This is a genomic window from Streptomyces sp. NBC_00523 (assembly GCF_036346615.1).
Classification (GTDB): domain Bacteria; phylum Actinomycetota; class Actinomycetes; order Streptomycetales; family Streptomycetaceae; genus Streptomyces.
The window spans coordinates 2,564,179-2,679,076 of the sequence record NZ_CP107836.1 but is presented as its reverse complement, the minus strand read 5'-3'; the positions used below and the strand labels follow the sequence as shown (position 1 = coordinate 2,679,076).

At 72.4% G+C, this 114,898-nt stretch carries 92 protein-coding genes, 4 tRNA genes and 1 CRISPR repeat array (2 of these 97 running past the window's edge); of the genes, 40 read left to right on the top strand and 56 right to left on the bottom strand.

Going from position 1 to position 114,898, the window contains the following annotated elements; genetic code table 11:
• Positions 1–270: a CRISPR direct-repeat array (repeat unit 29 nt; unit sequence CTGCTCCCCGCACGCGCGGGGATGGCCCC); it reaches 3 nt to the left of the window's first position.
• A 173-nt stretch (positions 271–443) separates the two neighbouring features.
• Positions 444–908 carry a hypothetical protein gene (locus OHS17_RS11985; protein ID WP_330312156.1) on the top strand — a complete coding sequence of 155 codons (465 nt, stop codon included), beginning with the start codon at positions 444–446 and terminating at the stop codon, positions 906–908.
• A 40-nt stretch (positions 909–948) separates the two neighbouring features.
• Positions 949–1,863, top strand: a complete 915-nt coding sequence (locus OHS17_RS11980) for a phosphotransferase (protein ID WP_330312155.1) — start codon at positions 949–951, stop codon at positions 1,861–1,863.
• 54 nt (positions 1,864–1,917) lie between these two features.
• Here the strand turns inward: OHS17_RS11980 and OHS17_RS11975 are convergent, their stop codons facing one another.
• Positions 1,918–2,268 (bottom strand): hypothetical protein, encoded by a 351-nt coding sequence (locus tag OHS17_RS11975; protein WP_330312154.1) that lies wholly within the window; start codon positions 2,266–2,268, stop codon positions 1,918–1,920.
• A gap of 218 nt (positions 2,269–2,486) precedes the next feature.
• Positions 2,487–3,767 (bottom strand): amidohydrolase, encoded by a 1,281-nt coding sequence (locus OHS17_RS11970; RefSeq protein WP_330312153.1) that lies wholly within the window; start codon positions 3,765–3,767, stop codon positions 2,487–2,489.
• 174 nt (positions 3,768–3,941) lie between these two features.
• Between OHS17_RS11970 and OHS17_RS11965 the strand changes: the two genes are divergently transcribed.
• On the top strand, positions 3,942–4,112 hold the full coding sequence (locus tag OHS17_RS11965) for a thiazolylpeptide-type bacteriocin (RefSeq protein ID WP_018105658.1): 171 nt from the start codon (positions 3,942–3,944) through the stop codon (positions 4,110–4,112).
• A 60-nt stretch (positions 4,113–4,172) separates the two neighbouring features.
• Here OHS17_RS11965 and OHS17_RS11960 read toward each other — a convergent pair whose 3' ends face one another.
• From OHS17_RS11960 to OHS17_RS11915, 10 genes are all read right to left on the bottom strand, one after another.
• Positions 4,173–6,137, bottom strand: coding sequence for a TOMM precursor leader peptide-binding protein (locus OHS17_RS11960; RefSeq protein WP_443066132.1), 1,965 nt, complete (start codon positions 6,135–6,137; stop codon positions 4,173–4,175).
• On the bottom strand, positions 6,134–6,889 hold the full coding sequence (locus OHS17_RS11955) for an ABC transporter permease (RefSeq protein ID WP_330312152.1): 756 nt from the start codon (positions 6,887–6,889) through the stop codon (positions 6,134–6,136). Before OHS17_RS11955 ends, OHS17_RS11960 begins: the two co-directional genes overlap by 4 nt.
• Positions 6,886–7,881, bottom strand: coding sequence for an ABC transporter ATP-binding protein (locus OHS17_RS11950; protein WP_330312151.1), 996 nt, complete (start codon positions 7,879–7,881; stop codon positions 6,886–6,888). Before OHS17_RS11950 ends, OHS17_RS11955 begins: the two co-directional genes overlap by 4 nt.
• Before the next feature lie 63 nt (positions 7,882–7,944).
• Entirely contained in the window at positions 7,945–9,063 is a 1,119-nt protein-coding gene (locus OHS17_RS11945; RefSeq protein ID WP_330312150.1) for a M50 family metallopeptidase, read from the bottom strand.
• Positions 9,060–10,244 (bottom strand): lantibiotic dehydratase C-terminal domain-containing protein, encoded by a 1,185-nt coding sequence (locus OHS17_RS11940; protein ID WP_330312149.1) that lies wholly within the window; start codon positions 10,242–10,244, stop codon positions 9,060–9,062. The genes OHS17_RS11945 and OHS17_RS11940 overlap by 4 nt, the downstream gene beginning before the upstream one ends.
• Entirely contained in the window at positions 10,232–13,006 is a 2,775-nt protein-coding gene (locus OHS17_RS11935; RefSeq protein ID WP_330312148.1) for a lantibiotic dehydratase, read from the bottom strand. The genes OHS17_RS11940 and OHS17_RS11935 overlap by 13 nt, the downstream gene beginning before the upstream one ends.
• A gap of 11 nt (positions 13,007–13,017) precedes the next feature.
• On the bottom strand, positions 13,018–14,631 hold the full coding sequence (locus OHS17_RS11930; protein WP_330312147.1) for a nitroreductase family protein: 1,614 nt from the start codon (positions 14,629–14,631) through the stop codon (positions 13,018–13,020).
• Positions 14,632–14,684: 53 nt separating this feature from the next.
• Positions 14,685–16,592 (bottom strand): TOMM precursor leader peptide-binding protein, encoded by a 1,908-nt coding sequence (locus tag OHS17_RS11925; protein WP_330312146.1) that lies wholly within the window; start codon positions 16,590–16,592, stop codon positions 14,685–14,687.
• Complete coding sequence (locus OHS17_RS11920) at positions 16,582–18,849, bottom strand: TOMM precursor leader peptide-binding protein (RefSeq protein WP_330312145.1); 2,268 nt, start codon at positions 18,847–18,849, stop codon at positions 16,582–16,584. Before OHS17_RS11920 ends, OHS17_RS11925 begins: the two co-directional genes overlap by 11 nt.
• Positions 18,850–19,016: 167 nt before the next feature.
• The gene (locus OHS17_RS11915) at positions 19,017–20,909 is read right to left on the bottom strand and encodes a BTAD domain-containing putative transcriptional regulator (protein ID WP_330312144.1); all 1,893 of its coding nucleotides are present in this window, start codon (positions 20,907–20,909) and stop codon (positions 19,017–19,019) included.
• Between the two features lie 461 nt (positions 20,910–21,370).
• On the opposite strand from OHS17_RS11915, the gene OHS17_RS11910 reads away from it, so the two are divergent.
• Positions 21,371–22,417, top strand: a complete 1,047-nt coding sequence (locus tag OHS17_RS11910; RefSeq protein WP_330312143.1) for a helix-turn-helix transcriptional regulator — start codon at positions 21,371–21,373, stop codon at positions 22,415–22,417.
• A 7-nt stretch (positions 22,418–22,424) separates the two neighbouring features.
• Here the strand turns inward: OHS17_RS11910 and OHS17_RS11905 are convergent, their stop codons facing one another.
• The 7 genes from OHS17_RS11905 to OHS17_RS11875 form a co-directional block, all read right to left on the bottom strand.
• Positions 22,425–22,613: a hypothetical protein gene (locus tag OHS17_RS11905; protein WP_330312142.1), complete on the bottom strand. Its 189-nt coding sequence runs from the start codon at positions 22,611–22,613 to the stop codon at positions 22,425–22,427.
• Between the two features lie 76 nt (positions 22,614–22,689).
• Entirely contained in the window at positions 22,690–23,250 is a 561-nt protein-coding gene (locus OHS17_RS11900) for a hypothetical protein (RefSeq protein WP_330312141.1), read from the bottom strand.
• A gap of 40 nt (positions 23,251–23,290) precedes the next feature.
• Positions 23,291–25,129 (bottom strand): DUF1998 domain-containing protein, encoded by a 1,839-nt coding sequence (locus OHS17_RS11895; RefSeq protein WP_330312140.1) that lies wholly within the window; start codon positions 25,127–25,129, stop codon positions 23,291–23,293.
• Complete coding sequence (locus tag OHS17_RS11890) at positions 25,126–28,344, bottom strand: helicase-related protein (protein WP_330312139.1); 3,219 nt, start codon at positions 28,342–28,344, stop codon at positions 25,126–25,128. Before OHS17_RS11890 ends, OHS17_RS11895 begins: the two co-directional genes overlap by 4 nt.
• Entirely contained in the window at positions 28,341–30,254 is a 1,914-nt protein-coding gene (locus OHS17_RS11885) for a UvrD-helicase domain-containing protein (protein WP_330312138.1), read from the bottom strand. The genes OHS17_RS11890 and OHS17_RS11885 overlap by 4 nt, the downstream gene beginning before the upstream one ends.
• Positions 30,251–35,011 (bottom strand): DEAD/DEAH box helicase, encoded by a 4,761-nt coding sequence (locus OHS17_RS11880; protein WP_330312137.1) that lies wholly within the window; start codon positions 35,009–35,011, stop codon positions 30,251–30,253. Before OHS17_RS11880 ends, OHS17_RS11885 begins: the two co-directional genes overlap by 4 nt.
• Positions 35,012–35,129: 118 nt before the next feature.
• On the bottom strand, positions 35,130–35,507 hold the full coding sequence (locus tag OHS17_RS11875) for a hypothetical protein (protein WP_330312136.1): 378 nt from the start codon (positions 35,505–35,507) through the stop codon (positions 35,130–35,132).
• Between the two features lie 604 nt (positions 35,508–36,111).
• Between OHS17_RS11875 and OHS17_RS11870 the strand changes: the two genes are divergently transcribed.
• The 3 genes from OHS17_RS11870 to OHS17_RS11860 are packed head-to-tail and all read left to right on the top strand — an operon-like array spanning position 36,112 to position 40,087.
• Entirely contained in the window at positions 36,112–38,211 is a 2,100-nt protein-coding gene (locus tag OHS17_RS11870; protein WP_330315230.1) for a helix-turn-helix domain-containing protein, read from the top strand.
• The gene (locus tag OHS17_RS11865) at positions 38,208–39,200 is read left to right on the top strand and encodes a hypothetical protein (RefSeq protein WP_330312135.1); all 993 of its coding nucleotides are present in this window, start codon (positions 38,208–38,210) and stop codon (positions 39,198–39,200) included. The genes OHS17_RS11870 and OHS17_RS11865 overlap by 4 nt, the downstream gene beginning before the upstream one ends.
• Positions 39,197–40,087 carry a DUF6339 family protein gene (locus tag OHS17_RS11860; protein WP_330312134.1) on the top strand — a complete coding sequence of 297 codons (891 nt, stop codon included), beginning with the start codon at positions 39,197–39,199 and terminating at the stop codon, positions 40,085–40,087. The genes OHS17_RS11865 and OHS17_RS11860 overlap by 4 nt, the downstream gene beginning before the upstream one ends.
• An 18-nt stretch (positions 40,088–40,105) precedes the next feature.
• On the opposite strand, the gene OHS17_RS11855 is transcribed toward OHS17_RS11860, so the two are convergent.
• From OHS17_RS11855 to OHS17_RS11835, 5 genes are all read right to left on the bottom strand, one after another.
• Positions 40,106–41,374, bottom strand: coding sequence for a DNA cytosine methyltransferase (locus tag OHS17_RS11855; RefSeq protein WP_330312133.1), 1,269 nt, complete (start codon positions 41,372–41,374; stop codon positions 40,106–40,108).
• A 34-nt stretch (positions 41,375–41,408) separates the two neighbouring features.
• A complete protein-coding gene (locus OHS17_RS11850; RefSeq protein WP_330312132.1) occupies positions 41,409–42,365 on the bottom strand; it encodes a DNA cytosine methyltransferase in 957 nt (318 codons plus the stop codon).
• Positions 42,362–42,814, bottom strand: a complete 453-nt coding sequence (locus tag OHS17_RS11845) for a very short patch repair endonuclease (protein WP_330312131.1) — start codon at positions 42,812–42,814, stop codon at positions 42,362–42,364. The genes OHS17_RS11850 and OHS17_RS11845 overlap by 4 nt, the downstream gene beginning before the upstream one ends.
• A 14-nt stretch (positions 42,815–42,828) precedes the next feature.
• Positions 42,829–43,344 (bottom strand): GNAT family N-acetyltransferase, encoded by a 516-nt coding sequence (locus OHS17_RS11840; protein ID WP_330312130.1) that lies wholly within the window; start codon positions 43,342–43,344, stop codon positions 42,829–42,831.
• An 81-nt stretch (positions 43,345–43,425) separates the two neighbouring features.
• Positions 43,426–44,430 carry an SEC-C domain-containing protein gene (locus tag OHS17_RS11835; protein ID WP_330312129.1) on the bottom strand — a complete coding sequence of 335 codons (1,005 nt, stop codon included), beginning with the start codon at positions 44,428–44,430 and terminating at the stop codon, positions 43,426–43,428.
• Positions 44,431–44,596: 166 nt separating this feature from the next.
• Here OHS17_RS11835 and OHS17_RS11830 point away from each other — a divergent pair, with 166 nt between their 5' ends.
• The 5 genes from OHS17_RS11830 to OHS17_RS11810 all read left to right on the top strand — a co-directional run bounded on the left by OHS17_RS11830 (position 44,597) and on the right by OHS17_RS11810 (position 48,524).
• Positions 44,597–44,755 (top strand): DUF3311 domain-containing protein, encoded by a 159-nt coding sequence (locus OHS17_RS11830; RefSeq protein WP_330315229.1) that lies wholly within the window; start codon positions 44,597–44,599, stop codon positions 44,753–44,755.
• Positions 44,752–46,254 carry a sodium:solute symporter family protein gene (locus OHS17_RS11825; RefSeq protein ID WP_330312128.1) on the top strand — a complete coding sequence of 501 codons (1,503 nt, stop codon included), beginning with the start codon at positions 44,752–44,754 and terminating at the stop codon, positions 46,252–46,254. The genes OHS17_RS11830 and OHS17_RS11825 overlap by 4 nt, the downstream gene beginning before the upstream one ends.
• A 66-nt stretch (positions 46,255–46,320) precedes the next feature.
• Entirely contained in the window at positions 46,321–46,656 is a 336-nt protein-coding gene (locus OHS17_RS11820) for a DUF6412 domain-containing protein (RefSeq protein WP_161211217.1), read from the top strand.
• A gap of 102 nt (positions 46,657–46,758) precedes the next feature.
• A complete protein-coding gene (locus OHS17_RS11815) occupies positions 46,759–47,529 on the top strand; it encodes a YidC/Oxa1 family membrane protein insertase (RefSeq protein ID WP_330312127.1) in 771 nt (256 codons plus the stop codon).
• 134 nt (positions 47,530–47,663) lie between these two features.
• Entirely contained in the window at positions 47,664–48,524 is an 861-nt protein-coding gene (locus tag OHS17_RS11810) for a fumarylacetoacetate hydrolase family protein (RefSeq protein ID WP_330312126.1), read from the top strand.
• A gap of 74 nt (positions 48,525–48,598) precedes the next feature.
• On the opposite strand, the gene OHS17_RS11805 is transcribed toward OHS17_RS11810, so the two are convergent.
• Positions 48,599–49,078: a heme-degrading domain-containing protein gene (locus OHS17_RS11805; protein WP_018105680.1), complete on the bottom strand. Its 480-nt coding sequence runs from the start codon at positions 49,076–49,078 to the stop codon at positions 48,599–48,601.
• On the bottom strand, positions 49,075–50,187 hold the full coding sequence (locus tag OHS17_RS11800; protein WP_330312125.1) for a Gfo/Idh/MocA family oxidoreductase: 1,113 nt from the start codon (positions 50,185–50,187) through the stop codon (positions 49,075–49,077). Before OHS17_RS11800 ends, OHS17_RS11805 begins: the two co-directional genes overlap by 4 nt.
• On the opposite strand from OHS17_RS11800, the gene OHS17_RS11795 reads away from it, so the two are divergent.
• The 5 genes from OHS17_RS11795 (at position 50,186) to OHS17_RS11775 (ending at position 54,876) form a co-directional block, all read left to right on the top strand.
• A complete protein-coding gene (locus OHS17_RS11795; protein WP_330312124.1) occupies positions 50,186–51,358 on the top strand; it encodes an ROK family transcriptional regulator in 1,173 nt (390 codons plus the stop codon). The two genes, OHS17_RS11800 and OHS17_RS11795, sit on opposite strands and share 2 nt — an antisense overlap.
• A gap of 194 nt (positions 51,359–51,552) precedes the next feature.
• Positions 51,553–52,617, top strand: a complete 1,065-nt coding sequence (locus OHS17_RS11790; RefSeq protein ID WP_330312123.1) for a hypothetical protein — start codon at positions 51,553–51,555, stop codon at positions 52,615–52,617.
• 122 nt (positions 52,618–52,739) lie between these two features.
• Positions 52,740–53,528 carry an HAD-IIA family hydrolase gene (locus OHS17_RS11785; RefSeq protein ID WP_018518008.1) on the top strand — a complete coding sequence of 263 codons (789 nt, stop codon included), beginning with the start codon at positions 52,740–52,742 and terminating at the stop codon, positions 53,526–53,528.
• A gap of 108 nt (positions 53,529–53,636) precedes the next feature.
• The gene (locus OHS17_RS11780; protein ID WP_018105685.1) at positions 53,637–54,194 is read left to right on the top strand and encodes a hypothetical protein; all 558 of its coding nucleotides are present in this window, start codon (positions 53,637–53,639) and stop codon (positions 54,192–54,194) included.
• A 1-nt stretch (position 54,195) separates the two neighbouring features.
• The gene (locus OHS17_RS11775) at positions 54,196–54,876 is read left to right on the top strand and encodes a class F sortase (protein WP_330312122.1); all 681 of its coding nucleotides are present in this window, start codon (positions 54,196–54,198) and stop codon (positions 54,874–54,876) included.
• A 293-nt stretch (positions 54,877–55,169) separates the two neighbouring features.
• Here the strand turns inward: OHS17_RS11775 and OHS17_RS11770 are convergent.
• Positions 55,170–55,243 (bottom strand) — tRNA-Lys (locus OHS17_RS11770).
• A 207-nt stretch (positions 55,244–55,450) separates the two neighbouring features.
• Between OHS17_RS11770 and OHS17_RS11765 the strand changes: the two genes are divergently transcribed.
• The 3 genes from OHS17_RS11765 (at position 55,451) to OHS17_RS11755 (ending at position 59,316) form a co-directional block, all read left to right on the top strand.
• Positions 55,451–56,761 (top strand): peptidoglycan-binding protein, encoded by a 1,311-nt coding sequence (locus tag OHS17_RS11765; RefSeq protein WP_330312121.1) that lies wholly within the window; start codon positions 55,451–55,453, stop codon positions 56,759–56,761.
• 25 nt (positions 56,762–56,786) lie between these two features.
• Positions 56,787–58,559 carry an SPFH domain-containing protein gene (locus OHS17_RS11760; protein WP_330312120.1) on the top strand — a complete coding sequence of 591 codons (1,773 nt, stop codon included), beginning with the start codon at positions 56,787–56,789 and terminating at the stop codon, positions 58,557–58,559.
• 166 nt (positions 58,560–58,725) lie between these two features.
• Positions 58,726–59,316, top strand: a complete 591-nt coding sequence (locus tag OHS17_RS11755; protein WP_037786447.1) for a lytic polysaccharide monooxygenase auxiliary activity family 9 protein — start codon at positions 58,726–58,728, stop codon at positions 59,314–59,316.
• Positions 59,317–59,386: 70 nt separating this feature from the next.
• On the opposite strand, the gene OHS17_RS11750 is transcribed toward OHS17_RS11755, so the two are convergent.
• The 7 genes from OHS17_RS11750 to ehuB form a co-directional block, all read right to left on the bottom strand.
• Positions 59,387–60,937, bottom strand: coding sequence for an MFS transporter (locus OHS17_RS11750; protein WP_330312119.1), 1,551 nt, complete (start codon positions 60,935–60,937; stop codon positions 59,387–59,389).
• 144 nt (positions 60,938–61,081) lie between these two features.
• Positions 61,082–61,155: transfer RNA gene (locus OHS17_RS11745), tRNA-Lys, on the bottom strand.
• Positions 61,156–61,208: 53 nt separating this feature from the next.
• Positions 61,209–61,967, bottom strand: a complete 759-nt coding sequence (locus tag OHS17_RS11740; RefSeq protein ID WP_330312118.1) for an IclR family transcriptional regulator — start codon at positions 61,965–61,967, stop codon at positions 61,209–61,211.
• 183 nt (positions 61,968–62,150) lie between these two features.
• Positions 62,151–63,002, bottom strand: coding sequence for an ectoine/hydroxyectoine ABC transporter ATP-binding protein EhuA (ehuA, locus tag OHS17_RS11735; protein WP_330312117.1), 852 nt, complete (start codon positions 63,000–63,002; stop codon positions 62,151–62,153).
• Positions 62,992–63,636 (bottom strand): ectoine/hydroxyectoine ABC transporter permease subunit EhuD, encoded by a 645-nt coding sequence (ehuD, locus tag OHS17_RS11730; protein WP_330312116.1) that lies wholly within the window; start codon positions 63,634–63,636, stop codon positions 62,992–62,994. The genes ehuA and ehuD overlap by 11 nt, the downstream gene beginning before the upstream one ends.
• The gene (gene ehuC / locus OHS17_RS11725) at positions 63,633–64,367 is read right to left on the bottom strand and encodes an ectoine/hydroxyectoine ABC transporter permease subunit EhuC (RefSeq protein WP_018105694.1); all 735 of its coding nucleotides are present in this window, start codon (positions 64,365–64,367) and stop codon (positions 63,633–63,635) included. Before ehuC ends, ehuD begins: the two co-directional genes overlap by 4 nt.
• Before the next feature lie 19 nt (positions 64,368–64,386).
• A complete protein-coding gene (gene ehuB, locus OHS17_RS11720) occupies positions 64,387–65,289 on the bottom strand; it encodes an ectoine/hydroxyectoine ABC transporter substrate-binding protein EhuB (RefSeq protein WP_018105695.1) in 903 nt (300 codons plus the stop codon).
• A 339-nt stretch (positions 65,290–65,628) separates the two neighbouring features.
• On the opposite strand from ehuB, the gene OHS17_RS11715 reads away from it, so the two are divergent.
• Both OHS17_RS11715 and OHS17_RS11710 read left to right on the top strand, forming a co-directional pair.
• Positions 65,629–66,411, top strand: a complete 783-nt coding sequence (locus tag OHS17_RS11715) for a maleate cis-trans isomerase family protein (RefSeq protein ID WP_330312115.1) — start codon at positions 65,629–65,631, stop codon at positions 66,409–66,411.
• A gap of 99 nt (positions 66,412–66,510) precedes the next feature.
• The gene (locus tag OHS17_RS11710) at positions 66,511–67,623 is read left to right on the top strand and encodes an LLM class flavin-dependent oxidoreductase (protein ID WP_330312114.1); all 1,113 of its coding nucleotides are present in this window, start codon (positions 66,511–66,513) and stop codon (positions 67,621–67,623) included.
• Between the two features lie 3 nt (positions 67,624–67,626).
• Here the strand turns inward: OHS17_RS11710 and OHS17_RS11705 are convergent, their stop codons facing one another.
• Entirely contained in the window at positions 67,627–69,474 is a 1,848-nt protein-coding gene (locus tag OHS17_RS11705; RefSeq protein WP_443066131.1) for a putative bifunctional diguanylate cyclase/phosphodiesterase, read from the bottom strand.
• A gap of 454 nt (positions 69,475–69,928) precedes the next feature.
• On the opposite strand from OHS17_RS11705, the gene OHS17_RS11700 reads away from it, so the two are divergent.
• Complete coding sequence (locus OHS17_RS11700) at positions 69,929–71,143, top strand: M6 family metalloprotease domain-containing protein (RefSeq protein ID WP_443066167.1); 1,215 nt, start codon at positions 69,929–69,931, stop codon at positions 71,141–71,143.
• A gap of 72 nt (positions 71,144–71,215) precedes the next feature.
• Here OHS17_RS11700 and OHS17_RS11695 read toward each other — a convergent pair.
• The 7 genes from OHS17_RS11695 to OHS17_RS11665 form a co-directional block, all read right to left on the bottom strand.
• Positions 71,216–71,289, bottom strand: a tRNA-Lys gene (locus tag OHS17_RS11695).
• On the bottom strand, positions 71,280–71,975 hold the full coding sequence (locus tag OHS17_RS11690) for a bifunctional DNA primase/polymerase (protein ID WP_161212910.1): 696 nt from the start codon (positions 71,973–71,975) through the stop codon (positions 71,280–71,282). Before OHS17_RS11690 ends, OHS17_RS11695 begins: the two co-directional genes overlap by 10 nt.
• Before the next feature lie 143 nt (positions 71,976–72,118).
• Positions 72,119–72,460, bottom strand: a complete 342-nt coding sequence (locus OHS17_RS11685; RefSeq protein ID WP_330312111.1) for a hypothetical protein — start codon at positions 72,458–72,460, stop codon at positions 72,119–72,121.
• Between the two features lie 116 nt (positions 72,461–72,576).
• A complete protein-coding gene (locus tag OHS17_RS11680) occupies positions 72,577–73,911 on the bottom strand; it encodes an AAA domain-containing protein (protein ID WP_018105701.1) in 1,335 nt (444 codons plus the stop codon).
• Complete coding sequence (locus tag OHS17_RS11675; RefSeq protein WP_330312110.1) at positions 73,908–75,545, bottom strand: hypothetical protein; 1,638 nt, start codon at positions 75,543–75,545, stop codon at positions 73,908–73,910. Before OHS17_RS11675 ends, OHS17_RS11680 begins: the two co-directional genes overlap by 4 nt.
• Positions 75,536–76,627 (bottom strand): hypothetical protein, encoded by a 1,092-nt coding sequence (locus OHS17_RS11670; RefSeq protein ID WP_330315228.1) that lies wholly within the window; start codon positions 76,625–76,627, stop codon positions 75,536–75,538. The genes OHS17_RS11675 and OHS17_RS11670 overlap by 10 nt, the downstream gene beginning before the upstream one ends.
• Positions 76,608–77,579 (bottom strand): phosphatase PAP2 family protein, encoded by a 972-nt coding sequence (locus tag OHS17_RS11665; protein WP_330315227.1) that lies wholly within the window; start codon positions 77,577–77,579, stop codon positions 76,608–76,610. Before OHS17_RS11665 ends, OHS17_RS11670 begins: the two co-directional genes overlap by 20 nt.
• A gap of 216 nt (positions 77,580–77,795) precedes the next feature.
• Here OHS17_RS11665 and OHS17_RS11660 point away from each other — a divergent pair, with 216 nt between their 5' ends.
• Positions 77,796–78,392: a histidine phosphatase family protein gene (locus OHS17_RS11660; RefSeq protein ID WP_330312109.1), complete on the top strand. Its 597-nt coding sequence runs from the start codon at positions 77,796–77,798 to the stop codon at positions 78,390–78,392.
• A 171-nt stretch (positions 78,393–78,563) separates the two neighbouring features.
• Here the strand turns inward: OHS17_RS11660 and OHS17_RS11655 are convergent, their stop codons facing one another.
• On the bottom strand, positions 78,564–79,922 hold the full coding sequence (locus tag OHS17_RS11655) for a tetratricopeptide repeat protein (protein WP_330312108.1): 1,359 nt from the start codon (positions 79,920–79,922) through the stop codon (positions 78,564–78,566).
• A gap of 238 nt (positions 79,923–80,160) precedes the next feature.
• On the opposite strand from OHS17_RS11655, the gene OHS17_RS11650 reads away from it, so the two are divergent.
• Both OHS17_RS11650 and OHS17_RS11645 read left to right on the top strand, forming a co-directional pair.
• Positions 80,161–80,550 carry a hypothetical protein gene (locus OHS17_RS11650; RefSeq protein ID WP_330315226.1) on the top strand — a complete coding sequence of 130 codons (390 nt, stop codon included), beginning with the start codon at positions 80,161–80,163 and terminating at the stop codon, positions 80,548–80,550.
• A gap of 96 nt (positions 80,551–80,646) precedes the next feature.
• Complete coding sequence (locus tag OHS17_RS11645) at positions 80,647–81,540, top strand: spermidine synthase (protein ID WP_330312107.1); 894 nt, start codon at positions 80,647–80,649, stop codon at positions 81,538–81,540.
• On the opposite strand, the gene OHS17_RS11640 is transcribed toward OHS17_RS11645, so the two are convergent.
• Positions 81,541–82,080: a hypothetical protein gene (locus OHS17_RS11640; RefSeq protein WP_330312106.1), complete on the bottom strand. Its 540-nt coding sequence runs from the start codon at positions 82,078–82,080 to the stop codon at positions 81,541–81,543.
• A gap of 68 nt (positions 82,081–82,148) precedes the next feature.
• Between OHS17_RS11640 and OHS17_RS11635 the strand changes: the two genes are divergently transcribed.
• The 3 genes from OHS17_RS11635 to OHS17_RS11625 all read left to right on the top strand — a co-directional run bounded on the left by OHS17_RS11635 (position 82,149) and on the right by OHS17_RS11625 (position 85,855).
• Positions 82,149–82,853, top strand: a complete 705-nt coding sequence (locus OHS17_RS11635; protein ID WP_330312105.1) for a response regulator transcription factor — start codon at positions 82,149–82,151, stop codon at positions 82,851–82,853.
• The gene (locus OHS17_RS11630; protein ID WP_018105711.1) at positions 82,850–84,250 is read left to right on the top strand and encodes a HAMP domain-containing sensor histidine kinase; all 1,401 of its coding nucleotides are present in this window, start codon (positions 82,850–82,852) and stop codon (positions 84,248–84,250) included. Before OHS17_RS11635 ends, OHS17_RS11630 begins: the two co-directional genes overlap by 4 nt.
• A 129-nt stretch (positions 84,251–84,379) precedes the next feature.
• The gene (locus OHS17_RS11625) at positions 84,380–85,855 is read left to right on the top strand and encodes a glycoside hydrolase family 18 protein (RefSeq protein WP_330312104.1); all 1,476 of its coding nucleotides are present in this window, start codon (positions 84,380–84,382) and stop codon (positions 85,853–85,855) included.
• Positions 85,856–85,998: 143 nt separating this feature from the next.
• Here OHS17_RS11625 and OHS17_RS11620 read toward each other — a convergent pair whose 3' ends face one another.
• Positions 85,999–87,780 (bottom strand): 2-isopropylmalate synthase, encoded by a 1,782-nt coding sequence (locus tag OHS17_RS11620; protein ID WP_330312103.1) that lies wholly within the window; start codon positions 87,778–87,780, stop codon positions 85,999–86,001.
• 175 nt (positions 87,781–87,955) lie between these two features.
• Here OHS17_RS11620 and OHS17_RS11615 point away from each other — a divergent pair, with 175 nt between their 5' ends.
• The 7 genes from OHS17_RS11615 (at position 87,956) to OHS17_RS11585 (ending at position 96,045) form a co-directional block, all read left to right on the top strand.
• Positions 87,956–88,651 carry a FadR/GntR family transcriptional regulator gene (locus OHS17_RS11615; protein ID WP_330315225.1) on the top strand — a complete coding sequence of 232 codons (696 nt, stop codon included), beginning with the start codon at positions 87,956–87,958 and terminating at the stop codon, positions 88,649–88,651.
• Between the two features lie 560 nt (positions 88,652–89,211).
• The gene (locus tag OHS17_RS11610; RefSeq protein WP_330312102.1) at positions 89,212–90,537 is read left to right on the top strand and encodes an ABC transporter substrate-binding protein; all 1,326 of its coding nucleotides are present in this window, start codon (positions 89,212–89,214) and stop codon (positions 90,535–90,537) included.
• A 164-nt stretch (positions 90,538–90,701) separates the two neighbouring features.
• The gene (locus tag OHS17_RS11605) at positions 90,702–91,700 is read left to right on the top strand and encodes a carbohydrate ABC transporter permease (protein WP_330312101.1); all 999 of its coding nucleotides are present in this window, start codon (positions 90,702–90,704) and stop codon (positions 91,698–91,700) included.
• Positions 91,701–91,716: 16 nt separating this feature from the next.
• Positions 91,717–92,637 (top strand): carbohydrate ABC transporter permease, encoded by a 921-nt coding sequence (locus tag OHS17_RS11600; protein ID WP_330312100.1) that lies wholly within the window; start codon positions 91,717–91,719, stop codon positions 92,635–92,637.
• Positions 92,638–92,759: 122 nt separating this feature from the next.
• Positions 92,760–94,226, top strand: a complete 1,467-nt coding sequence (locus OHS17_RS11595) for a GH1 family beta-glucosidase (RefSeq protein ID WP_330312099.1) — start codon at positions 92,760–92,762, stop codon at positions 94,224–94,226.
• A gap of 243 nt (positions 94,227–94,469) precedes the next feature.
• Complete coding sequence (locus OHS17_RS11590; RefSeq protein ID WP_328900276.1) at positions 94,470–95,501, top strand: LacI family DNA-binding transcriptional regulator; 1,032 nt, start codon at positions 94,470–94,472, stop codon at positions 95,499–95,501.
• A 406-nt stretch (positions 95,502–95,907) separates the two neighbouring features.
• Positions 95,908–96,045 carry a DUF397 domain-containing protein gene (locus tag OHS17_RS11585; protein ID WP_330312098.1) on the top strand — a complete coding sequence of 46 codons (138 nt, stop codon included), beginning with the start codon at positions 95,908–95,910 and terminating at the stop codon, positions 96,043–96,045.
• A 60-nt stretch (positions 96,046–96,105) separates the two neighbouring features.
• Here the strand turns inward: OHS17_RS11585 and OHS17_RS11580 are convergent.
• The 3 genes from OHS17_RS11580 to OHS17_RS11570 all read right to left on the bottom strand — a co-directional run bounded on the left by OHS17_RS11580 (position 96,106) and on the right by OHS17_RS11570 (position 98,109).
• A tRNA-His gene (locus tag OHS17_RS11580) sits at positions 96,106–96,178 on the bottom strand.
• A gap of 115 nt (positions 96,179–96,293) precedes the next feature.
• The gene (gene orn, locus OHS17_RS11575; protein WP_330312097.1) at positions 96,294–96,896 is read right to left on the bottom strand and encodes an oligoribonuclease; all 603 of its coding nucleotides are present in this window, start codon (positions 96,894–96,896) and stop codon (positions 96,294–96,296) included.
• Positions 96,897–96,906: 10 nt separating this feature from the next.
• On the bottom strand, positions 96,907–98,109 hold the full coding sequence (locus OHS17_RS11570) for a helix-turn-helix domain-containing protein (RefSeq protein ID WP_330312096.1): 1,203 nt from the start codon (positions 98,107–98,109) through the stop codon (positions 96,907–96,909).
• A gap of 915 nt (positions 98,110–99,024) precedes the next feature.
• Here OHS17_RS11570 and OHS17_RS11565 point away from each other — a divergent pair.
• Positions 99,025–99,546 (top strand): universal stress protein, encoded by a 522-nt coding sequence (locus OHS17_RS11565; RefSeq protein ID WP_018105726.1) that lies wholly within the window; start codon positions 99,025–99,027, stop codon positions 99,544–99,546.
• 146 nt (positions 99,547–99,692) lie between these two features.
• Here OHS17_RS11565 and glmS read toward each other — a convergent pair whose 3' ends face one another.
• Together glmS and OHS17_RS11555 are read right to left on the bottom strand one after the other, a co-directional pair.
• A complete protein-coding gene (gene glmS, locus OHS17_RS11560; RefSeq protein ID WP_018105727.1) occupies positions 99,693–101,522 on the bottom strand; it encodes a glutamine--fructose-6-phosphate transaminase (isomerizing) in 1,830 nt (609 codons plus the stop codon).
• Positions 101,523–101,580: 58 nt separating this feature from the next.
• Positions 101,581–101,856, bottom strand: a complete 276-nt coding sequence (locus OHS17_RS11555; protein ID WP_018105728.1) for a hypothetical protein — start codon at positions 101,854–101,856, stop codon at positions 101,581–101,583.
• 323 nt (positions 101,857–102,179) lie between these two features.
• Here OHS17_RS11555 and OHS17_RS11550 point away from each other — a divergent pair, with 323 nt between their 5' ends.
• Complete coding sequence (locus OHS17_RS11550) at positions 102,180–103,841, top strand: beta-N-acetylhexosaminidase (protein WP_330312095.1); 1,662 nt, start codon at positions 102,180–102,182, stop codon at positions 103,839–103,841.
• A 55-nt stretch (positions 103,842–103,896) separates the two neighbouring features.
• On the opposite strand, the gene OHS17_RS11545 is transcribed toward OHS17_RS11550, so the two are convergent.
• The 6 genes from OHS17_RS11545 to OHS17_RS11520 all read right to left on the bottom strand — a co-directional run bounded on the left by OHS17_RS11545 (position 103,897) and on the right by OHS17_RS11520 (position 113,836).
• Positions 103,897–104,880: an ABC transporter substrate-binding protein gene (locus tag OHS17_RS11545; protein ID WP_443066166.1), complete on the bottom strand. Its 984-nt coding sequence runs from the start codon at positions 104,878–104,880 to the stop codon at positions 103,897–103,899.
• A 168-nt stretch (positions 104,881–105,048) separates the two neighbouring features.
• Entirely contained in the window at positions 105,049–107,913 is a 2,865-nt protein-coding gene (locus tag OHS17_RS11540) for an eCIS core domain-containing protein (RefSeq protein WP_443066130.1), read from the bottom strand.
• An 81-nt stretch (positions 107,914–107,994) separates the two neighbouring features.
• Positions 107,995–109,161 (bottom strand): acyl-CoA dehydrogenase family protein, encoded by a 1,167-nt coding sequence (locus OHS17_RS11535; RefSeq protein ID WP_161207206.1) that lies wholly within the window; start codon positions 109,159–109,161, stop codon positions 107,995–107,997.
• 7 nt (positions 109,162–109,168) lie between these two features.
• Positions 109,169–110,128: a hydroxymethylglutaryl-CoA lyase gene (locus OHS17_RS11530; RefSeq protein ID WP_330312093.1), complete on the bottom strand. Its 960-nt coding sequence runs from the start codon at positions 110,126–110,128 to the stop codon at positions 109,169–109,171.
• Complete coding sequence (locus OHS17_RS11525; protein WP_330312092.1) at positions 110,125–112,221, bottom strand: acetyl/propionyl/methylcrotonyl-CoA carboxylase subunit alpha; 2,097 nt, start codon at positions 112,219–112,221, stop codon at positions 110,125–110,127. Before OHS17_RS11525 ends, OHS17_RS11530 begins: the two co-directional genes overlap by 4 nt.
• A 7-nt stretch (positions 112,222–112,228) precedes the next feature.
• Positions 112,229–113,836, bottom strand: coding sequence for a carboxyl transferase domain-containing protein (locus OHS17_RS11520; RefSeq protein ID WP_018105734.1), 1,608 nt, complete (start codon positions 113,834–113,836; stop codon positions 112,229–112,231).
• A 118-nt stretch (positions 113,837–113,954) separates the two neighbouring features.
• Here OHS17_RS11520 and OHS17_RS11515 point away from each other — a divergent pair, with 118 nt between their 5' ends.
• Positions 113,955–114,581 carry an SACE_7040 family transcriptional regulator gene (locus OHS17_RS11515; protein WP_330312091.1) on the top strand — a complete coding sequence of 209 codons (627 nt, stop codon included), beginning with the start codon at positions 113,955–113,957 and terminating at the stop codon, positions 114,579–114,581.
• A 52-nt stretch (positions 114,582–114,633) separates the two neighbouring features.
• A protein-coding gene (locus tag OHS17_RS11510) for a phosphatase (RefSeq protein WP_330312090.1) crosses the window boundary here: on the top strand, positions 114,634–114,898 show its 5' portion. 518 nt of this gene lie beyond the right edge of the window; the window shows 265 of its 783 coding nt (coding positions 1–265); its start codon is at positions 114,634–114,636; its stop codon lies beyond the right edge, outside the window.

The window sequence follows — 114,898 nt, the reverse complement described above, 5'->3', positions numbered from 1 at the left end:
CTCCCCGCACGCGCGGGGATGGCCCCCAGCACGCGATCTCCGAGTGCCGGTCAGGTCGCTGCTCCCCGCACGCGCGGGGATGGCCCCCGGTTGCGCGACGCCGACGTGCCGGTACTGCTCTGCTCCCCGCACGCGCGGGGATGGCCCCAGCCCCGAGCTGAGCGACGACGAACGCGCCGCCTGCTCCCCGTACGCGCGGGGATGGTCCCGCGAAGCTGCCGCCGTGCTGGGCCTCGACGGCCTGCTCCCCGCACGCGCGGGGATGGTCCTGTGCTTGCGACCGTCGTGAGCGGTCTCGACTGGGGACTGGGCGGGCGTAGATGGGGCGCTCTCGGAGAAGGCACCCGGGGGGCGCGGGTGAAATGGTGCGGCCGTATCGTTGAACGCGTTCAATGTGCTACGCAGTTCACCGGCGGGGAGGTCCAGGGGTGGGCAGGTGCTACGTGCGTGTCGGGGTGGCGGCGTTCAGTTGGCTGGTGGTGGGGTGTGCCGGGCCTGCCCAGTACTACGGTGGCACCGGCGTTCATGGAGTCACCGCCACCGAAATCGCCGGCGGCTGGGCGAATGTCGAGGGCACCCGTGTCGAGTTGCACCAGGACGGGACGGCGTTGCTCAGGAAGCTCGACGGGCAGGACTTCGACTATGACGAGGGCTGGCGCCTCTCCGGTGCGGGGGCCTGGCGGCTGGCCGACACAGAGGGCGGGCAGGTCGTCCGGCTCGTACTGAAGGCCCCTACACGGGTGGACAAGCGCGCCTCGGAGGCCGACGGGAACCAGCCCCCCTCCGCGTACAACTGGTCTCTTTACGTGGATCGCTCCAAGCGCAAGCATGAGTTGAAGCTGTTCTTCTTCTACGGGGAACCCGACATCGGCAACACGTACGTGCTGACGCGAACGCCGAGGAAATAGTGTGGCTCGTAAGGGAGTTCGCCCGACTACGGTGACCCGTATGTCCCAAGGCCGCGCCGACCTGACGCCCGAGCTCATTCGCGCCCTCCTCCGTGACCAGCACCCCGATCTCGCCGAGCTCCCCCTCAGCCTTGCCGCGCGGGGGTGGGATAACCAGTTGTGGCGGTTGGGGGAGGGGTTGGCTGTGCGGTTGCCGTGGGCTACTGAGTCTGCTGATGAGTTGTTGTTGAAGGAGCACGCCTGGGTGCCGGGGCTTGCTCCGGGGCTGCCGTTGCCCGTGCCTGTGCCGCAGCGGCTTGGTGTGCCGTCCGGGCTGTTTCCTCGGCCCTGGTTGGTCACCACGTGGGTGTCCGGGGAGCCCGCTGATCGGGTTCCGGCTACGCGGGGTGAGGACGCGGCCGATGTGTTGGCTCGGTTTCTCAGCGCTCTGCACCGGCCCGCCCCGGACGGGGCGCCTGTCGGGAGGGGGAGGGGTGGGCCCCTGGGGCCCTACGGGCAGTACTTCGAGCGGTCGCTTCTTGATGCTGTCGGGCGGGGGTTGGTCGCCGATCCGGACGGCGTTCGCCGCGTCTGGGCCGATGCAGTGGCCGCTCCGGACTGGGACGGGCCCGCGTTGTGGCTTCACGGGGATCTGCATCCCGCCAATGTGTTGACCGCCAACGGCACGTTCTGCGGGGTCATCGACTTCGGGGACCTCTTCGCCGGTGACCCGGCCTGCGACCTCGCCGCCGCCTGGATTCTGCTTCCGGACACTGGCGTTGACCGGTTCTACGCCGCCTATCGGCCCGCCCCGGACGTGGCAACTCTTCGGCGGGCCCGTGGTTGCGCGGTCCTGCGGGCGCTGAGTGGGCTGCTCATCGCGGACGACGGTGACCGGGGGCTCCCCAACGGGAAGTCGACGTGGGGGCCGCCCGCTCGGAGGTCACTGGAGCGGTTGGTCGCCTCGCTGGGGTGAGTGAGGGGAGTGGCTTGCGTTGCGGAGCCCGTAAGAAATGAGTGGGTTGGGGCTCTACAGCCAGCGTTGTGCCGCCTCCACGCTGTCCCCGCCCGTGGTGTTGAACGCGATCGCCGCCTGGGGCGCGTGGCGGCGGATGAGGTTGACGATGTGTTCGAAGAGGGGGAGCAGTGGCGCGGCCTTGCGGATTCCGCCGCCGATGACCACCACGTCCCAGGGGCGTTCGGTCAGGGCCGTGACGAGGGTGGGTTCGGCCGCGTCGTTGAACTCGATCAGGGTCATGGCCGCGTCGATGCCGTGGTCGGCGAAGCGCGCGAGCTCCGCTTCGAGCGTCGCGCGCAGGGCGTTTCCGTCGACACCGGGGATGGCTTGGGGGTCGTAACCGACGACCAGTGCGGAAGGCATACGGTCAGACTACGGAGGGCGGGGAGCATGACTGAAGGTGCGTGGGACGACGACCGTGGGTACGACGACGCCCTTCGGCGGGCGCGGCGTGCGACTCGGGTTGGGTGGACGGCCATCAGTGGCACGGTGGCGGCGCTCGGTTGTGCCGCCGTCGTGGTTGCTGGGGTGTGCCTGGCCGTGGTCGTCGGCTGCATGTACGTCGTCGTGTCCATGAACCGCTAGGCCGTGCCCTGGCGCCCGGCCAGCCGGTTCAGCGCTGCCGCCGTGAGCGCCGTGATCGCTGCCGGGAGTGCTGTGCGGATCGCGGGGGCGAAGTGGGGGGAGTGGTTCGGGGGGATGCCAGTGCCGCTGGTGGCTGCCCACTCGCGGGGGCTCGTCGTGCCCAGCATCCAGTACACCAGCGGGATTCCGGTCTCGCCGTGGAGGTCGCGGCCCGCGTCCCCGTAGAGGGCGAAGTCCTCGGCGGCCAGGGACGGGGGCCAGCCCGTGACGCGTGCCGGGCCGTACAGGGCCGTGTGGGCGGCGCGGACCGCGTCCGTCGCGGCCGGGTCGCCGTGCAGGGCCGGGGAGCGGGAGAGCACCGTGAGGTCCGGGTCGCGGGGGCAGGCCGACGCGGCGCACTCCGCCCGGACGATGCGGTCCACCGCCGCCAGCGCCCGGTCCAGGGTGTCGTCGGTGAGGGCGCGCAGGCCGATGCCCAGTTCGGCGGTGTCCGGGATGATGTTGACGGCCGTCCCGGCGTGCACCGTGCCCACGGTGAGGGTCAGTTGCTCGGCGGGGGCCGCCTCGCGGGCGACGACCGTCTGAAGGCGGCCGATCACCGCCGCGGCCGTGACCACGGGGTCCACGGTGAGCTGCGGGGTCGCCGCGTGGCCGCCCCGGCCGTGGACGACGACGGTGAGGGCGGCGCTCGCGGCGGCGACCGGGGCGTGGGGGCCGCCGTGCGCGATCAGGCCGGCGGGGAGCGGGGCGGCGTGCTGGGCGAGGACCGCGTCGGGTCTGCCGAACCGCTCGTACAGGCCGTCCGCCAGCATCGCCCGCGCCCCGGTCAGGGTCTCCTCGGCGGGCTGGCCCACGACCACGAGGGTGCCGCGCCAGTGGTCGGTGGTGCGGGCCAGCAGGTCCGCCGCGCCGGTGGCCGCCGCCAGGTGGAGGTCGTGGCCGCAGGCGTGCATGGCGGGGCCGGTGCTCGCGTACGGGAGGCCGGTGAGCTCGCGGAGCGGCAGGGCGTCGAGCTCGGTGCGCAGGTAGACGCGGGGGCCCTCGCCGTTGCGGAGGACGCCGACGACTCCGTGGCCGCCGATGCCCCGGGTGACGTCGAGTCCCGCGGCGGTGAGCCGGTCCGCGAACAGGGCTGCGGTGCGGGCCTCCTCGCCGGACGTCTCCGGGTGGCGGTGGACGTCCAGATAGAGGGTGAGGGCGGGGCGGATCGTTTCCTGGGTGAGGGCCGGGGACAGGGCGGGGTGGGCGGCCGGCCGGGGGGCGGTCAGGTGGGTCAACGGGGGCTCCTGGCGTGCTCGTCGGGGCCGCTGGCATCACGTGCCAGCGATGTGTGTGCGGAAGGCATGCCGAGCGGTGAGCGGCGGGCGGTGGAATGGGAGGCGTACCCCCCACCGGGGCGTACACCAGGTGGCGGCCCCCGGACACGGTGGCCCCGGACCGGAGGAGACACCATGGAGAAGAACCTCAGCACCCTCGCCGACGAGATCCTCGAGCTGGAGGCCGAGACCTTCGAGATCTCGGACTACTCGGACGCCAGCGAGGTCGTGCTCGCCGGTTCCACCAGCTGCAGCTCGACCTCGACGTGCAGCTCCACCACCAGCACCACCTCCTGCACCGCCTGATCGGGCGATGTGCGCGCCCGGTATCCGTCTCCTTCCGGACGGGTACCGGGCGTTTCGCCGTTACGGGAAGGGGTGCGGGACCATGCGCATCCCGGCCTCGGTCAGGTCCGTCGTGCGGTGGCCGCCCCGGCGGAGCGCGGTGCGCAGGCGGGGCATGAAGGGGGCGCGGCGGCGGTTCCAGCCGAAGTCGATCGGCAGGAGCCCGGGGGCGAGGGTGGCGACGGTGCGCAGGCCCATGCGCTCCTGCTCCGGGGTGGTCTGGTCCACGGCGATCACGTCGTGCCCGGCGCGGGCGAGTTCACCGATGACGGCGCGGAGGTCGTCGCGCAGGTCGCCGGTGCGGGGGCGGCCGGTGGTCTCCCAGTCCCGGTAGACGTCGCCGAAGGGTCGTACGGCCAGGGGGTTGAGGTAGCTGTCGGCGTGGGCGGTCATCCGGGGCAGGCCGTAGAGCTGGGCGTGGTCCTTGAGGTGGCGCACCCGGTCGAAGTCGTCGGCCATCGCCTCCAGTTCGTCGCGGCGCTCCTCGGTCTGGCGGGAGAGGTGCGGGATGTACGTGAGCACTTCGGACAGGGCCCCTTCCACCGCCGCCCGCGGGTCCAGCGAGGCGGCCGCCGCGAAGGAGAGGGCGCCGATGCCGCCGTCGCGGCGTACGGCGAGCGCGGTCACGACGGGGACGGCCAGGTCCACGCGATTGTCGAAGGCGTGGACGTCGTAGCCCTGGAGCGCGGCGCGTTCGGCCATGGCGGGCGCGGCCCGTCCGCCGACGGTGGCCAGGTCGATCTCGGTGAGCCGGGCGTTGCCGTACCAGGCGTTGAGGAAGGCGTCCCGTTCGATGAGTTCGAGCAGGCCGCCGAGGACGGCCTCCTCCAGACCGCCGCCGATGGCGCAGCCGTTGGAGCACTCGAAGACGAAGTTGTCGGCGGCCAGCCCCGCGCTGTAGTAGACGAGCCGGGACGGGACGAGGACGGGCTTGTCGTCGCGCAGCGACCAGCCCCACTCCCACGGGATGGCGCGGTCCGGGTCGAAGGGGTCCACGAGCGGGTCGTCGCGGTAGGTGCGCGGATCGTAGAGGCCGCAGACGGCGGGGTCGACGGCGTCGGCCCGCAGCTCCGTCCAGGAGCCGGTGACGGGGGTGGTCCGGCCGCGCCGGTGGGTTCCGGCGTAGCGCTCCAGGCCCTCCAGGAAGGCGAGGACGCGGCTGGTGGAGAAGGTGTTCTCCTGGCCGCTCCAGGTGACGTCGTTGAGTCCCGCGTAACCCCGTACGAAGACGCTGCCCGCGACGGGCGCGGTCGTCGGCGAGGTGACGTCGGACCAGGTGCCGCCGCCCAGCATCCCGCACACGGGGTTGGCCAGGGCCTCCTCCGGCAGCGGGTACGAGGACGCGGGGCGCAGCCGGTAGCCGTCCGGGTCGGGCTTGGGCCGGGCGACGAGGGTGAGCGGGCGGGGCCCGGCGGGGTCGGGCGGCGGGGCGCAGCCGGGGCAGCGGGGATCGGCGAGCAGCGGGTACGTCCGCACCTGGAGGGTGGCCAGGTCGAGGCGGGTGACCTGGGGCAGGAGCCGGTCGGCCGGGCCGGTGGCGGGGGGTTCGGCGCCGGGGCCGTCGAGCAGCGCGCGGCACAGCGCGGCCACGGCGTCGTGGGCGTGGTCGGTGAGCAGAGGCCAGGCGCCTGCGGGGCGCGGGCCGTCGGGGCCGCCGGTCTCCAGGGCGTCCCGCTCGCTGCGGCTGCGCAGGCGCTGCCAGCGCATCGCGAGGCAGCGCCCGCAGGCCGGGGCGGTGCCGTCGCCGCCCCAGGGGCCGATGAGGACGGCGGAGGCGGTGAGATGGACGCGGGCGCCGGGGCGTTCGGCCGCCCAGGGGTCCGGTGCGCCCCGGCCGCCGAGCGCGTCGGTGGCGTCGGTGGCGCCGACCGGGACGACGGGGAGGTCCCGCCCGGTCCGGTCGGCCAGGGCGGTGCGGAGCACGGTCCGGGCCGCCTCCATGGGGGCGACGGCGGGGGCCGGGGCGGTGCGCGTCGGGGCGCTCATGAGGACCTCGTCCAGCGGAAGGTCTTGACGGCGACGGTGCCGAAGACCAGGGCGAAGACGACGAGTCCGGCGCAGCCCACCCAGACGTCGGAGAGGCCCCCGCGTCCGGCGATCGCGTGGGACACGGCGTCGTTGAGGTAGCGCAGCGGCAGGACCACGGAGACGTGCTGGAGCCAGGACGGCATCGAGTCCAGCGGGAAGAAGGAGCCGGAGAGGAACGCCATCGGCAGCATCAGGAAGTTGGCGACGGCCGCGACGGACTCCGGGGTGTCGGCGAAGGAGCCGATGATGACGCCGAGCAGCAGGAAGGTGGTCACACCGAGGAAGAGGACCGGGATCAGCAGCGGCCACCCGGAGGCGGGCCGCAGGCCGAACACCGGCAGCATGGCGACGCCGACGAACAGCAGCGACTGCACGGCCCCGACGACCAGGGCGAGGACGTAACGGGAGCCGATGACGGCGGAGAGCGGGGCCGGGGACATCCGGATCAGGCGCAGGATGTCGTCGTTCCGCCACTGCATCAGGGTGAACGCGATACCGAAGACGGCGGCGTTGGCGACGCCCCAGGACAGGACCCCGGCGGCGGTGTACGAGAGGTAGGAGAGGCCGCTCTCCTCGACGTCCTGGCCCCGGAAGATCAGGCCGAAGACGACGAGGAAGAGGAGCGGGAAGGCGAAGGTGAAGAAGAGGGTGCTCTTGTCGCGGATCTGGGCGCGGTAGCCCGCTGCGGCCAGTGCGGCGTAGGCGCTCATGGCTGGTGCTCCGTGGTGTCGGCGTTCCGGTGGGGGGCGTGCGCGGACCGGGTGAGCCGGGCCGTCAGGTCGAGGTAGACGTCCTCCAGGCCGGCGGTGCGGGTCTGGACGCCGTCGAGACCGGTCAGCTTGTCGACGGCGCTGAGGACCTGGCCCGCCTCGCGGGTCTCCAGGACGAGGGAGCCGCCCTGGACGGTGACCCGGTCGACGCCGGGGATGGCCGCCGCCTGGTCCTCGCCGAGTCGGCCCAGCGGCAGCATCAGCCTGGTGGCCGCCTTGAACCCGCCGACGAGGTTGTGCGGGGTGTCGGTGACCGCGACCTTGCCGTCCACGAGGATCGCGATGCGGTCGCAGAGCGCTTCCGCCTCGTCCAGGTGGTGGGTGGTGTAGACGATGGTGCGGCCCTGCGCCTTGAGGGCGCGCAGCACCTCCCACAGATCGCGGCGGGCCTGCGGGTCCAGGGCGGCGGTGGGCTCGTCCAGGAAGATCAGCTCGGGGCCGTGGACGAGGGCGGAGGCGATGGCGAGGCGCTGGCGCTGCCCGCCGGAGAGGCTTTCCACCTGGATGTCGCGCTGCTCGGTGAGCCCGACGGCCTCCAGCGTGGCGTCCACGGCGCTCAGCGGGGCGCCGTAGAGGGCGGCGACGGTCCGCAGGTGCTCGTGCGCCCGCTGCCGTACGAAGAACGCGGAGGACTGGGTCTGGACGCCGACCCGGGGCAGCAGCGCGGTGTTGCGCGGCCAGGGGGACTCGCCGAACACGGCGACCGTGCCGCTGTCGGCCCGGCGCAGCCCCTCCATGATCTCCACCAGGGTCGACTTGCCCGCGCCGTTGGGCCCGAGCAGGCCGAAGAACTCGCCGCGCCCGATCTCCAGCGACACGTCGTCGAGGGCCTGGCGTTCCCCGTACCGCTTGGAGATGTGCCGGACGTGGACGGCGGGGGCCGGGGAGGCCGCATCGCCGGGGGTGGTTGGCATCGCCTGTACCTCATTCATGTGGTGCGTGGTTCCTTCCGGTCGGGGACGGTCGGGGGCGGTCGCGTGGCGCGGTCACCTCGGTCATCCCGTCAGGAGCTGGTACGCCGCGGCGCAGGTGCCCGCCGCGGCGAGGAGGACGAGGGCGACGAATCCGGCGGCGTACGCCGTGTAGACGCGTCGGGCCCGGCGGGGGTACGCGGCGGCCGCGTCCGGGTCGCCGCGGCGCAGGGCCAGGTAGGCGCGGGTCTCCGGGGCGAGGCGGGCGGTGCCGAGGAGGTGGCCGAGCATGCGGTAGCCGTCGAGCGGGGGCAGCGGGACGAGGTTGCTGAGCCCCTGGACGGCGCCGAGCAGCAGGAGCCCGGCGAGCAGCGCCCTGGTGGGGTCGCCGGGGGGCAGCAGGGACCACCAGAGGGCGAAGGGCAGCAGCAGCACCATGTTGAGGTGGGCGCCCGCCCCGGCGATGACGAGCCGGGCGCGCAGGGCGGGGAGGAAGAGGTAGTTGTCGACGGTGCAGTAGAGCATCGCCACCGGGAAGCGCCAGCGCAGCCCGATCTCGGTGACCGTGCCGCCGTAGTGCTGGGCCGCGATGCCGTGGGCCAGTTCGTGCAGGGTGATGCTGAACCACAGGAACAGGGCGGCACCCGCCAGGGCGGCCGGCTCCCGAATCAACTCACCGGTGCCGTCCAGGAGTTCGCCGGTGTGCAGGACGAGGGCCACGACGGTGACCAGGACCGCGGCCAGCAGCGGGAGCTGGACCACCGGGTGGAGCAGCGGACGCAGGACGCGGTGGAGCCGGGCGGTGGTCCGGTCGGCGTCGGCGACCAGGCGCCGGGTGCCGTGCCACCGGCCGCCGGTCCGGGCCGGGGGAGGGGTGGCGGGCGGCGGATCGGGGGCGCCCGCGAGCAGGCTCCGGGTGCCGAGGAGACCGAGGAGCCTGTTCCAGTGCTCCTCGGCGAGCCGGCGGCCGAAGCGTTCGGCGTAGGCGGGCGCGAGGTCGTCCAGGGTGCGGGTGCCGTCGAGGCGGGCGATGAGGAAGTGCTCCTTGGGCCCGACCTCGAACGCGGCGCCGCTCACGGGGTGCTTGAGCAGGTGCACCGTGCGGGGGCCGCGCAGCAGGGGCGGGCTGATGAGGACGCCGGGCCCGAGCGCGGGGCGGTACGCGCGAGCGGCGGCGCGGGCGCGGTCGGTGGCCGGGTTCATGAGCCCGCCGCGCTGTTCGTACCGGCCTTGTCCGTAACGCCGTTGTCCGCACCGGCGCCGTCCGTACCCGCGTCGCCCGACGGCTCGCGCAGGACCTGGCCGAGGACGAAGGAGAGGTACGCCTCGTCGCGGATGGTCACATGCAGCCGGTTGTTCGTCATGTGCATGTACGGGGAGAGCAGCCGGGGCAGGACGGCCTGGACATGGGTGAGCCGTTCCAGGGGGGCCGCATTGGCCGGCTCGGTGCGTTCCTGGCCGGTGTCCTCGCGGGCGGGTCCGTCCCAGGCGGGGAAGAGGAGTTCGCCCCGGGTGGCGAGGTCGGTGACCCGCTCCCGCAGCTCCAGGCAGTGGGCCGCCCAGCCGCGCAGGAAGGACGGCAGCCGGTCGAGCTCCCCGGCCGCGACGGCGGCGCGGATCGCGGCGAAGCGGGTGCCCAGGGCGGGCGCCATCTGCGCGTAGTTGCGCTCGTACTCCTCCGAGCCGATGAAGCCGGTGCCGGGGAAGGCGCGGTGCCAGAACGCGTAGTAGCCGTCCAGGTAGTCGGCGAGCCGGTCCTTCTCCGGCAGGAAGCAGCTCGCCATCACCATCATCAGCTGCGCGGACGTGCCGAGGAGCACGGTCCGCAGGTGGAGGTTCATGGTGCGGAAGGCGTCGATGACCAGGTCGCTGGAGTGCCGGAAGTGCCACTCGGCCAGCTCGACCCCGGCCGGGCCGCCGTACTTGGCGTACTCGGGGGCGTACGGCTCCAGGCTGAAGGAGTTGTTCGGCCGCAGGTTCATCCGGCCGTCCTCGCCCATGTAACGGGTGCGGTCCTCGCCGGGGAACTCGATGTCGAACAGCTCGTTGTAGAAGTCCTTGAGGAACCCGGAGTCGACCTCGTAGAGGGCGGGCCGGGTCCGGAGGAAGGCGGTGAGGGCCGCTTCGGCGCGGCGCAGCACCTCGGGCGCGGCGGCGGGGCTCGCGGGGCGCAGCCGGAGCCGTACGTGCGGTCCCTCCAGCCAGTACGTGATGAAGAAGTGGCCCGCCAGCAGCCCTTCGGCGGTCAGTTCGGCGACCAGCGGGCGGACGCAGTCGACCAGCATCGGCCGGGGGCTGGCCGCGTAGAAGACGTGCAGCGCGATCCAGTCCCCCCGTTCCGTGGCGGCGGGGCGGGCGGGGCTGGGTGAGATCAGTTCCGGCATGTGGGGCCGTCCTCGGTACGCGGGCGGGAGGTGAAGGTCTCCACGGCCAGTTCGGCGACGTGGTGGCCCTGTTCGGAGAGCACGTGCGGGGCGTCCTCGGACGGGAGCATCTCCCGCAGGACCACGGCGTCGCCCGGCCCGCGCTCCAGCAGGGCGTCGAACGCGGTCAGGGACAACGGGCTGTCGAAGTCCACGTACAGGGGTTTGGCGCCCAGGGCGCGCCGCCCCTCGCGCAGGACCGTCGCGAAGACCTGGGCGGGCAGCCCGTGGGCGCGCCGCCAACGCCGCCAGCCGAGGAACCACCCCGCTTCGTCGGCGCCGGGTGTCCGGGCGGGCAGCACCTGGGCGTCGGCCGTCCAGCTGCGGCGGCTGACCACGACCCCGTCGTGGACCACGCGCGGCCTGCGGGTGACCCCGTCGCGGGCGGGGGCCTCGGGGACGCCGCCCCAGACGTCGGTGGGGGTCATGGTGCTCGGGGCGAGCAGGAGCAGGGTGCGGGGGATCTCCGGCAGGGCGACGGGGACGAGGTAGCCGAGGTAGACGGGGACGACCTCGCAGCCCAGCCGCCGGGACCGCAGGACGAGCCGGTCGGTGGCCTCGTCGTGCTGGAGGTACAGGTCCTCCAGGTGGATGCGGGCGTCCTCGGGCACGGTGGACGTCTCGCCCGGGCACACGATCTGGTGGCTCGTCAGCCGCCCGTGCAGGTTGAGGTTGGTGGTGATCGGCCCCCCGGTCAGCTCGGCGAGGACGGCGCCTTCCGGGGCGCGGGTGAGGAGTTCGGCGCGCAGCCGCTTCGAGAGGCCGGGGCGCGCCTCCGGGGTGGTCGCGCCGTCGGGGTCGTAGACGTGCGTGAACCGGCTGAAGGGGAAGGCGAGTCCGCCGTACGAGCGGTTGAGGACCACCAGCGGCCGCCCGTCCGGCCCGGGACCGGCGACCTGGATGTGGTGGCTCTGCGGGGTGAAGTCCTGCGTGATCGAGGCGAGTTCCCCGGCCACCTCGGTGAGGAGGGAGGCGGGAATCCGGATCTCGTCCGCCGCGCCGTGCTCCGCCCACTGCTCCCGCATCCCGGCGACGAAGCGCCGGCGGGCCGAGTCCAGGGAGCGCAGGGCGCTCTGGCCGAGCCAGTTCTCCTCCGGGACGTACTCCCCCTCGGCGTCGAAGGCGGAGCGCTTGGAGGTGAACGAGATGTACTGGTCGAAGAGGTCCTCGTGGAAGTCGTGCACCAGACCGAGCAGGTCGTCGCAGCGCCCGCCGCTTCCGTGCCGGGCCAGGAAGAAGCCGCGCAGGGTGATGCGCTGGGGCAGGGTGATGTCGTACATCGGGAGGATGCCCTCGACCCGCCGCAGCGCCATACCCGTGGCCCCGACCAGCGGTCCGGGCCCGCCGCGCAGGTCCTCGCCCGCGCTGACGTCCTCGTACACCAGCGTCTGCGGCAGTGCGGCGTCCCCGGCGCCCAGCTCCCGCTGTACGTCGAGGAGTTGCTCGCGCAGAGTGCGGAGCAGGGTGCGGCGTTCGGTGAGCGGGGCGGCCGGGTACGCGGCGAGGCAGGCGGCCGGCCCGTCGAGCGAGGCCGCCACCGCGTCCGCCCAGGGGGCCCCGAGACCGCGCAGGGCCTGCTGGAAGGAGCGCAGCGGGTCGGGGCTGTGCACATCGGTGCGCAGACCCGGCACCTGCACCATGCCGAGCTGGAGCAGGGCCGCCGCGTAGCGCTCGGCCTCGTCGGGACCGGCGCCGCGCTCGGAGCGCAGCATGTCCACGAGGTCCCGGTGGCGCGGCCCCTCGTGGGTGGAGAAGAAGGTGAGCAGCCGGTCCAGGGTGCCGCTGCCGCGAAGGTAGAACAGCCGGTCGCGTACGGCGTCGAAGGTGACGGCCGCGCTGTCGTCACCGGTGGTCACCCACTGGCGGACGTAGCGGATGCGGTCCTCGTCGCGTCCCCAGCCCGGGGCGAGGACGACGGGGAGGTCCTGGCGGCGCACCGGGTCGGCGAGGATCAGGTCGGCCAGCCGGCCGAGGACGACGACATTGAGCCGGACATGGCTGGTCCACTGCTCGCCGACGCGCAGGGCGCCCGGCGCTTCGTCCGGGGCGCCCGGGTCGAAGGTGCCCGTGGCCACGGCCGTCAGCGTGCTGAAGGGACTCGTCTTGCACGCGGTGCGGTAGAGGTAGGTGAGCGCCGAACGCTCGATCTTGCGCATCCGCTTGCCCGGCTCGGCGCTCGTGTCCGCGAGGTATCCGTCGAGCCTGCCGTCCAGCGTGGGCGAGGCCAGCAGCAGCCCCAGCCGGAACCGCTCCCCGGCCAGCGCCTCGCGCAGCGACCGGCGCGCGTCCCGCATCTCCCGGGCCAGCAACTCGGGCCCCCCGCCCAGGAGATCGGCGTACCGGGTGCGGCGGGCCAGCCAGTCGGCGAGCCGTGCGCCCACTGGTGCGGACAGCCCGGTCACCAGGCGCCCGGCGGCGCCGGGGTCGGCGGGAAGGCGGTTGTTGAAGACCGCGCGGCGCAGGCTGAGCAGGAGGCGGCGGGCGTCGCTGCCGGCCGCGTCGGCGGCGCCGAGCAGCCCGTGCAGCAGGTCGCTGAGCGCGGCGCCGTCGGCGGTCAGCCGCTCCTCCAGCTCCAGGACCTCGTCCGCCCAGTCACCGGTGCCGGGGCAGCGCAGGCCCCGGACGGTCTCCAGGGGCAGACCGGCCGCGCGGAGCAGGAAGCGGTGCCCGGGCTCCCACACATCGGGCGGACGGGGGGTGGTGTCGGACGTCAGGAGTGTCATCGCAGTTCCCGTCAGGCGATCTCGTGCCGGAAGTCGGCGGGCCGGGGCCGCTCGTTGCCGAGCGGCATGATCAGCAGGGGTGCCTCGTCGCCGTCGCCCAGGCCGAGCTTCTCGACGTACGCGATGTTGTCGAAGCCCAGGGCGACGCCCGCGCCGAGCCCGAGCGCGGCGGCGGCCACGTAGAACGTCTGGGCCACGGCGCCCGCGGTGCCCGCCGCCAGGCGGTAACCGCGGTCCCCCACCGCGTCCAGCACGGCAGTGGTGCGGACGGCCGGCACGAGGACGGCCCCCGCCTGCTCCAGGTTGTAGTTGGCGAGGAAATAGGTGTTCTGGAGGAAGGCCCCCTGCGGCCCCGCGTCGACGAGCCGCAGCTCCCCGGCCTCGGGGTCGTACACGTACGCGCCCGGATCGACGGACTCGACATGGTTGACGAAGGCGTACATCCGGGTCTGGCGCACCGTGCCGTCCGGGTCCGCGTCGCTGGGCAGCGACGTCCCGGCGCAGGCCGCGAGGACGGCGGAGAGCTGGGCGGGCGTGACGGGACGTGTCGCGTCGAAGCGGCCGAAGCTGCTGCGCCGGGAGCGCAGAGCGCGCCGCACGGACACGTCGGGGAAGACCGGGGCGGGGAGGGCGGTCCGGGTGCCGCCCGGCGGGGTGGGCAGCGCCGCCGCGCCGGCCAGGGCGCCGGGGGCGGGGCGCTCCGTCGCGTCCCGGGTGGTCGCGGCGTGCATGGCGAGGACGGTGGGGAACGTCCGGACGATGCGGGACCGTTCGGCGTCCCGGTGCCGCACGGCCGGGTCGGGACCCCGAGGGGCCGCCGAAGGGGCCGGGGTCGGGGTGTCCCAGCGGAGCGGGACGACGGCGAAGACGCCCTCCTCCTCTCCCTCGGTGCCGAGGAGACCGTTCAGCCGGGGCTCGTCGAACCACAGGACGGGCGAGGTGACCAGGCCCCGGGCCCCCGCCCAGATCCGCCAGGTCTGCACGAGGGTGCCCAGGTCGGTGGAGACCACGTGGTACGCGAAGCTGTTGTACTTGAACGCGTTCTGCCAGTACTTCACCCCGAGGATCAGGAACTGGTCCGTCTCCCGGGCCCCCTCGGGCGCGTCCGGCCCCAGCGCCTCGCGGACGCGGGCCGAGACGTCACCGGTCAGCACCCGCTGCACGGCATGCCGCTGGACGTCGTAGTAGTGGATGCCGGGGGCCAGCGGCCCGGAGGGGCCGGACGCCCAGTAGATGCTGACCGGGTAGAGACCGCCGCCGCCCGCGGTGCCCCGGGACCAGTTGGCGTGGGTGTGCAGCGGCAGCCCGGACAGGTCGCTGTTGGCCTGGACGCCGAGGCGGCGGCCGGTCAGCCCGTACGAGTCCTTGAGCATCGCCGACAGCAGCGGCAGGGTGAAACCGGCCGGGCCGTCCGCCGCCGCGCCGCCGCCCGGGGCGGGCAGCAGACCGCGTGCGGCGGGGGCGTCCGGGAGGCCGTCGCCGTCCGGGAGGGCGTACGGCTCCACGCCCGGGTAGAGCTTCCCCCGGCGCGGGGCGTCGGGCCAGTCCGGGACGAAGTCGGTGGGCTCCATCGGGACGCGACCGCGGTGCAGGACGGCGTCGGCGTACTCGTGGGCGTACCCCATGGGGGCGGCCCCCTCTCGCATGGGCTCGGATGGGCGGTGTGGCTGACGTACGGTCATGGGAACGGGTGCGGGGCCGGGTTGAGGCCCGCGGGGCCCAGCACGGTGTGCATCCGGGGCATGTGCCGGGCACGCTGGCGGGACCAGCCGAAGTCGATGGGGAGCAGCCCCGGCACCAGGACCTTCACGGTGTGCAGCCCGAGTGCGCGCTGCTCCGGCAGGGTCTGGTCGACGACGACCACGTCGTAGCCGGCGGCGGTGACGGCGCCGACCGCGCGCAGCACGTCCGCCCGGAGGTCGGGGGCGGCCGGGTCGCCCCCGGGGTCCGGCCAGGCCAGGTCGGCGACGGAGAGCGGGGGGCGGGGTTCGGGCTGCCGCAGCAGGAAGTCGGCGTGCCGCCCCATCTCGGGTATCCCGTACGACAGCGGGTGGTCGTGCAGGGTGGTGAACCGGTCGAAGTCGGCGGCCATGGCCCGCAGCCGTTCCTCGTCGCGCAGGGTGCGGCCGACGAGGTTGACCGCGTCGGTGGCGATCTCGCGGAGCGCGGAGTCCAGGGCGGATTCCGGGTCGAGCCCGGCGCCCGCGCCGAAGCACATCCGGCCGGTGGAGCCGTCGAAGCGTTCGGCGCAGCCGGTGACCACGGGGACCGGGAAGCCGATCCGGGTGTCGAAGAAGCGGGCCCGGTAGCCGTACATGGCCAGCCGGTCGACCATGTGCCGGGTGGCGGGCCTGGTGCTGGTCGCCGGGTTGATCTCGCGCAGCGGCACCTGCCCGTGCCAGGCGAGCAGGAAGGCGTCCCGTTCGATGACCTCCATCAGCCCGAAGTAGACGGCCTCCTCCGTACTGCCTCCGGAAGCGCACCCGTTGGAGCTCTCCTGCACGAACCGGCCCTCCAGGCCCGGCGCGTGGTAGTAGGCGAGGACCTCGGGCACCGGCCGGGGGCGGCCGTCGCGCAGCGACCAGCCCCACACCCAGGGGATCTTCCGGTCCGGCGCGAAGGGGCGCACCCAGGGGTTCTGTGCGTAGAACTCCTCGGCGTACAGGCCGGTTTCGCGCGGGTCGACGGCGTCGGGGCCCAGCTCGTCCAGGGAGGCGGTGAGCCGGGTGGTCCGGGCGCGGGCCCGCATCCCGGCGTAACGCTCCAGCGCCTCCAGGACCCCGATGCTCCGGCTGTGCGCGTACGTGTCCGCGTGGCCGCCCCAGAACGTCTCCCGGAGGTAGTCCCCGGACCGGGTCGAGAAGCAGCCGACGGTGGCGGAGGTGGTGGTCGAGGCGACATCGCAGGTCACCGAGGAACCGAGCGCGCCCCAGTGCGGGTTGACGAAGGCGTCCTCCGGCAGCCGGTAGTCCTCCACCCGCCGCACCCGGAAGACACCCGGCCGGTACGGCGGAGCGGGCCGCAGGGTGACCGCCGCCGCCTCGGCGGTGTCGGCGCGGGGCGCGGAGCAGCCGGGGCACTCCGGATCGGGGACCAGGGGGTGACTGCGTACGGTCATGGCGTCCAGGTCCAGCAGGTGGACCCGGGGGTACGGGTCCGGCGCGGGCTCCGCACCGGCGATCCCGGCCATCAGGGCGGCGACGGCGGTGACCGCGAAGGGCGTGCCGTACGGCCAGTCGCCGACCGCCCGGGTGCCGTTGCCCAGTTCGAGGCCCTCGCGCAGGGCCACCGAGCGCACGCCCTGCCAGCGGCGGGCGAGGCAGGTGCCGCAGCCGGGGCGCCCGTCCGGGGCGGGCCACGGGCCGATCAGCACCTGCCGGCCGTAGAGGTGGACGGGCACGGCGGCGCTGTCGGCCGGGGCGCCGGTCGGCGCGTACGCGTCCCGGACGCCGAGCGGCGCGACCGATACGGCCGGGACGGCATCGGCACCGCCCTCGCCGAGCGCGTCCCGCAGCGCCGCGGCGAACCGGTCGACGGCTGCGGGGAGTTCGGTCGGCTGGGGGCGTACGGCGGTGTCAGCCGGCATCGACGGCCGCCCGGGTGAGCAGGACACGCACGGTGTGGATGCCCGCGGTGGGCAGGTCGGCGCCGTGCGTGGGCACGACCAGGGCGTCCCGCCCGGCGGCGGCGAGGCGTTCGAGGATGCGGCTCCAGCCGGTGTCGTCGGCCTCGTCCGGGGCGGCGGGCTCCTCGGAGGTGACGGGGACGAGCGCCGCGTCCAGGTCGCGCAGCAGCGGGTCACCGGTGTCCGGCGCGCTGGGTCGCCCGTCCTCGGCCGTCTGTGCCCCTGCCTCGGACGTCTGCGCCTCGCCGAGCAGGTCCCGCAGGGCGTCCACCGCCGCCGTCGCGAGGTCCGGGGCCGCGCCGACGGCCCAGAGGGCGGGGCCGGGGGTGCCGGTCGTCGTCCGGGCGAGCACGACGGACGCCCCGGAGAACGCCCGCTCGCCGAGGTCCAGCAGCTCGACGGTGAGGCCGAGATGGGCCGCCGTCCGCAGCAGGAACACCGGTTCGGGGTCCTCGCCGAGCAGCTGGGGCGTGATGACGGAGACCGCGCCGGTCCCCCGGACGGCCCGGCTCAGCGCGTCGTGGGCGAGCGCCGACAGCAGCCCGGCCCCGGCGGCCTCGGGCAGGTCCGCTCCGGCTCCGGCACCGGCCCGGGTGGGTTCGAAGCGGCGGTCCGCGTTGTCCGCGCCGAAGGGGCGCACCGCCCCGGCGGGCACCCGGACCAGCTCCTTGGTGAGCAGCGAGACGGCCGCCGTCCAGCGGACGGCCGTGCTGGTGCCGCCGGTGCCGGACGCGACGGTGAGGCTGTCCGGGTCCACGGCGGGCAGTTCCGCCGTGGCGGCGTCGGGTGCCGGGGCGGGCACCATGTGCTCGGCGTAGAGCGTGGCGGCGGCGTTCAGCGCCCGCAGCCGGGCCCCGGCGGTGTGGTGGACGTCGAAGGCGGTGACCGTCCTGCGGCCGTGGGCCCCGAGGCCCCCCAGGACGACCGAGCCCACCTTCAACGGGGTCTGGGTCACCTTCTCGTCGGCGTAGGCGGTGAACACCCCGGCGTTCGGGTGGACGAGCGCGGAGCGGCGTTCGAGTGCGGCGAGCGGGCCCTGGGCGGCGTCGTCGTCGGCTGCGGTGTCCGCCGTCGGGAGGAACGCCGGACGGACCGGCGCGGACGCCAGGTCGACCGGCTCGGGCAGGGCGGCGGGCGGCGCGCAGAACGGGCACGCCGGATGAGGCAGCAGCGGCTCCGACGCCACGTCGAACGAGGCCATGTCCTGGAGCAGGATCCGGTCGCGGGTCTCGGCCCGGAGCGCGCCGGTGACCAGGCGGAACACCTCGTAGCCGAGCAGGTTGCCGAGCATCGCCGCGAGCGGCCCCACGGGCTGGGCCCCGGGGGTGCCGGTGCCGAGGGCGAGCCCGCTCCAGAGACCGGCGGCCGCCGTGTCGGCCGCACCACCGGCCGCGCCGAGCCGCAGGGCCGCGCAGGCCCAGCAGGACGCCGCCTCCGGGGTCATGACCGGCCCGACGACGGCCCGCCCCTGGAACGTCCAGGCCGGGAGCAGCGTCCGCCCCTCGGGCACCCCTTCCCGGAGCAGCGCCAGCACGGTCCCCGGCACTTGGGGACCGGCCGCGGCGACGACGACGTCGTACCCGTCACAGGCCGCCCAGCCGGGCCCCGCAGAGAGTGCGGACAGCTCGACGGGGCAGTCCTCCTCGGCCAGCCGGGCCGCCTCCCGGTGGACCTCCGCGACCTCCTCGGCGGTGGTGCCCCCGGAGCCGTCGAGGAGAGAGGCGTCGACACCGATGGCGGCGCAGCCGTTGCGGATGAGCGACAGCACGCACCAGCGGGCCACGGGACCGTCACCGAGCACGGCGACCCGGGTGGAGCGGTAGCGGGCGAACCGGGCGTCGGCGTCGTCCGCGTAGTGGTCGATGTAGGCGATCTGCTGGGCGAAGCGTTCGGCGGGGGCCGGGTCCGTCCGCGGGGCCGCCGACTCGTCCGGTGCCGGTACGGGCCGGGCGAAGCCCCGGGAGTAGAGGGCCTTCACGAGTTCGCCGACCATGGCCTTCTGCCGGTCGCCGAAGCCCTGGCAGATCTCCTCGACCGATCTGCTGCCGTCCAGATGGGGCACCAGGAGGGTGGCGAACCGGTAGCCGGACGCGGCGGTGAGCCGGAACCCGCCGTCCGCGTTGTGGAAGATGACGCCGTCGGGCGTCTCGGTGAACAGGACGTCACGGCGGACTCGCGGCCGGGTCCCGGCGATCTCTGTGTACGGCGTTGCTGCCATGCGTGCGTCACACCTCTTGTTCTGGGGCTGGGACGGGGCCCGGGGCGGGCCGCGCTGTCCGGCGGGGGGCGGGTGGGGGCGTACGGAGCGGTGGTATCGGTGTCAGGGGCGGGGCGGCCGGTCCGGGCGGACGCGGTGGGCGGCGCCCGCGGCGCGGTGACGGGGCGTCACCGCAGGGCGGTGGGCCGGGTACTGCCCGCCTGGGGTGTCTCCCCGCGCCGGGGCGGGCGGGGGAGTGCCCGGGCGCGCCCGGGGGCGGAGGCCGGGACGGAGGAGACGGTCGCGCGCCGGGCGTGCGCGCGCAGCAGTTCGTGCATCCGGAACGCGCCCGGGTGCTCCTCCTCCAGGAGGCCCGCGTCGAGAAGGCGTTCCAGCACGTCTTCGGCCGTTTCCCACGGGACGTCGAGGACGGTGGCGGCCAGGTCCGCGGTGAGCGGGCCCCGCGCCGCCGCCCCGAGCCGGAGATGCGCCTCGGCCAGCACCGGAGGGAGCCGCCCCACCGCCTCGTCCAGGGTCAGCGGTACGGACATCCGGGGGTCGTCGGCCAGGCTGAGGCGGCCCGGCAGGCCGTGGCGGAGCCAGTGCGCACAGTCGGCCGGCTTGAGGAGGGGCCGGGTGAGCAGCCGGGCGGCGGCGATCCGCAGGGCGAGCGGATGGTGCCCGCACACCTCGGTCAGCAGCCGCGCCCCGGCCGGCTCGGCGGCGACCCGTTCCCGGCCCAGGACGGCCGTGAGCAGGGCGTACGACTCCTCGGGGCCGAGTGCGCCGAGCCGGTGCACGGTGCCGCCGTGCGTGGCGACGAGCGCGGCGAGCCCCATCCGGCTGGTGACGATCGCGGCACCGCCCGCGTTGGCGGTGAGCAGGGGGCGCACCTGGTCGGGGTGGACGGCGTCGTCGAGGATCAGGAGCGTACGGCCCCGTCCGGCGCCGGACCCCGGGGGCAGCGCGTCGCGGAGCTCGGCGGCGGCCTCCTCGGTCGGGCGCGGGGTGCCGTCGGGCGAGGTCAGCGGCAACAGGACGCACCCGCCCGGGAATTGCCCGCTCACCAGGTGCGCCACGTGCAGGGCGAGCGCGGTCTTGCCGATGCCGGGCGCCCCGGAGAGCACGGCCACCGGGGCGCGCTCGGGGGCCGCGGCGGACGTCAGCAGCGGGACGAGTTCCTCCACCTGGCTCCGGCGCCCGGTGAAGCCGGGCACCGCGGGGAGGGGGGCCGCTGCCGGACCGCCCCCGCCCTCCGGCGGGAGCGGGTGCGGCGGCGGGAGCGCGGCCGGTGGCGGGACGGGCGCCACGAGCGAGACGGGGGCGTGCCCGGTGTCCGGGGTGCCCAGGTCGTCGCCGCGCAGGATCGCCAGTTCAAGGCGCTGGAGCCCGGGCCGGGGGTCGACTCCGAGCTCCTCGCGCAGGTAGGCCTTGATCCTCCGGTACTCCGACAGCGCCTCCGTCTGCCGCCCGGTCCGGTAGAGGGCCAGCATCAGCTGCTCGGAAAATCGCTCGTGAGCCGGGTATACGCGCGTAACTTCCCAAAGATCGACGAGGGTTTCACGGCAACGGCCGTGCTCCAGCTCGATGTCGCAGACCCTCTCCAGGACCCGCAGGCGTTCCTCCGCCAGCCGGGGCACCTCGTCCCGGTGCAGCAGCCCGGAGGGCACGTTGGCGAGCAGCGGCCCCTGCCAGAGGGCGAGGGCGGCCCGCAAGGTGTACAGCTCGGAGTCCTCACCGGCCGCCGCTGCCCGGCCGACGAGCTGCCGGAAGTGGAGCAGGTCGAGCGTCTCGGCGTCGGCGTGGATGCGGTAGCCGCCGGCGACCGCCACGACGGCCTGGTCCTCGATGCCGTACTTGGCGAAGATCCGGCGCAGCCGCAGGACGCAGCTCTGGAGCGCGGCCTTGGCCGTTGCGGGCTGCTCCTCGCCCCAGACGGCTTCCTGCAGGTGGTCGGTGGAGACGACCCGCCCCGGCCGGATGAGCAGGGCGGCCAGCAGCGCGGTCGGCTTGGAGGGCGGAAGGACCACGAGGTCCCGCCCATCGGTGATGCTCAGGGGCCCGAGCAGTTGGAACAGCACCGTCGTCCGCCTTCCCCGTACACTCTCGGCGGCCCGTCGCCGGACCGCTGCCTCGTCGTACCCGTGCAGGAACCGGGGACTACTGCCAGCCGAAGTCGTGCGGCAGGGTTCCCGGGGGCTCGGGCAGGGCGAGGGACGGGAAGGCCGTACAGGAGAACCGGGGGAGACACGTCATGCGGAAGCCTTTCGAACCAGTGGTGGGGAGCGTTCGACAGCCGTGAGTTTTGTACGCCGGTGACGCGACGGTGAAGGCGAGACCGGTGGACCGATGAGGCCATGGCCCCTTCCGTCCAGCATGTGGACTTCAGAGGCGTCGCCGGCCGCCCGGAGACGGTCCACCACCGTTCACACGCCCGTGGCGTGGCCTTTTAGCGCCGCGCAACCGGAGTGCGGAAGAGTAGATTTCGCTGCCTCGAGGTAAGAACTCCGGCAAGAGACAGTGCTCCTAGTGTGGAGGGACGATGCTCGACCCTTTGGGGCTGGATGCCACGGCGGAGATCGTCTACCGGGCACTGCTCGCACAGCCGTACGCGTCCCTCGCCGAGCACCGCTCCCGCCTGTGCCTGACGCAGGAACAATTCAATGCTGCCCTGGAAGAGTTACGCGGCCTGTCCCTGGTGCGGCCGGCCACGGGCGCCGGTGAGCAGCGCCTGCACGTGGTCGACCCCAGGCTCGGCCTGGAGAAGCTGCTGACCCGCCGCCGCGCTCTGCTCGCCGCCGAACGGCAGCGGCTGGCGGCCGGGGAGGCAGCCGTGGCCGAACTCCTCTGCGGCCTCCCCGCCCCCCATCCCGCCGCCGGTGAGTCGCCGGTGGTGCACCTGGACGGCGTGGACCACGTACGGGACTACCTGGTGCGGCTCCACGAGGAGGTGGAGGAGGAGATCCTGACCTTCGCGACGGGCGGTGCGCAGACGGAGGAGAACATGCACGCCTCCCGTCCCCTCAACCAGGAGCTCCTGGAGCGCGGGGTGCGGATGCGCACGGTCTATCTCGACAGCATCCACAACCACCCGCCCACGGTGGCCCACGTGACCTGGCTGGCCTCGCTCGGCGCCGGAATCCGCACGGCCCCCTCGCTCAGCACCCGCATGATCATCACCGACCACCGCCTGGCCCTGGTCGCCCTGGACGACCAGGACTCCTCGCTCGGCGCACTCGTGGTGTCGGGCCCGGGCCTCATCGCGGCGCTGGAGGCCCTGTTCGAGAACGTGTGGAGCGACGCCGAACCCCTCGGCCCGTGCGAGAAACCCGACGACCGCTCACTGACCCGCCAACAACACGAAACCCTGCGCCTGCTGGCCCGCGGCTACACGGACGAGGCCATAGCCAAACGCCTGGGCGTCTCCCCCCGCACCGCCCGCCGCATCGCCACCGGCCTCCTCGGCCACCTGGACGCCCGCAGCCGCTTCCAGGCCGGCGTCCACGCGGCCCAACTCGGCTACCTGCCGGCGGACGGGCCTTGGCCTCGCGGATCGGGGGCCTGCCCAGGGGGACGCCCGGAGGAATGACCGGGGCTCAGCCCCCGTACGGCCCCATGCCCTGGCTCTGCGCGTGCCCGTGCGCCAGCCCCTGCGCCTGCCCCTGCTGAGCCGCCCCGCGCTCCAGGGCCCCACGCTCGCCGGACCCGCCGCGCTTGCGGAGCGCTACGAGGATGGCGGCGAGGACCACGACGAGACCGACGACGACACCGATGACCAGACCCATGATTCCCCCCACTACACCGGAGGGCCCACGGCCTGCGGGCCCTCGCTTGTTGTACCCATTGTCGGTCGTGGGACGCTCAGAGGGAAGTGGGATCGGCCCCGGCGAGGGACGCGGCGAAGGAGGCCAGCGCGGCGAAGTCGTCATCCCGCAGCCCGATCCGCGGATTCACGTGGCGGAGGAGCGCCGGCCCCGGGTGGTGGGCGCTCACGTGGGCGTGGTCGGCGTCGCTCTGTTCGTCGTCCACCCAGGCGAACGGCCGGCCGCCCGCGTACGCGATCAACGCCTCGCACTTCCAGTGCACGCCGTCGGGCCGCTCCCGGAACAACCCCTCCCCGAAGTCCACGAACGGCAGCTCGGGCAGCCCGAGAACGGGCCCGATCCACGTGTTCGCGTCGTTCATCCAGGTGGTGGCCCAGCACAGCTCGTACCCGAGCGCCAACAGGGCCTCCCCGTGCGCGGGATTGAGCCACACCCGCAACGGCGGCGCGGAGGACCGGAGCAGACCGTCCCCCGTGGCGGTGAGAGCGTCCCGGGGAACACGGATGGTGGTGTAGCCGGCGGGGCGCCGTTCGGGCTTCGCGGCATACGGGTTCAGCGGCCCGTCGACGTCCAGAAAGAGAAGGGGCCGGGTCGCCATGGGACTCCCTCGGGTACGAGCAGGTGGTCGGCGGGGCGCGTCAGCGCATCGCCTCGTGGAAGAAACCTATCGACGGGTCCTCCGGCGTCCCGATCAGCAGCGCGCGGTCCAGCAGGCCGTTGTTGTGCTCGCAGCTGGTCTCCGGCAGCAGGACACACGCGTGGCAGGCCGCCAGGTTGATGCCGCCCACGCCGCTTCCGGCGGATTCCACGCAGAGCGGGTCGGCCGAGCACCACTGGGCGCGGCTGAGCGCCGAGTGCAGGGCGGCCTCCAGACGGTCGGGCTCCCCCTGCGCGACCAGGCCGCCCAGGCTGCCGGCGGAGTCGCTGGTGGCCGTGCAGATGAGGAGGCCCGCCATCGAGTCGTCCGCGTACAACCGCTCCCTGAGCGAGGCGGCCGGGTAGCCGCCGTCGAGGCTCCACTCGTTGATCAGGGCGTGCGCCAGCGTGTGCAGGAGCACCATCCGTGCGTCGGCCGGTGAGTCGGGGACGTTCGCCGGATCCTGGGCGCGTTCGCGGAGCATACGCAGGTGGTTGGCGCGGATACGGTCGGCCCGGGCAGCCACGGCGGAGCTGCGTGCCCAGTCGTCGAGGCGCTCTTCGTCCAGACGCAGGAAGACGCCCTCGCCCGTGACCTCCATGGCCGGGAGCCAGTCCATCGGTTCCAGGGAGAGCGAGGCCTCGTGGACGTCCGAGTGCGTCTCGGGCATGTCGACGCGGGAGAACGCTTTCAGGGCGCGCACCTCACGGAGCCGCTTCACCAACATCGGGCCGGTCACCCCGTAGGGCGCCAGACGCGTCGCGGACGTGCGCGGTGGCTCGCAGACGAATGTGTCCTTGTGGTCCGTCCCTTCTTCGGGACGGCCCGCGACCAGGCGTTCGTACTCCTGCCTGCGCAGGGCCAGGTAGGCGCTGTCGGTGCCGTGGTCCTCGTCCTGGGCGGTGTCCTCGTGGTTCTCCGCCTCCAGAAGGCTCATGACCCGATCCACCGAGAAGGTGTAGTTCTCCTGGGCACCGATGGCCTTGAGGAAGCCCTCCATTCCGATCGGGTTGTCCTTCATCGCGCGGAGGGCGTCCCAGTGGGGCTCCAGGCGAGTCGTGTGACTGTCGCTCCACGGCGGAATCGACAGGGCCGTTCTTACGATGGGTTGCCAGACGACGGACGAACCGCGCTGGAGGGTGCGCGGCTTCTCCGCGCAGTCCTCGACGGCTGCCTTGCCCAGCCAAGGGCGCTTACCGCTGCAGTAGACCTTCAGGTCCGCCAACGCGGTGCGACGGAACGCGCCCTCCATGGACACCTCCGGGATCCCGCAGGTGCAGGAGATCAGGATCGACCGCAGCGACGCCGTCCTTCCGGTGGTGCGCATCCGCAACTCACCACCGCACAGACCGGCCTCGCCGTCCTGCCTGTTGTTGCGGTGCGCCCATTTCCAGTACGGGAAGTCCTCGATGTGTCCGCGCGGGCATGCCATGACGAAGCGCGAGGGGACCAGTTCCTCGGTGCACTCCCCGCACTCATTTCTACCGGGGGGAGAGTTGAAGCGGCTCACGTGCTGGAGTGCGTTGCATTCGGGGCAGGAGTGCCAGAGGGGAAAGCGGCGGACCCTGACACCGTCTTTGCTGGTGTCGTCCGAGGCCGGCGGCAGGAGGAACGACTTCACGCCGAGCACGCGCGCCAGACGGTGCTCGTAGACGGTCGGCGCGTCGGTCGTGTTCCAGGAGTCGATGCCGCTCACCATGAACGACTCGTTGTCGACGGCGACGATCGAACCGACCCCGTAGGTGGTGATCATCTGCGCGCGGCGCACCGAGCCGCGGCGAGGATAGCTGCGTTCGGGCGTGCCGGCCGCCCTGCGGCGTCGGGCGGGGGGCGGTGTCATCGGGATGCCTCCATGAACAGGGCTGATTCGGCGTCCACGTCGCGCAGGCTCCAGAGCGTGGACCAGGTGTGCGGGTCCTCGTCGTCGAAGGCGCTCAGCAGGGAAGGCGTCCGGTTGCCGCGACGGGGTTCGTACACGAGTCCGCCGTGTGCCTCGGCCTCGCCCTCCCACCAGTCGACGAACGCGTCGAAGGCGTCGGCTGTCGGCCGGTGCTCCTCCGGGGCGACCGACTCGACGCGTGCGAGCAGCGGGACGCGGACCACCCGCTCCAACTCCTCGCGGAACTCGTGGATACGACCGGCACCGTCGTTCGGCCCCGCGGCCGGGATGAGGATGCGGGCCAGGGCCACGACCACCGCGTGCAGGCCCCGATCGCGTGCGCGCGAGGAAAAGGGCGTCACACTGGTGGACTCGACCTCCCGGTACAGGGCGGAGTGGAAGTGCTGGAAGCTCTCGTAGTGGGAACGGTCTCGGGAACGTGACGAGTTCAGCATCACCGCCACCAGGCCCGGATGCCGGCGCCCAACGCGGCTGGTCGCCTGGATGTACTCGGCCGTCGTCTGGGGCTGGCCCATGACCGCCATCAGACCGAGTCGGTCCACGTCGACACCGACCGAGATCATGTTCGTGGCCAGCAGGACATCGGCCACGTCCGGATCCGGCAATCGTTTCTCCAACTGCTTGAGCAGCCTGGGAACATCACTGGAACTGGCGCGACTCGTCAGCTCGATCTGCTCGTCCACCCTGCGCACCGGACGCTTGTCGCGTGCGGCCAGGTACTCGACGTAATCGACGACGTCGTCGTTGACCTGCAGTTCGGCCGCGGCCAACAGACGGAGGCTGTTGAAGTAGCCGACGAGCGTCCAGTACGCGTCGCGCACCTCGTCGTCGACGTCGACCTGCTTGGCTCGGTGGAGGAGATTCGCGTAGGTGCGAATGAGCAGCGTCGCCTGGCTGGTGCTCGGCGTGAGGAGTCCGACGTACCGACGACTCGCCTTGCGATCCCTCGGGGTCTCCACCGCGAACCAGGAGTCCCGTGCGTCGATGCCCGCCGGGGGGAACTGCGCGACCTTCCGGTCGAAAAGCATCCTCCCCTGGTCCGAGGCCCGACGGATCGTGGCGGTCGAGGCGATGACCTTCGGGCTGTTCGACAACAGGTCCACGGCCGTCTCGTACAGACCGGTCAGGGTGCCGAGCGGGCCCGAGATGAGGTGGAGCTCGTCCTGGACGATCAGCTCGGGGGGAGGCGTGCCGTCTGCACGGTCGCGGTTGAAGAGGGCAGCCGTCTCCACCCGCCACGGCATCGCGGCGAACTTGTCGACGGTGGCGATCACCAACGTGGGCCGGGCGTCGTACACGGACTCGTCGACGAGGTGGACCGGGAGACCGTCGCGGAAGTCGCACCAGTCGTCGGGACAGCGGACGTGCATCCGCCGGGCCTCCGCGTCGACCTCGTACTGGAACGCGTCCAGTCGTGTGCCGCACCAGGGACAGGCGTGCAATTGGACCGGGTTGCGTTCCTGGAGCTCGCGATCCTTGCGCAGCTCGACCAGGCTCTCCTCCGCGTCCGAGAGCCGGTTGGGAGTGGCGGACTGACCGACCCACATACCGATGGAGATCGGCTCGTCGCCGAGGGTCGCCACGTCGGCGAGGCGGATGCGCTCCATGGCGCAGATGAGGGCTGCGGCCCGCTCGAACTGCTGAAGGGTCAGCAGGCGCAGGGTGTAGCGCATGAGTACGGTCACGCCGGCACCGCGTTCCTTCAGCCTCAGACGCCGCAGGAACGTGGTGAAGGCGATCAGCCCGAGGTACGCCTCGGTCTTGCCACCACCGGTGGGGAACCACAGCAGGTCCGCGATCCCGCGGTCCTCGTGCGTGGGGTCGACGATGCCTTCCAGACACAGCAGCACGAACGAGATCTGGAACGGGCGCCAACGACCACGCGTCTCGTCGGGCGCGCCCTCGCGTCCGTTGCGCACCCACTCGCCCCGGGCACGTTGATGGGCCATGGCGCGATTGGCCAGTCGGAACGCCCGCATTGCGTCGGGGTCCTCGGCGAGGATCCGGATGCCGTGCCGCATCCGTGCCAGCGCCGTGCGGCAGTGCGCGATCTGCGCGTGTGCGGGATCCGCGTAGAGCGTTCCCCGGAAGCCGGCGGACTCGGACTCCCGTCGGTCGATCCACTCCTCGTAGTCGGCCGTCAGCCCCGTCAGCGAGGCCAGTACCTCGCTCTCCGGACGAGTCGCCAGACCGTGCATGGTCAGGGCCGAGTCGTCGATGTCCGGGTTCGAGTCGGTCAGCAGCACCTCGTGCGACGGCAGGAACTCCGTGCGTACGGAGGTGACGGCGGAACGCTCATCGCGCGGGGCACCGATCGGTGGCGGGGTCCAGTCCCACTCGGCCGCGCAGCCGTGCCCCATCGCGAAGTTCGGGGCGTGGCGGTGGAGCAGCCTGGACGCGGCCATCTCGGTGTCCACTGCGCGCCGGTCGGCGGGCCGCTCCACGAAGGCGGGCGCGTCCGACGGCGTCGTCACGGTGAGTCGGGGCTGGTAGAGGCAGTGCGCGTCCTGGAGCTCCCGTTCACTCACCCGGTGGGTGTTGATCAGGGTGACGGTGACCGTGACGGTCCCGGCCATGGGCGGGCGCACCAGGATCTCCACACGCACCCCCTCGTGCAGGGGCGGCGGACGATGCAGCGTCGGGGCCGTGACATCGACGGTCGTAGGACCGAGGTCGAGGGGACGCCGGCGCCAGTGCTCCTTCTGGTCCTGGACGGTGCGGGCCTCCGCCCGCGAGGCCGAGACAGCATGCCCCCGGGCGTCGATCGGGTCGTACATCGCGGCCTCCGCGTGCACGACGATGCTCGACGACTGCGTCGGGTCCACGGCGAACGTGATCCCCATGGAGGAAGGGCGACGATCGCCCGTGCCCGAGGTCCCGACATCCGGCACCGGTTCCTCGACATCGCCGCGTCCGCGGGAGAGGGGGACCGTGTCCAGTCCGTCCACCTCGGCCTCGTCGTCGTCCAGGGCCCGTTCGGCCCCCGGGTCCGAGGGGCGCGGGAAGAGGACCCCCACGGGGTAGGCCGTGACCGGGGGGTCCTGGGTCAGGATCTCGTCCGGATGCCCGGGGCCCATCAGGTCCCGGCGGAGCTGATCGACGAGCTCCTCGCGTACCGCGTAGTGGGCGGCGTGCGGCTGCGACACGTCCCTCATCGGTCGTTCTCCTCGTGTGTGTGCGCGTCGGTCCACCGGTGGCGACCGAGCCCCGACATGCGGGGGACCATCCAGACACCGTGCTCGCCCAGCCCTGCGCGGGACCCGGAGGCCGTGCTGCCCGCCACGCTCTCCAGACAGTCGACGCGGAACCCCTCGACGATCGTGGGCCAGCTGACGTCCCAGGTCTTGTTGATCTTGAGCGAGCCGTGCAGGTCCTGACGGAAAGCCTCCGAGACGACGGCCACAGGGCGCTCCCGGTGGAACACCGTGTACGGCGGGCTCTCGTCCGAGGCCAGGGGCATCCCGTGCTGCAACCGCAGCTCCAGGGCGTCTCCCGGGGCAACGGAGGAGGCCAGGTAGTCCTGCACCTCGACGGCATCGTGCTCGAAGCCGTCGGTGCCGGGCGGATGCTCGCGGGACACGTCCGTACCCGTTGCCGAGATGCCGTACCGCTGATACGCCTTCCAACCGGCCGCGTAGTACCGGCCGGTGCGGCGGTCGCGACGGATCAGGGCGGTGTCGGGTGCGTCCAGACGGAACAGGTCGTCCCGGGGTCGGGTCATCGCCACGTACAGGGCACGGGCCTCCGCGGCCGGGTCGACATGGGTGTGCTGCTTGCGCAGTTCGGCGAGCGTCGGCGGTTCGACCACGATCACCCGGTCGAACTCCAGACCCTTGGCCCGATGGACCGTCGACACCACGAGACCGGCCGGCTCCGCGGCGGCGAGGTCGTCGGGGAACCTTCCCTGCGCCACGGCCCGTCGGACGGCGGCGACGTCCAGGGTGCCGCGGGGCCCCCGCGCCACGGTGCGCAGCGACCGCCAGATCCTGGAGAGGTCGCCCACGGGCGCGACCGGCCCGGAGGCGATCAGCTCCAGGAAGCGTTCCTCCGTCAACGACGTCGATCCGGTGCCGCGCAGCACCGCCGCCACCCATGCGGGCACCGGCCGTTCCTGGAGGTCCCGCTGGAGTCGATGACGCACACCGTGGGCGAACAACTGCTCCGAGAGGGCGAGAGCCTGTCGGTTGTCCCGGCACATGACCGCGCACGTGCCCCCGAAGTCCCTCAGGGAGTCGAGGGTGAATCCGTCGTCCACGGACCCGAAGGAGGGGCAGGTGCGGAGGGCGTCGATCAGCCGTTGCCGGATGTCCTCGCCCGCGGTCTCCGCGGCCGAGGTCTCGGAGGGCAGTCGGTGCAGCGAGGTGCCGAGGGGCAGGGCGAGCTTCGCCTCGGGGGTGCGAGCCCTGAAGTTGGCCGTCAGGTGCAGCTCCACCAGATCGTCCGGGTAGGAGGCCCGCAACCAGTCGAAGAAGTAGTTCGTCTCCGCGGCACGGGCGTCCTCGTCGGACACCTGGAACCCGTAGATCGCCTGTGCCCCGTCACCGACCACGGTGAAGCCGCAGCCCTCCTGGAACCGGTCGAGCAGCGTCTCCACCATGTCCCGTCGATCGCCGACCAGGTCCTGGACCTCGTCGATCATGACATGGGCGGGTGCGCCCTGGTCGCTGTTCTCGACCGAACCCCGCAGGATCGCCTCCGTGGCCTCTCCGATCCGTTCGTCGAAGCGCAGCGCGCTCCAGTCCCGGTCGGGTTGCTCGTCGCGCAGGAGGGCGTACGCCCAGGAGTCGAAGGTCTGGACGCGGACCCGGCGGGCCTCGCGGGCGTGGAGCGCGATCCGCTCCCGCAGTTCCCGCACCGCGGCCCGGGAGAAGCTGAGGACCAGGATCTCTCGTGCCTCCAGTGCCGCCTCCTCGTCGCCCATGAGCGCGTCCAGCCGGCGGACGAGCGTGTGCGTCTTGCCGGAACCGGCGCCGGCCGTCACCAGCAGTCGGGTGTCCCAGGGCCGCCCGACGACGTCCCGCTGCTCCTCGGTGAGCGGCGGGCTGTCGAGGTACGCGTCGGTCACTGGGCCCTCCACAGGTGCTCGAACTGGGTGAAGGCCAGGGCCTTGTCGTAGTTCGTGATGTTGTCCCGGACGTTGAGGATCAGGCACTCCTCCTTGCCGCCGTTTTCGGGGCCGCGGAGCCCGCGCCCGATCATCTGTTGGTAGACGTTCGGGCTGTACGTCGGACGGGTGATGACGACCGCCCGGGTGGCGGGCGCGTCGAAGCCCTGCGTCAGCACGCCGTAGTTCGTGAGGACCCGCACACGGCCTCCTCGGAACGCGTCGATGCTGCGCCGGCGCTCACCCGTGGACGTGGCGGAGTCCACCGACGCCGCCGTGATGCCGAGGCCCTTCAACCTCGCGGCCAGGACCTTGGCATGGGCGACGGACGTGGCGAAGACCAGCACGGGCCAGTCGCCCGGCATGGCGGCGATCTCCTCCAGGATGCGGTTGTTGCGATCCTGGTCGTCGGCGAGGCGCTGCTCGGCGGACTTCGCGAGCAGACTCAGCTGATCGGCCTGCGCCTTCTCGACCTCGGTCAGCTCGATCGTGCCGCCCGGCAGCTCCTGGTGCCGCACCCGCGCCAGCATGCCGAGTTCCTGCAGTTCGGCGTACGGATCGCCGGAGGGGAACACCCCGTCGTCGAGCCGGGTGGCGCCGAACCGCTGGACGAGACGCTTGGTCTCCGCGTCATTCGTGTTGCGGAACGGGGTGGCGGTCAGCCCGAGCAGATGGCGTCCCGTCTCGTGCGCGGTCAGTCCGAGGTGCGTGAGGATCTCCGTGTACTGGGGCGAGATGGCGACATGGGCCTCGTCGACGATGACGAGGCAGGCGTCGCGCAGCCACGCATAGTTCTCGGTACCGAGACAGTTGCGGAGCTTGGCGTCCGTGGCGACGACCAGGTGCGGGCGCTCGGTGACGGGTCCCGCCTCGTTGGTGGTCCACAGCCTGCTGATCGTCAACGGGGTGTCCGCCCCCACCTTCGACCAGACGAAGCTCCAGCTCTGCACGGCCTGCTCGCAGAGTTCCTCGGTCTGGGCGATCCACAGAATGGGGCCGCTCAACTCGCCCATCTGCTTGACCCACCGGATGACGGCCTCGGCCGCCACCCGCGTCTTGCCCGCGCCGGTGGGCAGGGAGAGCATGGCGCGCTGCGGGCTGAGCCGGTCGAGCATGGTGAAGACCTTCGCCGCCAGCCGTTCCTGGTAGTCGTGGAGACGAGGGAAGGCCGTCGGTCCCGCGACCTCGATACGGGGCGACAGCGACGGGGTACGCGTACCGGCGAAGGAGTCGGGGAAGCCGAACTCGGCGACGAACTTCACGGCCGCCGACGACCCGGTGAAGCCGGACGGGGCATGACTCGGGTAGGCGAGCTGCAGATCCCGGGCGTGCACCTGGAGCACACCGTCGCCGTGGGCGTCGTGGGCCAGGCGGGCGATGCGCCGTGGGGACGGCTCCTCGCTGCCGGGCTCCGGCGGTTCGCCCTCCAACAGCCCCGGGGGAAGACCGGCGCGGAGCGCGGGCGCGCCGATGAGCAGTTCCAGCTTCTCCTCGACGCTGCTCGCCTGCCGGACCCGTCGCAGGGAGGCCTGGAGCTCTTGGTCCGCCTCCTGTCGGGCCTGTGCGTCGAGCACCGCCCGGCATCCCGACTCCTTGAGTCCCCACCGCAGTTCGCGGTCGGCGGCGACGAGCGTCGCCAGACGGTCCGCGGTCTCCAGCACCAGGACGGTCGTGCCCTGCAGCGCGCTGTCGAGCGGGGTGGTCGTGGACCCCTGAGGTGTCCTGAGCACCTCCTCCAGCTCCGAGCAACGCAACAGTCGCTGGTTGTTCACCGTCGGACCCAGCCGCTGGCGCAGCGTGGGGAACTCGTCCGTCAGGAGCACCGGCTCACCGACCGCGACGTGGCGGTTCTCCTTGTTGATGACATCGGCGTGGCGCAGCATCCCCCACGTCTTCACCAACAGCGCCGCGTCCTCCGGCCCACCGGCGAGCAGGGCCGGGATCTGCTCGGCGCGCAGGGCCCGGTACTCGGCCTCGGTCGCCGCCACGGCGATCTCGTGGTCCTCACGGGTGGCCCACTCGGCGCCCACGCGGCAGCGGGTGAGTTGGTCGGGGAAGTCCACCTCCAGACGGGTCAGCATTACGTAGGTGCGCCCGACGAAGGCGTCGTCGTCGCTGGTGCGGAGCTGTTCGAGAAGTCGGTCCCACTGTTTGGTCGGGACCTCGTCGACCAGCACCGGCAGGTGCAGCTTGCGGGCCTTCTCCTCGCTGATGTCGGCGACGGGCAGCACGTCCGCGTACGCCTTCAGCTGCGGGCCCACGGCGTCGGTGAGCGGGACGACGCCCTGGGACGTGGACACCCGTCCGTGGCGGCGCAGCATCCAGCGCAGCGGTGAGTAGATCGGCTTGCGGGTCGACGCCTGGACACCGATGTGCAGGGTCCAGGTATCGATGACGCTGTCGTCGGGCAGCGTCTTGACGAACGCCGCGCGGCCCTCGTCCGACAGCAGCTCCAAGAGGTGCAGCGGGCCACCGACGGGCGAGCCCTCCAGCTTGATCCGGGAGATGCTCGGCCGGGCGGCCTTGCTGCTCAGAGTCCGGCAGTAGCTGTCGTACATCGCGGTCCGGTAGTCCTCGAACCACGCCTCGTTCGTCGGCCGGTGCCCGTGCGTGGGCCTGTCGCGCATGCCGAACTCGCGCAGGGTCCGCAGATCGTCCGAGTGGAAGGCCGGGTCCACGGCCACGGAGGCGTCGCGGGATCCGTCGCCGGGCACGACGGGGCCGGGCAGCAGGCACTCCCGCATCCGATGGAACCGTCCGTCCACCGTGCGCACGGACAGAGCCCCCAGCGGATCGGGCACCCGGGCGGTGACCTCGCCGCTGACCCGGCTGCCGCCCGCGTTGTGGAACAGGTCCCAGAAGCGGGCCCAGTCCTGGGGGCCGTAGTTCTCGACCCCCTGTTCCAGCACGCCGATGAAGCGCCCGCGGGGGTCCGCCTCGCGGATGCCGATCTCGCCCAGATCACCGAGCAGGGACTCGTCCTCCGAGAGCCTCGGGTCGACGTACGTGGTGCCGTCGCGCAGCCCGTCCTGCACCGTGCGGCGGAAGACCTTGCCCACGACGGGGGCGACGAATCCGCTCTCCTCGGTCAGCACGATCCGGGCGCTGCGCGCCTCGGCGGCGAAGGGGGAGCCGTCCCGGATCATCGCGGCGAGGATGCGGATCGCGACGGCGGAGGCCTCGACCGACCCGTCGGTCACCAGCGCCTCCAGCCACTCCCGCACGGTCGCGCGGCGTTGCTTGGTCTCCTCCAGGATGTGGGCGACCTTGCCCGCGCGGAACTCGGCGTCCTCGATGGAGGGATGGATCCAGTCGGACGGGCGGCCGGGGTAGGCGCTCCACATGCGCAGCCATTCCGGCCTGAGCGGCACCTTGTTGTGCGACGCGGGGTGCACCCGAAGGTCACGGGGGACGCGCAGCACGCCGTCCTGGTCGGGAAGCGACGGTCGTTCGGCCGTCAGTTTCCAGATCTGTTCCGTCAGATACCTGTCCGCCCAGTTCAGCGTCTCCTTCATCCGACCGGGAAGCAGGGGAAGGTAGGCGGCCGGGTCCCGCCGCGGGGCGAGGTGCGGCAGGGAGTCGACCACGAGACCGGCGGCGACGCGGATGATCTCCTGGTTGAACGGGCTGGAATCCAGAAGGTTCTGCCGGTCCTCATTGGTCTTCCACGCCCCGTTGAGCACGCCGCTCAGGGTCATCGGGTACTTCGTCGGGAAGAACGACCAGAACTGGCCTCGACCCCGGGGCGTGGTGAGCACCGTGTCGCCCGTGTACTCGGGAACGGCCCAGGAGATGTCGATGGTCCCCCGGTCGTGCATCTCGCCGGCGCTCGCGCGGGCGGCCTCGGAGGGCCGGTGGGCGTGGGTGAAGACCTTCCACGTGGAACCGGATTCAGGATGTCCGGTGCGCGTCTCGCGAACGGTGTGCAGGAACCCGTCGTGGTCGGCCGTGATCTCGCGGCGGACCGGCGGAAGGGTTCGGGTGTCCTCCAGGACCACGGTGCCGACATGGGAGGAGAACAGCTGGAACAGCACGGGGAATTCACGTGATTCGCCGGCCCTGGCCGGGGTGTCGTGGATGTCGCGCCCCAGCCGATCGGCGGCTCCGGGCAGGAGCGGCAGCCGCACGACGGTGGTCGCCCAGCCGAGCAGGGTGTCCAGGACGGGGTCCGCGAGCCGTTCCCTGTCGGCGTCCAGGGGGCGGGCCATGCGCAGCACCGGTGCCTCGAAGGTCTCATCGGGGGAGGCGCCCCGCGCCTTCCTGATCTCCTCGTACGACCACACCCGGTCGAAGCCGAACGCCCCCGAGGCGCTGAAGAACTGGGGGGTGTCCGTGACCGCCAGGATCGATTTCACGCCGACCCCGAACCGACCGATCTGGCCGCCCCGTTTCCTCGACACGCTCATCCGGAGAATGGTCTCGGCGCCCTCGGGCGTGACCGGCGTTCCCTCGTTGGCGCAGTAGAGATGCGCATCGGTGAGAACGACGTGGACCTTTCCGCCCGGCGTGGCGGCGATCTCGTCCGCGGCATTCTGTACCAGCTCGAACAACTGGCGGTCTCCGTAACCGCCCTGGGTGATCCTTCGCTCGCCGTTGGCGTGCTCCAGAATCAGTCCGGGGTCCACGCGGTACGTCTCCAGGACGCGCGCCGACTGGTCGAGGATCTTCCGAATGACGGGCGAGGCTCCCGAAGTGCCCGTCACATCGCTGTGGTTCAAGGTGATCCCATTTCATGGCCGTGAGATGAACGTGGGGGGAGCGGGGGCCGGCCGCTGCGGGGCACGGCCGGCCCTTCGAACTCAACGATAGGTGGCGGGCGTCCGACGAGTAGCCCGGTCAGTCCAGTTCGATGACGAGGACGAGGACGATGGTGCGACGACGGGGAGCGGGCCCCCGGCGCCGGGGCGGACGCCGGGTGTCGCTCCGGTTCGACGGGTGCGTCAGGGACACCCGGACACGGCGGCGGCGCGAACGAGAGGACCCACGGCGACGGCCGCGCGGTTCACCACCGCGCGGGGACTCCTCCTGGTCGGGACCGGACGTGCGGGCGGCGTCCCGCCGTGCGCGGGCGGCGCGGAGGGCCTCGATGCGGGGACGCGTCGTGCCGATGGCATCGAGGAAGTCGGACTGCTGTTCCGGGCCCTCGATGGAGTCGTACCGGTCGACGAGGTGGAAGTCGTCGTCGGGGTCGTTGTCGTTCGCGCTCGAACTCATGATGGCGTGTGCCCTCTTTTGCGAGAATTGTGCGGAGTGATTGGTGCCGGGTTCAGGGAATGCCGGTGGCGCACGTGCAGAGGGCTGAATACACGGAATGCATGGAATGCGATGTGTGAATTCAGCAGGCGAAAGGTTTCTTTGGGCGAGTGGGCCCGGATGGGGTCCCGGAGGAGTGGAGTGGGAGAAGAGAACCGCATTTCTCGGGTGAGAGCAAGGGGCTCCGCAAACTTCTTGAATCCCTGTGCACCGACGTGTGATGGCGTCAGGACACAGCAAACAAGGCACCTGGATAAGCGTGCTTTCCGAGTCCGGGTAGGGCTCCGCCTCGAATATCCCATTGATCGAGGGAGAATGCAAGGGCCGAATGGGCGCTCGCAAATGGGGGTAATTCGGACCAAGGGGGCGAATGGTCCGAACGGGGGCATCGGTTAAATTCTTGAACCTTGTGACGCATTTGGATCGATGGAAGTGATGAACCTTCCGGGCGTCCCCGCCGGGTGTCAAATTTGGTTGTCGGGCCTGCTTGACGTGTCAAATTTCGTTGTACGGTGGTCCCCATGGTTGTGAGCGCGACTGAGGAGTGGTGACGTTGGACAGCGGCATGGACTTCGGTCCCTGGCTCGCCCGACAGCTGAAGCAGTCGGGGCTGAGCCAGGCCGATCTCGGTGAACGCATCGGCATGACACGGGCCGCCGTGTCCGCGTGGATCACCGGACGGGCCACGCCCCGCGAGGAGACCATCACCAAGATCGCGGAAGCCCTCGGCACCGACCTGGGCACCATCCACACCCGCACCGCGGACACCTTGTCCGGCCGCCCCGTCACCTGGTACCACCGCCCGGGATACGCCGACGGTGGCCGCGACTTCGGCAACGCGGCCGCGTTCGCCTTCGAGGCCGACGTCGAGGTGCTGGCGCGCGAGGCGACGCAGAACAGCCTCGACGAGCGGCTCGACCGCGACCAGCCGGTCCGCGTGCGCTACACGCTGCACGAGTTGACCGGCGAGACCCTGGCCCGGTTCCGCGAGGAGATCCGCTGGGACGAACTGCTGCCCCACTACCGGGCAGCGGCGGCTCAGGACCAGAAGGTCGGCCGCGTCATCGCCGCGGGGATGCGCGACATGTACGAGCACGACCGCCTTGTCCTCCTGCGCGTCGACGACTACAACGCCTCGGGTCTGACCGGTGACGACTACGAGACCGGTCGATTCGCGGCCGTGGTCCGTCGGCAGCTCGACAGTCACAAGACGGGAAGCGGCGCGGGCGGTTCGTACGGTCTGGGGAAGGCGACACTCTGGGCGACGAGCCGCCTCGGCCTCGTCCTCATCAACTCCACCCTCTCCGAGCCCCACGAGGGACGCACGCAGCGCCGCCTCATCGGCCGGCTGGAACTTCCCTGGCGCGAAGTGGGCGACGCCCGCTGGGCGGGCCCGGCCTGGTTCGGGCGCCCCGATCCGGATGCCACCGACTCGAACGTGGCCCGTTCGTGGTGGGCCGACGAGGACAAGGTCGAGCGGCTCCATCTCACCCGCGAGAGCGACGAACCGGGCACATCGTTCCTGATCGTGGGCGCCCACGACGTGGCGAGTCTCGTCGACCCCGACGCCGAGAAGAACGGCGGCGAGGACGACGAGAGCGTGACACGGATGCACAAGCGGCTCGTCCAGGCGCTCGGTCGGAACTTCTGGGCGGCGATGACCGTGGGCGAGACGCGGCATCCTCTCCTGGAGGCGTCCGTGAGGACCTTGCGCAACGGCGCAGAGATCATCGCGGAGGAGCGGGTCGACGCCCGCACCGAACAGCCGGCACGCACCCGGGCGCTCCAGGCGTTCCTCGACGGGACGACCGTGGAACGTCTCACCGAGTCCGGCCAGGTGGCCATGAGGACCGTGACGTTGGAGGTGCCCGCCCCCGCCGGGGGCAGGGGGAAGACCGAGCACAGTGCCGTCCTTCTCGTGACGGAGGGGGACGACGCCACCAAGTCGAACCACCTGGTCATGATGCGGGGCAACCGCATGACCGTGCGGACGGCCCGGGTGAGGGATCTGCCGCTGGGGACCAACCCCTTCCAGGCGGTCCTCCTCGCGGGCCACGCCGCCGGCGACGAAGCCCCCGGCGCCGACGAGGCGGAGGACTTCCTCCGGACCTCCGAGCCGCCCGAGCACAACAAGTGGGGGCAGACGGAGGAGCTGCGCATGCGGTACTCGCCCTCGGCATGGCGACGGATCACCGCACTCACCGCCGACGCGAACCGGGCCGTACGCGAACTGGTCGTCGCGCCCCGGAAGAAGCGGGCGGGCGGGGCCGGACAACTGCGCAAGAACCTGACCATCGGCGGCAAGCGGCCACCCCGTCCCACCGGCCCCACCGTGCTGCCGACGCTGGACGATCTCGTGGCGACCGTCGACGTCGACGGAGCCTGGTGCGTCACCGGCGAGGTGAAGGTTCCCACCGGTGGGGATTCCTTCCTGCTGAGCCCGGTGGCCAAGCTCGACGTGCGTTCGGGACCGCGCCCGGTCCTGGCCTGGTCGGAGCTCGTAGCTGTTCACAACTGCGAAGTGGTGGACGGTGCGCTGCACTTCGCGCCGCACGCGCGAAGGGCGACGTTCAAGGCGAGGACCGACGTCTCCACACACCCCGTGAGCGCCGTGTTCACCGGTCTGATCGTCGAACTCGCCACCGACCGGGGAGGCCGGGCATGAGGGGATATCCGTACGAACGGCTGGCCGGCTCGGTGACCTTCCGGGTGACCGCGGTGGAACTGCGCGGCCCCGGGGAGATCCGGGAACCGCTCGACACCCGGGCGTTCTCCACCGTCGAGCAGGTGGTGGCCCTGGGGTTGGCCGAGCGGGACGACTGGGAGACGGCACGACTGACACTCACCGCGGTGATTCCCGGACGCGCGAGCGCCCCCGACGGGCCGTGGACCGACATCCGGGTCGCGGTCGTGCTCACCGAGGGGGCCACCAACGCGCGCACCACAGTGTGCCTGGAGCCCGGTGCGGAGGGCGGGCGCGAATGGGCCGGACACCTCGACCTGTGGCGGGACGACCATCTCGACCGCGCGACGATGACCGCCCATGTGATCGCCACGGTCGGCGGGGTGCGGGGCCGCGTGATCGCCGCGTCGGACAGGGACTGGATCGTCGATCTGAAGTCCGACGTCCCGCTCCGCGAGCGGGAGCTGGAGGTCGCCCAGGTCGGATTCCGGGAGGGCCCCGAGTGGCTGCGCGCCTTCGGGGACATGCCGTGGACCGTCGACACCTCCGGAGAGGTGCCCACCGTCCATGTGAACACCGACTTCGAGGGCATGGCCGATCTCATCGAGGGCCACGGCACGGCGACCGAGAGTCTGGTCCGGGACCTCCTGCACGCCCAGATGTGCACGGACGTGTGGACGGCCGTGTTCCACACCGCCATCGGTGATCTGGAGGTGGAGGAGGACGGTACGCCGCTCTTCCCCCAGGACTGGCGGGGCGAGGTGCTGCGCGAGATGCTCCCCGATGTCGTGCCCGGCCGGCCGTTGGAGGACGCGCTCCGCGTGGTCCACACCGGCAGGACCGGATCGTCGGGATGGACCGAACTTCAGCCGCTCATCCACTACGCGGCCACGCGCAGGGCGGATGTCCCCAAGGTGCTGACCGCGACCATCCGTGGCCTCGACCGACTCGACAGGGAGACCGACTCGTGACCAGCAAGCCCAGTCATCTCCCCGAGCGTCTGGCGTACCTCGCGGATCTCAACGCAGCCCGCTACCTCACCGAAGGCCTGCTCACCGGCAAGGAGGACGTCCCCGCGATCGCGCTCAACAAGGTCGCCGAACCCCTGCCGGGTGACGCGTTCCGGGGCACACTCCAGCCGGTGCGCGATCTGGTCGACGACGCCCTGCACGAGTTCGGTGAGGGGAAGCCCACCGCCGCCGATGCCTGGCTGGCGCCCCGTCTCCACGCGACCTTGCGGCTCACGCGCCGCGAGGCGTCCGACCGCGGCCTCTGGAACTACCTGGCCCTGGGAGTCGCGCCCGACTATGTCGTATGGCGGCATACCACGGAGCCCCGCAAGGGAGAACCGCCGAGGGTCGCGGCGACGCGATTCCGCGGGGCGCCCTACACGCAGGCGTTCGCCCGGCTGTGGTGGGCGGCGGAACTGTTCAGGAACGGTCCCGACTACGGCCCCGTCGAGGTGGCCTGCACGCACCAGGACGTCCTCAACACGGCCCTGCGGCTCGCCGTGATCGACCACCGTCCCACGGCGCGGGCGTTGATCGGACTGATCGAGCGGGGAACCGTGCGCACCGGTCGCGAGATCAACGCCCTGGTCCAGGCGGTCAACGCGTCCGCCGCCACACTCATGTACGACGTGCTGGCACCGGACGTGGAACGCGACGGCCGGCCGTCGTCGGAGTGGATCGCCGCCGCCGAATGGGCCATGGCCGTGCCGCGCAGGACGCTTCCGATCGGGCCCGACGAGGAGAAGGCACCGGAGGAATCGGTGGCCGCTCTCGTGGAGCACTTCGCGGAGTTGTTCGCGGGAGCCCCCGTACGCGGAAAGAAGGCCGAGGGTGAGGAGGCGGAGTAACGGGCCCGGGGCCCCGCGTCAGGGGCCTTCGGCCGTGTCCTCCGAGGATGTGGACGGCGGCTTCCACTCAGCGAGCTGCGTGAACCACTCGTCCCTCGGTGCCTCACGCAACAGAGCGAAGCTCAGGACGTGCAGGGAGAGGCGCGGGGGTACGGCGTTGCCGATCTGCTGGGCCACGTCGGTGGACCGCCACGGATACCGGGCGGGGAACGACTGGAGGAGTCCGCCCTCCTCGAAGGACAACCGGTCCAGTTCCTCGCCGACCTCCTTCTCGCCCGACTCGTTCTCCTTCAGGAGGAAGAGCCGGTTCCGACGGAACTTTCCGGTGATCGTCGCGGCCGGCTCCTCCGAGGTGCGGCGGCCCCGGTTCTTCGGGTCGCCGCCGGAACCGTAGTTGGAGACCAGGACGAAGTCGCGGGGCCGGGTGGCCGCCAGGGCGGCGCCGATCGACACCCAACCGTCCTTCTCCGACTTCCGAGGCTCCGGCTCCCGGGACGGATCCGACTCCTGGGAGGCGAACAGGCCCTGCTGTGCGGTGGGCGGTTCCTCGCGGAGGGGCGCCGGGGGCGCGGCAGACAGCCCACCCTTGCGGTAGGGCTGGTGGGTCTTATCGGGAAAGTCCGGCTTCCTGCTCGTTTTCTCCGGGTCCCACTGGGCGATCAGCACCGCCCGCCGGCGCGTCTGCGGGACGCCGTAGCGCTCGGCCTGCAGTACGTGGGCATCGGCCGCGTAACCGATGCCCCTGAGCAACTCGGCGTAGTGCCTCCACACGGGGAGCACGGTGGGGACCTGTTCGAGGACCACAACCTCGTACGGCCGACGGCGTTCGAGCTTCGCCTCCATGATCCAACGCAGCGGTTGGAGGACGAACCCCGTACGTGCGTCGGACATGGCGTCGGTCTCGGCCTTGACCGCCTTCCACGCCTTCCGGAAGGAGGCGAGGTCCCGGGGGGTGGTCAGACACCTGGCGAGCCGCTTCACGTCGTCCAGGGCCTTGTGGCCCTCGCGCTTTCCCGCCACGGAGAACGACTGGCACGGCGGTCCGCCGGTGAGCACGTTGGCGTCCGCGACTTGGGGATCGCACGGCCCCAGCGCGGCGACGTCCTTCTCGGTGGTGGTGCGCAGACCGGCCGCGGCGCGCGTCGCACGGGTCGGGTCGTCCCACTCGACCCCGATGCTCTCCACCCCCATGATCGCGGCGGCGATGTCGATGCCGCCCGGACCTGCGAAGAGATCCACGATGCGGAAATGCGCAGGGGAGGGCGAGGGGTGGTGCGGGGCGGTCATGGTAGGGCAGTCTAGCCGGCCGGCTCGGAGACGTTCATCCACTCAGCGCCTCCGCGACAGCGAGACCCAGCGCCTTCCCCACAGGTGGCGGGGAGGCGTGTCCGATCTGGCGGTACCGAGCGGTCTTCCTTCCGGAGAAGAGCCAATCGGCCGGGAAGTCCTGCAACAGCGCGGTCTGGGCGTCCGTGAGCTTGATCAGGTCCGAACGGCCGTCGTCCTCGGGACCTGGGACGGTGTCGGCCAGTGCTCCGCCGTTGACCCCCATCCGTGCCCAGGCCGCCTTCGTGCCGGAGGGCCCCAGATCGGCGCCCCCTCGATTGTCGGAGCCGCCGACGAGCGTCGGTGCGACGGCGCCCGCCCCGTCCGCCCAGGCGTCGGCGCCCCTCCAGCCACGGGCCGCCATGGATCGTCGCAGGGCCTCACCCGCCGAGGTGTGCGTGGTCACCGTGGGCGGGGGCGGGCGGAAGCGCTTCGCGTACCGTGCCTTGAGGGCGACGAGGACTCCCTGCTTCCGGACCTGCGGCACGCCGAAGTCCGCTGCGTTCAGCACGAACCAGTGCAGCCGATACCCGAGGTGTTCCAGTTCCTCGTGGACGAAGGTGCGGAGGGGCGCGAACGCCGCGGCTTCGACCAGCGCCGGCACGTTCTCGATGATCATGGCGTGCGGCTGGATCGCAGGGGCGAGGAGGACCGTGGCCCGCAGGAGCCGCTCCTCCTCGTCGGTGTCCGCCCTCGTCGCCGTCGCGCTCGATCGGAGGCGGGGGAGTCCGGCGGACAGCAGGTCGACGTCGTAGGTATAGGGGTGCTCGTCGGGGACGAAGTCCAGCAGGTCCATCTCCAGGACCTTCCAGTGCGGTCGGTTCAGGCCCAGGGTCTCGCAGGCCACCGCCTTCCTGTCCAGCAGGAGCACCGGTTCGAACCCGGCCTGCTCCAGCCCGAGCGCCAGCCCGCCGGCCCCCGCGCACACGTCCACGAACCGCAATCCGCTCACAAGCCCTCGTGTCCCCGTCCCGTCCGCCTCTCGGACCGTTCACGATCGACCGTCTCCGCCACCTTCTCCGCGACCTCGACGGGGGTCTGGTGCTCCCAGAAGCGCAGGACCGTCCACCCCTCGGCGACCAGATGTGCTGTCGTCTCGGCGTCGCGCGCCATGTTGCGGTCGAGCTTCTGCCGCCACCACTCGGCGTTCGCCTTCGGACGCGTCGCGTGCTCGGGACAGCCGTGCCAGAAGCAGCCGTCCAGGAACACCGCGACCTTGGCCCGGGTGAAGGCGATGTCGATCGTCCGCCGGGACATGTGGGGCACCCGCTCGTTGAGGCGGTACCGGTAACCGGACGCGTGCAACAGCTTCCGGACCGCCACCTCCGGCGCGGTGTCGCGGCTCGCCTGGCGACTCATGCGGGCGGAGACGGCGGGGGAGGAGGGCTTGGCGGTACTCATCACGGCCAAGTGTCCTATGCCCGGACCTCCGCTGTCGGGGGTTCCGCCCCCAGCACCCGCACAAACGCCACCCCCGCCTCCCCGCTCAGCTCCACCGCCTCGCCCGTCTCCACGAACCCCGTCCGGCCGAGCACCGCACGCGACGCCGTATTCCGCACCGCCGCCCTGGCCCTGAGCGTCGTCAGGCCGTAGCGCGTGCGGCACAGGTCGAAGAGCTGGTGCACCGTGGTCGTCGCCAGGCCGCGGCCCGTGGCCTTTTGCGCGAGGCGGAAGCCGAGTTCGGCGGTGCCGGCGGCGGCGTCCATCAGGTTGAAGCGGCCCAGGATCTCGCCCGAGGAGTTCACCAGGACGTGGAAGTGGCAGGTCCCCGTGGCCTGTTCGGTGAGCAGGGCCTCGTGGCGGGGCGGGTAGTCGGTGAAGAACGCGTCGCCGCGGTCCGGGACCGACGCCGCGAAGAACGCGCGGTTGGCCGTCTCGAAGGCGAGGACGGCCGGGGCGTGGTCGGGGCGCAGTCGCTGGAGTTCGGGCATGGGTGAAGGGTACGGAGCCGGGGCGCGCCCCGGCATCCGTTATTCGCCACCGGGGAAGCCTCAGGCAGCCCCCGTCAGCCCCTACACCCGCCCCCCATGGCACCCCCGGTACGACTCCCCCGACCCGCACCAGCACTCCGCGCTCTTCGCCGGGGGCCACGGCACCGCGCGCCCCCGCGCGGCCAGGGTCGTCGCGTACTGGGGGAGGAGGTCCGGGTCCGCCGGGGACGCGGATTCGGAGGCGGCGAAGGCTTCGTAGGAGGGGACCGTGCCGCGGACGATGCCGAGGTTCGGGGTGCCCGCCGCCTGGAGGTCGCGCAGGGCCGCCTCCAGGCGGGCCAAGTGGTCCGGGTGGGAGGCGTATTCGCTGCCCAGGCTCGGGTACGCCGTGAGGAGTTCGCGGAATTCGGCGGCCGGCCAGTGCAGCACCGCCACCGGGAACGGGCGGGACAACGCCGTGCGGTATGTGCCCAGTTCGGCGCGCAGGCGGGTGATCTCGGCGCGCAGCTCGCCCGGGTCCGACGAGCCGAGCGACCACAGCCGCTTCGGGTCGTGGAGCTCGTCCAGCGGGACAGCCGCCGTGTGCAGGGTGTCCGCCAGCTCGTCCCACGCGTCGTGCGCGACGCCCATCAGGCGGCGGACCCGGTGGCGGCCGGTCAGCAGCGACTGGGTCTGGTACGGGACCTCCTCGCCCGGGGCGATCAGCAGCCGCAGGGCCGTGGAGAAGAGGTCGTGGGCCGCTTCCAGCTCGTCGTGGGCCTCCAGCGTCTCGGCCGCGATCTCCCACGGGGCCGCCTCCTGCGGGGCCGCCACGCGGACGCCGTCGATCAGCGCGCGGGCCTCCGCCTCGTGGCCGTACTCCCACAGGTTCGCGGCGCTGAGCGCCTTCACCAGCTGCGGGTGCTCGGTGCGGGAGTCGCCGAGCAGTTCGTCGTAGAGCGTCGTGGCGCGGGCGCGGTCGCCGCCGAGTTCCAGGTGGGCCGCGGCCTGGAGGAGCAGCGGTTCGTGGTCCTCGGGGTACTGCGCCGCGGTGCGGAGCAGACGCTCGGCTTCGGAGATGTGGTCGGCAGGGGTGTCGGGGCGCATGCACCACACCGTACTGCTGTGCGGGCACGCGACGGGGGCTACTCCGCGGGCCCGGGGGCGTGAGCCCGGTCGCGTGCCGGAGGTGTTGACGACCACCGGCCACGGACCCGCCGCCGACCCTCTAACGTGTCTCCACGTGCTCAGACGACGTCCGCAGTTGTTGTGGTTGCTGGTCCCCTACGTGCTCTACCTCGGGGCGCTGCCGTTCGTGAACCGGGTCCGGCCCGTCGTTCTCGGGCTGCCGTTCCTCTTCTTCTGGCTGCTCGGGGCGACCCTGCTGACCCCCGTCGCCGTATGGATGACCCGGCGGGGTGACCGCCGGTGAACGCCGCCGTCGCGACCTCCGTCTTCGGGGTCTTCATGGTCGCCACCGTCGCCCTGGGGCTGCTCGCCGTACGCGGCACGCGCGGCGGCGGGGGCGGGCTCGCCGAGTGGTCGGTGGGCGGGCGCAGCCTCGGCACCGTCTTCATCTGGGTGCTGATGGCCGGCGAGGGCTACACCAGCTTCAGCTACCTCGGCGCCGCCGGCTGGGGCTACAACTACGGGGCGCCCGTCCTGTACGTCGTCGCGTACATGTCCTGCGGGTACGCCGTCGGCTACGTCGTCGGGCCGATGCTGTGGGCGTACGCGCGCAAGCACGGGCTCGTCGGGATCACCGACATGGTGGCGCACCGCTTCGGGCGGCCCTGGCTCGGCGCGCTCGTCGCCGTCCTGGCGACCGTGTTCCTGCTGCCGTACATCCAGCTTCAGATCACCGGCATGGGCGTCGTCGTCTCCACGATCTCGTACGGCGCCATCAGCCTGAACTGGGCCTACTTCATCGCCTTCGCCGTCACCACCGGCTTCGTCGTGGTCAGCGGGCTGCGCGGCAGCGCCTGGGTGTCCGTACTGAAGGACCTGCTGGTCATCGTCACGCTCGGCTTCCTGGCGATCTACGTGCCCGTGCACTACTTCGACGGCTACGGGCCCTTCCTCGACCGGCTCGTCACCGAGAAGAGCGAGTGGCTGACCTTCCCCGGCCACGGGGACAGCGGCCTCGGACAGGCGTGGTTCATCACCACCTCGTTCCTGAACTCGCTCACCGTCGTGATCTTCCCGACCACCGTCGCCGGCTACCTGGGCGCGAAGAATGCCGACGTGCTCCGCCGCAACGCGATGTGGCTGCCCGCCTACAACGTCCTCCTCTTCGTCCCGATGCTGCTCGGCATGGCGGCGCTGTTCGTCGTGCCGGGGCTGGTCGGCGCCGAGTCCAACCTCGCGCTCTTCGAGCTCGTCACGGACTCGCTGCCCGCCTGGTCCGTCGGCGTCATCGGGGTCGCCGCCGCGCTCTCCTCGATCGTGCCCATGGCCGTGTTCATGCTGGTCATCGGCACGATGTGGGGCCGCAGCGTGCTCTCCCTCGTGCCGCGCTGGGAGCGCCGGCAGAAGGGCGCCGCGCAGCTGGTCGTCGTGGTCGCGGGCGCCCTGGCGCTGCTCCTCACCTACACCGCCCCCAACACCCTCGTTCGCCTCTCGCTCATCTCGTACGAGGGCATGGCGCAGCTGCTCCCCATGGTGCTGCTGGGGCTGATGTGGCGGCGGCTGACCCTGCTCGGGGCGATGTCCGGGCTGGTCGTCGGGGTCGGCGTGGTGTGCGGGTTCGTGTTCACGGAGAACGACCCGGTGTGGGGTGTGAACGCGGGCATCGTCGCCCTCGCCGCCAACCTGGCCGTCGCGCTCGCGGTGACGTACGCGGGGCCGCGCGAGCGCGACGAACGGCCGGACGACGAGGTGCTGGCCCGGGACGAGGTGGAGGCGGACCGGATGGCTGTCAACGTACGTTGACCCGCTCGGCCGGTCGTGTATAACGGATGGACCGACAGGAGCGCATACGGAAGGGAGGCACCGCCCATGGACACCGACGCCATGAGCCGCGTACGCGACGGTCTCTCCCGCGTCCTGCGCCCCGCGGGGCTGCTCCTCTTCCTCCTCACCGAGGTCCTCCTCGCCGAGGGCGGCAGCATCTCCGCCGCCGTCGCGCTCGCCGCCACGGCGGCCGCCGGCACCGCGCTCGTCGCCTGCTCGGTCATCAGCGCCCGCTGCGCCGCCCCGGTGCCCCGCACCCGGGTGCGCACCGCCATGCGCGACCGGGAGAAGCGCACCGCGTTCCTCCCGCAACGGGACCCGGACGCCCAGGGGCGCCGACGCCCCCGAGCACCGGGCCGCGCCCTCCCGACGGCCGCGTAGGGCACACCAGCCTTTCGCAAGGGCACATCAGCCCCTTCGCGGACCCGTCACGCCGAAGCACGTACTCCTCGCTTCCCGCATGACGAGACCCCGGAGGGCTCCATGTCCGCCTTCATGTCCGCTTTCGCCAGCCTGGTCGGCGCTCTCGCCGACCTGCTCCACCCGCTCTTCCAGGGCGCGTCCACCGCCGCCGCGATCGTCCTGTTCACCGCGCTCGTCCGGCTCGCCGTGCACCCGCTCTCGCGGGCCGCCGCCCGCGGGCAGAAGGCGCAGCGCCGGCTCCAGCCGCAGATCGCGGAGCTGCGCAAGAAGCACGGCAAGGACCGCGAGAAGATGCAGAAGGCGCTCATGGAGCTGCACCGCGAGGAGAAGGTCTCGCCGCTCTCCGGCTGCCTGCCGAGCCTGCTCCAGATGCCGGCGTTCTTCCTGCTCTACCACCTCTTCTCCAGCCAGAAGATCGGCGACAAGGCCAACTCGCTCCTGGGTCACCAGCTCTTCGAGGCCCCGCTCGGCGAGCGCTGGCACGACGCCCTGTCGCACGGCGGGATGTTCGGCGCGCAGGGCCTCGTCTACCTGGGCCTCTTCGCGATCGTGGCGGCCGTCGCGACGTTCAACTACGGGCGTACGAAGCGTCAGATGGCCGCCAACCCGGTCACCCCGGCCACCGGCCCCGACGGACAGCCGATGCCCGGCATGGGCGCGATGAACCAGCTCATGCCGCTGATGTCCTTCTTCACCCTCTTCACCGTCGCCTTCGTGCCGCTGGCCGCCGCGCTGTACGTGGTCACCAGCACGACCTGGACCGCCATCGAGCGGGCCTTCCTGTACCGCGACATGACCGTGCCGGGCGCCGCGGTCGCCACGGCCGCCTAACTCCGGCGCGGGGGCGGCCCGGTCCAGGTGGTGAACAGGGTCTTGCGGAGTGATCGGATGTCTTGGAGGATCGGACAAGCCTGCGATGGCCGCTACCCATCCGACGGGCCTGATCCGATCGAGGAGAACGACTCTTGAAGCTGCTTCGTGTGGGTACGGCGGGCGCGGAACGACCGGCGCTGCTGGACGAGGACGGAACCCTGCGTGACCTGTCGGGCGTCGTCCCCGACATCGACAGCGCCCTGTTCGCTGACGAGGACGCGCTCGCCCGGGTGCGGGCCGCCGCGGCCGCGTCCGGCGAACTGCCGGCGCTCGACGCCGAGGGGCTGCGGGTGGGTCCGCCGCTCGCCCGCATCGGCAAGATCGTGTGCATCGGGCTGAACTACCACGACCACGCCACGGAGACCGGGGCGCAGATCCCCGACGAGCCGATCCTGTTCTTCAAGGCCCCGGACACCGTCGTCGGGCCCGAGGACACCGTGCTCGTGCCGCGCGGCAGCGTGAAGACCGACTGGGAGGTCGAGCTCGCCGTCGTCATCGGACGCACCGCGCGCCACCTGGAGACGGCCGAGGAAGGGCTCGCCCACGTCGCCGGGTACGCGGTCGCGCACGACGTCTCCGAGCGCGAGTTCCAGATCGAGCGCGGCGGCACCTGGGACAAGGGCAAGAACTGCGAGACGTTCAACCCGCTGGGCCCCTGGCTGGTCACCGCCGACGAGGTCGCCGACCCGCAGTCCCTCCCGCTGAAGCTCTGGGTCAACGGCGAGCTGAAGCAGGACGGCACCACCGCCGACCAGATCTTCCCGGTCGGCGAGGTCGTCCGCTATCTGAGCCACTTCATGACGCTCTACCCGGGCGACGTCATCAACACCGGCACCCCGGCCGGTGTCGCCATGGGCCAGCCCGAGCCCAAGCCCTACCTGCGGGCCGGTGACGTCGTGGAGCTGGAGATCGACGGACTCGGCCGGCAGCGGCAGGAGCTGAAGGACGCCTAGGGGCGCTCAGGGGCACCCCGATACATCGGAGGGGTGGGGTCCGCGCGTCAGCGGACCCCACCCCTCCGTACGTGTCAGCCGTCGATCCGCGACACGAACTGCTCCAGCGCCTCCACCACCAGCGCGTGGTCCTCCGCCTGCGGCAGCCCCGAGACCGTCACCGAGCCGATGACGCCCGCGCCCTCGACCGCGACCGGGAACGAGCCGCCGTGCGCCGCGTACACGTCCGGGTCCAGCCGGGACGCCTCGTCGAACGTCGTCCCCTTCGCCCGGAACCGCGTCCCCACCAGGTACGAGCTCTCCCCGTACCGCTCGACCACCCGGCGCTTGCGGTCGATCCACGCGTCGTTGTCCGCGCTCGAACCGGGCAGCGCCGCGTGGAACAGCTGCTGCGCCCCGCGCCGGATGTCGATCGCGACCGGGGCGTGCCGCTCCCGGGCCAGCGAGACGAGCAGGGCGCCGAGCGCGTAGGCGTCGTCGTAGCCGAAGTGCGGCAGGGTGAGGCGGCGCTCCTGGGCGATCAGCTCGGAGATGGTCGGAGCGGTGGGGTTCATACGGGCTGCTCCTCGGTTGCGTGGGCGGAGGCGCCGGTGGGCCGCAGGGTGACGGTGATCCCCTCGCGGGCCGAGCGGCGGGCCGCCTCCAGGACGTCCAGGGTTTCGGTGGCCTGAAGAGCGGTCACCGGATTGTCGCCCGTCCCGCGCAGCGCGTCGCTGACCGCCGCGTAGTACGCCGGGTAGTCGCCCGGGAGCGTGCGGACCGGGGTGCCGCCGCCCGTGAGCGGGGACTCACCCGCGCCGAGCCGGCCCCACAGCTCTTCGGGCTCCTCGCCCCACGGCCCGCCGTCGGTCGGCCGGGCGCCCTCGCGCAGGGCGGCCTCCTGGGGGTCGAGGCCGTACTTCACGAAGCCCGCGCTCGACCCGAGCACCCGGAAGCGGGGCCCGAGCTGGGCCGTCGTGGCGCTCACGTACAGGTGCGAGCGGACCCCGGAGGCGTGGGTGATCGCGACGAACGTGTCGTCGTCGGCAGCCGCGCCCGGGCGCCGCAGGTCCGACTCGGCGTACACCTGGGCCGCCGGGCCGAACAGGGTCAGCGCCTGGTCGACGACATGGCTGCCCAGGTCGTACAGCAGCCCGCCGATCTCCTGCGGGTCGCCGGACTCGCGCCAGCCGCCCTTCAGCTGCGGGCGCCACCGCTCGTAACGCGACTCGAAGCGCTGTACCTCGCCCAGCGCGCCGTCCGCGAGGAGCGCGCGCAGGGTGAGGAAGTCGTTGTCCCAACGCCGGTTCTGGAAGACCGAGAGCAGCAGTCCGCGCTCCTCGGCCAGCGCCGCCAGTTCCCGTGCCTCGGCCGCCGTGCCCGCGACCGGCTTGTCCACGACCACCGGAAGTCCGGCCTCCAGGGCCGCCCGCGCCAGCGGTACGTGGGTCTTGTTCGGCGACGCGATGACGATCAGGTCGAGCTCGTCGGCCCGCTGCCACAGCTCGTCGGGGGAGCCGGCGAAGCGGACGTCCGGGTAGGCGGCGCGGGCCTGGGCGCGGCGCTCCTCGTCGCGGGTGACGACCGTGTCGAGGACGAGCCCTTCGGTGGCGGTGATCAGCGGGGCGTGGAAGACGGACCCCGCCAGGCCGTAGCCGACGAGTCCGACGCGCAAGGTGGTCATGGGCCTACTTTGGCAACGCTGTTGCCAAAGTGCAAGCGCGGGCCACAATGGTTCCGTGAACAGGAGCAACACCGGCGCGAACCTTCCCGCCCTGCGCAGCCACAACGCGGCCCTCGTCCTCGACCTGCTGCGGGTGGCCGGCGAGCGCGGCATCAGCAGGCTCGAACTCGCCGAGCGCACCGGGCTCACCCCGCAGGCCGTCAGCAAGATCACCGCCCGGCTGCGCGCCGAGGGCCTGGCCGCCGAGGCGGGCCGCCGCGCCTCCACGGGCGGCAAGCCCCGGACCGTGCTCCGGCTGGTCCCCGAGGCCGGGTACGCGGTGGGGCTGCACCTGGACCGCGACGGGCTGGCCGTGGTGCGCGTGGACCTCGCTGGCGTCGTCGCCGAGAGCCGTACGGCTCCGCTGGACTTCGGGGCCCCGGCGGACGAGGTGCTGAAGGCCGCCGCAGGGGCGGTCGCCGCCGTACGGGGGGACGGGGCGCTGCCGGTGCTCGGGGTGGGCGTCGCCGTCCCGGGACCGCTGGACCACCGGGGCGGGGTGCTGCACCGCGTCACGGGGTTCCCGCAGTGGGACGGCTACCCGCTGCGCGACGCGCTCGCCGCCCGGACCGGGCTGCCCGTGGTCCTCGACAAGGACACCAACGCCGCCGCCCTCGGCCTGGCCCTCGGCGCGGACGGCCCCGCCGACTTCGCGTACCTCCACCTCGGCACCGGCCTCGGCGCCGGGCTCGTCCTCGGCGGCGCGGTGCACCGGGGGGAGCGGACCGGGGCGGGCGAGTTCGGGCACCAGACCGTGCAGCTGGACGGGATCCGGTGCGGCTGCGGCGGACGCGGCTGCCTGGAGGCGCTGTGCCTGGCCGCCGTCGGCCGGGGCGACGCGGCCGAGGCGGCCAGGGTGCTCGGGACCGGCGCCGCCAACCTCGTCGGGCTCCTCGACATCGACCGCGTGGTCCTGGGCGGCCGCACGGTCGCCGCCGACCCGGACACGTACGTACGCGGGGTGCGCGCGGTCCTGGACGAACGCTCCCGCCGCGACGGGGTGCGGGGCACCCCGATCCCGGTCACCGCCCACCGCGAGGGCGACCGCCCGGTCGCGGAGGGCGCGGCGCAGCTGGTGCTGGGCCCGCTGTTCGGCCGCGTGGACCCGGCGGGGGCGCCTGCGGCGGGCTGAGCCAGGGCGCGCACCGGCGCCCCCTCCGCCGTCCGGGCGCACCCGCACCCCCTCCGGGCGGCCCCCCGGCACGCCTGCGGCGGACCCTCGCGCGCGCGTGGCAACCTCGGCCACCCCGAGGGACCCCGAGCCGCGCCGCACGCGGCGCCCCGTCCCGACCGGCCCTTGCCGTACGAAGTGGAGGCTGCCCTGCCATGCCACCCGAACCCGCAGAGCCCACCGAGACCACCGACCCCCCCGGCGCCGGCCGTACCCGGCACGGCCTCGCGCTCGGGCTGGCCGCCGCGAGCGTGATGCCCGTGGTCCTGGGCGGGGCCGCCGCGGCCGCCGCCCCGCAGCGCAGCACGGTCGCCGGAACGGCCAGCGGGCCGATCCGGGCGGGCGCGCCCGGCTCGGCCACCGCCGACCAGCAGCCGGCCTGCGGCAACCCCGCGTCGGCCGGTTTCCCCATCGACACCCGCATCCACGGCGGGCCCGAGACCTACGCCTCCGGCGGCGGCTACGGCACCTGGTTCCTGGACCTGACGAACACGACCACCGAGTCCTGCCGCGCCATCCATCCCGTGCTCGTCCTCACCGACGAGGACCGCGCGCTGACCTCGGACCAGATCCAGCTCCAGTTCTCGGAGCGCGCCCACCCCGGGGTCGAGCACCGGGTGACCTGGGAGACGACCGACCGGGACGAGCACATCGGGGTCTTCGGCGGCGAGGGCGACGACGCCTTCCCCGGGTTCACCGTGCCCGCCGGACGCACCGTCACCGTCCAGGTCCGGCTGGCCTTCACCTCCGACACGAGCCCGGGTCGGGTCACCGCGAACGCCGCGATCGTCCAGCGCCGGGGCGGCGGCAGCGGCACCGGGGGCGACGGGGAATGGGTCGGCGAGTCCGAGGACTACCCGTTCTCCGTGGTCGAGCCCGACGAGGACACCACCGGGACCGGTGAGACGGACGGCGACCGCGAGAGCGGGGACGGGACGGGCCGGGAGCACGTGGGCGGCACCGGCGAGGACGAGGACGAGGGGAGCGGCACGGTGAAGGGCAAGGGCGACGAGGGGTACGCGGACCCCGGCACGACCGGCACGACCGGCACCACCCGGCGCCCGGTGCCCCCGGGCACCGACCCGGCGGGTGTCCCGCAGCTCGCCGCCACCGGCATCTCCGTCCCCGTACCCCTGCCCGCCCTGACTGTCTCCGGATTCCTGATCGGCGGCGGCGCGATGGTGCTCGCCGCCCGCCGCACCCGCCGCGCGAACCACTGATCACCAGGTGGTCAGCCAGTACCTCCACGTCGAACAGTCGGCCTAAACTCGGGGGCGTCGGCGCTGCACAACGCGGTGCCGCCGGCGTCCCCGCACCTGGCGTACGGCAACTGGAGTCCCACATGGCAGAGCGCAAGCCGATCTCGTCCTGGCTGACCGACATGGACGGGGTCCTCATCCACGAGGGCACCCCGATCCCCGGCGCCGACGCCTTCATCAAGCGGCTGCGTGACTCGGGACTGCCCTTCCTGGTCCTGACCAACAACTCGATCTACACCGCCCGCGACCTGCACGCCCGGCTGAACCGCATGGGCCTGGACGTGCCCGTCGAGAACATCTGGACCTCCGCCCTCGCCACCGCCCAGTTCCTGGACGACCAGCGCCCCGGCGGCACGGCGTACGTCATCGGCGAGGCCGGGCTCACCACCGCGCTGCACGACATCGGGTACGTCCTCACCGACCACGACCCGGACTACGTGGTGCTCGGCGAGACGCGTACGTACTCCTTCGAGGCGCTCACCAAGGCGATCCGGCTGATCAACGCCGGGGCCCGGTTCATCTGCACCAACCCGGACGAGACCGGCCCGTCCGCCGAGGGCCCGCTGCCCGCGACCGGCTCCGTCGCCGCCCTGATCACCAAGGCGACCGGCAAGGCCCCGTACTTCGCGGGCAAGCCGAACCCGCTGATGATGCGCACCGGGCTGAACGCGATCGGCGCGCACTCCGAGTCCAGCGCCATGATCGGCGACCGCATGGACACCGACGTGCTGGCCGGTCTGGAGGCGGGCATGCAGACCTTCCTGGTGCTCACCGGGCTGACCACGGTTGCGGACATCGACAAGTACCCGTTCCGGCCGTCCACCGTCGTGGACTCCATCGCGGACCTGGTCGACCTCGTAGACCTGGGCTGACACCCCCCCCGACGCGGGGGAGCGGGGCCCACTCCACCGGCCCAGCGCCCCCGCGCTCCGGATGCGGAAAGCCCCGGCGCGCGTGAACCTTCCATCAGGAGGTTCACGATGCGTTCCATACCCCTCACGTTCTGTGCCGCCGCACTGGCCGCGGCGACTCTGGTGCCGATCCCCTCGGCACTGGCCGAATCCGGCTCCGGCCACGAGGACTCCCGGTCCCGTGCCGCCCTGTCGGTCTCACCCTCGTCCGTCGCCCCGGGCGGCGAGGTCGAGCTGGAGCTGTCCGGCTGCAAGGCCAAGGAGGCCAAGGGGAACTCCGACGCCTTCGTCTCCGAGGCGCGGTTCTCGTCCGGCGGCGGTGACCGCACGCTCTACGCCGAGGCGCGCGTCCGCGCGGACGCCGAGCCCGGCGACTACGACGTCCAGGCGATCTGCGACAAGCACACCCGGGTGACCGCGACGCTCACCGTCGTGCACCGCGAGCGGCCCGTGCCCATCGCCCCGGTCCACGCGGGCGGCGGCGGCACCGCCGTGCTCGCGAGCGAGACCGCCGAGCAGGACGGCCCCGGCACCGCCCACGAGGTGATCGGCCTCGGGCTGGCCGCCGTCGCGGCCGTGGCCGTCGCCTTCCGCAGCGTGCGCCGTCGCCGCCCGGCGGCCGACTGACATGTCCGCACCGGAGGGGTCGGCGGGGCGCGGCAGGCTGCTCACCGGAGTGACCTGGGCCGTCCTCCTGCTGGGCCTGTGGCTCTGGGGCCGCGGGATCACGGACGGCTCGGGCATCGGCTCGGCCCCGACCACCGGCGACGTCGCCGCGGTCGGGCGCCCGCTCGGCGTACCACTGCCCCCGGCGCACGCGCCGATCGGGGGCGTCGCGCCGAAGAGCGTCGAGATCCCGTCCATCGGCGTCGAGGCCCCCGTCGTCTCCCGGGGCCTGGACGCCGATGGCGCCATCGAGCCGCCGTCCTTCGACACGCCCCAGACGGTCGGCTGGTACGGGGACGGCACCCGGCCCGGCGCCGAGGGGCCGGCCCTGTTCGTCGGCCATGTCGACACCGAGACCAAGCCCGCCGTCTTCTACGGGCTCAGCGCGGCCCGCCCCGGCGCGAAGGTCGACGTCACCCGCACGGACGGCACGGTCGCCGAGTTCACCATCGATGACGTGCAGGTCCTCACCCGAGCCCGGTTCGACGCCCAGAAGGCGTACGGACCCCGCAAGGACGGGCGGGCGGAGCTGCGGCTGATCACCTGCGGCGGCACGTACGACCAGAAGTCCCACTCGTACACCGCGAACGTGGTCGTCTCGGCCTACCTGACGGCGGAGAAGGGCACCGCGAAGGCGGCCTGATCCCCGGAGGAGCCGTACCTGGCCCGGCCGCCGCCCGTTCCCCGGGCTGCGGCCGGGCCGGTCCTCGACCGCGGTGCGCGGGCCGCGGGAGTGGCCCGGCGCGGACACGGGAGGTCGGTGGCGTCCGGGTCCGCCGCACACCCCACTGTAGGGGGACGCTCCCCGTCCGCCCAGCCGCTTTCTGACGTTACGTCGATAACCGGTCACCCTCCGCACGCATGCGGCGGACGCGGAAGCGCATCGAAGAACGACCAAGGCCCCCTCGCGCGAAGCGAGGGGGCCTTGGCTGTGCGTGCGCCGCCAGGGACTCGAACCCCGGACCCGCTGATTAAGAGTCAGCTGCTCTAACCAACTGAGCTAGCGGCGCCTGCTGACCTGGAAAACTCTACCCGATCTCCGGCAGTGCTCCCGACCACCCCCGAAGGGGCGTCTCGCCTTCCCGGCCTGTCGGATGGTCGTTTTTTCCCTTCTATCCGTCAAACTGCGGTATGTCGTGACGTAGGTCGCGACCGTTGCCACGCTGACGCCCGAGCAGATGCGCCCGAGGAACTTGACGACTGCGGAGGGGAATCGCATGACTGTGCCGGCCTTCGAGGAGTACGTACCCGCCATCGACTGTCCCTGTCCCGGCTGCGCCGCCCAGCGGCGGACTGCCGCCGGGGGGCTTCCCGTGCGGCACGGGGGACACCCGGCCGCGCACGGCGCGCGGCGCGCGATGGTGCTGGTCACCGCCGCCGGGGTGGTGCTCGGCGGCGGTGCCGCGGAGTCCGCCGGGGCGCCCGCCGACCCCGCCCCGGCGCCCGGCACGGGGGTGCCGACCGGCATCGGCCCGCTGCCGGACAGCCCCCAGGGGCTGCCGGGGCCGCTGCGCGGGGCCGGTTCGCCGGGACCTGCGGCGGCCCAGGCCAAGACGCCCGAGCCGCGGGCGACGACCCGGACCGAGATCATCAACCGCGCGAAGAAGTGGCTGGACGCGCAGGTCCCGTACAGCATGTCGAAGTACTGGTCGGACGGGTACCGGCAGGACTGCTCCGGCTATGTGTCGATGGCCTGGAACCTGCCCGGCAACGAGTGGACCGGCAGCCTCGCCGCGTACGGCACCCGCATCGCCCGCGCGGACCTCCAGCCGGGCGACATCCTGCTCTTCCACAACCTCGCCGACCCCGGGAACGGGTCGCACGTCACGATCTTCGGCGGCTGGACCGACTACACGCACACGCACTACACGGCGTACGAGCAGACCAAGCCGCACACCCGCAAGCAGACGACGCCCATGGCGTACTGGACCAACTCCGCGAGCTATGTCGCCTACCGCTACAAGGGCCTGAGCACGGGGAAGTCCGGCAGCGAGGCGGAGAAGGAGCCGTTCCCCGGCGCGGCGAAGTTCGGGCCCCGCGCGAAGAACGCGTACGTGACCCGGCTCGGCGCGATGCTCGTCGCCCGGGGCGGCAAGCGCTTCTACAAGATCGGCCCCGACCCGGTCTGGACCGACGCCGACCGCCGGGCCACCCGGGCGTTCCAGCAGGCCCAGGGGTGGAAGGGCGCGGAGGCCGACGGCATCCCCGGCCCCGACACCTGGAAGCTGCTGGTGACCGGAACCGGCCGCGACATCCCCGCCGCGAGCGGGCAGGGCGGCGCGAAGGCGGCCCCGGCCTTCCCCGGACGGGGGTATTTCCGGCCGGGTCAGTCCAACAGCCATGTCGACCGGCTCGGAAAACAGTTGGTGAAGAAGGGGTACGGCGCGCACTACCGGCTGGGCCCCAGCCCCCGGTGGACCGAGGCGGACCGGCGCAATGTCGAGACCTTCCAGAAGGCCCAGGGCTGGCGGGGGACGGAGGCCGACGGCTATCCGGGCCCGGAGACCTGGCGGCGACTCTTCGCGTGACACGACGGACATGACGGAGGCGGAAATGCGATCCACGGTGTCGGACAGCTCCGGAAACCCGGAGTACGGCCAGGAGACGGAGTACGGAGCGGTCCCGGTACGGGAATGGGTCGGCCCGGGCGGAGCGGGCAGCGTCACGGACGCGTGGGCCGCGCGGGCGGCGGCGGACGAGCCGGTCGCCGAGGGGCTGCCGGTGCGGGGCGCCGCCCCGGCCGCGCCCCGCGCGCCCGAGCCACCTCCCCTCTTCAGGCCCGTCCCGGTGTCGGTGCCCTCGGACGAGGAGGTGGTGGTCCAGGTCGTGGAGCCGACGGAGCCGGCCGTCGCGGAGGGCGGTGGTGACGCCGGTTCCGACGCGGATTCCGTCGTTGATCTGGTGCTTGACCTTCCGTCGGGGGACGAGGACCGCGGGGCCTCGCTCGGGGCCACCTCGGCCTCGGTGTCGGTTCCGGCGGAGGCTCACGCGGAGGAGCCGGAGGACGCGCGTCCTGCGGAGGCTCCCGCGCCGGAACCCGTGAAGGACGCGGCGCCCGAGGACGCCGTGCCCGGGGAGGCCGAGCCCAGGGACGCCGAGCCCGAGGACGCCGCGCCCCTCGCGGAGGCGGCCCGGCCCGAGCCCGTCCTCGCGCTCACCGGGGCCCGGGTGCCCGGGCCGGACGCCGCGCCCCGGCCCGACCCGGTCCGGGACAGCGGCCGCCACCAGGCGGTCATCGCCAACGAGCGCACCGCCTCCATCCCCGTGCACCTCCTCTTCCGCGAGGACCGGCGCGCCGGTGCCGCCGCCCTGCCGTCCACCGTCGTGCGGCCGGGCGGGGGCGAGCCCGTGGCCGGGGTGCGGCGGCCGCCCGTGCCGAGGACACCGCAGGTGCGGCCTTCGACCCGGCCCGCCCCCGACGCCGACCCCCGGCTGCGCGAGCGGCCCGGGCCCGCGCTGCCCGGCTGGGCCGCCCTGCTCACCGGCTTCGGCGGGATCGTGGCGGCGGGCGGCGTCCTGTGGTGGACCGGGGTGGTCCCGGCCTCGGTGCTCGCCCGGGTCGGGCTCGGGCCGCGCCCGTACGAAGGGCTGCCCACCGGTGCCTGGGCGGCGCTCGTGTTCCTGGCGGCCGTGGTGCTCTTCGCGCTCGGCGGCCTCGGCCGGGGACGGGTCGGGCACGCCTGGGTGCTCACGCTCTTCGGGCAGTACCGGGGCAGCGTGCGGCGCACCGGTCTGGTGTGGGTCAGCCCGCTGCTGCTGCGCCGCCGGATCGACGTACGGCTGCGGCACTGGCGCAGCGAGCCGCTGCCCGCCGTGGACGCGAACGGCACGGCGCTGCGGGTCGTCGTCCAGGTCGTGTGGCGGGTCAAGGACACCGTGCGGGCGGCGCTCGGGATCGAGGACCACGAGGCGTACCTGCGCGAGCAGGTCGAGGCCGCGATGGCCCGGGTCCTGTCCCAGCTGCCCGCCGACGCCTTCCACGAGGACGCGCACACCCTGCGCAACGCGGAGGCGGTCGGCGACGCGCTGACCCGGATGCTGAAGGCGGACTGCGAGCCGGTCGGCGTCGAGGTGTACTCGGCCCAGCCGACCGGGATCGAGTACGCGCCGGAGGTGGCGGCGGCCATGCAGCGGCGCCGGATCGCGGCGATCGACGCGCAGCACCGGGACAGCGTGCTGACTTCGGTGGTGGACGCGGTGGACGACACCGTCAGCCGGCTCACCGAACGAGGGCTCGTGGAGCTGGACGACTACGAACGGAAGGCGCTGGTCAAGGACTTGACGGTGGCGTTCTACGTCGGGCGGACCGGGGGCGACGGCAACTGAGGAGGCGTGGGGGGAGGTTCCAGGGCAACCGGAATCACGCGCTCATTGGTCTGGACATGGTCAAGGCACGGCAATAATCTAAGTCTTGGTCTAGACCGCAGAACGCGCGTACGCAGCTGTGCTCATGGAATCCCCACTCCCCCCACGATCCGAGGAGCGACATCTCATGCGTATGAAGGCAAGCGCGGCCCTGGTCGGCCTTGCGGTAGCGGGCGTCTCGATGTTCGCGACGAGCAGCGCCAGCAGCCACGGCTACACGGACAGCCCGATCAGCCGTCAGAAGCTGTGCGCCAACGGCACGGTGACCGGCTGCGGCAACATCCAGTGGGAGCCGCAGAGCGTCGAGGGACCGAAGGGCTTCCCGGCGGCCGGGCCGGCCGACGGGGCGATCTGCTCCGGCGGCCACGGCGAGTTCGCCCAGCTGGACGACCCGCGCGGCGGCAACTGGCCCGCCACCAAGGTGACCGCCGGTCAGGGCTTCAGCTTCCGCTGGCAGTTCACCGCCCGCCACGCCACGACGGACTTCCGGTACTACATCACCAAGGACGGCTGGGACCCCACCAAGCCGCTCACCCGGGCCGACCTGGAGCCGCAGCCGTTCATGACGGTGCCGTACAACAACCAGCAGCCCCCGGCGACGCTGACCCAGCAGGGCACCATCCCGACCCAGAAGTCCGGGAAGCACATCATCCTGAGCGTCTGGAACATCGCGGACACGGCCAACGCGTTCTACGCGTGCTCGGACGTGCAGTTCTGACCTGAGGCCGTGACGCGGCGAACCCCGGGGAGTCCGAGGACTCTCCGGGGTTTCGCTGTGCCGGTACGGGTCAGGCCTGGGCCGGGACCGGAGCCGCGGCCGGAGCCTCGGCGGCCGGTGCCTCGGCGGCCGGGGACGTCCGGGTCGCCCTGAGCAGCAGCGTCGCCGCGAGCACCGCACCGGTCAGCAGGACCAGGGACCCGGTCACCGAGGCGTACCGCATGCTGTGGACGAAGGCGTCCCGGCCGATCGCGATCAGGGACTCGTCGCCGGTGGCCAGCGCGCCCGGCAGGGTCTTGCGGGCGACCTCGGGGGCGGCGGCGGGCATGTCCGCCCGGTAGACCGCGGTGGCGACGGCGCCCAGGAGGGCCATGCCCAGCGCCCCGCCGAACTCCTGCCCGGTCTCCAGGAGCGAGGCGGCCGAGCCGGCCTTCTCCGGCGGGCTGACGGCCATCGCCATGTCCGAGACGAGCGCCATCACCGCGACGATGCCGCTGCTCATCACGGCCGAGCCGATCAGCAGCAGGGCCAGCGAGTCGGTCCCGGCCAGCGTGAAGACCCCGAAGCCGGCCGCCCCGACGACGAACCCGCCGCAGACCACGTAGGCCCGCTGGACCCGCTGGGCGAGCGCGGTCGCCGTGGGAGCCGCCGCACCGACCGCCAGGGACGGGGCCAGGCTCCACAGCGCGGCCTCCATCGTGCTCATGCCGAGCACCGACTGCAGGTACTGGGTGGTGAAGAAGGCCGAGCCCATCATCGCGAAGGCGGCCAGCGCGTTGAGCCCGATCCCGGTGCCGAAGCCGCGGCCCCGGAACAGCTCCCGGCTGATCATCGCGTCGGAGCGGGTGCGCTGCCGGTGGACGAAGACCCAGCCGACGGCCAGCCCGGCGGCGATCACCGCGGCCCAGGCGATGTCGAACCCGTGGGCGGCGCTCTCCTTGATGCCGTAGACCACCGGCAGCACCGCGCCCATGGACAGCGGGACGCTCAGGAAGTCGAAGCGGCCCGGGTTCGGGTCCTTGAACTCCGGGACCAGCAGCGGCACGAGCACCAGCAGCAGCACCATCGCGGGCACGTTGATCAGGAAGACCGAACCCCACCAGAAGTGCTGGAGCATCACCCCGCTGAGCACCGAGCCGAGCGCGACCCCGCCGGCCATGGCGCCCGACCAGATGCCGATCGCCTTCGCCCGCTGCTGCTCGTTCTGGAACATGTTGCGCACGAGCCCGATGGTCGAGGGCATCAGCGTCGCCCCGCCGATCCCGAGGACCGCCCGGGCCGCGATCAGCATCTCCGGGCTGTTCGCGTAGGCCGCGCAGACCGAGGCGGCGCCGAAGGCGAGCGCCCCGATCATCAGCAGCTTGCGGCGGCCGATGCGGTCGCCCAGGGAGCCCATCGTGATGAGGAGGCCGGCCAGGGCGAAGGCGTACACATCGAAGATCCACAGCTGCTGCGTCGCGCTGGGGGCGAGGTCCCGGTCGATGGACGGGATCGCGAAGAAGAGGACGGAGACGTCCATCGAGACGAGGAGGAGGGGGAGGAGCAGGACCAGGAAGGCGGTCCACTCCCGACGGCCGGCGAGTGCGCCGGGGGCGGCGGTGGTGCTCGGGGGGTTCGTCATGCCAAGGAATATACGGCTGTTTAAAACAGCTGTCTAGTACGAGCGTGTAAAACGTTCGTACATGGCTGCGGGCAGCGCAAAAGGGCAGCACAAAACGCACGAGGCGGTCTCCGTGGATACGGAAACCGCCTCGTGCGTTGTCTGTGCGCCGCCAGGGACTCGAACCCCGGACCCGCTGATTAAGAGTCAGCTGCTCTAACCAACTGAGCTAGCGGCGCTTGCTGACGTGAAAATAATACCTGGTCCGGAGGGGTGCTGATGACCAGCGGCTCTACAGGGCCAGCGACAGCAGCATCGGGGCCGCGCGCCGGTTCAGTGTGTCCGCCGCCGCGCGCAGCCGGTGGGCGTCCTTCACCGGCATCGACAGCGCCAGGCAGCCCGCCGACGACCCGGCCGTCAGCGGCACCGCCGCGCACACCGTGCCGACCGCGTACTCCTGGAGGTCGAGCACCGGGACCGTGGCCGGCTGGCTGTCCAGCTTGGAGAAGAGGACCTTCTCGCTGGTGATCGTCCGCGAGGTCAGCCGGGGCGTCTTGTGCCGGGCGATGTGGTCGCGGCGGCCGTTCTGGTCGAGCTGGGTCAGCAGGCACTTGCCGATCGCCGAGGCGTGCGCGGCCGACCTGAAGTCCACCCACTCGTTGACCGCCGGGGTGAGCGGGCTGTCGGCGTACTGCGTCACGCGGATCTCGCCGTCGACGTACCGGCTGATGTAGACCGCCGCGCCGACCGAGTCGCGGAGCTGGGCCAGGGTCTGCTGGAGCTTGGACTCCAGGGCCTGGCGGCGGGCCGCGCCCGAGCCGAGGAGCAGCAGCGAGGCGCCGATGACGTACGCCCCGTCGGTGATCTGTTCGACGTAGCCCTCGCGGCGCAGCGTCAGCAGCAGGGAGGTGAGGTGGCCGACGGGCAGCCCCGTCTCCCGGGAGAGCTGGGCCTCGGTGACCCCGCTGCCGTGCTTGGAGACCGTTTCGAGAACGCGAAGGGCGTACTGCACCGAGTGGAACGGCGCGGTCGGTTCGTGCTTCAACACCACGGCTTCCCCCTGCCAGTCGGGACCGGAGGCCGGTTCGCGGGCCCCGACCTGGCCACCACGATAGCCGCCGACGGCCTGTTCAGGGCGGTGTGTGGCGGACTCGTGGGTGCGCCCCGGGGCTGTCAGCAGGGGCGCACCCGTATGGCATATGCCGCCGTCATGCGCGAGCGACGGATGCCGAGGTCACAGCACTGCGTTGAGGAATTCGCGCGTGCGTTCGTGCGAGGGATCGGAGAAGATTTTCTCCGGCGAACCGGCCTCCACGACCCGTCCGGCGTCGAACATCAGCACCTTCTCCGAGACGTCCCGGGCGAAACTCATCTCGTGGGTCACGCAGAGCATCGTGATGTCGGTGTTCCTGGCGATGTCCGTCAGCAGCTCCAGCACCCCCGCCACCAGCTCCGGGTCGAGCGCGGAGGTCACCTCGTCCAGGAGCAGGATCTCCGGCTCCATCGCCAGCGCCCGGGCGATGGCCACCCGCTGCTGCTGCCCGCCGGACAGCTGCGAGGGGTGCGCGTCGACCTTGCCGGAGAGCCCGACCAGCTCCAGCAGCTCCCGGGCCCGGGTCTCCGCCTTGTCCCGGTCCATGCCGAGGACGTTGACGGGCGCCTCGGTGATGTTCTGGAGCACCTTCATGTTGGGGAAGAGGTTGAACTGCTGGAAGACCATGCCGATCCTCCGGCGGGCCGCCCGCAGGTGCTTCTCGGACGCCGGCTTCAGCGAGCCGTCCGGCGCCCGGACGTGCGTCAGCGGTTCGCCGTTGATCCAGATCACGCCGTCGCTGACCCGCTCCAGCGTCATCAGGAGGCGCAGGATCGTCGTCTTGCCCGAGCCGCTGGGCCCGATCAGGGTGACGTGCTCGCCGCGCTCGACGGTGAAGTCCAGCTCGTCCAGGACCGTGTGGTCCCCGTAGCGCTTGACGACCTTGTCGAAGCGGACGAGCGGGTGGCCGCCGTCCTTGGAGGCGTCGACGGGCGCGACGGCCTCGGAGGCCTTGGCCGCGTTCTTCTGCAGGGGGAGGGGTTCAGTGGCCAAGGCGCTTCTCCAGCTTCCTCATCAGGAGTGACGTGGGGTAGCTCGCGACCAGGAAGATCAGGCCGGCGAGCGTGAACACCTCGGTGAAAGCGAAGTGCTGTGTGCCGTAGTCGCGTGCCTCGAAGACCATCTCGTGCACGGTGATCACGGCGAGGAAGGGCGTTTCCTTGAACATCGAGATCGCGTAGTTGCCCAGCGCGGGCACCACGTTGCGCACGGCCTGCGGCAGGATCACGGTCTGCCAGGTCCGCCGGGGCGTCATCGACAGCGCCCGGCACGCCTCCCACTGCCCCTTCGGCACGGCGTCGATCCCGGCGCGGTACACCTCGGAGGTGTACGTGGCGTAGTGGATGCCCAGCACCACGATGCCGATCGTCAGCGGCTCCACGGAGGTGAACAGGGCGGCGGCGCCCACCAGCTGAACGATCAGCGGGGTGGAGCGGATGAACTCCATCACCGTCTTCACCGGCACGGTCACCAGCCGGCTCGGAGCCCGCCCGGCGACCGCGATGGCCAGCCCGAGCACCGCGGCGACCAGCGTGCCGAACACCGTGGCCAGCAGGGTCACCCAGAACCCGTTGAGGACCTGGGGGAACGCGTCGCCGACGGCGCCCCAGTCGAAGTCGTTGTTCACCCGGCACCTCCGGCCTGGGCGGCGGACACGGCGCTACGGCTCTTCAGCAGGCTCTTCCCGCCCGTGGCCAGACCGAGCCGCCGCTTGGCGGACCGCTCCAGCAGGTTCATGAGCAGGGTCAGCGCGTAGGCCAGGACGAAGTAGCAGACCAGCAGCGTCGCGTACGCGGTGAGGGTCTCGCCCGTGCGGCTGCGGAGCTTCTCGATGGCGGTCATCAGGTCCGCCGCCGAGATCAGCCACAGCAGCGGGGTCGCCTTCAGCAGCTGGATCAGCAGGTTGGTGAACGACGGGATCATCTGCACCCACGCCTGCGGCAGGATCACCTTGCGCATCCGGTGCAGCGGCGACATGTTCAGTGCGAGCGCCGCCTCGTACTGCCCGCGCGGGACGGAGTTGACGGCGCCGCGCACCACTTCGGCGCCGTACGCCCCGTAGTTGAGGCCGAACGCCAGCACCCCGCAGACCAGCGGCGTCAGTTCGTACCCGGTGAGCTGCGGCATCGCGTAGTACAGCCAGAACAGCTGCACGTACAGCGAGGTGCCGCGGAAGAACTCCACGACCACGCGGGAGACCCCGCGCGACAGCATGAGACGGCTGAGCGACATCAGACCGAGGACGAAGGACAGGAGCAGCGCCACCAGGGCGCCGAACACCGTGGCCTCCAGGGTCACCCACAGGCCGGACCGCAGCTGCGGCAGATCGTCGGCGAAGGCCGAGAAGAAATCATTCATGCGGTGGGTACCGTCCCTGTCAGCCCTTGCACAGATCGGCCGTCTTCAGCGTGGCCGGCGGCAGTTCGGTCGCCCCGAAGCCGTAGTCGCGCAGGAGCTCCACATAGCGGGACTTGTCGGCGACGATCTTCTTCAGCTCGCGGTTGAACGCGTCGCGCAGCTCCTCGTTGCCCTTGCGGAAGACCGCGCCGCCGGGGCTGTACTGCTTCGCGCCGTCCACCTCGGGCAGGAACGCCTCGGTGACCTCCGTGCCCTCGTTGGTCTTGGCGAGCCAGCGCAGCGAGATCCCGGTGAGCAGGAACGCGTCGACCCGGCCGCCCTTGACCGCGTCCGCGCCGTCCTGCGGCTTCTGAAGCGTCTTGATCTTGCCCTCGGGGATGCCGGCGCCCTTGGCGTACGACCCCTCGACCGCGCCCGCCATCACCCCGATGGTGATCCCGGCCTCCTTCGCGGAGGCGAGGTCGGTGACCTTCTTCGGGTTGCCCTTCTTCACCATCATCGCGGTCGGCGAGATGAACTCCGGCTCCGAGAAGAGGGCGTTGGCGCAGCGGTCCGGGGTGATCGCCATACCGGCACTGACCACGTCGTACTTGCCGGCCTGGAGACCGGGGATCAGGCCGTCCCACTCGGACAGGGTGGGCTTCAGCTCGTCCACGCCGAGGGCCTTGAAGATCTCGCGGTGCAACGTGGGCGCCTCGCCCTTGAGTTCCTTGCCCTCCATGTAGCCGTACGGCGCCTCATCCGCGTAGGCGACCCGTACGAAACCCTGCTTGCGGAGCTTTTCCAGTGCGCCTTCGCCGTCGGCGGAGCCCTCACCGGTCTTGCTGCACGCGGCGAGGAGGCCGGGGACGACGAGCAGACCGCCCACCGCTGCCGATCGGTTGAGAAATCCCCGGCGGGACAGGTTCGGGAAGTCAGCCATGGTTCGCAATCTCCTGAAGGGTTCGAACAGTCCGGACAGGCTTGGCGCCTGCCCGATCCGGGGTTTCTATTCAGGAAGAAGGCGCATGTAATCGAACGGTGGCCGGAGGGTGACCTTCCCGTGTCCGCGGGCGGGCGGGAAGGCGGTGTTTGCGCGGGATGTCCCGTACCCCGGCTCCGTACCGCGACGGATGCCCGGCCGCCCGCCGTTCATGCGCGCCCGGCCCGCCCGGGGCGATATCCGGGGCGGATGGCGGAATACTGGAAGAGGAGCGGGGAAACCGGTCAGTGCCGCCGCGGACCCGCGGGGCACAGACGCAGGCGCTGAGAAAGGGTGGACATGACGACCGTCGGATTCCTCTACCCGGGCCACTTCGCCGAGGACGACTATCCGCGCATGGAGATCCTCCTCGACAGCACCATCAGACTCGTCGTCCACCACACCGAGAGCCCGGACGCCGCCTACCGCGAGGAGCCCCTGAGCGCCCTGGGCACCCCCGGCCGGCTCGCCGCGGGCATCGAGGAGCTGCAGCGCTCCGGGGTCCAGTCCATCGTCTGGGCCTGCGACGGAGGCAGCTTCCTGTACGGGTGGCAGGGCGCCCACGACCAGGTCGCGGCCCTCGCCCGGGCGGCGGGCGTGCCCGCGTCCAGCACCTCGATCGGCTTCGTCCACGCGGTGCGGAAGCTGGGCGCCGAGCGCGTCGCGGTCGCCGCGACCTACCCGGAAGCGGTCGCCGAGCGGTTCTCCGCGTTCCTCCGGGAGACCGGCATGGAGGTGACCGGCACCCACGCGGCGGGCGTCACCGAGGCCGCCGAGGCCGCCGTCTGGAGCGCGGAGCAGGTGCTCGACCTGGCCAGGGCGGCCGACAGTCCCGAGGCCGAGGCCGTCCTGATCCCCGACACGGCCCTGCACACCGTCTCCCACCTCCCCGAGCTGGAGGAGGCGCTGGGCAAGCCCGTCCTCACCGCGAACCAGGTGGCGGCCCGGGAGGCCCTGCGCCTGGCCGACCGCCCCGCCTGGGCCCCGAGGCTCGGTGCGCTCTTCGCCCACCGCGAGCAGCCGCCGGCCCCGGTGAGCCGGGGGAGCGGGCGGGCGTACGCGCACAGTAAGAAGGACCAGTAGACGGGGCACCAGGGGTGCGCCCGGAATAAACGGAGCCCTCCTCCTGTTCCTGCTCTCCGGACAGACGAGCACCGACGCGCACCACCGGAGAGGCCAGACGTGGACGAGATTCGAGGCGACGAGATCCAGGGCGACGAGATCCGCGGCACGGCCCGGGGCACCGCCCCCGTGCCGCTGTCCGTGCTGGACCTGGTCACCGTCGGCCAGGGCCGCACGGCGAGCCAGGCCCTGCGCACCGGCGTGGAGATCGCCCAGCTCGCCGAGCGCCGGGGCTTCCACCGCTACTGGGTCGCCGAGCACCACTCGATGCCCGGCGTCGCCTCCTCGTCCCCGGCCGTCATCCTGGCCCACACCGCCGCCCGCACCGAGCGCATCCGCCTCGGCTCGGGCGGCGTCATGCTGCCCAACCACGCCCCGCTGGTCATCGCCGAGCAGTTCGGCACCCTGGAGGCGATGGCCCCCGGCCGCGTGGACCTCGGCCTGGGCCGCGCCCCCGGCACGGACGGCGCCACGGCGGCGGCGCTCCGGCGCACGGACCGGCTGAACGAGGGCGCGGACGACTTTCCGCAGCAGCTGATGGAGCTGACCCGTTTCCTGGACGACGACTTCCCCGACGGACACCCCTACGCCCGCATCCACGCGGTCCCCGGACCCGTCCAGGCCACCGCCGAGGGGGGCGTCCAGTCCCCGGCGCGCCCGCCCATCTGGCTGCTCGGCTCGTCCGGCTTCAGCGCCCGGCTCGCCGGGGTGCTCGGGCTGCCGTTCGCCTTCGCGCACCACTTCTCGGCCCAGAACACCGTCCCGGCCCTGGAGCTGTACCGCGACTCCTTCAAGCCGTCCACGGTGCTCGACGCGCCCTACGCCCTGATCGGCGTCGCCGCGCTGGCCGCCGACGACGAGCGCGAGGCCCGGCGCCAGGTGCTGACCGGCGCCCTGTCGATGCTCCGGCTGCGGTCCGGGCGGCCCGGTCTCGTCCCGACGCCCGAGGAGGCGGAGGCGTACGCCTTCTCGCCGATGGAGCGCGAGTTCGTGGACAACTGGCTGGTCAACATCGTGCACGGCACCGCCGACGAGGTCCGCTCCGGCCTGGACGACCTGGCCAAGCGCACCGGCGCCGACGAGCTGATGATCACCGCCAACGCCCACAGCGGCGAGGCCCGGCTGCGCAGCTACGGCCTGATCGCGGACGCGTACGGTCTGCCCGACGCGTAAGGGTTACGCCCCCGGGGCGCGGGTTCCGATCAGTTCGGCGATGCGCTCCGGGGCCACCGCTCGCGAGTAGAGCCAGCCCTGTCCGATGTCGCAGCCGATCCGGCGCAGCCGCTCCGCCTGGCCCGCCGTCTCCACGCACTCCGCGGTGACGGTCAGGCCCAGCCGGTGGGCGAGCTCGACCATGGCCTCCACGATCGTCTCGTCGGCGGGGCTGGGATGCGTGCCGTCCTCGTAACGGAAACCGCGCACGAACGCGCCGTCCAGCTTGAGCACGGACACCGGGAGGCGGCTCAGGTAGGCGAGGTTCGAGTAGCCGGTGCCGAAGTCGTCGATGGCGATGCGCACGCCCATGTCGCTGAGCGCCTGGAGGGCCCGCAGCGGGCGGCCCGCCGAGCCCATCACCGCCGACTCGGTCAGCTCCAGCTGGAGCAGCGCCGGGTCGAGCCCGGACTCCGCCAGGATCTCCGCGACATCGGTGACCAGGTCGGAGTCCCAGACCTGGCGCACCGCGACATTGACGCTGATGAACAGCGGCGGCCGCTCCGGGTGGTCCAGCTGCCAGCGCCTCGCCTGGCGGCAGGCGGAGCGCAGCACCCAGCGGCCGAGCTGCACGATCGAGCCGTCCTCCTCGGCGATCGCGACGAACCGATTCGGCGCGAGCATGCCGAACTGCGGGTGGTTCCAGCGCACCAGCGCCTCGACCCCGCGCACCACCCCGTCGGCCAGACCCACCAGCGGCTGGTACTCGATGGTGAACTCGCCGCGCTCCACGGCCGGGCGGAGCGTGGACGACAGCGCCTGGCGGGTCATCCGGTGGGCGTTGCGCTCCGGGTCGAACAGCGTCCAGCGGGCCTTGCCGTCCGCCTTCGCCCAGTACAGCGTGGTGTCGGCGGCCTGCATGAGACCGGTGGCCGACGTGCCCGCGACGGGCCGCTCCACCACGCCGATCGACGCCGACACCGAGAGCCGCTGCCCGCCCAGGTCGAACGGCTGCTGAAGGGCGCCCAGCACCGTGCGCGCGAGGCCGGTCAGCTGCTCGGTGCCGGTGGACTCCTCGACCAGCACCGCGAACTCGTCGCCGCCGAGCCGGGCCACCAGCGGGGCACCGGACGGGTACGCCCCCTCCTGCTCGGCGCAGTCCGTGAGCCGGGCGGCGACGGCCGCGAGGAGCCGGTCGCCGATGCGGTGCCCCAGGGTGTCGTTGACCGCCTTGAAGCCGTCCAGGTCCAGATAGCAGAGCCCGACGCGGGGGCCGGCGCCGTCCTCGTGGGGCGGGGTGCGCAGGGCCGCCGACAGCCGCTCGAAGAACAGCGCCCGGTTGGGCAGCCGGGTCACCGGGTCGTGCATCTGGAGGTGGCGCAGCCGGTTCTGCAGCTCGCGCCGGTCGCTGACGTCCGCGACGGAGAGCAGCACCTGACCGGGCACGTCGTCGCGGTGCGCCTGCCGGGCGTCGGGCAGCGGTACGACGGTGATCTCGGCCCACAGCGAGCGCCCGTCGGGGTGCTTGAGGCGGCGGGTGCAGCGGAAGCGGGAGCGCCGGCCGTGCAGCACCTCGCGGTACGCGTGCCAGGCGCGGGCGTCCGCCGCGAGGTCGACCAGATCGGCCGCCGACTGCGCGGTGAGCGCAGCCGCCCCGGTGCCGGCGAGCGCGCCGAGCGCCTCGTTGGCGGTGACGATCAGGCCCTCGTGGTCGACCACGGCCATGGGCAGGGTCGCGGCGCGGAAGGCGGCCCGGTAGTCGTGCGCCTCGGTGGCGGACACGCCGGGCGGACACGCTTCGTGACTCTGTGTGACCCCGGGTTGCTGTGCGGAGGGCGCCTCGGGCCCCGGCCCTTCGGAGGTTGCGTTCACCGTTCGCTCCGCCCTGCAGTTCTGTCCCGGACACCTCTGGCCGGACTGGCCCGCCGCGTGGAGTGCCGTCGTCAGAGGCGGAAACCGCGCAGGAAAGCGAGGTGAAGCATAGAGGGCGCGCCCCGCGCCGATCCAGCGCCCCGGCCCTCGGGCACCTCGCCCACGACTCGCACGGCCCAGGCGGGCGCGATCCGGTTTGTCCCCGACTGATTGATTCTGCGCACCTCTGTTCTCTCGCCTTGCGTGGGTGATCGATTGTGACTGTCTGTGAAGGAAGTCGGCGGAGTGGTGGTCGACACGACTGGGGGAGTCCAGCGTGACGAAACGGCCATAACCGCACAAGGTGGACGGGAGGGTTCCAGGGTCCGCGCGCCGCGCCGGAGTCGTCCGCGGCCCTAGCTGTCCGCTCCCCGTTCCGGAGGTCGATGTGCCGCGTCAGCCCGGGCCCTCAGAGGTGGAGCGGCCCAGCCCGCGCGCGCTGGCCGCCGGGCTGATCTCGCTGCTGGCGCTCGTCGCCACTTCCCTCGTCGCCGGACCCGCTGCCGCCGCCACCGGGGACGCCGCCCCCTGCGCGCTGCCCCGCACCCCCGCGCACCACTCCCTCGGCGTCGACCGCTGGAACGGCGCCTACCCGCGCCCCGACCACCCCCTCGACGCGGTGATGGTCTTCCTCTCGTTCCCGGACGCCAGGCCGGCCACCACCCCCGCCGAACTCACCGCCGACTACTTCCCGGCCACCACGCAGTTCTTCCGGCGCGCCTCGTACGGGAAGTTCACGCTGCGCCCGCACCCGCAGCGGGAGTGGATCCGGATGCCGAAGCCCTCCACCTGGTACGGCATACAGCGCGACTGGACCAGCGACCGGCGCAGCGCCTATCTGCGCGACGCGATCCACGTGGCCGACCGGCGGATCGACTTCTCGCGCTACGACATCGTCTACCTCGTCGCGGACCCGGACGCCCCCGGCGTCGACTCGGACGCCACCAAGGTCGTCAACTTCGACCGGCCGCTGCACGCCGACGGTACGGACATCAGGCGCGTCGTCACCGTCTTCGAGCAGCACCCGCCGGACCACAACGTCCTCGCGCACGAGACCGGACACGTCTTCGACCTGCCCGACCTCTACCACCGGCCCACCGACGGCAAGGGCGACTGGGACACCTACGTCGGTGACTGGGACGTCATGGGCAGCCAGTTCGGCCTGGCCCCGGACCTCTTCGGCTGGCACAAGTGGAAGCTGGGCTGGCTGGACGACCGGCAGGTGGTCTGCGTCCAGAGTGACCGCGTCGTCACCCTCGAACCGATGGCCGACGTGCCCGTGCCCGGCGCCTCGCTCGGCACCCGGCTCGCCGTCATCAGGACCGGCGAGGGCAGCGCGGTGGCCGTCGAGGCGCGCGCCTCCACCGGCAACGACCTCTCGACCTGCGCCGAGGGCGTCCTGCTCTACCGGGTGCACAACGAGACCCCGTCCGGCGGTGGCCCGGTCGAGGTGCTCGACACGCATCCGGACAGCGACGCCTGCTGGGAGCGCTCGGTCTACCCGCCGCTCGCGGACGCGCCGCTGCGCATCGGCGAGACGTACTCCGTGCCCGGTGCGCACGCCACGATCGAGGTCGCGGACCGGACGCCCTCGGGCGCGTACACGGTCCGCATCACCACGGGCACCTGACCGGGCCCGCCGCCGGACCCGCACCGGACAACGAAGAAGCCCCCCGCTTCCGCGAGGGGCTTCTTCCGTCTGTGCGCCGCCAGGGACTCGAACCCCGGACCCGCTGATTAAGAGTCAGCTGCTCTAACCAACTGAGCTAGCGGCGCCTGCTGACGTCGTAGACCTTAGCACCCGGATCGGTGAGAGGAAAAATCGAAATACGGGGCGTCGGAGCGGGCGCCGACCGGGCCACCCGGACACACGCCCAGAGCAGTACGTCCGGCCCCGGCAGCCACGGGGTCCGGGTGTCCGGCGCCACCAGCCAGCGGGGCCCCGCGTACTTCTCGTCGCAGGTCAGGGGCGGGACCGTCACCGCGTCCCCGGTGCCGTGACAGAGTAGCGGGGGCACCTTCGTACCGCCGCCGTCACGGCTCTGCGGGCCGCCGCCCCACTCCTCCCAGTCCAGCAGCGACGGCAGTCGCTGGGCCGTGCCCGGGGACGCGAAGAGCAGCATCCGGCCCCGGTGCGCGGCGACCGGACCCGAGCCCGGACCGTCCGCCCACAGGTGCTCCAGCATCCGGCGCCCGAACAGCGTGGGTACGTTCACCACGTCGAACGCCGTGCCGCACGGCAGGACCCCGGGCGCCGTCGGGCGCGACTCCCACTGGGCCAGGGCGCTGCGCGGGTACGCCGTCGCCCCGGCCAGCCACGCGGCACCGGCCGCCGTGACCTGGGCCGTCTGGTTCCGCGCGGGCTCGCGCAGGACCGAGAACAGGTCGGCCTCGTGGCCGGCGCGGAGGCAGGGTCCGTCGCCGTGGTGCAGGGTCGTTTCGTCGGGCAGCCATGCGGTCATGTGCACAGGTCTACCCGGAGTGATCAACCGGATTCCGAGAGTTGCCGGAAATCGGGACAGGGGAACCGCACGAGGAGTATGGTTCGCCCGGGCATATGCCGGGTGGTGGTACCCGCGGCCCGTACCCGGGCGCCGGTCAGTCCCTACGGCTGCGGCGTGTTCAGCAGGGTGCGGCCGAACTCGACCATCTTCTTCGCGTAGTCCTCGGTCCACTCCGCGCGCTGTGCGATGTCCGCCGTGGTGAGCCGGTCGAACCGGCGCGGGTCGGCCAGCTGGGCCGCCGCTATCGCCTGGAACTCGACCGCGCGGTCGGTCGCGGCGCGGAACGCGAGGGCCAGCTCCGTCGCCCGGCCCAGCAGCTCCTTCGGATCGTCCATCGACTCCAGGTCGAAGAAGTGCTCAGGGTCCGCGACGGCGGCCGCCGGCTCGAAGAGCAGGGACGCGGGCTTCAGCCGCCGCTGCTCGCCTTGCTCGGGTTGTGCCATGGGGTCTTCCTCCTCGGGCGGCCCGGACGGCCACCCTTCATTGTCCTGTCGGCCGCAAGGGGGCATAAGTCTGCGTCGCGAGGGCGTGCGCCGACCAAGGCGCGCCCCCGGCGCACTCAACAACTCCAGCGCACCCGGTGTTCCGCCAGATGCGCCAGCACCGCGTGGTTCGCCTCCCAGCCGTCCGGGAACTTCACCGTGACGCCCAGCTGGACCGGCTCCGTCGACGGATGCTCGTCCAGCAGATCGGCGACGCCCTCCCGGCAGACCACGATGCACGCGTGCCGGTGCCGGGACGCCAGCACGCACAGGCGGCCCGTCTCCAGGTGGAACGCGGTGGCGTCCGGCCGCCCCGACAGCGGGTGCAGCACCACGGTCACGTCGAACTCGCGGCCCTGGAGCCGGTTCGCCGTGTCCACCGCGACCCCCGTCACGCCCAGCTCCGCGAGCGCCGCGCGCACCGCCGCCGCCTGGTCGCGGTGGGCCGTGCCGACCGCCACCCGGTCCGCCGTCACCGGGGCCGCGTCGGGCGACCGCTCACTGGTGGCCGCGCCGCCCCGGTCCAGCAGCCGGCGCACCACCAGGGCGACCGCCCGCACCGCCTCCGGGTCGGTGCGCGGGGTGTGCCGGGCCGGGAGTTCGAGGAGCCCCCAGCCGGACTCCGCCGCCTCGTCCAGCACCCGGTCCGCCGCCGACCCGTCCGACGCCACCCCGAAGGACAGCCGCCGGTCGCCGTGGTCGGTGCCGCTGCGGAACGGGGTGTACGGGTAGAACGCGTCCGACACCAGGGGCGCGGCCGACGCCGGGAGCCGCCAGGAGACCGGCAGCCGGTGCTGCGGCAGCTCCGGATTGTGCGCGAGCAGGGTGCTCACCGCACTGGCCGAGGGGTCGTAGCTCAGCCCCGCCCACTGGTCCGCGCCCACGATCGAGAACGGGTCCAGCTGGCCCGGATCGCCCACGAACAGCGCCCGCTCGAAGAGCCCGGCCACGGCGAGCAGCGCGTCCGAGCGCATCTGGTACGCCTCGTCCACGATCGCGTGCCCCCACGGCTCCACGTTCTTCACATGGGCCCACTTCGCGGCCGTCGAGATGACCACGTCGAGCCCGGCCAGATCCGCCGCCTTCGCCGACTTGCGTACGTTCTCCAGGCCGTCGAGCACCTTGTCGTACGGATCGGAGTCGCTGCTGTGCAGCCGGCCCACCGGGAGCCCGGGGTCCTTCTCCGCGAGCCGCACCACCAGATCGTCCACCTGCGCGTTCGTCTGGGCGACCACCATCAGCGGGCGGCCCGCCGCGGCCAGCTCCAGCGCCGCGCGCACCACCAGCGTCGACTTGCCGGCCCCCGGCGGGGAGTCCACGACGACGCCCCGGGCCGTGCCGTTCAGCGTGTCGTCCAGGATCTTCGCGGTGGCCAGGCCCGCCGCCGCGCCCGGGTCGAATACGGCCGTCACAGCAGGTCCTCCGGGGTCACGGGATCGGGCAGCTCGGACGCTTCGAGGCCGCCCGGCGGACCGCCGTGGGTCCACGGGGTCTCCTCCGCGTCCGGCAGCTGCGGCCCGCCGCGCTGGTCGTGCTCGAACAGGGTCCAGGCGATCCGGTCGCCCGGCTCCGGGACCGACCCCGGGGCCGGCTCCTTGGCGCGCCCCATCCGGTCGGTGATCCGCAGCACCAGCGAGAGCGCGCCGCCCTCGCCGCCCTCGCCTTCCGAGCCGTCCGGCTCGTCCGCCGGGCCGTACGCCACGAACTCGGCGGTCTGCGGCTTGCCGTCCAGCGAGCGGTAGACCTTCACCCCCGCGCCCAGCTGCGGCCGCTCCTCGGTGCGGACCGTGACCAGCGGGCGCGGCGAGGGCCGCTTCGACTCGCTGTACGCCATCTCCACCGCGCTCACCTCGGCGAGGAACGCCTCCCCGGCGAGCCGCCGGCCCGCCAGGACGAGCGGGTCGTCCAGCGCCTCCTGCGCCTCCAGTTGCGCCTGGGCCGTCTCCCGGGCGGCCAGCTTGCGGGCGGCCGTCACCGCGTCGTCCCGGCGCGGCTGGGGCGGCTCACCGGAGCGGACCCGGTCGCGGTGCGCGGTGAACGACCAGCGGTCCCGGGTCCAGCGGTCCTCGGTCCTGGCCCCCTCGGGCAGCTCCCGCAGCAGGTCGAGACCCCGCCACACCGCGTCCCAGGTCGGCAGCAGCACCCCGGCGAGCAGCGCCCTGATCTCGCGCTCGGCCCCGGACAGCTCGGCCAGCCGGGCATCGGCGGCGAGCCCGTCCTCGGCCGCCGCGAATGAGGAGCGCGCCCGGTCGTACTTCTCGATCGCCGGGGCCAGCAGCCGGTTGTCGAAGTCCGGATCGGTGGCCGGGCCGGCCGGCGGGCACAGCAGCTGCCCCGCCGCGTCCCGGGCCAGCTCGGCCCGGAGCGCCGCCTCCGCACCGGACTCCCCGGCCGGCGGGTCGATCCAGGCGAGCAGCGCCCCCAGGTGCTGGTCCTCCAGATTCGACTGGCCGGTCGCCCAGTGCCGGTTCAGGAGGTCCGTGCAGGACAGCAGCTGGGAGGAGCCGGGGACCCGGGCCCGCTCCCCGTAATGCGTCAGCCAGCGCCCGAGGAGCGGGACCCGGGCGGGCGCCGGATACGGCGTGTCCGGGTCGTCCTCGGCGGTGCGGCGGAAGCGCATCGAGCGGCCGAGCAGCCGCACGAACTCGATGCCCGCCCGGCTCGGGACGACGATCTGGGCCGCGTCCACGCACAGCTCCGTCTCGACCTTGACCCGCTTCCCGGTCGCCGGATCGGTCTCGTTGCGCTCGGCGGGCTCGATGACGTCCGCGTACGCCTCGATGTGCGGCAGGACCGCCTCGGCCAGCTCGGCGAGGAACGCGAACCGCAGGTCCCGGTCGCGCGGCTGGGCCACCGCCAGCAGCCGGGGCGCCTCCCGGTCCGTGCCGACGAGCGCGCCGAGCGGGGCGCCCGCTTCACCCGCCGTGGTCAGCGGCACCAGGACGAGCGGCCGGTCCGTCAGCCGGCGGTGGCGCACGGTGGCCGTCGGCCGCGCCCGGCCGCTCTCCACCGCCTCCAGCCGGGCCAGCGTGTTGATCAGCGACATGCGGCCCGCCCCTCCAGCGCCTCGGCGCGCAACGCCGCCGCCCTGCGCAGGGCGGCGACCGCCGGATCGGCCGGATCGCCCTCCTTGCCCGCGGCGGCCGCCAGCACCCCGGCGACCGTCGTCAGCCCGCCCAGCTCACCCCGCACCCCGCGCCCCAGCGCCTCCACGGCGCCCTCGGACCGCGCCCGGGCCCGGCAGTGGAAGGCCAGCTCGCAGGCGGACAGGCACTCCGGCGCGTAGGCCGCGGCGACCGACTCGACCGCCGACTCCAGGTCCTCGGGGGAGCGCTCCGGGTCGAACGAGGCGCCCTCGGGAAGGGCGGCGGCGATCTCCTCGACGCGGGTGAGTCGGGTCAGCTGGCGGCGGGTGACGGCCCGCTGCTTGCGTACGTCCACGACGGAGGCGGCCGGCAGGTTCGAGAAGTCCTTCGGGCACACCAGCAGCACCCGGTGGCCCACCCGCGCCCCGTCGGTGACCTCCGCGACCCGTTCGAGGGCCAGCACGTACACCGCGGACTGGCGGGCGGCCGCGCCCACCTTCGCGGCGTCCGCCGAGCCGTCGATCATGGGGAACGACTTGATCTCGACCACGGTCCAGGTGCCGTCCGGATGCACCACGACCGCGTCCGGCTCCAGATAGGCCGGGGAGCCCGCCACCTCCAGGGCCAGCATCGGGTGGTCGAGCAGCGCCCAGCCGCCCGTCTCCGTCGCCTCCCGCAGCGCCAGCGCGGTCCTGGCCGCGCGGCCCTCGGGCCCGGCGGCGGCCAGATCGGGCGTCGCCACCTCGCGCGGCGGTTCACCGGAACCGCCGAGCCGCTCGTGCAGCAGGCGCATCAGCTCCGTACCGCCGTCGGCCTTGACCCGGGCCTCGAAGGCGTTGCCCCGCATGAAGGCGAACTGGGACTGGCCGAACGGCGCCGGTGAGCCCAACGCGGAGGCGAGCGCGCCCTTGTCGACCCCGGCCCCGTCCAGCAGGGCGCGGCGCTTGCAGCCCGGGTTGGCGGCGAGGGCGGCGAGCGCGCGGGCGTCCAGCGGGCGCGGGGCGACCGCCGGGCCTCTCAGCTCAGCGAGTCGCTGCCGCAGGGTCCCCGTCGGGGGTGCGTCCTGTCCGGTCGGCGCCGTCGGCCCGGGCAGGCGGGCCGGCCGCTGCTGCCGCGTCGGATGGTTCTGCGGAGGAGGTCCGCTGGCCGGGGATTCGGTCACCCGCCGAAGTCTCGCACCCGGCACTGACATCCGGGGACCCCGTCGTCGCGGAACCCCGCGAGAAGCGGGACAGGACCGCCGACTTGACCCGGTCGGCGAGGCGCATCACGGGCCGGGCGAGCAGCGCCCCGACACCCATCACGGCGCAGCCGGCGACCGCGTCGAGCAGATAGTGGTTGGCGGTGCCCATCACGACGAACGTGGTGATCAGCGGGTACGCGATACCCGCCGCGCGCAGCGCGGGGTGCTTGGCGTGGCGCCACAGCAGGATGCCGCACCACAGCGCCCACCCCACGTGGAGGCTGGGCATCGCCGCGTACTGGTTGGTCATCCCGCCCATGCCGCGCGGCGCGCTCGCCTCCGTACCCCACCAGCCGTACGAGCTGTACTGCGCCATCGTGTCCACGAAACCGTGCTTCGCGTCCAGCAGCCTCGGCGGGCACGTCGGCATCAGCGTGAAGCCGATCAGACCGAGCATCGTGGAGGTCATCAGCCAGGTGCGGGCCCTGCGGTACGCGGCCGAGTGGCGGCGGAACATCCAGATCAGGACGGCCGGGGTGACCACGTAGTGCAGGGAGGCGTACGCGAAGTCGGACGGTATGCCTATGGAGGGGTGCGCGGTGAAGAGGCGGTTGAGCGGGTGCTCCGCGTTCAGGAACAGCGCCTTCTCCACGCGCAGGATGCTCAGTCCGTGGTCGACGGCCGTGGACACGTCACCGCGTACGAGGAGGCGGCCGCCGGAGTACGCCGCGTACACCAGGGCCAGGAGCGGCAGCTCGGTCCACCAGCGGGGCCGGTGGCGCGGAGCGGGCGCGGTGGTGGCGTGCGGCATCCGGAACTTCTCCATCACGTATTCATGCGGCCGACTGCGGGCGTTCAACCGTACGGTGCGCGTCGGGCGCGTGTCCCCCGGGGGTGTGGTCGGCACCCCTCAGCTGCTGCGATTCCTCTGTGGTCAAGGGGACGCCGTCGCGGCCCGCCGGGTTGCCTCTTCGGCGGATACGGGATGATGGGGACAAGGTCTTGGCTTTTCAGGGAGAACCCTCTTATGGCACCGCGCATCCTGCTCGCCCGGCACGGGCAGACGGAATGGTCCCTCAACGGCAGGCACACCGGCAGGACGGACATCCCGCTCCTCGACGCCGGACGCGAGGGGGCCAAGCTGCTCGGCGAGCGGCTGCACCGGGGGCCGTGGACGGACCTCCACGACCTGGAGGTCCGCACCAGCCCGCTCGTCCGCGCCGCCGAGACCTGCGAGCTCGCCGGCTTCGGCGACCGCGCGGAGCGGTGGGACGCGCTGATGGAGTGGGACTACGGGGCGTACGAGGGGATGACCCCGGCCGAGATCAAGGCGGGCCGTCCGGACTGGTTCATCTGGCGCGACGGGGTGCCGGAGGGCGAGAGCACCGCCGAGGTGTCGGCCCGGGCCGACGAGATCGTGGAGTGGGCGCGGTCCGCCGACCGGGACGTCCTGGTCTTCGCCCACGGCCACATCCTGCGGGCGCTCGGCGCGCGCTGGCTCGGCGAGGACATCGCCTTCGGCGCCCGCATCTGGCTGGCACCGACGTCGCTGTCCGTCCTGGGCTGGGCGTACGGCGCCCCGGCCATCCAGAAATGGAACGACACGGGGCACCTTGAGCGGTGAGCAATGGGGTTCAGCCCGTCCGGGGCGCTTGACGGATCCCGCCAGCCGGTGAAACCCAGCCCGTCCGGCGATTGAGGACGGAACCGTTGCGCACGGGGGCGGTGCCTGTTCTGGGTCCTTGGCCCGAGGGCCTGGCGGATGCGCCCCGGACCGGGGCAGAGGGTTCCGTCCTCAAACGCCGGACAGGCTGGAGTTGGCCCGGTCCAGGAAGTCACGGACCTCGCGGGTCACCCCCGTCCGGGGCCCCAGGGCCCCCACCGTGGTGTGGAGTATGGCGCGGATGCGGGAGGACTGGACGTCGTCCAGGAGGTCCAGGACCGCGTGGCCGGCCGCGGCCGCCTCCTCGGGGCGGCCACCCCGGGCCAGGTCCCAGGTGAGCTCCGCGCGGTACAGCGCGAGGTTCCGGGTGAAGTGGGGATCCTGCAGCCGGACCGCCAGGTCCGCATGGCGCGCCGCCCGCGCCCACTCACCGAGCGCCGCCCAGCACTGGGCCTCCAGCATCTCCAGCTCCGCCTCGCGGAAGAAGCTCATCCACTCCGGGTCCGCCCCCGAAGGCCCCCGCGAGAACGCGGAGTGCGCCCGGCCGAGCGCCCGTTCGCACCCCGTCCGGTCCCCGAGGCCGGCCCGGCCCCCCGCCTCCCGGAGCGCGAGCAGCGCCCGCAGCCGGGGCGAGCCCAGTGGCTCGGCGGCCCGCTGACCGGCCTCCGCCGCGCGCACCGCCTCACGCGGCCGCCCGGTGTCGCGGGCCAGGAAGGACACATTGCAGAACGCGTGCGCCTCCAGCGCCGGATCACCGGCCACCCGCGCGGTCGCCAGCGCCTCCGCGTAGTGCGAGCGGGCGTCCTCGAAGCGGCCCGAGTCATGGGCCAGCCAGCCCACGGAGATGGCCAGCTCACCGGCGCCGGAGTGCAGCCGGTCCGCCGTGGAGCGCCGGTTGACGGTCCCCGCGTCGAGCAGCGCGTACGCCGCCCGCAGGGGCTGCGAGGCGCGCCGGTAGAGCCAGTCGCCGCCGTGCCGGTCGTCCAGCACCCGGATCTGCCGCACCGCCCGCTCGACGGCGCTCACCTCCGTATCGCCGACCCGGCGTTGCAGGGGCAGGGCGGCGGCGGCCGGGCCACCGAGGCCCAGCCCCAGGGAGACGGCCGCCACCGTGGTGGTGCCGCTCGTCATGAACACGCGACGCAGCACGTCGCTCTCCTCGTCGTCGCCGCCGGGCTCCGGCGGCGGGGCAGTCGGGGGCGGGGCGGCCGCCGCGGGCCTGGCCGCCCGCCCGCGTACCGAAGCGCGGGGCGAGAAGCCCAGGTCCTCCAGGGTCGTCCCGGGGAACATGTGCAGGAAGACCCGCTCGTACGCGTAGTTGGGACAGCGGATCTCGCCGGACTCCACGCGTCCGATGTACCGGGCGTCGCACGCGACCTGCTCGCCGATCTCGCGAGCGGACCTGCGGACCGCGGCAGCGAACTCCCCGGCGGAGCGCGGGCCGCGCAGCCGCCGGAAGGCGAGGTTGGGAACTGCCCGTGTCGACACCATGGCATGGCCCTCTCGGTGCGAGCCGGGCGACGTTTCCGGTGTCCCGGCGGAGCAAGAACGTACCCGCTGTGACAGGTCGCACACGAAGCGTTTCCGGATGAACCGGGCATCTCGGCCGCGATCCGCCATGAACTGCCACCCTTTGCGGCGGTGTCGCACCGTAGCCCTTGACGCCGTCGGCGCGTTGGTCCCTGTGGAGACGGAATACGGCTCCGGCGATGAGAGGAGAGGTCCCTTGTTGCACATCGATCTGCCGAACGGCGGCACCGCGGCCGCCGAAGAACCCTGCGATCTGGTGACCGTGCCCGCCCGGCAGGGCCTGGAGGCCGTGGACATCCTGCGCCGGGGCGCGGCACCGGACGTCGTGGGACCCGTCATCCACGACGGCACCTGCGACACCCTCGGGTTCCTGGTGCCGCCGGGCACCGCGCAGGGCTGGGACGTACCCGGCAGCGCCTGTACGCGGACCGACGGCCGGGGGCTGCGCATCCCCGCCGAGCCGCCGGTCTCCGGCAGCGGCTGGCTGCTGCCGCCCGCCGAGGACACCCCGGTCACCGACCCGGCCGTGCTGCGCGTCGCGCTCGACCAGGCGGCCCGGCTGATCGAGGCCGCCGACAACTGCCGCTGAGCCGGGCGCGCCCCTCGCACCGATAATGGCGGGACGGCGGGCCGCGCGGATCGGCCCGTCCCGGACACGGTGAGCAGTGGGCAGGGGCGAGAAGCAGTGGCACGTCGAGGAGCGGCCGGCGGCGGCGACCGCAAGGGACGGGCGGGCCGAGGAGCCCCGGAGAACAGCGTCTCCGAGCCCGTGGACGGCGGTCTCGCCGAGCTCGTGCCCGACCGGGAGCGCCGGCGTGCCTGGACGCTGACGATCGACGGGGCCCCGCAGTCGCATGTCGACCTGGACGACCCCACGTACCTCTCCTTCGAATACCAGCGCCGCATCGGCCACATCGCCGACCTCGTCGCGCCCCCTGGGCAGCCGCTGCACGTCGTGCACCTGGGCGGCGGGGCCTTCACGCTCGCCCGGTACATCGCCGCCACCCGCCCCCGGTCCACCCAGCAGGTCATCGAGGTGGACGCGGCGCTCGTGCAGCTGGTCCGCCGAGAACTGCCGCTGGACCCGCAGGCCAGGATCCGGGTCAGGTCCACCGACGCCCGCGCGGGGCTCGGGAAGATCCAGGACGGCTGGGCGGACCTCGTCATCGCGGACGTGTTCAGCGGCGCCCGCACCCCGGCCCACCTGACCAGCGCCGAATTCCTCGCCGAGGTGCGCAGGGTCCTGAAGCCCGGCGGGAGTTACGTCGCCAACCTCGCGGACGGGCCGCCGCTGGCCCATCTGCGCGCCCAGATCGCCACCGCCGCCACGGTCTTCCCCGCACTCGCGCTCGCCGCCGACCCCACGGTGTGGCGGGGCCGCCGCTTCGGCAACGCCGTCCTGCTCGCCTCCGACACCGCGCCGGAGATCGCGCAGCTCACCCGCCGCGTCGCCACCGACCCGCACCCCGGACGCGTCGAACACGGCCGCGCCCTCGCGGACTTCACCGGCGGCGCGGCCCCGGTGCACGACGCGGACGCCCGCCCGTCACCGCCGCCGCCCCCGGACGCGTTCAAGTGATCACGAGTTGACGATGTCCACCTGGGGCGCGTGATCGTTCCAGGTGCAGAAGACGGAGACCGTCGTGCCGTCGTCCCGGGCGAAGTTGACCCGGATCCACGTCGTGTTGGACCACACCTGCATCGACCAGCCCGGTTCCGGGGTCGCCGACACCAGCTCCGCCGACGCGGCCCCCATCTCGAAGACGACCCGGCCGCCGTCGGTCGCGTAGCTCCGCGCCTTCCCGGCCGCCGCGGTCGTTCCGGACGCCGGGCGGGGGGTGTTGGGCGCCGGGGTGCGGGACGGGGACGGCTTGCGGGACGTGGGCGTGGCCGGCTTCGGGGTGGTGGGCCGGGGTTTGGGGGACGGCGAGGCCGAGGGGGCGGGGCGGTGCGTCGAGGACGTCAGGCTCTCCGTGGTCGGCGCCGCGACCGGCACCGCGCGCGGCGGGTCGTACACCGTGCCCGCGAGCACGGAGTGCACACCCCACCACGAGACCGTGACCGCCGCGCCGGTGGCGAGCGACCACGCCAGCGCGTGTACCAGACCTCGTTGCATCATCAACATCCTGCACCACGAAACAGGTGGACATGACACCCGGGCAGACCGGATGGCGTACGGTGCCGCCCATGCCCAGTGTGCTCGTGGTCGAGGACGACCAGTTTGTACGTTCCGCCCTCATCCGGCACCTGACGGAGGCCGGTCACACCGTACGGAGCGTCGGCACCGCGCTCGAAGCCTTGCGCGAAGTCGCCCACTTCCGTTTCGACGTGGTCATTCTCGATCTCGGGCTGCCCGATCTCGACGGGTCCGAGGCCCTGAAGATGCTGCGCGGCATCACCGACGTGCCCGTCATCATCGCGACCGCCCGGGACGACGAGAGCGAGATCGTCCGGCTCCTCAACGACGGCGCCGACGACTACCTCACCAAGCCGTTCTCCGTGGAGCACCTGTCGGCCCGGATGGCCGCCGTGCTCCGCCGGGCCCGGGCCGCCGAGGGCGAGGCGCCGCCCCCGCGCGTCATCCAGGTCGGCGGGCTCTGCATCGACCCGCTGCGCCGCCAGGCCGAACTCGACGGCACCGCACTCGACCTCACCCGCCGCGAGTTCGACCTGCTGGCCTTCCTGGCCGGGCGCCCCGGCGTCGTCGTGCCCCGCCGGGAACTCCTCGCCGAGGTCTGGCAGCAGTCCTACGGCGACGACCAGACCATCGACGTCCACCTCTCCTGGCTCCGCCGCAAGCTGGGCGAGACCGCGGCCCGGCCGCGCTATCTGCACACCCTGCGCGGCGTCGGCGTGAAGCTCCAGCCCCCGGCACCGGAGCGGCCCGCATGAGATGGGCGCTGGTCAAGGTCTGCCTGGCCGTCACCGCCATGGTCGTCATCGCCTTCGCCGTGCCCCTGGGGCTCGTCGTCAAGGAGATGGCCCGCGACCGCGCGTTCTCCGACGCCGAACGGCAGGCCGCCACGATCGGACCGACCCTCTCCATCACCACTGACCGCGCCCAGCTCGAAAAGGCCGTCCTCACCACCGAACCGGGCGCCGCCGGGCGGATGGCCGTCCACATCCCGGCCTCCGGCGAGCCCGACGGCATCGCGGCCGACATCGGCAAGGGCCGCGCCACCCGCCAGGAGCTGGAGGCCGTGCGGGTCTCGGGGCGCGCCACGATCACCGGGGTCACCGGCGGGTCCGTGCTGCTCCAGCCGACCGCGGTGGGGCCCAGGGACATCGCGGTCGTCGAGGTGTTCGTCCCCGAGGCCGCCGTGTCCCACGGGGTCACCACCGCCTGGCTGATGCTGGCCGCCGTCGGCGTCGCGCTCATCGTCGGCTCGGTCGCCGTGGCCGACCGCCTCGGCATCCGCATGGTCGAGCCCGCCCGCCGCCTCGCGGGCGCCGCCCACGACCTGGGGGAGGGGCGGCTCGGCACCCGCGTCCCCGAGGAGGGCCCGGACGAACTCCGGTCCGCCGCCGTCGCGTTCAACTCCATGGCCGACCAGGTCGTCCAGCTCCTCGCCAACGAGCGCGAGCTGGCCGCCGACCTCTCGCACCGGCTGCGCACCCCGCTCACCGTCCTCCGGCTGAACGCCGCGTCGCTCGGCGAGGGCCCCGCGGCCGAGCAGACCCGGGCGGCCGTCGAACAACTGGAGCGCGAGGTCGACACGATCATCCGGACCGCCCGCGAGCAGCGCCCCCAGACCCAGCCGGGCGGCCCCGGCGCGGGCTGCGACGCCTCCGAGGTGATCCGCGAGCGGATGGCCTTCTGGTCCGCGCTGGCCGAGGACGAGGGCCGCGAGGTGCGCCTCGCCGGGGTGGACCGTACGGTGCGCATCCCGGTCGCCCGGCCCGAACTGGCGGCCGCGCTCGACGCGTTGCTCGGCAACGTCTTCCGGCACACCCCGGAGGGCACCGCCTTCGCGGTCGACGTGCACCACAGCGGTGACGCGGTGATCGTGCTGGTCTCGGACGCCGGGGGCGGGATCGCCGACCCGAAGGCGGCCCTGGCGCGCGGCGGGGCCCGGGACGCGGTGGGCTCGACCGGGCTCGGGCTCGACATCGTGCGCCGGGTCGCCGAGTCCACCGGCGGCGACGTGCGCATCGGCCGCTCGGTGCTGGGCGGCACGGAGGTCCGGGTCTGGATCGGGCTCGACGGACAGCGCCCGCAGGGCGGCGGACGGGGCCACCGGGTGGGCCGTCAGCGCCGCCGCCGGGGCGTGGGACGCGCCAACCTTTAGCCCGGCCGATGCGCTCCTTAAGGCAGTCCTAAGAACCTCAACCCCGGCCCGGTTCGCCCCATTTGCCCGATCCGCAGCCGCTAGCGTGCTCCCGCATCCCCCACTCCCGTACGACGAGGCAGGAACGCGATGGGCACCAGTACGCACCGGCGCACGATGGGCACCAGGACCAAGGTGATCGGCTCGGTCGTCGCCGCGGCGGTGATCGGCGGAACGGTGTTCGCCCTCACCGGGACGGCGCAGGCATCGGCGGTCGGCGCCGCGTACACCCGTACCAGCGGCTGGACCGGCGGCTACACCGGGCAGTACGTCGTCACCAACGACACCGGCTCGGCGAAGACCGACTGGACCCTTGAGTTCGACCTCCCGGCGGGCACGAAGCTCAGCTCGCTGTGGAACGGCGAACACACCGTCAGCGGCAACCACGTCACCGTCCGCCCCGCGAGCTGGAACAAGCAGCTGGCCGCCGGGCAGTCCGTCACCGTCGGCTTCGTCACCGCCTCCGACGGCACCGCGGCCGACCCCACCGGCTGCCTGATCGACGGCGCGAAGTGCTCCGTGGACCCCGGCGCCACCCCCGAACCCAGCGGCCGCCCCACCGAGTCCGCGACGCCGACCCCCACGGCCACCCCCACCGACAAGCCCACCGAAACGGCGACCCCGACGCCGACCCCCACCCCCACGAAGACCGACGACGGCGGCTCCACCGCGAGCGGCGCCCGCTTCGCCCCGTACGTGGACACCTCGCTCTACCCCGCGTACGACCTGGTCGACACCGCGAACAAGACCGGGGTCAAGCAGTTCAACCTCGCCTTCATCACCTCCGGCGGCAGCTGCGCCCCGCTCTGGGGCGGGGTCACCGGCCTCGGCGACGACCACGTCGCCTCCCAGATCGGCGCCCTGCGCGCGGCCGGCGGCGACGTCCGGGTCTCCTTCGGCGGGGCCGCGGGATCCGAACTGGCCCTCCGCTGCTCCTCGGCGGCCGACCTCGCCGCCGCGTACGGCAAGGTGGTCGACACGTACAAGCTGACCAAGGTCGACTTCGACATCGAGGGCGGCGCGCTCCCCGACACCGCCGCCAACACACGCCGCTCGCAGGCCATCGCGCAGCTCCAGAAGGCGCACCCCGGCCTGGACGTGTCCTTCACGCTCCCCGTGATGCCCGAGGGCCTGACCCAGCCCGGCGTCGACCTGATCGCGGACGCGAAGAAGAACGGCGTGGACGTCGGCGCCGTCAACATCATGGCGATGGATTACGGCGCCTCCTACAGCGGCGACATGGGCACCTACGCCATCCAGGCCGCCACCGCCACGCAGGCCCAGATCAAGGGCGTCCTCGGGCTCTCCGACGCCGACGCGTGGAAGGCCGTCGCCGTCACCCCGATGATCGGCGTGAACGACGTCAGCACCGAGGTCTTCAAGGTCGAGGACGCCACCCAGCTCGTCGCCTTCGCGAAGGAGAAGGGCCTCGCCTGGCTCGCGATGTGGTCGGGCACCCGGGACAAGGAGTGCGCGGGCGGCGCCAAGCCCACCGCGGACGCCTCGTGCAGCTCGATCGCCCAGGAACCGCTCGCCTTCACCAAGGCATTCGGCGCGTACAAGTAGGACCCGCACCCAGGACCGCACCCCCTCCGCGCACCCCGGCCCGGCCCCCCCTTCCCCCCACCCCGGCCGGGGTGCGCGCCCCACTGCCCCCGGCCGGGTCGAGCACCCCCCCTTCCTCCCGGCCGGGGGCGCACCTCGTTCCGCTACCCCCGGTTCACCGCCGACAGCACCGCCGCCACGGACGCGGCCACACCCGAGGCGTCCCGGCCCGCGCCCCAGCGCTCCTCGCCGCCGACGCGGCAGCGCGCGTACGCGGTCGTCGTCCCGGCCCCGTCCGGGTGCTGCTCCGACAGTTCGAGGACCGCCACCTCCACCCCGGCCGCCGCCAGCGCGTCCGCGAACGCCGTGACCGGGCCGGTGCCCGTCCCCTCGTAATCGCCCTCCCGGTCGTCCACGCGCAGGGTGCAGACGAAGCGGTGCTCACCGGCCGGACCGGTCTGCGCCGACCAGGAGGTGAGGGCGACCCCGCCGTCCCGCCCGGGGACCAGATACGCGGCCTCGAAGAGGATCCACAGGTCCTTCGGGGTGGCCTCGGCGCCGCTGTCGTCGGTCGCCTCCTGGACGGTACGGGAGAACTCGGCCCGCATCCCGGCAGGCAGGTCCACCCCGTGGCCGGTGCGCAGCAGATGCGCGATGCCGCCCTTGCCCGACTGCGAGTTGACCCGGATGACGGCCTCGTACGTACGCCCCACGTCGGCCGGGTCGATCGGCAGGTACGGCACCTCCCACAGCTCCGACGCGCTGTTCGCGCGGCGGGCGAAGCCCTTGCTGATGGCGTCCTGGTGGGTGCCGGAGAACGCGGTGTACACCAGGTCGCCTCCGTAGGGGTGGCGCGGCGGCACCGGCAGCCGGTTGCAGTGCTCGACCGTGCGGCGGATCTCGTCGATGTCCGAGAAGTCGATCATCGGGTCGACGCCCTGGGCGTGCAGGTTGAGCGCCAGGTTGACCAGGTCGACGTTGCCGGTGCGCTCCCCGTTGCCGAACAGGCAGCCCTCCACCCGCTGGGCGCCCGCCAGCACCGCCAGCTCCGCGCAGGCCACGCCCGTGCCGCGGTCGTTGTGCGGGTGCACGGAGAGGATCACCGAGTCCCGCCGGGCCAGATGGCGGTGCATGTACTCGATCTGGTCCGCGTAGACGTTGGGCGTGGCGATCTCCACGGTGGCCGGGAGGTTGTGGACGACCGGCCGGTCCGGCGAGGCGTCCCACAGCTCGGTGAGGCTGTCGCAGATCTCCAGGATGTAGTCGGGCTCGGTCAGGTTGAAGACCTCGGGCGAGAACTGGAACCGGATGTCCGCGCCGGGCCTGGCCCGGGCCAGCCGGTCCATCTGCCGGGCCGCGTCCAGCACCACGCCGTGCACCTCGGCCCGGTCGCGGCCCAGGACCACCTCGCGCCAGACGGGGGCGGTCGCGATGTAGAGGTGGACGACGACGCGGTCCAGGCCCGCCACGGACGCGAAGGTCCGGTCGATCAGGTCGGCCTTGGCGGGGGTGAAGACGACCACGGTGACGTCGTCGGGGACCGCCCCGCTGGTCGCCAGGTGGCGTACGAAGTCGAAGTCGGTGCGGCTCGCGGACGGGTAGCCGACCTCGATCTCCTTGAAGCCCATCGCGACCAGCAGGTCGAACATCCGCCGCTTGCGCGGCGTGTCCATCGGCTCCGCCAGCGCCTGGTTGCCGTCCCGCAGGTCGACCGGCACCCACAGCGGGGCGCGTTCGATACGGGCCTGCGGCCAGCTCCGCCCGGTCAGCGGGACCGCGACCCGGTCGAACGCGGAGCGGTAGCGGTGCGAGGGCATGGAGCTGGAGCGTTGCGGGTTCCAGCGGGGCGCCGCCTGGGGGACCGGGCCGCGCGGGGTGCAGATGGTGGGGAAGCTGTGCATCGGGGCAGGGGCGTCGGACGGGGCCGCGGACATGAACTCGGGCATGAACGGTGTCTCTTCTCGCATCGCCGGATGCGACCGGCACAGCACGGCACCCCGCGGCGGGGTGCCGATCGCTTCAGGCCCCGCCGCGGCAGCCGAGAAGGAGGAGACCGCGGTACGTCATGGGCGGTACAGTAACCAGAACGCAACCACTCAGACAACCTGACAGGTGAACGACGTGCCTCCGTCCGGCCCCCTCCGCCCCAGCCCTCTCGTGGAACAGGCGACCAGCCATCTGCGCACGCGGATCACCGAGGGGCACTGGCCGGTCGGCACCAAGCTCCCGGGTGAGACGACCCTCGCCCGCGAGCTGGGCGTGGGCCGCTCCACGGTCCGCGAGGCGGTCCGTACGCTCGCCACGCTCGGCCTCCTCCGGTCCCGCCAGGGCGCCGGCGTCTTCGTCGTCGCGGACCACGTCACGGAGGACTGGCCGGAACGGCTGCGCAGGGCGTCGGTCACCGACGTCTACGAGGTCCGCATGCTCATCGAGGTCCAGGCCGCCCGCCTCGCCGCCCGCCGCCGCACCGACGAGGACCTGACCGCCCTCGACGCGGCGCTCACCGCCCGGCTGAAGGCGGGCGCGGGCGTCGACGACGCGGACTTCGTGGACGCGGACATCGCGGTGCACCGGGCGGTCGTGGCCGCCGCGCACAACCCGGTCCTCACCGACCTCTTCGCCGAGTTCGTCCCGGCCCTCCGCCAGGCCCTCATCGACCTCGTGGACCTCCTGGGCCTGCGCCGCCAGGACCCCCACCACGGCCACACCGGCCACCGTGCCCTGGTCACCGCCATCGTCGCGGGCGACCCGGAGCGAGCGGCCCAGGCGGCCCAGGAGGAACTGGAAGCGACCCTGACCCGGCTGCGCGGAGCGTGACACCGGGGCGCCCGCCGCGCCCTCGCCGCCACCCCCGTCCCCGCCCCCGTCCCCGCCACCATCCGGACCCCGGCTTCGGGCAAAGAACGCGCGGGTCCGGATCCGCGCCCCCTCCGCGCCGCACCCCGTTCACTTCCCGGCGGGGTCCGCGGGGCTTCGGTGGACTGTTTCCGGGCCATGCCGGAAAACCGGCACCGGGGCCGGTTTTTCGCGAGGGCTCAACCAAGATCCATTGTCAACCCGCCGCCCACCTGCGGGAATTCGGAATCGCGCCGCGCGCCGCAACGCGGCGCACCGCTTTGGCAAGCCTTCGGCCGGACACGGTCTCGTGACTTGCAGGACACGCTCGCGCAACGGAAGCGTCTTCAACTCTTGACACCCACCCCCCGCAGGCAGCAATCTTCCGACATCGACGCATGGGAGCGCTCCCACATCACGCGGGGATTCCCCGGGTGAACGGCACTGCCCGTGTACTCCCCCCAAAACCATCCGGCACCCGCACTCACCAGCGCGTATGCCACGCAGTGAACCAGTCCCACCCTGGAACAAGGAGTAGTGGAATGCGTATCACCCGCACCGTCGCCGGCCGGAGCCGCAGAGTCGCGGTCCTGGCCACCACGGGCCTGACCGCTTCGGCGCTGCTGCTGACCGGCTGCAGCAGCGACGACTCCGACTCGAACGAGTCCTCCGACGCGAACGGGAAGATCACGCTGACCGTCGCCGACTACGGCCAGTTCGGTTACAAGGAAGCCGGTCTCTTCGCCAAGTACCACGAGCTGCACCCGAACATCACGGTGAAGGAAGACACCACCGCCGATGAGAAGGTCTACTACCCCAAGCTGCTCCAGCAGCTGAACGCGGGCAGCGGTCTCGCCGACGTCCAGGGTCTTGAGGTCGGCCGCATCAAGGAACTCGTCGACACCAAGGCGGACCAGTTCGCCGACCTGAGCAAGGTCATCGACGTCAAGGAGTTCGTGTCGTGGAAGGAGAAGCAGGCGACCACGGCCGACGGCAAGGTGATCGGCGCGGGTACCGACATCGGCCCGATGTCGCTCTGCTACAACACCGAGCTGTTCAAGAAGGCCGGCCTGCCGACCGACCGCAAGGAGGTCGCGGCCAAGATCACCGGCGGCTGGGAGGACTACCTCAAGCTCGGTGAGGAGTACAAGAAGAAGGCGCCCGCGGGCACGTACTTCATGGACTCCGCCAGTGCCATGTACAACGCCGTCGTCAGCTCCAACGCGAAGCAGTACTACGACGAGAGCGGCAAGGCGATCTACAAGGAGAGCCCCAGCGTCCAGCAGGGCTGGAACCTGGCCGCCGAGGCCGCGGACAAGAAGCTGACCCAGGGTCTCGCCCAGTTCAGCGACCCGTGGGCGGCGGCCCTGCGCAAGGGGACCATCGCCACGGTGGCCTGCCCCGCCTGGATGGCCGGTCAGATCTCCGTGAACGCCGGTGACGCGAACAAGGGCAAGTGGGACATCACCACCGCCCCCGGCGCCACCGCGGCCAACTGGGGTGGCTCCTTCCTCGGTGTCCCGAAGTCCGGCAAGAACGTCGACGAGGCCACCAAGCTCGTCAAGTGGCTGACCGCCCCCGAGCAGCAGGCCGCCGTCTTCAAGGCGATCGGTTCCTTCCCGTCCAACACCGGCGCGTACGAGCTGCCGGACGTGAAGAACGCGACCCTGCCGTACTTCAACGACGCCCCGATCGGCCAGATCTACGCCGATGAGGCCAAGTCCATCCCCGAGACGATCCTCGGCCCGAAGGACGCTGCCATCAAGGACACCATCTCCACCCAGATCAACAACATGGAGCAGCGCGGCACCAAGCCCGACGCCGCGTGGGAGGCCGCGACCAAGTCCATCGACAAGGTCATCGGCTGACGTTCGCCAGGGCGCGTCCGGCCACCTGACCAGCCGGACCCGCCCGGGCGCGGGCGGCCCCTCCCCGGGCCGCCCGCACCCGCGTGTTCCTGAGGGGTGCGGCGCGACGGCCCAGCCATCCCGTACCCGGGTAACCCAAGCAATCCAGGGAAGGACTCCCGCTCGTGGCCACCTCGACTCCCACCCGGGACGCATACGCGCCGCCACCCCGCGGCTCCCAGCACAAACCGGTGGACGCCCGCCGGCAGACGTGGCGGAGCCGGCTCTGGCGGTTCGACGACAAGGCGTCCCCGTACGCCTACATAGCCCCGTTCTTCCTCGTCTTCGGCGCCTTCGGGCTCTACCCGCTGCTGTACACCGGCTGGATCGCCATGCACCGGGTCGAGATGACCGGCATGGACCAGATGGAGTGGGTCGGCTGGGAGAACTTCGACAAGATCCTGCACGACTCCGAGTTCTGGACGGCCGTCAGCAACACCTTCCTGATCGGTGTCATCTCGGTCGTCCCGCAGCTGCTCGTCGCGCTCGGCCTGGCCCACCTGCTCAACTACAAGCTGCGGGCCAGCACCTTCTGGCGCACGGTCATCCTCACCCCGTACGCCACCTCCGTGGCCTCCGCCGCCCTCGTCTTCGCCCTGGTCTTCCGGGCCGACGGCGGCCTGCTCAACTGGGCGCTGCACTTCGTCGGTCTCGGCGACACCAACTGGGCCAACGGGCACTGGACGTCCAAGATCGCCATCGCGGTCATCGTGATCTGGCGCTGGACCGGCTACAACGCCCTGATCTACCTCGCCGCGATGCAGGCGGTGCCGTCCGACCTGTACGAGGCGGCCTCGCTCGACGGCGCCTCGCGCTGGCAGCAGTTCCGCAAGGTGACCATCCCGTCGCTCCGGCCCACGATCCTCTTCACGATCGTCATCTCGACCATCGGCTCCATGCAGCTGTTCGGTGAGCCCCTGCTGCTGGAGGGCGGCACGCTCGGCGCGACCGGCGGCAACGAGAATCAGTACGAGACCCTCAGCGTCTACCTCTACAACTACGGCTGGAATCTGGGGCACCTCGGTCCGGCCGCCGCAGTGGCCTGGGCGATGCTCGCCCTCCTGCTGATCATCGCCGCGGTCAACTGGCTCATCGGCCGCTTCGTACGCAAATCCGCGGTCTGACCGGGAGCGATATCCAATGACCATCACCAGCCCCACCAAAGTCTCGGAGCCCGGCCTCCCGGCGCGTTCCGTCCACCGCGCACCGAAGAAGCCCAGCCGCTTCAAGCCCGGTGCCGGGCAGCAGCTGAAGGGCGGCCCGTTCGCCTACGTCGCCCTGGCCGTCATCGGCATCGGCTCGCTGCTGCCGCTGTACTGGACCCTCGTGGCCGCGTCCCACACCCAGGACGAGGTGCTGGCCACCACCCCGCCGTTCCTGCCGGGCGGGCGCCTCTTCCACAACCTCGACGCCGCCTGGACCCAGGCCCACCTGGGCAAGGCGATCGTCAACAGCGTCATCGTGGCCGGCTGCATCACCGCGGCGACGCTCTTCTTCTGCACCCTGGCCGGCTACGCCTTCGCCAAGATGCGCTTCCGCGGCCGAGGGGCCCTGATGACCGGCGTCATCCTCACCCTGACGATCCCGCCGCAGCTCAGCGTCGTCCCGCTGTTCATGATGATGGCCGACCTCGGCTGGGGCGGGAACCTGGAGTCGGTGATCTTCCCGACCCTGGTCAGCGCCTTCGGTGTGTTCTTCATGCGCCAGTACCTCATGGAGGCGCTGCCGTACGAGCTGATCGAGGCCGCCAAGATCGACGGTGCGAACAACTTCCGCATCGTGCTGAGCGTGGTGCTGCCGGTGGCCCGCCCCGCGATGATGGTGCTCGGCATGCTCACCTTCGTCCAGGCGTGGAACGACTTCTTCTGGCCCTACCTCGCCCTGAACCAGCAGAACCCCACGCTTCAGGTGGCCCTCGGCCAGCTCAGCGCCTCGTACACCCCCGACACCAGCATCGTGATGGCCGGCGCGCTGATCAGCACCCTGCCGCTGCTCGTGGTGTTCGTGATCTTCGGCAAGCAGATCGTCGGCGGCATCATGTCCGGCGCCGTCAAGGGCTGACCCCCCGCTCGCCGCAGCTGTGTCACGGAGCCGTACGGTCCCGCCCGCCCCGTGGACCGTACGGGCCCCGTAGCCCCACCCGTCAACGCCCCTGTCCTTCACACCCCTGGGAGCGCTCCCGCATGACTGCTGTACGACCTGACATCGCCCCGAAGCCGGTGCCCGAGGCCACCACGACCTTCCCGACGGGCTTCGTCTGGGGAGCGGCCACCGCCGCCTACCAGGTCGAGGGTGCCGCCGCCGAGGACGGGCGGACGCCCTCCATCTGGGACACCTTCAGCCGCACCCCCGGCAAGGTCCGCAACGGCGACACCGGCGACATCGCCGCCGACCACTACCACCGCTACCGCGACGACGTGGCCCTGATGAAGCAGCTGGGGCTGAAGGCGTACCGCTTCTCCATCTCCTGGTCCCGGGTCCAGCCCACCGGCCGCGGCCCGGCCGTCCAGCGCGGGCTCGACTTCTACCGCAAGCTGGTCGACGAACTCCTCGACGCCGGCATCACGCCCGTCGCCACCCTCTACCACTGGGACCTGCCCCAGGAGCTGGAGGACGCGGGCGGCTGGCCGGAGCGCGCCACCGCCGAGCGCTTCGCGGACTACACCGCGATCATGGCGGGCGCCCTCGGCGACCGCGTCGGTACGTGGACCACCTTCAACGAGCCGTGGTGCTCGGCCTTCCTCGGCTACGGCTCCGGGGTGCACGCCCCCGGCCGCACCGAGGCCGCCTCCGCCCTGCGCGCGGCCCACCACCTCAACCTCGCCCATGGCCGGGCGATCGAGGTTCTGCGCGGTCAACTCCCCGCTGCCGCGCAGACCTCGGTCACCCTCAACCTCCACCAGGTCCGCCCGCTCACGCCGAGCCCGGAGGACGTGGACGCCGCCCGCCGCATCGACGCGGTCGGCAACCGGGTCTTCACCGGCCCGATGCTGCACGGTGCCTACCCGGAGGACCTGCTCGCGGACACCGCGCACGTGGTGGACTGGTCGAAGCTGGTCCAGGACGGCGACCTGGAGGCCATCGCGCGCCCGGTCGACGTCCTCGGCATCAACTACTACACGCCGACCCTGGTCTCCACGCCCGCCGAGGGCTCCGGCGACACCCGCAACGACGGCCACGGCGCCAGCGACTACTCGCCCTGGCCCGGCTCCGAGCACGTCGCCTTCCACCTCGCCGACGGCAAGCCGACCACCGCCATGAACTGGTCGATCGACCCCAACGGGCTCTACAACCTGCTCATGGACGTCACCCGCGAGCACCCCGGCATTCCGCTCATGGTCACCGAGAACGGCGCCGCCTTCGACGACTACGTCTCGCCCGAGGGCCGGGTCCAGGACCCCGAGCGCATCGCCTACCTGCACGGCCACCTCGACGCCGTGCAGCGCGCGGTGGCCGACGGCGCGGACGTGCGCGGCTACTTCCTCTGGTCGCTGATGGACAACTTCGAGTGGGCGTACGGCTATTCGAAGCGCTTCGGCGCGGTGTACGTGGACTACGCGTCCCAGCGCCGCATCCCGAAGGCCAGCGCCCACTGGTACGCCGACGTGATCCGCCGCCACGGCCTCCCGCCGCTGGAGGACGCCAACTGACCCGCGCGGTACGCCCTGTTCGTACCGCAGCCTCCCCCCGAGACCCGGCACCCGGTGCCGGGTCTCGGCCCATTCGCCGCCCCGGCCTGTGCGTTCCGCTTGACCACGCGCGTAGAGTGGGAGCGCTCCCACAAAAGGAGCGGGGGAGCGGCCGACCGGTCCCGCAGAGTGTCAAGGGAACCAACGCCAGGACTTGGTTTGGTTATCCGACTGTGAGAAATTGACCGCGAACGGGAGGCAGCCATGACGGCAGCGCGAGTACGGAGCGGGGGCCGGCCCACGCTCGAAGAGGTGGCGGCGCGGGCAGGGGTCGGGCGGGGCACGGCCTCGCGCGTCATCAACGGATCGCCCCGGGTCAGCGCCCACACCAGGGAGGCGGTCGAGGCCGCCGTCGCCGAGCTGGGTTACGTACCCAACCGCGCGGCCCGTGCGCTGGCCGGCAACCGCACGGACGCCATCGCGCTCGTCGTGCCCGAGTCGGAGAGCCGCTTCTTCGCGGAGCCGTACTTCTCCGACATCGTGCGCGGGGTCGGCGCCGCCCTCGCCGATACGGAGATGCAGCTCCTGCTCACCCTCGTCGGCAGCGACCGCGAGCGCCGCCGGCTCGCCCAGTACCTCACCGCGCACCGCGTGGACGGCGTGCTGCTGGTCTCCGTGCACGCCGACGACCCGCTGCCCGACCTGCTGGAACAGCTCGGCATGCCCGCCGTGATGAACGGGCGCAGATCCGCCGCCGAATCCCTGTCCTCCGTCGACTCGGACAACTTCGAGGGCGCCCGCAGCGCCGTGGAACACCTCGCCTCGCGCGGCCGCCGCTCCATCGCCACGATCACCGGCCGACTCGACGTCTACGCCTCCCAGAGCCGCCTGGACGGCTACCGCCAGGCCGTCCGCGACGCGGGCCTGGAGCCCGACGAGCGGCTGATCGCCCCCGCCGACTTCTCCGAGGAGGGCGGCGCCCAGGCCATGCGCGACCTGCTCGCCCGCCGCCCCGACGTGGACGCGGTCTTCGCCGCCTCCGACGTGATGGCCGCCGGTGCCCGCCAGGTCCTGCGCGAGGCGGGCCGCCGCATCCCGGACGACGTCGCCCTCATCGGCTTCGACGACTCGGCCGTGGCCCGCCACATGGACCCGGCCCTCACCAGCGTGCGCCAGCCGATCGAGGAGATGGGCCGCACGATGACCCGGGTCCTGCTCGACATGATCGCCGGGGAGAACGCGGACCGGGCGCAGATCGTGCTGCCGACCGAGCTGGTGGTCCGCGACTCGTCGTGACGCCCGGGTTGCCGCAACTCGGTCTGCCCGGCGCGCACTTCGAGTAGCTTCGGAGGTGTGGACCCTTCTCTGACCGCTCTGATCGTCGCCGTGGTGGGCGTGGCGGGCACCCTGGTGTCCGGCGTGATGGCGCACCGCGGAGCCCTGCGGGCCAAGACGGTGGAGCTCGACCGTGCGGAGCGGCTGCGGCGCGAGGAGCTGCTGGCGGACGAACGCCGCGAGGCCCTGGCCGTACGGCGGGCCTCCTACGCGGTGTTCAACCAGCGCCTGCGCCAGTTCCACTCCGTCCTCTCCAAGGACTACTTCGCCCTCGCCGCCGGGGAGGCGCGCCCCGGACAGGGCCGGGAGCGGGAGGAGCCCCGCCAGGTCCAGCTACTGCGACTCGGCGGGCCCCGACTGCGTCGAGGTGGCCCTGCCCCCCGGCCCCGCGACGGCGGTCCGCCTGCGCGACTCCAAGACTCTGTCCCTCCCCGCACTCGCCTTCGCCCCGGACGCGTGGTCGGCGTTCGTCGGCTCCGTCGGGCAGCTGGAGCCGCGCGACTGAATCAGCGTACGAAGAAGCCCCTGTCCTGTGTTTCCACAGGACAGGGGCTTCTTCGTACAGGGTGAGTAACGGGACTCGAACCCGCGACATCCTGGACCACAACCAGGTGCTCTACCATCTGAGCTATACCCACCACGTCCGGGCGTTTCCGACCGGCCGAGAAAAAGTGTACAGGGTCCGGGAGGGTGCTCGCGCACTCATTTCCCGGCGGGGGGTCGCGGCCCCCGGAGGGGCCGTGACCAGCGCCTTCAGCCGCGGGGCCGGGAGACCCGCGCGGCCGCCGCCCGCGCCTGCTCGGAGTCCGGGCCGGGCTGCGGGACGAAGACCGCCTCGCGGTAGTACCGCAGCTCGGTGATCGAGTCGCGGATGTCGGCGAGCGCCCGGTGGTTGCCGTTCTTCTCCGGGCTGTTGAAGTACGCCCTCGGATACCAGCGGCGGGACAGCTCCTTGATGGAGGAGACGTCCACGATCCGGTAGTGGAGGTAGCCCTCCAGGAGCGGCATGTCCCGGGACAGGAAGCCGCGGTCGGTACCGACCGAGTTCCCGCACAGGGGAGCCTTGCCCGGCTCCTTCACATGCTCGCGGACATAGGCGAGGACCTGCTCCTCGGCGTCGGCCAGCGTGGTGCCGCCGGCCAGCTCGTCGAGGAGGCCCGAGGCGGTGTGCATCTGCCGCACCACCTCGGGCATGGTCTCCAGCGCCGCGTCCGGCGGGCGGATGACGATGTCCACCCCTTCGCCGAGCACGTTCAGCTCCGAGTCGGTGACCAGCGCGGCCACCTCGATGAGCGCGTCATCCGCCAACGAGAGCCCGGTCATCTCGCAGTCGATCCACACCATGCGGTCGTTCATGGGCCCCACCCTACGGGGCGCTCCGCTGTCCGGGCAGGGCCGGGCGCCCCGCGGCGAACACGTCGGTGGCCGCCTTCGCCTCCAGCGCCGCGGGTGCGGCGCCGGAGGAACCGGGGACGGCGGTACGGCGGCTCTGGGCGGTGCCCTGGCTGGGTACCGCCACCTCCGTCACCATGACCGGCTCCGGCGCTCCGCCCTGCGGACGCCGGGCCCGGTAGGCGGCCCGGTACGCGGCGGGGGAGGAGCCGAGCTGGCGGCGGAAGTGCCCGCGCAGCGCGACCGGCGAGCGGAAGCCGCAGCGGCCCGCGACCTCGTCCACCGAGTAGTCCGACGTCTCCAGGAGGCGCTGCGCCTGCAGCACCCGCTGGGTGATCAGCCACTGGAGCGGTGCGCTGCCCGTCAGCGAGCGGAACCTCCGGTCGAAGGTCCGCCGGCTCATGTAGGCACGCGCGGCCAGCGTCTCCACGTCGAACTGCTCGTGCAGATGCTCCAGCGCCCAGGCGACGACCTCGGCGAGCGGGTCGGAGCCGATCTCTTCAGGTAAAGACCTGTCGAGGTAGCGCTCCTGACCGCCACTGCGCCGGGGCGGCACGACGAGCCGGCGGGCCAGTGCCCCGGCGGCCTCCGTGCCGTGGTCCGAGCGGACTATGTGCAGACACAGGTCGATGCCGGCCGCCGTCCCGGCGGAGGTCAGCACGTCCCCGTCGTCCACGAACAGTTCGCGTGGGTCGACGTGCACCGACGGATAGCGCTTGGCCAGCGTCGGTGCGTACATCCAGTGGGTGGTGGCCGGCCGGCCGTCCAGCAGCCCGGCGGCGGCGAGCACGAAGGCCCCCGTGCACAGGCCGACGATGCGGGCGCCCTCTTCATGGGCGCGGCGCAGCGCGTCCAGCGCCTCCATGGGCGGTGGCGAGGTGATCGAGCGCCAGGCGGGCACCACGACGGTGCCGGCCCTGCTGATCGCCTCCAGCCCGTAGGGCGCGGTCAGTTCGAGTCCGCCGGTGGTGCGCAGCGGTCCCTCTTCACCGCTGCACACGAGCAACCGGTAGCGCGGAACTCCCGCGTCCTGGCGGTCGATTCCGAACACCGACAGCGGGATGGAGCTCTCGAAGATGGGGCCACCGCTGAAAAGCAGTACGGCGACGACTTCCCGGCGTCGTCTTCCGCCCAGCTTCCGTACAGCCTCCGTTGCGGTGGCGGAGTCCTGGCTCATGACGCTAAGCCCCCCTCGGTGTTCGCGTCTTCCTGGTCCTTACGGGCCTGTGGCACCTGCACTTGTCCCCTCGGTCGTGCACGAGTCCCCGGCCTTCGACGCCCAAGATCGAATCTACTGCGTCCCGTGGTGCCGTCGTGACAAGTTCACCAACCGGCTCATTGTCGACAAGGCAACCTGGCGGGAAGCGTTCGATCACGAAGCGTTTCACTCGCAGCTCGCGCAGGGAAGTGCGTCCGGCGTTCATGGCCCGTCCCCATTGGGCCGAAGCGTACCGCCCGGTCTCTTCCTGCCTGGTGGCAAGGGGGTTGATCGGCCATTTCGACAAGGAATGGACCGGTCCTTGAAGTTGGCTGAAAATGTACGGTCGCGTGTGCGGAAATCAGTCGTTCTACCGGCGCACAACCCGGGGCGCCCGCCCGCCCCCGTACGCCCCCTCGCCGGGGCCGGCGGCCCCGCCGGGGGGTTCGGCGCCCCCCTCCGGGGTCCGGTCCGGGCGGGCTGCCGAATACCGCTCTCCCGGCCGCCCCCGGAGCAGACCGCGCGGTGGGTTCCGGACGGACCCCGGGGGTCGGCCGACTCCCCCGGAAGGGTGGGTTCCGCTCCTCGTGGGCGACGCCCCCGGACCGTCCGCGCGGACCCCTCCGGGGCGGTTCCACCGGGGCGCCGCAAGGGGCCGGGGTGGTGGCCGGTACGTCTGTGTAGAGGGCAACCGGCATTGCCATGGGGGCCCGGTCTCGGGCATGCTCCGGAAACCGCCGCACGCCGCTGTGCGCGGGGCGGGCAATGGAGGAGTGGGGCCGTACCCTTGGGGGTAAGGGGTTGGGAAGATGATTCCCGGACACCACGACACCGCCCGCTGACGCACCTTCCCACGTCGCTCTCCTCACGAGGACTCTCTTCGCCGAGACACCGATGGCCGGTCACGAAATCCCCGAACCCGCGGACCGCAAGCAGGTAGCCGACCCCTTGTCGGACCCGCTGGCGGCCGAACAAGCGCGCCGTCCGTGCGACCCCGCCTTTCGGCATGGGGTCGTCGTCGGCTTCGACGGCTCGACCTCCAGCGAGCGGGCCCTCGCCTATGCGATCGGCATGTCCCGCAGGACGGGCTCCGGTCTGATCATCGTCCACGTCGCCAACCGGCTGCCGACCACGGTCTGGGCGGGCTGCGAGCCCCCCGTCTTCGTCGACGTGCCGGACCACCGCACCGAGGTCCTGGGCCTGGAGCTCGCCTGCGCGGACTACCTCGCCGAGGTGCCCTGGGTGCTCGTGGAGCGCGGCGGGGACATCTGCCACGAGCTGGAGGAGGTCGGCCGGGAGTACTCGGCGGACGCCATCGTGGTGGGCTCCACGCACGGCCTGGTGGGCAAGATCTTCGGCTCGGTGGCCGGCCGGCTGGCCCGCCGCGCGCAGCGGCCGGTCGTGGTCATCCCGTAGCCCTGAGGCCGCCCCGGACCCCGTGGCGTCAACTCGCCTGTGGAAAACGCCGCATGGGCCCTTCCCGGCCGCCCCGGGGCCGGTTCCGGTCCGTACGCGGAAGGCCCCGCGGTCACCGACCGCGGGGCCTCGCCTGCGCCACGTGACTATTCGACGGTGACCGACTTCGCCAGGTTGCGGGGCTTGTCGATGTCCCGGCCCATGGCCAGCGCCGTGTGGTACGCGAAGAGCTGGAGCGGGATGCCCATGAGGATCGGGTCCAGCTCGTTCTCGTTCTTCGGCACGACGATGGTGTGGTCGGCCTTCTCCTGGACCTGGTGGGCCACGGCGAGGATGCGGCCGCTGCGGGCCTTGATCTCCTCCATCGCGGCGCGGTTCTTCTCCAGCAGGTCGTCGTCCGGCACGATCGCCACGGTCGGCATCGCGGGCTCGATCAGGGCGAGCGGGCCGTGCTTCAGCTCGGAGGCGGGGTACGCCTCGGCGTGGATGTACGAGACCTCCTTGAGCTTCAGCGACGCCTCACGGGCCACGGGGTAGCCGCGCACCCGGCCGATGAACATCATCGACTTCGCGTCCGCGTACTCGGCGGCCAGCCGCTTGATCTCGTCCTCGCCCGCCAGGATCTCGCTGATCTGGGCGGGCAGCTTGCGCAGGCCCTCGATGATCCGCTTGCCGTCGGCGACCGACAGGTCCCGGATGCGGCCCAGGTGCAGGGCGAGCAGCGCGAAGGCGACGACGGTGTTGGTGAAGCACTTGGTGGAGACCACGCACACCTCGGGACCGGCGTGCACGTACGTACCGCCGTCCGCCTCGCGGGCGATCGCCGAGCCGACCACGTTGACCACACCGAGGACCCGGGCGCCCTTGCGCTTCAGCTCCTGGACGGCGGCCAGCACGTCGTACGTCTCACCGGACTGCGAGACCGCGACGTACAGCGTGTCGGGGTCCACGACCGGGTTGCGGTAACGGAACTCGGAGGCGGGTTCGGCGTCCGCGGGGATGCGGGCCAGCTCCTCGATCAGCTGGGCGCCGATCTGGCCCGCGTGGTACGAGGTGCCGCAGCCCAGGATCTTGATCCGGCGGACCCCGCGCGCCTCGCGGGCGTCCAGGTTGAGGCCGCCCAGGTGCACCGTGGAGAACCGGTCGTCGATCCGGCCGCGCAGCACCCGGTCGACGGCGTCCGCCTGCTCCGAGATCTCCTTGTGCATGTACGTGTCGTGGCCGCCCATGTCGTACGACTCGGCCTCCCACTCCACGGTGGTCGGCGTGGCCGTCGTGGTCGAGCCCTCCGTGGTGTACGTACGGAAGTCGTCGGCCTTCAGGGTGGCCATCTCACCGTCGTCCAGGGTGACGACCTGGCGGGTGTGGGCGACCAGGGCGGCGACGTCCGAGGCGACGAACATCTCCTTCTCGCCGATGCCGAGGACGACCGGGGAGCCGTTGCGGGCGACCACGATGCGGTCGTTGAAGTCGGCGTGCAGGACGGCGATGCCGTAGGTGCCCTCGACGGAGCGCAGGGCCTCGCGGACCTTCTCCTCCAGCGTCCCGGCGTCCGAGCGGGCGATCAGGTGGACCAGCACCTCGGTGTCGGTCTCGGAGAGGAAGACGACGCCCTCGGCGGTCAGCCGGGCGCGCAGCTCGGAGGCGTTGTCGATGATCCCGTTGTGGACGACGGCGACCTTGCCCTCGGCGTCCAGGTGCGGGTGGGCGTTCTCGTCGCTCGGGGCGCCGTGGGTGGCCCAGCGGGTGTGGGCGATGCCGGTGGTGCCGGCGAAGCGCTTGGGGACCCGGGACTCCAGCTCGCGGACCCGGCCCTTGGCCTTGACCGACTTCAGCGCGGCGGGCTTCCCGGCCGCGGGCTTTCCGGTGATCACGATCCCGGCGGAGTCGTAACCCCGGTACTCCAGCCGCTGCAGGCCTTCCAGCAGCAGCGGGGCCACGTCACGCTTTCCGATGTAACCGACGATTCCGCACATAGAGCTTTCTGTCCTCCGACGACGAACAAGTGAAGGGGTACCCGGCCGTGAGGCGGCCTCAGCCGTAGACGATCCGGCGCAGCTGGCGGAGCGAGAGCTCCGGCGGCGCGACAGCGCGGTGCGGCAGTTCGGCCGCGATCCGCTCGAAGATCTCCGTGTTCACCAGGCCGCCCGCCTGCAGTTCGCGGTGGCGGCGGCGGACGAAGACCTCGGTCGTCTCGTCGAAGTACGCCAGCACGTCGAGGATCACCCGGGCGGCTTCGCCGCGGGGCAGCGTGGTGCTGCGCACCACGTGGTCAATGAGGTCGTCGTACGACGAGAGGCGTTCGAGCACCCGTCGATACTGCGGCGGAAGGGGCCCGAGCGCAACAATCCTGCCCGATATCGGGCAGGAAACCGCGATACTGGCCCTCTTTTTTCTGGCTTGGGTGGATTTCGTGCGGGCGTCACGAGGGCGTGGAGGAGGGGCGGCGCCGTAGTGGTCGGAGCCGAAGGGGTGAATGTGCACATAAGCCGCAAAAGCTCATCAGGGTGCCTGGGTGACCAACGCCGGTGGGTGGTCTACACCTTGACCACCCGTGAGACGCGCGGTACGCATGGCGACGGAGAAAGGTCAGGAGATCCAGCAGAGTGACCCCCCAGAAAGGGACCCGGCTTGTGAGACTGCACACGGCACGGCGCAGTGCTCTTACCCGTTCTCTACCCCGGCTCCTCGGCTCGCTGCTCCTCGTCGCGGCGGCCGGTGTCTCCAGCGCGTGCGCCGCCCCGCAGGCGTCCGCCGCCGGTACGGCCTCGGCGGCGTGGGCGCCCAGGCCGCTCGGCCAGGTGGTGCCCGCCCCCGCCTCGGTCAGACCCGGCGGCGACCCGTACGTCCTCAACGGCTCCACCAGCATCCGGACCCTCGGCGCCTCCGGCGAGGCCCGGAAGATCGGCGACTACCTGGCGGGCCTGCTGCGCCCCTCCACCGGGTACGCCCTCCCCGTCACCACCAAGGACGGCGCCGACGGCATCCGGCTCCGGCTCGACCCCCGCGCCGGCAAGCTGGGCGCGGAGGGCTACACGCTCACGTCCGGGCGCGGCAACGTCACCATCACCGCCAGGCAGCCCGCAGGGCTCTTCCACGGCGTCCAGACGCTGCGCCAACTGCTTCCGGCCCAAGTGGAGCGCGACACCCGCCAGACGGGCCCCTGGCGGATCGCCGGCGGCTCCATCACCGACACCCCGCGCTACGCCTACCGGGGCGCGATGCTCGACGTCTCGCGCCACTTCTTCTCGGTGGACGAGGTCAAGCGCTACATCGACCAGGTCGCCCAGTACAAGATCAACACCTTCCACATCCACCTCTCCGACGACCAGGGCTGGCGCATCGCCGTCGACTCCTGGCCGAGGCTGGCCCCGTACGGCGGCTCCACCGAGGTCGACGGCGGGCCCGGCGGGTACTACACCAAGGAGCAGTACAAGGAGATCGTGCGCTACGCGGCCTCCCGCTACCTGGAGGTCGTCCCGGAGATCGACATGCCGGGCCACACCAACGCCGCCCTCGCCTCGTACGCCGAGCTGAACTGCGACGGCGTCGCGCCGCCGCTCTACACCGGCATCAAGGTCGGCTTCAGCTCGCTGTGCGCCGGCAAGGACGTCACGTACACGTTCATCGACGACGTCGTCCGCGAGGTGGCCGCGCTCACGCCCGGCCGGTACTTCCACATCGGCGGCGACGAGGCGCACTCCACCAGCCACGAGGACTACGTGGCGATCATGACCCGGGCCCAGGCCGTCGTCGGCAAGTACGGCAAGACCGTGATGGGCTGGCACCAGCTGACCGGCGCCGACCCGGTGAAGGGCGCCGTCGCGCAGTACTGGGGCTACGACAAGACCAGTGCCGCGGACCGGCAGCAGGTGGTGGACGCGGCGAAGAACGGCACCCGGCTGGTGCTGTCGCCGGCGGACCGGGTGTACCTCGACATGAAGTACACCGACGAGACCGTCCTCGGCCTGAAGTGGGCCGGCACGGTCGAGGTGCAGCGCAGTTACGACTGGGACCCGGCGACGTACCTCACCGGCGCCCCGGAGAGCGCGGTGCTCGGCGTCGAGGCGCCGATCTGGTCCGAGACCCTGACCGACAGCGACGACATCGACGCCATGGCGTTCCCGAGGCTGCCCGGCGCGGCCGAGCTCGCCTGGTCCCCGGCGTCGACGCACGACTGGGACACGTACAAGGTGCGGCTCGCGGCGCTCGGGGAGCGGTTCACCGCCCAGGGCATCGACTACTACCGCTCGCCGCAGGTCCCGTGGCCCGCCTCGGAGACGAACGGGAGCTGACACACCACCGCCCCGGCGGCCGGAAACCCGGCCGCCGGGGCGGTGAACCGTCGCGTCAGGCGACCTTCTTGGCGTTCTCGATGGCCTTCGCCAGGTCCTCCAGGATCGGCGCGCACTTGTCGTAGCTGTAGATCGGCTCCGTCGTACGCGGAACGACCTGGCCCGCCTTGACCGCGGGCAGCTGCGCCCAGGTCGGCTTGGAGGTCAGCGCCGCGGGCTGGAGGGCCGAGGAGCGGTTGTCCATCATGATGATGTCGGCGTCGTACTTGCCGACGTTCTCCCAGCTCAGCTCCTCGAAGAAGCCCGCCGCGTTCACCTTCGGCTTGACGAACTTCACGCCCAGCTCCTGGAAGTACAGGGTGTCGGCGGACATCTTGGCGAGCGAGACGTAGAACAGGTCCTGGCTGGCCGAGCCGACCATGACCCTGATCTCCGGCTTCGACTTCGCGGCCGCGCGCAGCCGGGCCGCCGCCTTCTCGAACCGCGTCTTCGCGGCGACGGCCTTCGCGGACTTCACGTCGGCGCCGAGCGAGGCCGCCAGGTCCTCGTGGCGCTGGATGGCCTTCGGGATGGTGGTCTCGGCGGCCCACAGGGCGACGCTCGGGGCCAGCTTCAGGATCTTGTCCTTGGACTGGTCCGGCACGTACCAGAGGGCGTCCTTCTCCCACATCGCCGTGACCAGCAGCTCCGGGCCGAGCTCCGCGTACTTCTCCACGTTGAACTCGCCCCAGACGTTGCCCAGGATCTCGACCTTGCTGATGTCCAGGTCGCCGGCCTGCACATCCGGCTTGCCGTCCTTGGTCCTGGTCGGGCCGAAGACCGCCTTGACCTCGATGCCGTAGTCGTGGAGGGCGGCGGCGACACCGGTGAAGGCGACGATGTTCTTCGGTATCGACTTCGCCTCGGCGACCTGGCCCCGGTCGTCCTTGAACTTCCACGGCCCGGCGTCGGCGCTCTTGGAGCCGGAACCGGCGGAGTCCTTGGAGTCGCTGCCGCCGCAGGCCGCGAGCACGGCGCCGAGACCAACGGCGCCGCCCATGGCCAGCAGGCCGCGGCGGGTGGGACGGGACGCGCGGGTTGTGCTCATGACGGAATCCGCCTTCGTACGAGCCGGAGACCGGCAGGTGACACGTTCAAGGGAAGGCTAGCCTAACCTCACACAATGTCGACCTGTCGACGGGGTCCGGCCCGTGGAGGGGGCGCCGCCTCAGGCCTCCGTCGCCCAGACGTGCTCGTACCAGTCGCTGCCGCCCTTGTCCGCCTTGTGCCGCGGGTCCTGCCTCCACTCGCTCCGGGTCACCTTGAAGTTCGCGCCCGGCATGAGCAGGACCTCCGCCTCGGTGTTCTGGTAGCGGTGGAAGGGCTCGACGTCGCGGCCGTACTTCCCGGTCAGCGTCAGCTCCAGCAGGATGCGGTGCGTCGCCTTGCCGGAGACCTTCTGATCGCGCATGAAGTTCATGGCCACGGGCTCGTCCCGGCTGGTGCTGTCGAAGGAGGTGGTGAAGACGGTGCCCGGCCGGTAGTTCAGTGCGGCCTGCTTGCCGAGCCGGTACACCGACTCGTCGCCGCCCGCGTTCCAGTCGCCGCGGAAAACGGTGCCGGTGACGGGAGGAAGTCGCGTCAGCGCCTCCATCGTCATGTCGGCGTGCGCCTTCATCTCCTCGAAGAGCACGGGCGCGAGAAGGTCGATGCGCGGGTCGATGACGGCGATGGCCGCCTGCTTGGCCGCCGGGTTCGTGCCCCGGGCGGCCACGAGCTGCGGCGCGATCACCGGGTCCTCGTCGAGGGTGCTCACCGGCTCGGCATCGGGGTCCTGCGCGGCCCACTTGAGCTGTTTCTTGATCTGCTGGAGCGAGATGGCCTCGGCACCCGCGGCGGCCAGGCCGCCCGTGCCGTACGGCGCGTACCCCTCGGGCAGCAGCCGGCTGCGCACCACCGAGTTGATCATCTGGTGCGCGCCACCGGTGTAGGCCATCAGCGCGGTCGCGTGGGCAGGCTTGAGCCGCTCCGCCACGGTCGTGGTGGAGGCGTTGCCGTTCCTCGCCTTCCAGTTGGCGATTTCCGGCGTGGGCGCCGTGTCGCCCGCGAGGAAGTCGGCGTACCTGCCGGGAACTTCACCAGCTGTGGCCTGGCCGGGCTCCATGAAGCCGCCAGCCGCAGGGGCGACCGCACGGGCCGCGTTGGCCTCCGCCAGATACATCAGCTCGTGCGGGAACTGCCCGTTGACGCAGACGTTCTGGCGCAGCTCCTCCTCCGTGAAGGGCGCGATCGTCTGGTACATCAGCGCCGCGCCCTTGCCCGCCCGGGCGGCGGTCTCGCCCGGCCCCTTGACCCCGGCCGCCCAGGAGCCGCGCAGGATCTCGTAGAGCGAGTGGTCCCAGGACGGCAGCATCCAGCCCATCAGAGCCATCCGGTAGTCGAAGACGTCCACCCCGGACACGTTGATCCACTGGAAGGTCTTGAGCATCCGGGTCGTGGTACCGGACATGCCGGCGACCACCGGGATGCCTCGCTCGGCGTTCGCCTTCGGCCAGGCTTCGTTCTGCTGGATCTCCCAGTAGGCCGCGCCCTCGTTCCAGGGCAGCTTGTCGTCGGGCCCCGGCTTTCCCGCGAACTCCAGCTCGCGCGCGCTGAGCGGGGCGCCGCGGGTCTCGTATTCACGAGGGGTCTTGCGGTTGGTCAGTTTGTCGGCCTCGCTGCGCTCCTTGCGCGGCCCCTGGCTGTCGATCATCTCGCGGGTGTCGCCGGCCAGGGTCTCCGGTTCCGACTGCCACAGCAGGCCACCCAGGGCGTACGGGTCCTTCTCGTAGTTGTAGCCCTTGCCCACGAGGTTGGCCCCGGCCCACAGGGCCGGCCGGGTCCAGCCGTTGAGGAACGCTGAGTGCTTCTTCAGCTCCTCCTCGTTCATGCCGAGGGTCGACGCCAGTTGCGGCTGGGGCCCGATGATGGCGTTGAGGATCTCCTTGAGCGAGAGCTGGGCGCCCTTGTTGTAATAGGCGGCGTTGTAGACGGCGGTCATCAGCTCACGGACGTTGCCGTCCCGGGAGAAGAAGTCGTTGATCCGGGCGGTGGTCATCTTCCCGCCCACCTGCCCGCCGCTCGTCCGGTCGTCCTGGAAGAACGCCTTGTTGGCGAGTGCCGAGTCCTTGTGGGCGACGCGCGAGTACGCGATCAGCAGCTGCTTGAGCCGGTGGACCGTCTTGCGCGCCGCCGCGAGCGCCTTCGGATGCCCGAAGGCGTACGCGCCGAGCCGCTGCTCGAACTGCTCGGCCGACGCCTGCCAGTTCGTGTGCGCGTAGTACTGGGCGTGGTCGAAGGGTGCCTCGCCCTCGCCGAGGCGTTGTACGGCGATCTCCCCGCCGGTACGGGCCGGGCCGTCAGCCGTCCGCTGTACGGGCGTCGCCTCGGCCGGGACGGGACCGGCCAGGACCCGGCGGGCGTTCTCCTCCGCCGCGCGCTCGAAGCGGTCGGACGGGTCCGAGACCCGGAGCCCCGAGCCGTTGTCGGTGCCCGCGACCGGCCCCTGACGCTGCTGGACGACGTGCGTCAGCTCATGGGCCAGCGTGTGCCGGTCCGCGCCGCCGGAGCCGATGACGACATGGCTGCCCGAGGTGTAGGCGCGGGCCCCGACCTCGGCCGCCGAGCGCCGGGCGGCCGGCCCGGTGTGCAGCCGCACATCGGAGAAGTCGGCGCCGAGCCGTGCCTCCATCTCCGTACGGACGGCCTCGCCCAGCGGCTGTCCGGGACCACGCAGCACGTCCGGCACGGTCGAGCGCTGCACGGGAGCCGCCGCGCCCTCGTCGTGGGAGCGTCCGGGCACCCGGCAGTCGTCCTGCCACTGCTGCTCCAGGGCCCGGGCGAGGGCGGCGTTGCCCATCGAGCGCTGCAGGGCCCGTAACCGTTCCCCGGGCACCGGCCCGCCGGAGCCGACCGCGCCCGCCGGAGCGGACAGGCCGACCGGCCCCACCGCTCCGGAAAGCACGGCCGGGCCGGAGGCGCCGGCCGAGCGGGCGGCAGCGGGCTCTGTCCGGACCGGGGAGGCGGCGGTCTCCTGCTTGTCCTGTGCGCGCATGCTCCGATCATTGGCCATCGCACCCCTCGCGGGCTAGGTGCGTTTCACGCATCCCACGCCGGCCCGACCGTGCGGGGTGGCTCAGGCCCGCATCCCCAACTCCCGCGCGATCAGCATGCGCTGGACCTCGCTCGTGCCCTCGCCGATCTCCAGGATCTTGGAGTCGCGCCACATCCGGGCCACCGGGTACTCGTTCATGAAGCCGTAGCCGCCGTGGATCTGGGTCGCCTCGCGGGCGTTGTCCACGGCCACCGTCGAGGAGTACAGCTTGGCGATGGCCGCCTCCTTCTTGAACGGCTCGTCCGCCAGCAGCCGGGACGCCGCGTCGCGCCAGCCGATGCGGGCCATGTGCGCCCGCATCTCCATGTCCGCGATCTTGAACTGGATGGCCTGGTTGGCCCCGATCGGCTTCCCGAAGGCGTGCCGCTCGGCGGCGTACTTCACCGACTCGTCCACGCAGCCCTGCGCCAGGCCCGTCGAGAGCGCCGCGATGGCGATGCGGCCCTCGTCCAGGATGCGCAGGAACTGCGCGTAGCCCCGGCCCTCCTCGCCGAGCAGGTTCTCCAGCGGGACGCGCACGTCGGCGAAGGACAGCTCGCGGGTGTCCGAGGCGTTCCAGCCGACCTTGGAGTAGGGCGCGGCGACCGTGAAGCCGGGGGTGCCGGAGGGGACGATGATCGAGGAGATCAGCGGGGCGCCGTTCTCCTTGCGGCCGGTCACCGCCGTGACCGTGACCAACTCCGTGATGTCCGTACCGGAGTTGGTGATGAAGCACTTGGAGCCGTTGATCACCCACTCGCCCGCCGCCTCGTCGCGCACGGCGGTCGTCCGGGTGCCGCCCGCGTCCGAACCGCCGTCCGGCTCGGTCAGGCCGAACGCGCCCAGCGCCTCGCCCGAGCAGAGCTTCGGCAGCCACCGCCGCTTCTGCTCCTCGGTGCCGAAGCGGTAGACCGGCATCGCGCCCAGTGAGACGCCCGCCTCCAGCGTGATCGCCACCGAGGAGTCGACCCGGGCCAGCTCCTCCAGGGCGATGCCGAGCGCGAGGTAGTCGCCGCCCATCCCGCCGTACTCCTCCGGGAAGGGCAGACCGAACAGGCCCATCCGCCCCATCTCGCGCACGATCTCGTACGGGAACTCGTGCCGCTCGTAGAAGTCGCCGATCTTCGGGGCGACGACGTCATGGGCGAACTCCTCGACGGTGCGGCGGAGTTCCTCGTGCTCGGCGGTCAGCCGGTGGTCCAGGGACATCGGGGTATCACTGCTCCTTGTGGGACAGGGCGCGGACGGTGCGGGAAGGGCTGGGTCGGCCCAGGTGTCCGGCGAGCCACACGCTGGTGGCGATGAGCTCGTCGAGGTCGACCCCGGTTTCGATGCCGAGGCCGTCGAGCATCCACACGAGATCCTCGGTGGCGAGGTTTCCGGTCGCGCTCTTCGCGTACGGGCAGCCGCCGAGGCCGCCGGCCGACGCGTCGACCGTGGACACGCCGTGCCGGAGCGCGGCGAGGGTGTTGGACAGGGCCTGTCCGTACGTGTCGTGGAAGTGCACCCCGATCACGTCGGTGGCCACCCCGGCCTCGTTGAGACCGGTCAGCAGCGCGGTCACGTGGCCGGGGGTGGCGACGCCGATGGTGTCGCCGAGGGACAGCTCGTCGCAGCCGAGGTCCATCAGCGCCTTCGCGACCCGGACGACCTGCGCGACCGGCACGGAGCCCTCCCAGGGGTCGCCGAAGCACATCGACAGATAGCCGCGCACGTGCACCGACTCGGCCTTGGCCCGGGCCACCACCGGCGCGAACATGGCCAGCGACTCGTCCACCGTGCGGTTGAGGTTGCGCGCGGCGAAGGTCTCCGTGGCGGAGCCGAACACCGCGATCCCGCGGGCCCCGAGCGCCAGGGCCCGGTCCAGTCCGCGTTCGTTCGGGACGAGGACCGGCAGCGCCACGTCGCCGACGTCCGCGATGTCCCCGAGCATCGGGAACAGCTGCTCGGCGTCGGCCAGTTGGGGCACCCACTTGGGGTGCACGAAGCTGGTGGCCTCGATGGTGGTCAGCCCGGCGACCGCGAGCCGGCGGATGAACTCCGCCTTCACCTCGGTCGGGACGACCTCCTTCTCGTTCTGGAGGCCGTCGCGGGCGCCGACCTCGTGGATGCGGACCCGGACGGGCAGCCCCTCGGCGGGCACCGTCATCGGCAGGGCTCGGGCGTCGGCGGTCATGCGTCCTCCCCGGCACCGGCGGCGGGCACGACGACGGCGAGCACCTGGTCCATGGCGACCGTGGACCCGGCGGTCACGTCGAGTTCGGTGACGGTGCCCGCGTGCGGCGCGGAGATGACGTGCTCCATCTTCATCGCCTCCACCACCAGCAGGCTCTGCCCGGCGGCGACCTCGTCCCCGACGGCCACCTTCACCACGGTGACCGTCCCGGGCATGGGCGCGGCGAGTGTGTCCGCGCCTGAGCGGGCGGCGCCGGTCAGCGAGGCCTCGACCGGGTCGTGGTCCCGGACGTGCCAGCTGTCGCCGTCCCGGCCGAGCCAGTGCCCCTCCGGGGAGACCGCGTACGCGAACACATGGGTGACCCCGGCGAGTTCGAACGCGATCCGGCCGTCACCGGCCGCGAGGGTCCTGGCCTTCTCCGCCGTACCGGGCAGCGGTCCCAGCGGTCCGCAGGACCCCGATTCCGGGGCGGGCGGGCTCGCGCCCTCGCCGACGTGGCCGAAGGTCAGCTCGGTGTCCCCGCCGCCGCACGGCCGCAGGCCCACCTGCACCGGGTCGTGGCCCGGGATGTGGAAGTCGAGCACCGTCCGGGCCGGGGCGCCGCCGAGCCGCCAGCCGTCGCCCGCCGAGAACGGGTCGGCCCAGGCGCCGGGCGCGGGGCGGGCGGCGGCGGACGCGGTGTGCTGCCGCAGCAGCGCGGCGGCCGCGTACACCTCCTCCGGTACGCCCTCCGGGACCAGCGCGGCCACCTCGCGTTCCACCAGGCCGGTGTCCAGCTCGCCCGCCACCACGGCCGGGTGGGCCAGCAGCCGGCGCAGGAAGCCCGCGTTGACCGGGACGCCGAGGACGACCGTGTCCGCGAGCGCCACCCGCAGCCGGCGCAGGGCGGTCGCCCGGTCGGGGCCGTACGCGATGACCTTGGACAGCATCGGGTCGTACAGGCTGCCGACCTCGCCGCCCTCGGCGAGCCCGGAGTCGGTGCGGACCCCGCCGCCCTGCGGCTCGTGCAGCGCGAGCACGGTGCCGCCGGAGGGCAGGAAGCCGCGGGCCGGGTCCTCGGCGCAGACCCGGGCCTCCACGGCGTGCCCGGTGAGTGTGACGGCGTCCTGCCCGTACGGCAGCGGCTCACCGGCCGCGACGCGCAGCTGCCACTCCACCAGGTCGAGTCCGGTGATCAGCTCGGTCACCGGGTGCTCGACCTGGAGGCGGGTGTTCATCTCCATGAAGTAGTACGAGGACGGGTCGCTGCCCGGGACGATGAACTCCACCGTGCCCGCGCCGACGTACCCGCAGGAGCGGGCCGCCTGGACGGCCGCCTCGCCCATCGCGGCCCGGGTCGCCTCGTCCAGCAGGACGGACGGGGCCTCCTCGATGATCTTCTGGTGGCGGCGCTGGAGCGAGCACTCGCGCTCGCCCAGGTGCACCACGTTGCCGTGGGTGTCGGCCAGGACCTGGATCTCGATGTGGCGCGGCCGGTCGATCCACCGCTCCACCAGCAGGGTGTCGTCGCCGAAGGAGGCGCGGGCCTCGCGCCGGGCCGCCGCGATCTCGTCCGCGAGCACCGCCGCGTCCCGGACGAGCCGCATGCCCTTGCCGCCGCCGCCCGCCGAGGGCTTCAGCAGCACCGGCATGCCGATCCCGGCCGCCGCCTGGGCCAGCTCGGCGTCGCTCAGCCCGCTCCCGGAGGAGCCGGGGACGACGGGGACGCCCGCCGCGGCGACCGTCTCCTTGGCCCGGATCTTGTCGCCCATCAGCGAGATCGCGGTGGCGGGCGGCCCGATGAAGACCAGCCCCGCCTCCGTGCAGGCGCGGGCGAACGCCGCGTTCTCCGCGAGGAAGCCGTAGCCGGGGTGGACGGCCTGCGCGCCGGTGCGGCGGGCGGCCTCCAGGAGGCGGTCGGCGCTGAGGTAGCTCTCGGAGGCGGGCGCGGGGCCGATCCGTACCGCCGTGTCGGCCTCCCGTACGTGCCGCGCGTCCGCGTCCGCGTCGCTGAAGACGGCGACCGAGCGGACGCCCAGCTCGCGCAGGGTCCGGATGACCCGGACCGCGATCTCGCCGCGGTTGGCGACGAGGACCGTGTCGAACATCGTCATCTCTTCCTCACATCCGGAAGACGCCGAAGCCGGCGTCGCCCAAGGGCGCGTTGGCGCACGCGGTCAGGGCGAGCCCCAGCACCTGCCGGGTCTCCAGCGGGTCGATCACCCCGTCGTCCCAGAGCCGCGCGGTGGCGTAGTACGCGTTGCCCTGGGTCTCGTACTGCTCGCGGATCGGGGCCTTGAAGGCCTCCTCGTCCTCGGCGCTCCAGTCGTCGCCCAGCTGGTCGCGCTTGACGGTGGCGAGGACGGAGGCGGCCTGCTCGCCGCCCATGACGGAGATCTTCGCGTTGGGCCACATCCACAGGAACCGGGGGCTGTAGGCCCGGCCGCACATGGAGTAGTTGCCCGCGCCGTAGGAGCCGCCGACGACCACGGTCAGCTTGGGGACCCGGGTGCAGGCGACGGCGGTGACCATCTTCGCGCCGTGCTTGGCGATGCCGCCGGCCTCGTAGTCCCGGCCGACCATGAAGCCCGAGATGTTCTGCAGGAAGACCAGCGGGATGCCGCGCTGGTCGCACAGCTCGATGAAGTGCGCGCCCTTCTGGGCGGACTCGGAGAACAGGATGCCGTTGTTGGCGACGATCCCGACCGGGTGGCCGTGGATGTGCGCGAAGCCGGTGATCAGCGTCGTGCCGTACTCCGCCTTGAACTCGGCGAACCGCGAGCCGTCCACCACCCGGGCGATCACCTCGCGCACGTCGTACGGCGTACGCGAGTCGACCGGGACCGCGCCGTACAGCCCGGCCGGGTCCACCTTCGGCTCCTCGACCGGCCGCACCGACCAGGGCAGCGCGCCCCGGTCCGGCAGCGTCGCCACGATGTTCCGGACGATCCGCAGCGCGTGCGCGTCGTCCTCCGCGAGGTGGTCGGTGACGCCCGACGTACGGGAGTGCACCTCGCCGCCGCCCAGCTCCTCGGCCGTGACGACCTCGCCGGTGGCGGCCTTCACCAGCGGCGGGCCGCCCAGGAAGATCGTGCCCTGGTTCCGGACGATGACGGCCTCGTCGCTCATCGCCGGGACGTACGCCCCGCCCGCCGTGCAGGAACCCAGCACCGCCGCGATCTGCGGGATGCCGGCCCCCGACATCCGGGCCTGGTTGTAGAAGATCCGGCCGAAGTGCTCGCGGTCCGGGAAGACCTCGTCCTGCATCGGCAGGAAGGCGCCGCCCGAGTCCACGAGGTACAGGCAGGGGAGACGATTCTCCAGCGCCACCTCCTGGGCCCGCAGGTGCTTCTTCACGGTCATCGGGTAGTACGTGCCGCCCTTGACGGTCGCGTCGTTCGCGACGACCACGCACTCCCGGCCGCTGACCCGGCCGATCCCGGCGATCACCCCGGCGGCCGGTGCCGCGCCCCCGTAGAGCCCCTCGGCCGCCAGCGGGGCCAGCTCCAGGAAGGGCGAGCCCGGGTCGAGCAGGGTGTCCACCCGCTCCCTGGGCAGCAGCTTGCCGCGCGCCACATGCCGGGCGCGGGCCCTCTCACCTCCGCCGAGCCTGGCCGTGGCGAGCCGCTTGCGCAGCTCGTCGGCGAGCGCGTGATGCGCCGCCTCGTTGGCCTGCCAGGCCGCCGAGGCGGGATCCGCCGCGCTCGTCAGCACCGGTGCCTGCTGCATCGTGTCGAGCCCCCTTGCCCGTACCGCGCCGTTCCGATCGCCAACGCCACCGTGTTAATGAGCGTTAACGTGATCACAGGTTAACGAGCGCTAACCCGCCTGTCTAGAATGGCTGCTCATGAGCACCCATGCCGCCGCCCGCGTCGCGGCCCCCACCCGCCGCGAGCAGATCCTCCGGGAGGCCGCCCGGCTCTTCGCCGAGCGCGGCTTCCACGGTGTCGGCGTCGACGAGATAGGCGCCGCCGTCGGCATCAGCGGCCCCGGTCTCTACCGGCACTTCCCCGGCAAGGACGCGATGCTCGCCGAGCTCCTCGTCGGCATCAGCGAACGGCTGCTGGCCGGCGGGGAGCTCCGGGTGTCCGAGGACGCCGCCTCCGGCGACGGATCGCCCGAGGCCCTGCTGGACGCGCTCATCGAGGGCCACATCGACTTCGCCCTCGACGACCGCCCCCTGATCACCCTGCACGACCGGGAGCTGGACCGCCTGCGGGACACCGACCGCAAGCGGGTGCGCCGGCTCCAGCGGCAGTACGTCGAGGTGTGGGTCGCCGTCGTCCGCGACCTCTACCCGGACCTGCCCGAGCACGAGGCCCGGGCCGCCGTCCACGCGGTCTTCGGCCTGCTGAACTCCACCCCGCACCTGGGCCGTCCCGGCGCGCTGCCCGGGCGCACCGAGACGGCGGCGCTGCTGCACCGGCTGGCCCGGGGCGCCTTCGCGGCGGCGGGGGAGCGGCAGGGGGACTGACCGGCCTCCGGACCGCCGGGACGCCGGGCACGCGTCACGGCACAATGGCCCCATGCCGATACCCAGCCGCGCCGCCCTCGTCGAGCACCTCGTCCGTACGCGCATCGCGGGGGACGTCGCCACCCCGCGCGACAACAACCTGGCCCACTACCGCAGCCTGGCCAACGGGGACCGGCACTACTGGCTGGGCCTGGAGCTGGGCGACCGGTGGCGCGACGAGCAGGACGTGCTGGCCGTGATGGCCGAGCGGTGCGGGGTCAGCGACGATCCGGAGCACCGGTTCGGGCAGGACACCATCGACCCCGAGCTGACCGTCG

What these genes read in the sequence shown, in the direction of transcription:
- OHS17_RS11980 (WP_330312155.1), top strand. Translation starts at nt 949, where the DNA reads ATGTCCCAAGGCCGCGCCGACCTGACGCCCGAGCTCATTCGCGCCCTC.
- OHS17_RS11975 (WP_330312154.1), bottom strand. Translation starts at nt 2,268, where the DNA reads ATGCCTTCCGCACTGGTCGTCGGTTACGACCCCCAAGCCATCCCCGGT.
- OHS17_RS11965 (WP_018105658.1), top strand. Translation starts at nt 3,942, where the DNA reads ATGGAGAAGAACCTCAGCACCCTCGCCGACGAGATCCTCGAGCTGGAG.
- OHS17_RS11960 (WP_443066132.1), bottom strand. Translation starts at nt 6,137, where the DNA reads ATGAGCGCCCCGACGCGCACCGCCCCGGCCCCCGCCGTCGCCCCCATG.
- OHS17_RS11955 (WP_330312152.1), bottom strand. Translation starts at nt 6,889, where the DNA reads ATGAGCGCCTACGCCGCACTGGCCGCAGCGGGCTACCGCGCCCAGATC.
- OHS17_RS11950 (WP_330312151.1), bottom strand. Translation starts at nt 7,881, where the DNA reads ATGAATGAGGTACAGGCGATGCCAACCACCCCCGGCGATGCGGCCTCC.
- OHS17_RS11945 (WP_330312150.1), bottom strand. Translation starts at nt 9,063, where the DNA reads ATGAACCCGGCCACCGACCGCGCCCGCGCCGCCGCTCGCGCGTACCGC.
- OHS17_RS11940 (WP_330312149.1), bottom strand. Translation starts at nt 10,244, where the DNA reads ATGCCGGAACTGATCTCACCCAGCCCCGCCCGCCCCGCCGCCACGGAA.
- OHS17_RS11935 (WP_330312148.1), bottom strand. Translation starts at nt 13,006, where the DNA reads ATGACACTCCTGACGTCCGACACCACCCCCCGTCCGCCCGATGTGTGG.
- OHS17_RS11930 (WP_330312147.1), bottom strand. Translation starts at nt 14,631, where the DNA reads ATGGGGTACGCCCACGAGTACGCCGACGCCGTCCTGCACCGCGGTCGC.
- OHS17_RS11925 (WP_330312146.1), bottom strand. Translation starts at nt 16,592, where the DNA reads ATGCCGGCTGACACCGCCGTACGCCCCCAGCCGACCGAACTCCCCGCA.
- OHS17_RS11920 (WP_330312145.1), bottom strand. Translation starts at nt 18,849, where the DNA reads ATGGCAGCAACGCCGTACACAGAGATCGCCGGGACCCGGCCGCGAGTC.
- OHS17_RS11910 (WP_330312143.1), top strand. Translation starts at nt 21,371, where the DNA reads ATGCTCGACCCTTTGGGGCTGGATGCCACGGCGGAGATCGTCTACCGG.
- OHS17_RS11905 (WP_330312142.1), bottom strand. Translation starts at nt 22,613, where the DNA reads ATGGGTCTGGTCATCGGTGTCGTCGTCGGTCTCGTCGTGGTCCTCGCC.
- OHS17_RS11900 (WP_330312141.1), bottom strand. Translation starts at nt 23,250, where the DNA reads ATGGCGACCCGGCCCCTTCTCTTTCTGGACGTCGACGGGCCGCTGAAC.
- OHS17_RS11895 (WP_330312140.1), bottom strand. Translation starts at nt 25,129, where the DNA reads ATGACACCGCCCCCCGCCCGACGCCGCAGGGCGGCCGGCACGCCCGAA.
- OHS17_RS11890 (WP_330312139.1), bottom strand. Translation starts at nt 28,344, where the DNA reads ATGAGGGACGTGTCGCAGCCGCACGCCGCCCACTACGCGGTACGCGAG.
- OHS17_RS11875 (WP_330312136.1), bottom strand. Translation starts at nt 35,507, where the DNA reads ATGAGTTCGAGCGCGAACGACAACGACCCCGACGACGACTTCCACCTC.
- OHS17_RS11870 (WP_330315230.1), top strand. Translation starts at nt 36,112, where the DNA reads ATGGACTTCGGTCCCTGGCTCGCCCGACAGCTGAAGCAGTCGGGGCTG.
- OHS17_RS11865 (WP_330312135.1), top strand. Translation starts at nt 38,208, where the DNA reads ATGAGGGGATATCCGTACGAACGGCTGGCCGGCTCGGTGACCTTCCGG.
- OHS17_RS11855 (WP_330312133.1), bottom strand. Translation starts at nt 41,374, where the DNA reads ATGACCGCCCCGCACCACCCCTCGCCCTCCCCTGCGCATTTCCGCATC.
- OHS17_RS11845 (WP_330312131.1), bottom strand. Translation starts at nt 42,814, where the DNA reads ATGAGTACCGCCAAGCCCTCCTCCCCCGCCGTCTCCGCCCGCATGAGT.
- OHS17_RS11840 (WP_330312130.1), bottom strand. Translation starts at nt 43,344, where the DNA reads ATGCCCGAACTCCAGCGACTGCGCCCCGACCACGCCCCGGCCGTCCTC.
- OHS17_RS11835 (WP_330312129.1), bottom strand. Translation starts at nt 44,430, where the DNA reads ATGCGCCCCGACACCCCTGCCGACCACATCTCCGAAGCCGAGCGTCTG.
- OHS17_RS11820 (WP_161211217.1), top strand. Translation starts at nt 46,321, where the DNA reads ATGGACACCGACGCCATGAGCCGCGTACGCGACGGTCTCTCCCGCGTC.
- OHS17_RS11815 (WP_330312127.1), top strand. Translation starts at nt 46,759, where the DNA reads ATGTCCGCCTTCATGTCCGCTTTCGCCAGCCTGGTCGGCGCTCTCGCC.
- OHS17_RS11805 (WP_018105680.1), bottom strand. Translation starts at nt 49,078, where the DNA reads ATGAACCCCACCGCTCCGACCATCTCCGAGCTGATCGCCCAGGAGCGC.
- OHS17_RS11795 (WP_330312124.1), top strand. Translation starts at nt 50,186, where the DNA reads ATGGGCCTACTTTGGCAACGCTGTTGCCAAAGTGCAAGCGCGGGCCAC.
- OHS17_RS11800 (WP_330312125.1), bottom strand. Translation starts at nt 50,187, where the DNA reads ATGACCACCTTGCGCGTCGGACTCGTCGGCTACGGCCTGGCGGGGTCC.
- OHS17_RS11790 (WP_330312123.1), top strand. Translation starts at nt 51,553, where the DNA reads ATGCCACCCGAACCCGCAGAGCCCACCGAGACCACCGACCCCCCCGGC.
- OHS17_RS11785 (WP_018518008.1), top strand. Translation starts at nt 52,740, where the DNA reads ATGGCAGAGCGCAAGCCGATCTCGTCCTGGCTGACCGACATGGACGGG.
- OHS17_RS11780 (WP_018105685.1), top strand. Translation starts at nt 53,637, where the DNA reads ATGCGTTCCATACCCCTCACGTTCTGTGCCGCCGCACTGGCCGCGGCG.
- OHS17_RS11775 (WP_330312122.1), top strand. Translation starts at nt 54,196, where the DNA reads ATGTCCGCACCGGAGGGGTCGGCGGGGCGCGGCAGGCTGCTCACCGGA.
- OHS17_RS11765 (WP_330312121.1), top strand. Translation starts at nt 55,451, where the DNA reads ATGACTGTGCCGGCCTTCGAGGAGTACGTACCCGCCATCGACTGTCCC.
- OHS17_RS11760 (WP_330312120.1), top strand. Translation starts at nt 56,787, where the DNA reads ATGCGATCCACGGTGTCGGACAGCTCCGGAAACCCGGAGTACGGCCAG.
- OHS17_RS11755 (WP_037786447.1), top strand. Translation starts at nt 58,726, where the DNA reads ATGCGTATGAAGGCAAGCGCGGCCCTGGTCGGCCTTGCGGTAGCGGGC.
- OHS17_RS11750 (WP_330312119.1), bottom strand. Translation starts at nt 60,937, where the DNA reads ATGACGAACCCCCCGAGCACCACCGCCGCCCCCGGCGCACTCGCCGGC.
- ehuC (WP_018105694.1), bottom strand. Translation starts at nt 64,367, where the DNA reads ATGAATGATTTCTTCTCGGCCTTCGCCGACGATCTGCCGCAGCTGCGG.
- ehuB (WP_018105695.1), bottom strand. Translation starts at nt 65,289, where the DNA reads ATGGCTGACTTCCCGAACCTGTCCCGCCGGGGATTTCTCAACCGATCG.
- OHS17_RS11715 (WP_330312115.1), top strand. Translation starts at nt 65,629, where the DNA reads ATGACGACCGTCGGATTCCTCTACCCGGGCCACTTCGCCGAGGACGAC.
- OHS17_RS11690 (WP_161212910.1), bottom strand. Translation starts at nt 71,975, where the DNA reads ATGACCGCATGGCTGCCCGACGAAACGACCCTGCACCACGGCGACGGA.
- OHS17_RS11685 (WP_330312111.1), bottom strand. Translation starts at nt 72,460, where the DNA reads ATGGCACAACCCGAGCAAGGCGAGCAGCGGCGGCTGAAGCCCGCGTCC.
- OHS17_RS11675 (WP_330312110.1), bottom strand. Translation starts at nt 75,545, where the DNA reads ATGTCGCTGATCAACACGCTGGCCCGGCTGGAGGCGGTGGAGAGCGGC.
- OHS17_RS11665 (WP_330315227.1), bottom strand. Translation starts at nt 77,579, where the DNA reads ATGCCGCACGCCACCACCGCGCCCGCTCCGCGCCACCGGCCCCGCTGG.
- OHS17_RS11660 (WP_330312109.1), top strand. Translation starts at nt 77,796, where the DNA reads ATGGCACCGCGCATCCTGCTCGCCCGGCACGGGCAGACGGAATGGTCC.
- OHS17_RS11655 (WP_330312108.1), bottom strand. Translation starts at nt 79,922, where the DNA reads ATGGTGTCGACACGGGCAGTTCCCAACCTCGCCTTCCGGCGGCTGCGC.
- OHS17_RS11640 (WP_330312106.1), bottom strand. Translation starts at nt 82,080, where the DNA reads ATGATGCAACGAGGTCTGGTACACGCGCTGGCGTGGTCGCTCGCCACC.
- OHS17_RS11635 (WP_330312105.1), top strand. Translation starts at nt 82,149, where the DNA reads ATGCCCAGTGTGCTCGTGGTCGAGGACGACCAGTTTGTACGTTCCGCC.
- OHS17_RS11630 (WP_018105711.1), top strand. Translation starts at nt 82,850, where the DNA reads ATGAGATGGGCGCTGGTCAAGGTCTGCCTGGCCGTCACCGCCATGGTC.
- OHS17_RS11625 (WP_330312104.1), top strand. Translation starts at nt 84,380, where the DNA reads ATGGGCACCAGTACGCACCGGCGCACGATGGGCACCAGGACCAAGGTG.
- OHS17_RS11620 (WP_330312103.1), bottom strand. Translation starts at nt 87,780, where the DNA reads ATGCCCGAGTTCATGTCCGCGGCCCCGTCCGACGCCCCTGCCCCGATG.
- OHS17_RS11610 (WP_330312102.1), top strand. Translation starts at nt 89,212, where the DNA reads ATGCGTATCACCCGCACCGTCGCCGGCCGGAGCCGCAGAGTCGCGGTC.
- OHS17_RS11600 (WP_330312100.1), top strand. Translation starts at nt 91,717, where the DNA reads ATGACCATCACCAGCCCCACCAAAGTCTCGGAGCCCGGCCTCCCGGCG.
- OHS17_RS11595 (WP_330312099.1), top strand. Translation starts at nt 92,760, where the DNA reads ATGACTGCTGTACGACCTGACATCGCCCCGAAGCCGGTGCCCGAGGCC.
- OHS17_RS11590 (WP_328900276.1), top strand. Translation starts at nt 94,470, where the DNA reads ATGACGGCAGCGCGAGTACGGAGCGGGGGCCGGCCCACGCTCGAAGAG.
- orn (WP_330312097.1), bottom strand. Translation starts at nt 96,896, where the DNA reads ATGAACGACCGCATGGTGTGGATCGACTGCGAGATGACCGGGCTCTCG.
- OHS17_RS11570 (WP_330312096.1), bottom strand. Translation starts at nt 98,109, where the DNA reads ATGAGCCAGGACTCCGCCACCGCAACGGAGGCTGTACGGAAGCTGGGC.
- OHS17_RS11565 (WP_018105726.1), top strand. Translation starts at nt 99,025, where the DNA reads ATGGCCGGTCACGAAATCCCCGAACCCGCGGACCGCAAGCAGGTAGCC.
- glmS (WP_018105727.1), bottom strand. Translation starts at nt 101,522, where the DNA reads ATGTGCGGAATCGTCGGTTACATCGGAAAGCGTGACGTGGCCCCGCTG.
- OHS17_RS11545 (WP_443066166.1), bottom strand. Translation starts at nt 104,880, where the DNA reads ATGGGCGGCGCCGTTGGTCTCGGCGCCGTGCTCGCGGCCTGCGGCGGC.
- OHS17_RS11540 (WP_443066130.1), bottom strand. Translation starts at nt 107,913, where the DNA reads ATGCGCGCACAGGACAAGCAGGAGACCGCCGCCTCCCCGGTCCGGACA.
- OHS17_RS11535 (WP_161207206.1), bottom strand. Translation starts at nt 109,161, where the DNA reads ATGTCCCTGGACCACCGGCTGACCGCCGAGCACGAGGAACTCCGCCGC.
- OHS17_RS11530 (WP_330312093.1), bottom strand. Translation starts at nt 110,128, where the DNA reads ATGACCGCCGACGCCCGAGCCCTGCCGATGACGGTGCCCGCCGAGGGG.
- OHS17_RS11525 (WP_330312092.1), bottom strand. Translation starts at nt 112,221, where the DNA reads ATGACGATGTTCGACACGGTCCTCGTCGCCAACCGCGGCGAGATCGCG.
- OHS17_RS11520 (WP_018105734.1), bottom strand. Translation starts at nt 113,836, where the DNA reads ATGCAGCAGGCACCGGTGCTGACGAGCGCGGCGGATCCCGCCTCGGCG.
- OHS17_RS11515 (WP_330312091.1), top strand. Translation starts at nt 113,955, where the DNA reads ATGAGCACCCATGCCGCCGCCCGCGTCGCGGCCCCCACCCGCCGCGAG.